Raw genomic sequence first — 114,603 nt, forward strand, 5'->3', positions numbered from 1 at the left:
AATGCTCGTTAATGCCTCTATTACACGAGCCCTCACAAGGTAGTTCTGGTATGCCGGAACAGCGATGCCTGCGAGTATGGCGATGATCGCCACCACGACCATCATCTCGATCAACGAAAAACCCTTGCTCATGACCTCTCCCCCTATCAGGTCAGATCCGCCGATATCAGCGTTAAAAAAAAACCCCTCTCGATAACGAAAGGGGTTTCGGTCAGTAGCAGGCTTGAGAACTGAGGTTCGCGCCTCCTACATCCCCAACTGCATTAGGTCGCAGCAGCAGTACGGCACTCAGCCGGGACATACTTGTCGCTAGTTGCAGCAGAGACCTTGCATTCCCACGTGATCACGTCGCCCGGAACGGTGCCAGCAGCAAGCGCTGCACCGGCGCTCTTCGGGGTCAGGGTCAGGACAACGTCCTTAGCCTTCGGGTTCATCGTGATGGTGATCGCACCAGTCGCCTTGGCAACGGCGATCGACTTCACATTCGTCGTTGCGTTGGCGAACGAGTAACCCTGACCCAAGTCAGAGGAACCGTTGCTAGCGTTCTCAGCAACAACGGTCTTGGCAGCAGATGCGAGCGTCAGACCTTCCGACACACGAGCACGGACGGTGTAATCCTGATACGCCGGCAGCGCAATTGCAGCCAGGATTGCAATGATTGCTACGACGATCATCAGTTCGATGAGCGTAAAACCTTTCTGGTTCTTCATTTTATACATCCCCAAGAGTTGAGTAATTGAACAACAGGCACCGCAGCCGGAGCCAGTGGTTCCACCGATTCAGTGGACCGCGGCACCTCGCAGAGAGATCTAAGCAGGTTGCGTGCCAACTTCCCCAGCACGCCGCCGCCGATCCCGTAGCAATGATGGCAGCATTTCGCCATCTGCGGAAACTGGGTTCCCTTCAGTGCTACATCGTCATCAATGTGACGTATTGCGTCACATTTGGACCATCCGAGATATCCCGGACGTATGGGGGCCCCGGTACACTGCCCAGACGGCTGTGAATCCGCTAGCATCGCGGGATAGATGCCTACTGGGGATGGTAGGCCGGGGAGCCCAAGATGTCAGCAAGTCGCAGTGCGATGAAGAAAGAACCCGTGGCGCGCAGCACCATGGAAATGGCGCCGTTTGTCTGGGAGGGGACCGACAAGCGTGGCGTGAAGATGAAGGGCGAACAGTTGGCGAAAAACGCCAATCTGTTGAAGGCCGAGCTGCGGCGCCAGGGAATTACGCCTAAGGTTGTCAAGCCCAAGTCCAAACCACTGTTCGGGCAAGCGGGTAAGCCGGTTACTCCGAAGGACATCGCGTTCTTCAGTCGGCAGATGGCGACGATGATGAAGTCGGGCGTGCCGATCGTGTCTTCATTGGAGATCATTGGCGGGGGACACAAGAACCCCCGCATGAAGAAGATGGTTGACACCATCCGTACGGATATCGAAGGCGGGTCTTCGCTCCACGAGGCAATCAGCAGACATCCCGTCCAGTTCGATGAGCTTTATCGCAACTTGGTCCGTGCCGGCGAAGGCGCGGGCGTTCTCGAGACCGTTCTGGACACGATTGCGAACTACAAGGAAAACATTGAAGCACTTAAAGGCAAGATTAAGAAAGCGCTCTTTTATCCAGCCATGGTGATCGCCGTTGCGTTGATCGTCTCGGCGATTCTGCTCATCTTCGTGGTCCCGCAGTTTGAAGATGTTTTTGCAGGCTTTGGCGCCGAGCTACCTGCGTTTACGCAGATGATCGTGAATCTCTCACGTTTCATGGTGTCGTGGTGGTGGTTGATCGCAATCGCACTTGGCGGTTCGATCGTAGGGTTCGTGATGGCCTATAAGCGCTCGCCCAAGATGCAGCATGCGATGGATCGATTCATTCTGCGTGTACCGGTGGTTGGCCAGATCATGCACAACAGCTCGATCGCCCGCTTCGCCCGCACCACCGCCGTCACCTTCAAGGCCGGTGTCCCGCTGGTCGAAGCCCTCGGCATCGTCGCAGGCGCTACCGGCAACAAGGTGTACGAGGAAGGCGTCCTGCGCATGCGTGACGACGTGTCGGTCGGCTACCCGGTCAACATGGCGATGAAGCAGATCAATCTCTTCCCGCACATGGTGGTGCAGATGACCGCCATCGGCGAAGAGGCCGGCGCCCTAGACACCATGCTGTTCAAGGTGGCGGAGTACTTCGAACAAGAGGTCAACAACGCCGTCGATGCGCTGAGCAGCCTGCTGGAACCGATGATCATGGTCTTCATTGGCGTGGTCGTTGGCGGTATGGTGATCGGCATGTACTTGCCCATCTTCAAACTCGGCGCGGTGGTTGGATAACACATGGCATTTCTAGACCAGCATCCCGGCCTCGGCTTTCCCGCCGCGGCCGGCCTGGGGTTGTTGCTTGGCAGCTTCCTCAACGTCGTCATCCTGCGCCTGCCCAAGCGGCTGGAGTGGCAGTGGAAGCGTGACGCGCACGAGGTGCTGGAGCAGGAGGACATCTACGAGCCGCCGCCGCCTGGCATCGTGGTGGAGCCGTCGCACTGCCCGCATTGCAAGCACAAGCTGGCGTGGTACGAGAACATCCCGCTGTTCAGCTGGCTGATCCAGCGCGGGAAGTGTCGTCATTGCCACGCCCCGATCTCCATCCAGTATCCGCTGGTCGAGCTGCTGACCGCCGTGCTGGTGCTGGCCAGCGTGTGGCAGTTCGGCTTCGGCTGGCAGGGCTTCGGTGCCATCGTGCTGTCGTGCTTCCTGGTCGCGCTGTCCGGCATCGACGTGCGAACGCAGCTGCTGCCGGACCAGCTCACCCTGCCTCTGATGTGGCTGGGGCTGATTGGGGCTGTCGATAACCTGTACATGCCGGCCAAGCCTGCCCTGCTGGGTGCGTTGGTAGGCTATCTGTCACTGTGGTCGGTCTGGTGGATCTTCAAACAGCTGACCGGCAAGGAAGGCATGGGCCACGGCGACTTCAAGCTGCTGGCCGCACTGGGCGCCTGGGTGGGCCTGAAAGGGATTCTGCCGATCATCCTGCTGTCGTCGGTGGTGGGCGCGATCATCGGCTCCATCCTGCTGTACAGCCAAGGCCGCGACCGCGCGACGCCGATCCCGTTCGGGCCCTACCTGGCCATCGCCGGCTGGCTGGTCTTCATGTGGGGCGAGCCGCTGATCAATGCCTACCTGAGTTACGCGAACCTGCGATGAGCCGGTTCGTGGTTGGCCTGACCGGGGGCATCGCCTCCGGTAAAAGTGAAGTGACCCGCCGCTTCGAAGCGCTTGGCGTTACCGTGGCCGACGCCGATGTGGCTGCCCGCACCGTGGTGTCCCAAGGCAGCCCGGCGCTGGCGATGATTGCCGAACGCTTCGGGCCGGACATGCTCCAAGCCGATGGCACGCTGGACCGCGGCCGCCTGCGTGCTCATGTGTTTGCCGCTGTGGCCGAGCGTAAAGCGCTGGAAGCGATCACCCACCCGGCCATTCGGCAGTTGCTGCACGACCAGTGCGTCCAGGCGGAAAGCCCCTACGCCATTGCCGCCATCCCGCTGCTCACCGAGGCCGGTGGCCGCGATGCTTATGCGTGGCTGGATCGGATACTGGTGGTGGACGCGCCGGAAGCGCTGCAACTTGCGCGCCTGATGCAACGCGACGGCAGCGACGTGGTGCTGGCGCAGCAGATGATCGACGCGCAGGCCAGCCGCGCGCAGCGGCTCGCCCTGGCCGACGATGTAGTGCCCAACGATGGCCACCCGGATGCATTGCAGGCACAGGTTGAGCGGTTGCACGCGATCTACCTGCAACTTGCGATTACCGCGGCCTGATTCCTGGTAGCGCCGAGCCACGCTCGGCGAGCGCAGCGGTGCCGGGTACCTAAGCAGCCCGAACCTTCGTGTCGAACTCCACATGCACTCCGTCATAGGGGAAGTGCAATGCGCCCGCAGCCGTTTTGTCGATCAACCCACATGCAACCAGGGCGGCACTATCGGTATGTACACCTTTTACATCTCGATCAACGCGTCTGGCCAGCTCACGCACCCCAAGAGGGCCCGCTCCAGCGAGCGCTTGAAGCAGGCTCCAGCGATTCGGATTCAACGTGCGCAGCAGATCCTCACCACTCGTGAAAGTGAATCGAGGTGAGCTGTCACGCTGAGCAGGAATCAGGGCCTTCAGGCGTGATTTGACGTCGGATATGCTGGCAACGCCAATAGTCAAAATGTTCATTGGGGCCTCTCTCACAGTTGAGCCACGTCGTCCCAGAAGTCATCAATCAGTGCTTCAAGCGAGGTGAATATGTATGGCAACTCTTGGCCCCCCACGTGCTTGTGATCGCCCTTGCCCGCCTCATTCACTATTGTTGTCTAGATTACATCACCCACACACAGCAGCGGATCCCGCAAGCGCAAGTGACCACGGGCGGCAGCCGGTTTAGAAGACGAATGCAGCTTTCCTGATGTACGCGCGTGGCAGTTCTGCCCACGATGTCCGGGCTGGAACGAGCAGTTCCAGCCGGGATTGGAGTCCCGTTGCTCTCAACTGGATAACTCTGTTGTCGCCCGTTCCGGGCACGGCGGAGAATGCACTGCCCTGCCGTCCTGCGGCGGGCGGTGCGTGGGGATTCCCATATCCGCCGGTTATTCCAGTTGAAGCCCGGTACTCCAACCCGCACCGTCCGCCACCTCGCCGCTGGGCAGGTGGCTTTACGACTCTGCGAGGGCTTTCATGGCGGCATTCTCTCCCCCTGGTGCACGGCTGCACGCCCTGATCGGCGATGCGGTGTTGGACATCCCCTTCCATCTGGTTGAACGGCTGGACGCGGCATTAGCTGACGGCGGGATGCCCGAACCAAAGCCTGCGCTCATCGACTTCCTTGATTCAATGCAGCGCGGTGATGCCGGCGATGGCGAGCCGTGGGGAGAAGTCGGAATGCCGGTCGATCGCTGCGCCGACCTTGCGCGCGTGAGCAGGAACCTGACTGCACTGAGTGCAGTGATGCGCCTGCTGCATGCCGTGCACCGGACACGGCAGCAGGATGATGGACGGTCGTCGCTGGATGCGCGCGTCGAACAGGGCCTGCTATTGGCAGGTAGGGAGTTGGCGGACTCGGCGGTGGCTGTACTGGACGCTGGGCGATGAAGCGCGTTGCGGGCCGAGCAGTGGGCACCATCCCGGTAGCACCGAGCCATGCTCGGCGAGCGCAGCGGCAAGGGCGGACGGCCAGCGGCCGTCACTACCCTGATTGCCGTCAGCCCAGCAGCTTGGGGGCGAAGGTCAACGTGGCCACGACACCACGGTCGCCGCCGGGGCGGACACTGACCTGCCAGCCATAGAGGTCGCACAGGCGGCTGACGATCGACAGGCCGATGCCGCCGCCCTGCGAGTGACCGGCGTGGGTGCCGCGGTAACCGCGCTGGAACAGCTTGGCGGCGTCTTCTTCGCTCAGGCCGGGACCACTGTCGGCCACCGATACGGCGTTGTTGCCCACGTTGACCCGCACTTCGCCGTCCTGCGAGTACTTCACCGCGTTGCCGATCAGGTTACCCAACGCCACCGACAATGCCGATTCCGGTGCATCCACGATCAGGTCGCGGTCACCTTCCAAGGTCAGGGTGATGGGCTTGCCGCCCAGCTGTGCGCGGTGCGATTCGAGCAACTGTTCGGCGACCCGCGCCACGTTGCTGGTGCCCTGCCCGCGCTCATTGCGCGATAGCAGCAGCAACGCGCCGATCAGATCGCTGCACTGTTGTTCGGCACGCTGGATACGCTGCAGGCGCTGCAGCACTTTTTCATCCAGCCCCGGCCGGGTCAGCAGCAGCTCGGTGGCACCGCGGATCACCGCCAGCGGCGTGCGCAGCTCATGGCTGACGTCGGCATTGAATTCGCGGTCGCGCTGCACCACCTCGGTCAGCCGCGATGAGTAGTCATCCAGCGCCTGCGCCAGCTGCCCCACTTCGTCGTCAGGAAAACGCGGTGCCAGCGGTTCGGGATCACTCGTGCCGCCGCGATACGCACGCAGCCGTTTCGCCAGGTCTGAGACGGGCTTCATCACCTTGGAAGCAGACCACCAGCCGAGCACCAAGGACAGCAGGCTGAACACCAGCACGGAGATCCACAGCGCGCGTTTCAGCTGCGCCTCACCCCGCGTGGCCTCGGTCATGTCGTAGGCAAGGAAGAACCAGGCGTCATCGGCTTTGCGCACAGCCAGCTTGTAGGCGTACGGCCTGCCATCCTCGTCCAGACCACTGACGTTGTGGTTGCCATTGGGCAAGCCGGCCCACTCGGGCCGCTCTTCGCGGACGCGGTCGAACTTGTCGCGTGGGTACAAGAACGCCCGGATCTGCTGCACGGGCAAGTCCGGGTTGCGGCTGCGATCGGAGTAGTAGCGCTTGGCGTACTCGTCGATGTTCCGGTTCATCACGTCTTCGACGAGCTGGTTTTCCACGCGCGCGCGCGCCCAGTTCGTGGCGAACGCAAACAGCGTGGTCAGGCAGAAGCCCAACAGCACGAAGGAGACGATGATGCGGCTGCGCAGCCGACGACGGTAAGGCCCGCGCCGGCGACGCCCCCTGCGTACGGGGTCTTCAGGCATCCGGTGCAGCGATCCGGTAGCCGATGCCATGACGGGTCTGGATCATCGGAACTTCAAAAGGCTTGTCCACCACGGCGCGCAGGCCATGGATGTGCACGCGCAGGGAGTCCGAATCCGGAAGTTCTTCTCCCCAGACGCGGGTCTCCAGCTCCTGGCGGGTGACCACGGCCGGCGAGGCTTCCATCAGCGCCTGCAGGATCTTCAGCGCGGTCGGGTTGAGCTGCAGCAGCTTGCTTTGGCGACGTACTTCCAAGGTGTCGAGGTTGTATTCCAGATCGCCCGTTTCCAGCACGCGGGTCTGCACACCCTTGCCGCGGCGGGACAGCGCGTTCAACCGCACTTCCACTTCCTGCAGCGCGAACGGCTTGATCAGGTAATCGTCCGCACCGGAATCAAAGCCGGCCAGCTTGTTGTCCAGCGAATCACGGGCGGTCAGCATCAGCACTGGAGTCTGCTTGCGGGCTTCGTTGCGCAGCTTGCGGCAGACTTCAATGCCGTCCATGCCGGGAAGGTTCAGATCCAGCACGATGGCGTCGAACTCGTGTACGACGGCCAGGTGCAGGCCCGTCACACCGTCGGCGGCGAAGTCGACCGTGTGCCCGCGGTCCTCGAGGTAGTCGCCGAGGTTGGCGGCAATATCACTGTTGTCTTCGATGACGAGAATTCGCACTGGGACCTCTGGTTCGTGGTGGGATGCCTGCCTTGGCGCGGTCGCAACCTGGAAGGTTACGACCCGGGCCTGTTGGCGGCTGACGCCAACCATACAGCCCCGGGCATTAACATTTCACACGAAGGGGCGCGCAGGGCGCGTCAACGTCAGAGGTTCACGTCTTTCGGGCTGGGACGCGTCAGGGTGCTCATGTCCTTGCGGGCACGCTCGGTCGCCTCGCGCCGCTGCGCAACCGTCAGGCAAAGGCGTTCGGGGCGGTTGGTGCCGGTGGCGCGCTCGCGGCGGCAGACCATGCGGCTGTCGGCATGGGCGCGGCCGAGGATGGTGTTGACCACCGCTTCGTCATTGAGCACTTCCGTGCGTGCCTGCGGATTGAGCTGCTCCACGGTGTCGTTGTCGCCAAGGCGGACGCGGATGCGGTTGATGGCGGCGCTGACCTTGCTCTTTTCATCCAAGGTGATTTCGCTGTACCGCTCGCTGTGGAGCGCGCGTTCGACCGCGCTGAGCTGCTCCTTGGCCGGCACGTTCAGGTCCAGCTGGACGGGGGCGGCGTCGTTCTGCTTCGGGGATTCCGCGTAAGCAGTGGTGCTGCAGGCCATGCCCAGCGCAGCCATCAAGACCGCCTTCTGCCACGATTTCATACCCGTCACCTCCATGAATGAAAAGAGACTGTACGAGGCATGTGACGACGGAATCAAGGGCGCACTGGCCCTTACTGCACGTCAGATAAAAAAAAGCCCGGGCGAACACGCCCGGGCCTTAAAATTTCATATCCCGATACCGATCCTGCTGATGAGGCAGAGCTGCGGTAGGAAGGAGATTACGACACGCGCAATTAAAGGGTCGTTAAACGGGACCCTAGGCTTTCGGAATCACAGGAAGTCTTTTTATTTCAAAGGGTTATATAAGCAACCTGCAGGCGGGCGCTTGTGGGGGCTTTCCGCCGAGCGTGGCTCGGCGCTACCGGACTGACGGCATCGACGGCGCTAGCGGCTGACGATCTTTTCGACGTGGGCGATGATGCGACCTGCGATGTCGACGTTGCAGGCGCCTTCCACGCCCTCCAGGCCGGGGGTGGAGTTCACTTCCAGCACCAGCGGCCCGCGTGCGGAGCGGATCAGATCCACGCCGGCCACGCTCAGGCCCAGCGCCTTGGCCGATCGCACCGCCATCTGCGCCTCGGCCCGGCTGGCCTTGGCCGGATGCGCGCTGCCGCCGGCATGCAGGTTGGAGCGGAAATCACCCTCTGGTGCCTGCCGCTGCATGGCGGCCACGACGTGATCGCCCACCACCAGGCAGCGCAGGTCGGCCCCTTGGGCCTCGCCGATGAACTCCTGCATCAGGAAGTTGGCATACAGGCCGCGCAAGGCCTCGACGATGCCGCGCGAGGCGCTGGCCTTTTCGGTCAGGATCACCCCCCGCCCCTGGGTGCCCTCGTTGAGCTTCACCACATGCGGCGGCGGGCCGAGCATGGACAGCAGGTCCACGGTGTCATCCGGGTTGTCGCCGAACACCGTCACCGGCATGTCGATGCCCTTGGCAGCCAGCAGCTGGTGCGCACGCAGCTTGTCGCGCGAGCGCAGGATCGCATCGGACGGATTAGGGGTGCGGGCGCCCATCAGCTCGAACTGGCGCAGCACGGCCGTACCGTAGCGGGTGACCGAGGCACCGATCCGCGGGATGACCGCATCCACCCCGGTCATCGGCTTCCCCTTGTAATGCATGGTGAAGCCGTCGGCGGCGATCCGCATGTAGCAGCGCAGCGGATCAAGCACGCGTACGGTGTGGCCGCGGCTGCGACCGGCCTCTACCAGGCGCCGGGTGGAATACAGCTTGCTGTTGCGCGAAAGGATGGCGAGTTTCATCGGAGCCGGGCCGTGCAGAAGCGCGCAGCATAGCGTGTGCGCGGTGACGATGCCCGGCGGTCGAGCACGGGCGACCGGACGCTGATCCAGCTCTCGCCCTCGCTCCGATCTCAGCGTCCTCAGGGCCATAAATGGGCCTCGCTGCCATGCATTATGCGGATCACTCCACTGCCCTTGCCGGGTCCACCTTCACAGCACACACCAATGAGGTGGCGGCACTGCCCATCATCCATCGACACGCCATTTTCTCATTGTCTTCATTAAGCTGAGTTGGTTGTACGACCTGAGGGAGGATGATGCGTCTTGGCATGGTGTTCGGATGGCTGCTGGCAACGTGTTGCGCTGCCAGCAGCACGCTGTCCCATGCTCAGGCACCTGAGCTGCCGCTGACGCCGGAACAACGTGCGTGGCTGCATGCCCATCCGGTCATCCGGGTCGGTGTTTATGACAACGATTGGTTGCCCTTTGAGAAAGTCGAAAACGCTCGGCTTTCCGGCTTCGCTCCAGAGACATTGCAGGCCGCAGCGACCGCACTTGGCGTGAGCCTGGAGCCCAGGACCTATCCTGGCTGGGAGGCGGTGCTTCAGGCTGCCTGCGCAGGCGACATCGACGTGGTCATGGACGTGCAGCTCACGTCCGCGCGCACCCGCTGCATGGTGTTCACGCAGAAATTTGCCACGGCTCCCCTGGGCATAACGGCGCGCTCCAGTGATCGCCGGTCCATCACCAGCCTCGACCTGGTTGGTCTACGGATAGCGGTTGAAGATGATCAGGTCACAGCCGTCGGCGTCCGGGATCGCTATCCCCGCGCTCAGATCGTGCCTGCCAGCGGAACGCTGGCCGCCTTGAAGAGCGTGGTGCTTGAGGACGCCGACCTCTATATCGGCAACGCGTACGTCATACAGCACTTGACCAAGCAGGAACCACTGCGCGGACTGACCCTGCTGCAGCGTCCCGACGTTCCCCCCATGAATCTCTACTTCGGCGTTCCAAATGATGCTCAGCCGTTTGCTGAAGCCTTGGACGTGGCACTCAATTCGCTGCCAGAAGCGACGCGTGTTGCGCTGCGCGTGAAGTGGCTCACGCCCTTGGAATGGGCCGTCAACACGGGCATACGGTTTTCTCCTGAAGAGACAAAGGTCCTCTCTCAGCCCATAAGGTTGGGCGTTCCGCTGAATTGGGAACCCATCGCTTTTCGCGACAAGCAGGGCAAACCGTCAGGGATTGCCGGAGATTACTTGCAGCGATTCGTGGAAGCCGGCGCCAGGAATCTGCAGATCGTGGAATTCGAGGAGGGCGAGGCGCTGCAGCGGGCAATGCGGGACAGGACGATAGATGCGGCACTGGCCGTCCCCATGACCAACGCGGCGGCAAACGCGGGCTGGCGTTTCAGCGAGCCGTTCATCACCATTCCAAATGTCATCCTTACCCACGTTGGCGCACCCAGAGTCATTGACCTGCGCGATCTCAACCACCGGCGGGTCGTGCTGTCCGAGCCAGACAGGCTTGGACCGCTAATCAAGGCGCAAGCGCCCGACGTTCGACTCATCACTGCAGCCGATGCGGCGACAGCCCTCAAGCTCCTGGACGGAGACGGTGCAGACGCCTATGTCGGAAATCTTGCTGTGGTGGATCCGTATCTCCGCGATGCGTACGCGGGGCGGCTGCAGATTGCTGCACCAGCGGGAATTGAGGACCGTTTGACGCTTGCGGCCTTTGGGAACAGCGCCGCCCTGGCCTCCGCGTTTGATCAGGTTGTCGGCAATGTGGCTGCGGGAGAACGGGAACGCATTCGAAACGATTGGCTGGGCGTTGGCGACCAACCGGCGATCAATTGGCGGCGGGTCATGCTCTGGGCGTTGCCTGCCTTGTTGATTCTCCTCACTGGCGGCCTCGTCCACACCGTTGGCCACATGAGGCTTCGACGCGAGGTGTCCCAGCGTCGCATTGCAGAAAATCGGCTGTCCCGGGTCACCCGCAAGTTACCTGCCATCGTTTACCAGGTCCACCGCGCCCCGGATGGCACCTTCACTTTCCCCTATGTAGCTGGCGATGTCTTTTCACTTTTCGGCGTTGAGCTGTCAGACGTGCTCGAGGACGAGCGCGCACTATTCGCTCGGGTCCATCCTGATGATCAGAAGATACTGGTCGATGCAACAGAAGGTGCCGCCGCCACAGGCACAGGGTTGTCATTCCAGTTCCGGGCCCTGTCCCCGGAAGGATGGCGCTGGATTTACTCCAAGGGCGAGCTTACGGAAAACACGGAAGCCGGTACGGAGTGGAGTGGCTACTGGGTGGACGTGACCGAGTCGCACGAAGCATCGATTGCCCTGGAAGACGCTATTGCAGTCGCTGAGAAAGCCGGCAAAGCGAAGGGCGAGTTCCTGGCCACCATGAGCCACGAAATCTGCACGCCGATGAGTAGCGTAGCCGGCATGCTCGAAGTTCTTGGCCACACCGGCCTCGACCAGGAACAGAGTGCGATCCTCGCCAAGATCAATCGATCCGCGGCGGTGTTGCGCCAGTTGCTCAATGACACCTTGGACATGTCGAAGATCGAGGCAGGTGCGCTGACACTGGAATGGACCGCCGTTGATCTTGCCAATTCAGTGGACACGGTGCACGCGATGCTGGCCCCACAAGCCGCCGCCAAGGGGCTTGTCCTGTCGGCAACGCTCGCCCCTGCCGTCGCCAGCCGCGTACTGGCCGATGAACTTCGACTTCAACAGATATTGATGAATCTCACCAGCAATGCCATCAAGTTCACCGCGCACGGTGAAGTGTCCATACGTGTCGACGTCGTGGCCGATGCGGTGGGTGAGCAACGCCTGGCCTTTTCTGTCACCGACTCTGGCATCGGCATCCCTGCCGACCAGCTGGAGCGCATCTTCGAGCCTTTCACCCAGGCAGACCTTTCAACCGCACGAAAGTATGGCGGCACGGGCCTGGGCCTCAGCATCAGTCGCCGCTTGGCCGACCTGATGGGAGGCGAGCTGGAGCTTAAGAGCACGCCAGGCCAGGGAACCTGCGCCGTTCTTTCCTTGCGCCTCGCCGTGTTGACGCCAGAACCGGCCACTGCTCGGGAGGTCGCACCGTCGAACACCAGGCCAATTTCCTTGTTGCCTGCCCCGCCACCGGGACGCAGATGGCGCGTTCTGGTAGCAGAAGACGATGCCACCAGCAGGGAGATCATCCAGTGGCGGATGGGGCAACTGGGCGTGGAATGCGTCGCCGTGGAAGACGGCGCACAGGCGCTCGCGGCGTTGCGGGACGGGCGGTTCGATCTCTTGGTGACGGATTGCCAGATGCCCGTGATGGACGGCTACACGCTGGCCCGGGAAATCCGAGCGTCGGAAGGATCAGCACGCGATCTGCCCATCATCGCGCTGACCGCGAGTATCTTCCCTGACGAGATCGCGCTGAGCGCGTCTGCTGGCATTGAAGAACTGTTGCCCAAATCCGCGTCGCTCAACGAACTGGGAGAGGCCATCGCGCGCGCCCTGCGCAGTCGAACCGACGTAATACACCCGTTGCAGGGCGAACCGTAGCCGGGCGTCTGCAAGGATCTGAGCCTTGTAGACAGCGCCCTGCGTTCGCTGGACCAGTACGACACCGAACATTGCGGCGAACCTGCCAAGGCAGGCCGCTGCCCCCTGAGCCGCAATGCAGCAGGCAGTTGGATCGCGTGCACACCAGCACAGCGGATCGGCCGGCTTGGGGCGACTTTCCACACGTTCTTCTGATGCAGGCGCGCCCGCATCGGCCAGCGTATCGATCTGCGGGCGGGTGATGCGCGCTTTTCCGCATGGCATCGAATGCTGGGCATGGCCCAATCAATCACTTGCGGACTGATTTGCAACAGTGGAGCGGGTGAAGGGAATCGAACCCTCGTCAGTAGCTTGGGAAGCTACAGCTCTACCATTGAGCTACACCCGCATCGCGGAGCACAGTTTAGGCGGCGGGGTGGCATGAGCGCAATGCGCGCATGCGGTCATCTGACTGGTAGAGCCGACTTCAGTCGGCTGCACCAGCGCGTCAGAAATCCGGGCGGTGAGAGAAGCCGACTGAAGTCGGCTCTACCCATGCCCATAGCGACCCGGAATGACGGCCAGCGGCCGTCATTCCGGATCAGGGTCAGAACGCGCCGCTGACGCTGGCGAAGATGGACGTGTCCATCGCCTTCTTCTGCATCGTGGTCGCGCTCAGGCCGATGTTGCTCTGCAGGCCGAACAGTTCCATGCGCGCGCCCAGGATGGCGGTGGCGTAGTCCTTGTCGAACTTCAGGCCCGGCACGCGGTAGCTGCCCACGCCCGGCAGGCTCTGCAGGAAGGCGCTGCCGTCCTGGCGGTCTTCGAACTCGTGGTCATAGGTGATCTGCACGTACGGCTTGATGCTGCCGCCGTCCAGGCGCGCCTGCCAACCGAGGCGGCCCACGGTGGAATCAGCATCCTGGTTGTTGTAACCCAACGCGGTGCTGCTGGCGTTGCTTTCCAGATAGCCGTCCAGCTTGATCTTCTGCCAGATCACCGCGGCCACCGGGCCGTGGCGGAAGCTGCCCTCTTCACCGAACTCGTAGCCTGCGTTCAGCGCGGCGGTCAGGTTGCTGCCTTCCGGCGATCCCTTGTGCTCGCGGGTTGCCGGCCCGAGGTGCACCTTGCGGGTGACGTCGTAGTCCAGCCAGCTGTAGCTGACCTGGCCATTGACCCATGCACGCTCGCCGTACCAGCCGGCGAACAGGCCGGCCGTGGTGTCGGACTGGGTGAAATCGCCCTGGCTGTTGCCGAAGTCGGCATCCATGCGGCCGTAGCCGGCGAAGCCACCGACGACCATGCCATCACGTGCCCAGTCGATACCGAACAGGCCGGCGGGGGCCATGCCGTCGTACAGGTCGGCGTGGTCGTAGCGCTGCATGTCGCCGCGCAGGCCGCCCCACCAGGACAGGCCATCGGCCGGTGCGCCGCCCAGGTGCAGGCTGACCTGGTCAGCGCGCGAACGGCCGACGGTCTGCGCCGAATGGGTCAGCACCTGCTGCAGGCGCGGAGCTTCCAGCACGGAAATCGCGTACTGGCCAAGCATTTCGTGGGTGGCTGCAGACGGGTGGATGCCATCGGCGAATACATAGGCGGTCGCCGCGTCCGGCGCGACCAGGCTGGTCGGATTGCAGGTGACCGACGAGGCCACGGTGCAGGCCGCGTTGGTCACGTTGCGGAAGCCATAGGTGCTCGGATCCGCGACGATTTCACGCAGGATGGTGAACGTATCCAGCGGGATGAACTCAATGCCCGCCTGGGTCAGGCCGCCGTACAGGGCGTTGTTGTAGGCCGAGGCGACCGCGGTGTACTGCGCCATCGCCGCCGGGCCACCGGCACGGGCCATCGGGGTCAGGCCGATGTCCGGCAGGTTCGGCACCACCACGTACTTGGCACCGGCCGCCTGCAGGGTGCCGACAATGCCGATCTGGCTGGTCACGGCCGCGCCGATCACCGCAGGAGCCTGCGCCGGGCTGGTGATGCCCAGCAGATTGTTCGCACCGCCCCACACCGTGTACAGCGCGTTCGGATCGGCCTTGCCGCCGTTGGCCGCCAGATAGCGGCTGGCCTGGGTGGCCAGCGACGGGGTCGGGCCCAGCGGACCCACCACGTCGGTCGCCACGGTGGCGCCGCCGGCGGCGTAGTTGTCACCGGTCTGGCCGTTGCCGTTCGGGGTGGCGTTGGTACCGTAATAATCGGCCACGTGTTCGGCCCACACCCATGCCGGGTTGGTGGTGAACTTGCCGGTCACCGGTTGTACCGAAGCGGGCAGCAGCGGGCGGAAGTATCCGCTGTCGGTCAAGCTGTCGCCGATGAACACCGTGCGGTTGAAGGCCGGTTCGACCGCCATGGCCGGCAGCGCAGCGAGGGCGACTGCGGCGGCAATCAGGGTGCGGACGGGACGTTTGCTGAACAACATGTGGAACTCCTGTGGTATCAATCGCCGGCAGTACGCCAGCGCACGGTGCAATGGTTTCACTCGCGCAGCCAAAGTCACGCTGCGCCGCGACATGCATTGTCGCTTTGGGGGACCTTCAGCGACATCCCTGTCCGATGACGGGCACCACCCGCGTGCCATTGCCGGGCGCATCGGGGACAATGCCGACATGAACATCCAGCTCAATGGCGAAGCCCGCACCCTGCCCTCCGGCACCACCTTGCACGAGTTGCTGCAGCGCGAGCAGTTGCTGGAACGTCGCGTGGCGGTAGAGGTCAACAACGAGATCGTGACCCGCAGCCTGCATGCCACGCATGTGCTGGCGGACGGCGATGTGGTGGAGATCGTGCACGCGTTGGGCGGTGGGTGACGCTGACCGCTGCGCTCGCCGAGCATGGCCCGGCGCTGCCAACTAGGGGATAATCCGCGACATGATCGAACATGCCCCCTCTGATTCGCTGGTGATTGCCGGCAAGACGTACGCCTCGCGCCTGCTCACCGGCACCGGCAAGTTCAAGGATCTGGAAGAAACCCGCTTGGCCACCGAGGCCGCGGGCGCGCAGATCGTCACCGTGGCCATCCGCCGCACGAACATCGGCCAGAATCCGGGCGAACCGAACCTGCTGGACGTGCTGCCGCCGGATCGTTTCACGATCCTGCCCAACACTGCCGGCTGCTACACCGCTGAAGACGCCGTGCGCACCTGCCGGCTGGCACGCGAACTGCTGGACGGGCACAACCTGACCAAGCTGGAAGTGCTGGGTGACCAGAAGTCGCTGTACCCGGACGTGGTGGCCACGCTGAAGGCGGCCGAGATCCTGGTGAAGGACGGCTTCGAGGTGATGGTCTATACCTCCGACGACCCGATCCTGGCCAAGCGGCTGGAAGAGATCGGCTGCGCCGCGGTGATGCCGCTGGCTGCGCCCATCGGCTCGGGCCTGGGCATCCAGAACAAGTACAACCTGCTGCAGATCATCGAAGATGCCAAGGTGCCGATCATCGTGGATGCCGGGGTAGGTACCGCGTCCGATGCGGCCATTGCCATGGAGTTGGGCTGCGATGGCGTGCTGATGAACACCGCCATTGCCGGTGCCCGCCATCCGGTGCTGATGGCCAGCGCGATGCGCAAGGCCGTGGAAGCCGGCCGCGAGGCCTTCCTGGCTGGCCGCATTCCGCGCAAGCGCTACGCCAGCGCCTCTTCCCCCCTTGATGGATTGATCGGCTGATGACCGACCCGTTTTCCAGTACCGGCTCCAAGGCGCCCGCCAAGCCGTTCACCGTGCACGAAGGCCGCCGCGAGATCCGCAGTTTCGTGCTACGCCAAGGTCGTTTCACCCCGGCCCAGCAGCGCGCGTTCGATGACCGCTGGCCGCGTTTCGGCCTGGACTTCACTGGTGAAGTCCGCGACCTGGCCACCACCTTCGGACGCGATGCGCACAAGGTGCTCGAGATCGGTTTCGGCAATGGCGTTGCCCTGCGTTTCGCTGCGCAGCAGGACGCCAGCCGCGATTACATCGGCATCGAAGTGCATGCGCCGGGTGTCGGCCGCCTGCTCAACGCGCTGGCTGACGACGATGTGGACAACGTCCGCCTGTACCACCACGACGCCGTGGAAGTGCTGGAGAAGGAAATCGCCGATGGCGCGCTCGATGAGGTGCGCATCTATTTCCCGGATCCGTGGCACAAGAAGCGCCATAACAAGCGTCGCCTGGTGCAGCCGGCCTTCGCCGACCTGCTGGTGCGCAAGCTGCGTCCAGGTGGCCGCCTGCATTGCGCGACCGATTGGGAAGACTACGCCGAGCAGATGTGGGACGTGCTTGACGCGACCGATGGGCTGGTCAACCGTGCCGGTGCGCGCGGCCATGTACCGCGCCCGGAATGGCGGCCGCAGACCCATTTCGAAACCCGTGGCCAGAAGCTGGGGCACGGCGTTTGGGATCTGTTGTACGACCGCACGTAAAGATCCACCCTTCCCCACGCTGACCGGAACGCGTCCCCCATGGAAACCGCGCTGACGCTGACAACCGACATGAAGCTCGTCCTCGGGCTGGTCGGTTTCACGATGGCGATGTTCCTGTTCGACCGCATCCGCGCCGATGTGGTGGCGCTGGTGGTGCTGGTCGTGCTGGGCGTCACCGGCCTGATCGCCCCGGAAGAAATCTTCGCCGGCTTCTCCGGTAACGCGGTGATGAGCATCATCGCCACGACCATCCTCGGCGCGGGCTTGGACCGCACCGGCGCATTGAACCGACTGGCGGCGTGGCTGCTGCGGCGCGGCCATGGGGTGGAGCAGCGCCTGCTGTTGATGACCACGGCCATTTCCGGCTTGAACTCGTCCTTCATGCAGAACCCGTCGGTGATGGCGCTGTACCTGCCGGTGGCCTCGCGCCTGGCCGCACGCACCGGGTTGACCCTGCAGCGGCTGCTGCTGCCGATCGCCGCGGCCATCGTGATGGGCGGCGCGCTGACCATGGTGGGCAACTCGCCGCTGATCCTGCTCAACGATCTGCTGGCATCGGCCAACAACAACCTGCCCTCCGGCCTGGCCACCATCGAGCCGCTGCGGATGTTCGCGCCGCTGCCGATCGGTGTCGCGCTGCTGATCGCCTCGCTGCTGTACTTCCACTTCTACGGCAACCGCAAGCTGGTGGAAGAAGAAACGCTGGCCAATGACGGGGTCACGCCGGCGCGCACGGAGAGCTACTTCGCCAAGACCTACGGCATCGAAGGCGATGTCTTCGAGCTGGTCGTCAGCGCCGAAAGTCCGATGGTCGGCATGACCCTGGGCGAAGCCGAAACCCTGCACGATGCCCCGCTGCTGCTGGCGTTGAAGACCGGCAACGACACCCGCTTGGCACCGCCGGCCGAGATGCGCATCTGGGTGGGCAGCGTGATCGGGGTGATGGGCTCGCGGCGGCTGGTCAGTGACTTCGCGCAGAACCAGTTCCTGCGCATGTCCTCCCGATTGAAGCACCTTGGCGATCTGTTCAATCCCAGCCGCGCCGGCATTTCCGAAGCGGTGGTACCGCCGACCTCCGATGTGATCGGCAAGAGCGCGGCCGAGCTGCGCCTGCGCAAGGAGCGCGGCCTGAGCCTGCTGGCGATCAACCGCGACAAGCAGGTGATCCGCGAGGACGTACGCAAGGTGCAGCTGCGCGCCGGCGACATGCTGGTCTTCCACAGCATCTGGACCGATCTGGCGCAGGCCGCCCGCGGACGCGATTTCGTCATTGTCACCGACTATCCCAAGGGCGAGCAGCGGCCACACAAGTTCAAGCTGGCGATGACCATCTTCGCGCTGACCATCCTGATCGCGCTGACATCCAACCTGCCGGTGGCGCTGACCCTGATGACCGGCGTGGCCGGCATGTTGCTGACCGGCGTGCTGCGGATGGACGAAGCCTACGCATCGATCAACTGGAAGACGGTATTCATGATGGCCGGGCTGATTCCGCTCGGCTGGGCGATGGATTCCAGCGGCGCAGCGGCCTGGGTGGCCGGGCATACGATCGACAAACTGCCCGAGGGCATCCCGGTGTGGGTGCTGGAAGTGGCGCTGGCGTTGCTGACGACCGCGTTCTCGCTGGTGATCAGCCACGTGGGCGCGACCATCGTGATGGTGCCCATCGCGGTCAATCTTGCATTGGCGGCAGGGGGCAACCCGACCGCGTTTGCGCTGATCGTGGCGTTGTCTGCGTCTAACAACCTGATGACCGCGTCGAACCCGGTGATCTCGATGGTCATGGGACCGGCCAATTACACCCCGCGCGAGCTGTGGCGCGTGGGAGGGCCGCTGTCGTTGATCTATACGATGGTGGTGGTGGCGATGATCAACATCATGTTCTGAGCCGGATTGGGGTTGCGGGCTTGGGGTCGGCTGTTGGCTGGGGGAGGGCTGGCTGCTGGCTGCTGGCTGCTGGGGGCTTTGGCTGGGGGGAGCTGGTGGTAGAGCCGACTTCAGTCGGCTGCCGTTGTGGAAGCCGACTGAAGTCGGCTCTACCTCGGTTGCTGTTGGGAGCCGACTGAAGTCGGCTCTACCCCTGCTGTTGGAAGCCGACTGAAGTCGGCTCTACCGTGCGGGCGGGCGCGCCGGGCGGTTCATGCCAGGAAGACATGTCCGTCGCGCACCTGCACGGCAACCGCGCGCAATCGATCACCCTTGCACGGCCCTGCTACGCATTGCCCGCTGTCCAGCGCGAACGAGGCCCCATGCGCCGCGCAGACCAGGTGTCCTTCCCGGCTTTTCAGGAATTGGCCGGGGGCCCAGTCCAGCCGCCGCCCTGCATGCGGGCAGATATTGAGGAACCCCCGCACGCTGTCGCCTTCGCGATACAGCACCAGCGACTCGGCATCCCCGTCGATCACCACCTCGGCCTCGGCGAAGCCACCCTCGGTGATCTTGTCGACTGCGATGAGCGCTTGGTCGGTCATTTCTGACTCTGCATCGGGGAAAGCATTGATTGTCGCACGCCTGTCCACTTGGCTGGCTGTTACATGAATGCAAGTCATTGATCTGTAATGAACGCGCGGCGTACTTAACGATTTTTTCACTCATGCGCCGAAGCATCACCCTGATACTGGTTGTTCGCTGATTTCAGCCAAGTGAGTTACCCATGAGCAACCGCACCTTCCAATTCGGCCAGTTCCGCACTCTGTTTGCACCGCGCAAGCCGCGTCACCCGCTGGTGCGCGTTGCGGTGGGTCTGCTTGGGGTCGCCATTCTGGGTGTGATGGTGTTCGTGGGTGTCTTCGTCGGTGCAGCAATGATCCTTGCCGGTTTGGCTTGGAAGCTGCTGGCCCAGCGCAAGGCGCCCACCCGCGTGGCCGATGCCACCGTGGTGGAAGGCGAGTACCGCGTGGTCCGCAAGCCTGCGCTGCCGACCCACTGACAGGCCACTCCGCTCGATAAGGCATGGCGTAGCGCTGCCGCTCCCAGCAGGCGCCACGTTCGCCGGGCGCGGCGCTACACTGCGACGACCTGATCGTTAGGACGCGCGCATGACTGATGTAATTCCCGCCCATCCTGTTCCCCGTATCCCGGTTGTCGGTGGCGGCACGTTCCCCGTACACCGCATCTATTGCGTAGGGCGCAACTTCGCCGACCACGCAAAGGAAATGGGCGCCGCCGTTCCCGATGCCGCGGCGCGGGGTCGGCCGATGTTCTTCAGCAAGCCTGCCGACGCCATCGTGGTCGGCCACGATGATGTCATCCCCTACCCGCCTGCCACGTCCGACCTTCACCACGAAGTAGAGCTGGTCGTTGCCATCGGCAGCGATGCGCCGGAAGGCGTGCTGCCCATCGAGCAGGCGCAGGCATTGGTGTACGGCTATGCCGTGGGCCTGGACCTGACCCGTCGTGACCTGCAGGCCGCGGCCAAGCAGAAAGGTCACCCGTGGGACACCGCGAAAGGCTTCGATGCCTCGGCGCCGATCAGCGAGATCGTGCATGCCGGTGAAGTCGGTGACCTCGCCGCGCTGAACCTGTCGCTGGAAATCAACGGCGAGGTACGCCAGCAATCGCTGCTGGACCAGATGATCTGGAGCGTCCCGGAAATTCTGCATGAGCTGTCGCAGCTGTGGCGGCTGCGCGCAGGCGACCTGGTATTCATGGGGACGCCGTCCGGCGTGGCCGCATTGAAACCCGGTGATCGTTTCAGTGCACGATTGGAAAATGTCGGCGAACGCCATGGCGTCATCGCCGGCTGACATTGCCTGCGATAGGATTTTTCGCATTCAGCCCCCCTATCAGGAGATCTCCATGGGATTCATCAGTGAGTTCAAGGAATTCGCAACGCGTGGCAACGTCATCGATCTCGCCGTCGGTGTTGTCATCGGTGCGGCCTTCGGCAAGATCGTTACCGCATTGGTCGAGAAGATCATCATGCCGCCACTGGGCTGGGTGATCGGCCAGGTTGATTTCTCCGACCTGGCGTGGACCTTGGCGCCGGCTCGCTTGGCGGCTGACGGGACGGAGATCCCGGCCGTGGTGATCGGCTACGGTGATTTCATCAATACCCTGATCCAGTTCGTGATCGTGGCGTTTGCCATCTTCCTGGTCGTGAAGTTCATCAACCGTATGTCGAAGAAGAAGGAAGCCGCGCCCAAGGGCCCGTCCGAAGAAGTGCTGCTGCTGCGCGAAATCCGCGACAACCTGAAGCACTGATCGCGGCACACGGCCAGGCCCGTCCTCCCGCCGGAGCGGACCTGGCCCTTTTCCTCATCTGGCCATTTCCCATGGCCATGACCTAGGGCCCATGCGCGGGGCGGCGGCACTGCTAAGCTCGGACGCTTATGCCCCTGCTGGAGTCGTCCATGCGTCGCCGCGTCCTTGCCCTCGCCTCTTCCCTTGCCCTGCTCGCGTCACCGGCCTTCGCCGCGCCGCATACCACCACGCTGGCCCCCACCTCGCTGGGTACCGCTGCTGAACTGCGGGAGCAGGCCCTGGCCGACGACACCGGCTGGAAAGTGGTGGAATCGCTGACGACCGAGATCGGTCCGCGCATTGCCGGCAGTGAGGCAGACGCGCGCGCCGTCGCCTGGGCCGAAGCCAAATTCAAGGCACTCGGCTTTGACAAGGTGTGGAAGGAACCGGTGACGTTCCCGAAATGGGAGCGCCGCAGTGAGCACGCAGCGGTGGTGGGCGCGCACGCACAGCCTTTGACGATTACCGCCCTCGGCGGCAGCCCGGGCGGCAAGGTGCAGGCCGAGGTGGTGCGCTTCGCTGATCTGGCCGCGCTGCAGGCCGCGCCCGCAGGATCGCTGCAGGGCAAGATCGCCTTCGTCGATTACCAGATGCTGCCGTTCCGCGACGGCCGCGATTACGGTCGTGGCGGCGCCATCCGCAGCAAGGGGCCGTCCGAGGCCATTCGCAAGGGCGCGGTCGGCTTCCTGATGCGCTCCGCCGGTACCGATTCGCACCGTGTGCCGCATACCGGCATCACCCGCTATGACGATGGCCTGCAGCCGGTCCCTTCGGCGGCATTGTCGGTGCCTGACGCCGACCAGTTGGCACGTCTGGTTGCACGGGGCAGCACCACGGTCAGCCTGGCGCTGGACTGCGGCTGGGATGGAACGGCGACCTCGTACAACGTCATCGGCGAAATAACCGGGCGCTCGCTGCCGAAGGAAGTGGTCGTCATCGGGGGCCATCTGGATTCCTGGGATCTGGGCACCGGCGCGGTGGACGACGGCGCTGGCGTCGGCATCACCATGGCCGCCGGGCACTTGATCGGCCAGTTGAAGCAGGCACCGAAGCGCAGCATCCGCGTCGTCGCGTTTGCCAATGAAGAACAGGGTCTTTACGGCGGCAAGGCGTATGCCGAGGCGCACGCGAAGGATGTCGTGCGGCACCAGTTGGCTGCCGAGAGTGACTTCGGCGCTGGCCGCATCTACGCCTTCAACACCGGTTCGCCGAACCCGGACGCCTCGCGCGATGCCACGCGGCAGATTGCCGAGGTGCTGAAGCCGCTGGGTATCGAGTACGCCGCCGACAAGGGCGGCCCGGGTCCAGACATCGGCCCGCTTGCGGCCAAGGGCGGCGCATGGGCTTGGCTGGCGCAGGACGGGACGGACTATTTCGACCTGCACCACACGGCCGACGATACGTTGGACAAGATCGACCCCAAGGCATTGGCGCAGAACGTCGCGGCGTACACGGTGATGGCCTATCTTGCCGCCGATGCCGACGGCACATTCGGCAGCGAAGCCAAGGCCACCGTTCCGCCGAACGAGTGATCCACCGGACCACGCAGCCCCCCGGTAGCGCCGACCCATGGTCGGCGAGCGCAGCGGCCACGCGGTGCCGGACCGCGCCCCGGTAGCGCCGACCCACGGTCGGCGAGCGCAGCGGCCACGCGGTGCAGGATCGCGCCCTGGTAGCGCCGACCCATGGTCGGCGAGCGAAGCGGCCGCGCGGTGCCGGACCGCGCCAACGGCAACCGGCTGAAGCCGGCTCTACCTGACTACGGATGCTCCCACAACGGTGCGTTTTTCAACCCTATCGCACGCGGGTTGAACACCGGGTCGATGCCTGCGTTGCGGCTTTTCTCGTAATCGCGCAACGCGGCCAACGCGGGCTTCTGCAGCAGCAGGATGGCGATGATGTTCAACCAGCTCATCACCCCCACGCCGATGTCGCCCAGGGTCCACGCCACGGTCGCGCTGTGCAGCGAGGAATACGCCACCATGCCCAGGAACGTCAGCCGGAAGGCGTTGACCACCCAGGCCGCCGGCTTGTTCCGGCAGAGATAACTGATGTTGGTGTCGCCCATGTAATAGAGCGCCAGGATCGTAGTGAACGCGAACGGCAGGATCGCCAGCGCGACGAACGATTTGCCGAAGCCCGGCAACGCCGATTCCACCGCATGCTGCACGAATCGTGGCCCTGCCTCCATCCCCGGCAGGTTGGCGACCAGCATGCGCGCTTCGTCAGGCACGCCGTTCACCGCGGGATCGTACACGTTGTACAGACCGGTGGAGAGGATCAGGAAGGCCGTCGCGCTGCAGACCACCATGGTGTCGATGTAGACCGAAAAAGCCTGTACCAGCCCCTGTTTGACCGGGTGGGAGACCTCGGCGGCCGCAGCAGGATGTGCACCGCTGCCCATGCCGGCTTCGTTGGACAACACACCACGGCGTACGCCCCACTGGATGGCCACCCCCACCATCGCGCCGAAGGCAGCGTCAACGCCGAAGGCACTGCGGACGATAAGGCCGATCACGTCCGGAATGCGCTCGTAGCTCATCACCATCACCACCAGTGCAACCAACAGATAGGCGATGGCCATCACCGGCACGACCCACTGGGTAACCACCGCGATGCGGCGCACGCCGCCAAAGATGATGAGCCCCAGCAGTGACACCACCGCCACCGCCGTCGCGGCCACCGGCACGTCCCAGGCTTCGTTGAGCGCACCGGCGATCGCGTTGGACTGGGTGCCGGCCAGCATCGCGGCTGCCGCGACGGTGCATAGCGCAAAGATCAGCGCATACCAGCGTTGTCCCAGTCCCTTTTCCATGTAGTAGGCCGGCCCGCCGCGGTAGTGGCCCTGGCTGTCCCGTTCCTTGTAGATCTGGGCCAGGGTGGACTCGATGAAGGCGCTGGATGCGCCGAAGAACGCCACCACCCACATCCACAGAATCGCGCCCGGCCCGCCAAACGCGATGGCCATCGCGACGCCCGCGATGTTGCCGACGCCGACGCGGCTGGACAGGGAAATGTTCAGCGCCTGGAACGGCGACAAGCCCGCCGCGGAACCACGGTGCTGGAACATCAGCGCCAGCATCTGCGGCAGCGCACGCAACTGGATGAAACGTGTCCGGATACTGAAGTACAGACCGGCCGCGAGGCACAGGCCGACCAGGTAGGGACTCCATATCAGGGCAACGATCGTGCTTGTTGCCGACTCGATACTCATTGCGTGTTTCCTTGCTGCCGGTGGGTGGCCCCACGTTGCCCAGCGTGATCGGACACAGCAATGAGAAAAAAACGAAATGACGCATTGCCCGCCATCCCGCTCGACCCGGCCCGCCATTCGAATGCAGATTTCTGCTCCCCCGACAGAAGTGTTTTTCTGACCCAAGCAGCTCTTTCGCCGTCGATCAGGAACGGTTGCGACGCAAGCCGCTGTCTGTCGTCGCGCACATTGGCAAACCGCGCCTGAAGCTGCCAGGCCGGAGTGTCCCTGCGACACGACGACGAACGCAGCATCGTCGGTGCCAGGTATACCCCGCTGCCTGCCTGGCCCCGCCGACGTCCAATGACCCCACGTCAGCGACGTACCGCGGATGCAGGCAGCCACTCGATATCTTCAGGAGCGCACCAATGAATGCACGTCCTTTGCCCCTCTGCAGCTCACCGATCGCAGACGTCGCCGGGCTGGAAAACGAGATTCCGGTTGCCGTGGCCAACAACGCGGCAAGCGAGCTGATCACCGCGATGAAGCTGGACCATGAGCAGATCTGCCTGGACACGCAGGGGCTGCACCTGGAGAGAGTCCGTCTGCAGACGCGTGCCCGTATCGGACATGACATCGAAGTGTGCGGATCCGGCATGGATCACGCGCAAGCCCTGCGCAGCGCCCTCTTCCCGGCCATCGCCCAGCTGCTTCATGCGGATTACGCCAACACATCACGCATGGTGACGTGCAAGGCGAGCGACTATCTGACGCTGCCAGGCGTAGAGCAAGCATTCTCCGAACTGATGCCGGTGATCGCCGAGCAGCCGCGTGCGAGCATCGCGACCACCCTGTTCCATGAAGTGAATGCAAGCCGCTCGCTGCCGGTGCCCACCGCATTGGTGAATGCCAAGTACCTGCACGACGTGACGCGCGGATCCTCGCCGACGAAGGTCCATGACGACTTCGATTACACGCTGCTGGGACGGTATAGCAGCAACCGTAGCGTGGCGGCGGGGGCGACCCAGGACGAAGCCCTGCTGCAGGGCATGTTGTCGGCCCAGGAAGAGGTGGCGCTGGGACGCTTCGCGGTGCAGGGCATCGGCCTGCGCCAGCGGCGGTACCTGCGTCGCGTGGATACCGACACCCTGCCAGCGCAGATCCGCGCGCTGTGGGAAATCACGACGAAGCGCCAAGGCAGCCCGGTGCATCTGTTCGACATCGCCGGCCAGGGCTCGGTGCCGACCTATCTGGCATGCGCTGAAGGACCGACGGCCGATGCCTGGTGCGTGGCCGCCGGCGCAGGCATCAGCCCGGAACACGCCGCGACGCGCGCATTGCGGCACCTGCTGCAGCAGCACGAGGGCAGTGCCTGGGCGCCCAGTCGCCATGATGGGGATGCCGTGTCCGCTCAGCGCCGGCAGGGGTCCGTGCCGCTCCTGCAGGGTGAACATCGCCAGTTCGCGCTGCAGAACCTGCAGGAGGTGATCTCCTGTGCCAGCGTCGACCGCGTGCCCTTCGGCCAGATGCGCGAAGGTACGGTGGGTACGACGTTGGCCAGTCGCATCCTGTTCCTGCAGGAGAACTTCAAGCGCAGCGGACTCACGGTCTGGCAGACGCAGTACTTGCCGGCCTGGGAGGCAGCAGAGCAGTCGATTGCATGCGTGCAGGTACTGATCGCGCCGTTCGACGCGAACTATCTGCTGCTGCAGGGCATACCGGTGGCGGTCTCGCTGGCGGCATTGGACGAGGCGTCCAACCAAGGCTGACCGATCGGCTCCTGCCGACACTGACACGTGCCACAGGCGTTGAAAAAGTACCCGGCCGCATCGCGGCCGGGTCGCCGCATCACCCCACCCCACACGGTGGGGTGCATCCCTGCGGATGTACCGGCCAACGCCATCGTCCTGCAGACTGCCAACACGATGGTGCTGCTACACGTTGCTCCTATGTCCCGACCCGGGGCATAGGGAAAGCACCGGTCGGTGGATCAGGAATTACGTGCGCCTGCCCACTGTGCGAGCAGGACGGCCGTGGCAGACGCCACATTGAGACTCTCAACGGCACCGGTGCCGGGAATGGACACCTGCTGTTCGCAGTCGGCGGCAAGCTGGCGGTCCATGCCCTCGCTTTCCGCGCCCATCACATAGACCAGGCGGTCCGGCAGCGAGGCGGCGAACACGTTGGTGCCTCCGTCCACCACCGTGGCGGCCAAGCCGAAGCCGGCGTGCCGCAGCATCTGCATCGCCTCGGCGGTAGCCGGCAGGCGGACCAGCGAAACCGATTCCGCCCCACCTTCGGCAACGCGGGCGGCCGCGCCGGAGATCCCCAACGTGCTGGTTTCCGGCAACAGCAGCCCGGCCACACCGAAGTGCGCCGCAGAACGCAGGATCGCGCCGAGGTTGTGCGGATTGCCTACCCCGTCAAGCCACAGCGCCACCGCAGGTCCCGCGGGCAGATCCTGCAGCCACTCTTCAAGGGTCAGCACCGGCGAGCGCTGCACGTCAGCGACGATGCCTTCGTGATGGGTCGTTCCGGAGAGCTTGTTGAGGTCACCGTCTTCCACCACGCGGTAGCCGACGCGATTGGCCACACACCACTTGAGCAGCGGCTGCATGCGCGGGATCAGCGCCTCCAGCAGGTACACCTTGCGCACCGCCTGTGGCCGCTTGTTGAATGCGGCCAGCACCGCGTTGACGCCGAACAGCCGCAGCTCATCGGTGTTGCCGCGCCCACCGCCCGGCGGCGCCGGTGCTTCGGTACGCGGCAGCGGCGTTGCACGCGGCGGACGCGCGGACGGACGGCGGTTGTTCCAAGGATTGTTCACTTACGCAGCTTCCTGTTTCTTCTGCCAGAAATCGGCATTTTTGATACCCAATGCGACCGGATCGAAGGTCGGATCCAGGCCCAGTTTTTTCTGTCGCTCATAGTCGCGCAACGCGATCATCGCCGGCTTCTGCACGATCAGGATGGCAACGATGTTCAGCCATGCCATCAGGCCCACGCCGATGTCACCCAGCGCCCAGGCCAGCTGCGCGTTGTGGAACGCACCGAAGATGACCATGCCGATGATGCCCAGGCGCAGGGCCAGCACCGTCAGCGGACGCTTGGCGTTGTTGTTGAGGTAGGTGAGGTTGGTCTCGGCCATGTAGTAATAGGCCATGATCGTGGTGAACGCGAAGAAGAAGATCGCGATGGCCACGAACGCGCCGCCCCACCCCGGGATCACGCTTTCCACGGCAGCCTGCGCGTAACCGGCACCCTCGGCGATGCCGGCCAGCCCCATGAATACGGGTTCGGCACCGGCCACCGGCGAATACACGTTGTAGGTACCGGCGGCGAGGATCAGGAAAGCGGTGGACGTACACACCATCATGGTGTCGAAGTAGACCGCGAAGGCCTGCACGTAGCCCTGCTTGGCCGGGTGGGAGACTTCCGATGCCGCCGCGGCGTGCGGGCCGGTGCCCTGGCCGGCCTCGTTGGCATAGATGCCGCGCTTGACGCCCCACTCCACGGCCAGACCCATCATCGCGCCGAAGGCGGCATGGGTACCGAACGCGCTGTCGAAGATGATGCCGAACATTTCCGGCACGCGATCCGCGTTGAGGATCATGATCGTGACCGCCATCAGGATGAAGCCGGCGGCCATGAACGGCACCACGATTTCGGCGAAGCTGGCGATGCGCTTGACGCCGCCGAAGATCACCACGCCCAGCAGCAGGGCGACGAAGATGCCGATGCCCAGCTTCAGCGCCTGCACCTGGTCCATGCCGAAGGCCTGGCCATCGAGCGGGCCGCACAGCGAGGTCCCGCGGCAGGAATTGATGATGCTGTCCGCGATGGCATTGGCCTGCACGCCAGGCATCAGGAAGCCGGCCGCGACAATGGTGGCGAGGGCGAAGGCCATCGCATACCACTTCAGGCCCATGGCCTTTTCAATGTAGTACGCCGGGCCGCCGCGATAGCGGCCTTCGGCATCCTTGGTCTTGTAGATCTGCGCCAGCGTGCATTCGATGTAGGACGTCGATGCGCCGAGGAAGCCCATCACCCACATCCAGAAGATCGCGCCCGGCCCGCCGAAGGCGATCGCCGTGGCCACACCGGCGATGTTGCCGATGCCCATGCGGCCGGCCATCGACATGGCCAGCGCCTGGAACGAGGACACGCCGGCATCGGATTTCTCACCGGCCACGGTCAGGCGGCACATCTCGAAGAAGCCACGGATCTGCATGAAGCGGGTACGGACGCTGAAATACAGGCCCGCAGCCAGGCACATGAAAATCAGCGCCTTGCTCCAGATGATGCTGTTGATGAAATGTACGGCTGCTTCCACGCGCTCTCTCCAGTCGGCGGAACAAAGGACGTCCCGTCGGCTGAAGGGAACCGCGTTGATTCTAGCTGGCGAACGGCCGCTAGTGACGGCCACTGACCGTCAATGTCCGGAAAACCTGACGGCCAGCGGCCTAAAGCCTGACGGCCAGCGGCCGTCACTACCGGGTCTTTCAGGCGTGGCCGCCGACCGAGGGGGTGTCCTTTTCCTGCTTTTCCAGCTCGCGGGCCACCGCTTCCGGCGAGCGCGTGAACGGGGCAAGCCGGGCGTAGAACGCCGGCACCACGAACAGCGACAGGAAGGTGGACAGGGTGACGCCGAAAATGATCACCACGCCGATCGTGCCACGGCTGGCCGAGCCAGGGCCGCCGGCCACGACCAGCGGAATCGCCCCCACCACGGTCGCGATGGATGTCATCAGGATCGGCCGCAGGCGCACCCGCGCGGATTCGATGATCGCCTCGCGCACCGTCCGCCCTTCGTCGCGCAGCTGGTTGGCGAACTCGACGATAAGAATGCCGTTCTTCGCGGCCAGGCCGACCAGCATCACGATGCCGATCTGGCTGAACAGGTTCACCGTTCCCCCGCTCACCCACAACCCGACCAGGGCCCCGAGCACGCCCAGCGGCACGGTCAACATGATGGTCAGTGGATGGATGAAGCTTTCGAACTGCGCCGCCAGCACCAGGTACACCACCAGTAGCGCCATGGCGAAGGTCAGCAGCACGGCGCCACCGGAGCTCAGGTATTCGCGCGACTCCCCCTTCCAGCTCACCTGCGCGTGCTGCGGCAGCTCTTCGCGGGTGACGCCCTGCGCCCAGGTGATGGCCTCGCCCAGCGGGTAGCCCGGCGCCAGGCCGGCACTGATGGTGATCGAGCGCAGCCGGTTGAACCGGTTCAACGAGCCGGCTTCCGCCACTTCGCTCAGCGTGACCAGGTTGGAGAGCGGCACCAGTTCGCCGCCGCTGGAACGCACGCGGATCGCGGCCAGGTCGGCCGGCGTCGCCCGCCCGTCTCGGCCAGCCTGCACCAGCACGTCGTACTCTTCGCCGTTGTCCACGAAGGTGGTGACGCGGCGCGAGCCCATCATCGTTTCCAGCGCTGAACCGATCGCCGTCACCGACACGCCGAGGTCGGCCGCGCGCTGGCGGTCGATGTTCACGCGCATCTGCGGCCGGGTCTCTTTGTAATCCGAATCCACGCCGACCAGGCCGGGGTTGTCGGCCATGCGCAGCAGCACCCGATCACGCCATTGCGCGATCTCCGCGTACTCCGGACCGCCGAGGACGATCTGGAACGGCTGTCCACCACCACGTACCAGTCCCCCACCGACCTGGGTGCGCACGCGTACGCCACGCACGGTATCCAGCTCTTTCTGCAGTTCGTCGGCTACTTCCGGGGTGGACGTCGTGCGCTCGCGCCACGGCTGCAGGAACACGCTGATGCGGCCGGTATGCATTTCTTCGCTGGAGCCCCAACCGCCGGGCACGCGCGGGTTGGCGCGGGCGATGGGCTGTTCGTCGCCTACATGGCGCGCCACGATCGCTTCCACCTGTTGCACCTGGCCGACGGTGTAGTCGAAGCCCGCCCCTTCCGGACCGTCGATCATGATCTGGAACGAGCCGCGGTCTTCGGCCGGGGCCAGCTCGGAAGGCAGCGACTTGATCAGCACCCAGCTTGCCGCCAGCGCGGCGACCATCACCAGCAGATAGATCCACGTGCGGTCGACGTGGCGATCCAGCACGTTGCCATAGCCGCTGGCGAGCTTGTCCAGGTTGCGGTTGATCACGCCGTAAAGCCCGCGCGGCGCCTTGCCGGAATGCGGCTTGAGCAGCTTGGAGGCCATCATCGGCGTCAGCGTCAGCGCAACGAAGGCGGACAACGCGACCGCGGCCGCCAACGCCACCGCCAGTTCGCGGAACAGGCGTCCGGTATTGCCCTCCAGGAAGCCAACCGGCAGGAATACCGCCACCAGCACGGCCGTAGTGGCGATGACCGCGAAGGCCACCTGCGCGGTGCCGCGCTTGGAGGCCACCAAGGGGGGCTCACCCAGGTCGATGCGACGCTGTACGTTCTCCACCACCACGATCGCGTCATCCACCACCAGGCCGATGCACAGCACCAGCGCCAGCAGGGTGAGCAGGTTGATCGAGAAATCGAACGCGTACAGCGCGATGAAGGCCGCTACCAGGCACACCGGCACGGTCACCGCCGGAATCAACGCGGCACGGAAACTGCCGAGGAACAACCAGATCACCACCAGCACCAGCAGCATCGCCTCCACCAGCGTGGCGTAGACACGATCAACCGCGGCCTCGATGAAGGTCGTGTTGTCGAAGGTGACACCGATCTGCGTACCCTGCGGCAGCGTCTCGGCGATGCGATCGGCCTGCTCACGCGCTGAGCGGGTCACGTCCAGCGCGTTGGCGGTGGAGGTCTTGACGATACCCAGGCCCACGCCGGGCTCGCCGTTGCTGCGGTAATAGGCGCGCCGTTCCGCCGAGGCCAGCTCGATCTTGGCCACATCGCCCATCCGCACCACGTAGCCGTCGCTGCCCTTGCCCAGCGGAATGGTGGCGAAGTCCGCAGGCTTCACGTAGTTGCGCTCCACGCGCAGGGTGAAGTCCCGATCGGCCGATTCGATGCGGCCCGCGGGCAGCTCCACGTTTTCGTTGCGCAGGGCGGTTTCGACGTCGCCGGTGGTCAGCCCACGCGCTGCCAACTGGTCGCGGTCCAGCCAGATCCGCATCGCATAACGCTGGCGGCCACCGATGCGCACCTGCGATACACCGTCCAGGCTGGCGAACCGGTCCACGACGTAACGCTCGGCATAATCGCTCAGTGCCAGCGTGTCCATGTTCGACGAAGACAAGTTGAACCAGATGATGGCCTCGTCGTCGCTGTTGGCTTTTTCGATCTCCGGCGCGCGTGCCTCGTCGGGCATGCGGTCGGCCACGCCACTGACCGCGTCACGCACGTCGTTGGCGGCGGCTTCAATGTCGCGGTTACTGGTGAACTCCAGGCTGATCTGCGCACGGCCATTGGTGCTGCGCGCGTTGATCATGTCGATGCCTTCGATACCCGACAGGGAATCTTCCAGCACCTGGGTGACCCGGCTTTCAATCACCGCCGCCGACGCGCCGGGGTAATCCACCGATACCGACACGACCGGCGGGTCGATGGCCGGCAACTCGCGCAGGGTCAGCCGGGTGAACGACATGATGCCCAGCACGATGAGCAGCAGGCTCATCACCACCGCGAACACCGGCCGCTGGATGGAGATGTTGGAGAGTTTCATCCGCCGTTACCCGCCGGTGCGACCGGGGTGACCGGTGCCGTCGGGGCGTCGGCTGCTGGCGCTGGCGTCGCCGGCGGTGGCGGCATTTTTTCCGGTTCCGGCGCCGCGACGGGCGCGACCTCGCGCGCCTCCACCTTCAAGCCGGGCCGCAGTTTGCCGGTGCCATCGATGATGATCCGCTCGCCGGGGCGGATGCCCTGCTTCAACTCGACCACGCCGGCACGGCGCGCACCGGTCATCACGTCGGCCCGTTCGACGGTGCTGTCGGCCTTCAGGCGATAGACGAAGGACTCGCGTCCGACCTGCACCACCGCGATCTCCGGCACGATCAGCGCCTGGCGTTCCGGGCGATAGATGTTCACGTCCAGCAGCATGCCGGGGCGCAGCGCGTGGTCGCCGTTGGCGAAGTCGGCGCGCACGGTCACCGCCCGCGTGGACGGATCGACGCGGGCATCGATGGTGGTCACTTCACCTTCGAACGTACGGCCCGGCCAGGCCACGCTGGTGGCTTCCACTTTGTTGCCGTTGGCCAGCGAGGACAGCTCGGACTCGGGCACCTGGAAATCCACGTGCATGCGCTCGATGTCGTCCAGCGTGGCGATGGCGGTGGTCGGGGTGACCAGCGAGCCGGGGCTTACCTGGCGGATGCCGAGCACGCCAGCGAAGGGCGCGCGCACGTTGCGGTCACCGATCTCGGACTGCATCTCCGCCACGCGGGCCTCGGCCGAATCGCGGATGGCTTTCTGCGTATCCAGCGTGGAACTGGCGACCAGCCGCTGCTGTGCCAGTTCGCGCTGCCGACGGTACAGCTGATCCGCTTCAGCGAACGTCGCTTGGGCCTGGGTCAGTGCAGCCTGCTGTGCCTGCCCGCGCAGGGTCACCAGCGGTGCACCGGCGCGCACTTGTTGGCCGCTGTCGAAGTGCACCTGTTCAATGATCTCGCTGACCTTGGCGGTGATGGTCACCGACTCGCGTGCTTTTGCCGTGCCCAATGCCTGCAACGTATCGCTCCACGCGGCCATCTCCACGACCTGCGCGGTGACCGGCACATCGGCAGCCTGGCGGCGTGCCGCCTCCGGTTCGCCCTTGCACCCGACCACCATCAGCAGGGCAAGACCGGCAGCCGTGCCCATTGCGAAACGTCCCAACATGAAAGATCCCGCCTTCTGCATGACCGCCGAGTGTAGGGGCCAGCATGCGAAGACCGTATGTGCCAAGCGTTTACCGTCATGTGCACGGCCTGCGGTGGCAGCCGGAACCCTTTCCGTGCAAGGGCTTGGCGCGGCGTATCGCGATGTGTCGGGATGTGTCGGGCCTTGCCTCGTCAGCTCAACGGCGCATGTGCCTCTGGCCGGCGCGCCGGGCACCGTCCATGTTGAAGGTGTCCTGCCACCTGGAAGGCCTTCACCATGGCACCCATCAATCGTCGACAGTTCCTGGCCGCCGCAGCCACCCTTACCGCGAGAGGGGCGGCGACGTCACGAAGCCCGGCGCGCGCGCCATGGCAGCTGACAGCGCGCCAGGCCGCGACAGGCCTGCGGGCGGGCACGCTGACGTCCACGGCGCTGGTGCGCAGTTGCCTGCGTCGGATAGACGAGGTCAATCCACACGTCAATGCCCTGAACTTCGTCGATGCGGAGGGCGCGCTGCGCGCTGCCGCTGAAGCCGACAAGGCATTGACCGAAGGGCGCAGCAGCGGCCCGCTGCACGGAATTCCCGTCGCCATCAAGGACAACACCGATGTGCGCGGCCAACCGATGACCAACGGCGTGGTTGCACTGCGTGACAACATCGCCATCGCCGATGCGCCGCAGATCACCCGCCTGCGCCAGGCCGGGGCGGTCCTGCTGGGCCGCAGCAACACGCCGTGTTTTTCTTTCAGCTGGGATGCCCGAAACGATCTGCATGGCACCACGTGGAATCCCTGGAGCCCCTTGCATACCCCAGGGGGATCCAGCGGCGGCGCGGCCTGCGCGGTGGCGACCGGCATGGTGCCGCTGGCACAGGGCAACGACATCGGCGGATCCATCCGCTACCCCGCCTACTGCTGCGGGGTTCCGGGCCTGCGCCCCACCCCTGGCCGGATCCCTGGCCTGTTCAGTCCTGCCCGTGGCGAGGACGCGCTGGGGCTGCAACTGATGTTGGTCGAGGGCCCTATCGCACGGTGCGTCGACGATCTTCGCCTGATGCTGGACGGGTTCAGCGGTTTCGATCCGCGCGTCGCCGGATCGATCCCACTGCCCTTCCCGGGCAGTACCGGCAGCCAGCCTCCGGTGATCGGGGTGTTGCGCGAGGATGCCATCTGTCCCCGCTCGGCCACGGTGAGCGCGGCACTGGAACGGGCCGTGATTGCCTTGCAGGCCGCCGGCTACCGGGTGCAGGAACTGCGCGTGCCGGAACTGGAAGAGGCGTGGCGGTTGTGGTGGTTGCTGGTGATGGAGGAAACGCGTGCCTTGTTGCCGGACATCGAGCGCGATGGTGACGCACCGATCAAGGCGTGGATTCGCTACAACTACGCCGTCGCCGCCGAAATGTGGGGGCCGCATCCCACCCTGTCCGGCTACATCCATGGCTACACACGCAGGGCCGCGTTGATCGGCCGCGTGCAACAGACGCTGCAGTCCTATCCGATCCTTCTGCTGCCCGTCGCCAACGACGAACCGATGCTGCACGGTCAGCATTACGCCTCGCTGCCGGCGGCACGTACGGCCATCGCATCCGGCTGGCCGTTGATGGCGTTACCTGTGCTGGGCTTCCCGTCGCTGGTCGTGCCAACTGGACTGGCCGAGGGCCTGCCCACCGGCGTGCAGCTGATGGGCAGGCGGTTCCATGAGCAGGACGTCCTGCGCATCGGCGAGGTAATCGAAGCCGCGATGCCCCGATTGACGCCGATGGAGCCTGTCGGCGGCTGACGGGTGGGCCGGGGATGCGACCCCGGGCTTCTTCAGGAGGTGATGGTCTGGGTCAGCGATTCCCAGGTCGGCGGCAGCGGCCACGCGGGCGCCTGGTTGCCGTCCAGCACGCGGCGCAGGTCGCGGGGATCGATCTGCGGTGCCAGTACGTGCACCAGTTCCAGCGCGTAATCACGCAGCACACGGTCGCGCGGCAGCACGGCCCAGGCAATGCACTCGGCGATCGGTGCAGGGGCAACCCAGGCACGCAGATCGTGATCGGCGGCGCTCACGGCCATTTCAGCCAGCAATCCCACGCCCAAACCGCTGCGCACATAGGTCTTGATCAGGTCTGCATCCAGCGCCGTCAGCGCGATGTCCGGCGTGAGCCCGGAGCCGGCGAATGCACGCTGCAGGGACGAGGCCGTGCGCGTGGAGGATTCATAGCTGACCAGCGGGTGCGCCGCCAGGTCCGCCAGGTCCGGCGCGCGTCCGGTCCGGTCCAGCGGGTGGCCCTTCGGCACCAGCACCAGCCGGCGCCAGCGGTACAGCGGCACGGCGATGCCTGCACTGGGCTCACCACCGGCCGTGCTGATGATCGCAATGTCTGCGTCCCCTTGGCTGAGCAGGTCCAGCGCATCGCTTTCGGCGGCCTGCTGCAGGTGTACGCTGACCTGCGGATAGGCCTGCTTGATCCGCGCCACCGCCGGCGGCAGCACGAAGCGCGCCTGCGTGTGGGTGGTGGTCAACACCAGTTGCCCCTGGCTTTCGCGACGCTGGTTGGCCGCATAGGTGCGGATGTTGTTGGCCTCGCCCAGCACCGCGCGGGCGCGGCTGATCACTTCAACCCCGGCCGGTGTCACCGATTCCAGGCTGCGGCCCCGGCGCACGAACAACAGGAAGCCCAGCTCGTCTTCCAGCTGCTTGAGCTGCTTGGACAAACCGGGCTGGGTGGCATGCACGCGTGACGCGGCGAGCGTGATGTTCAACTCGGCGTCGGCAATGGCCACCAGATAGCGAAGCTGGGTGAGCGTCATGACGGTGCGGGCAGGTGGGAAAGGGAGGAGAGATCCACTGTAGGGCAGATGTCATCACCAGCTTATAACCAAATGTTGTTTAAGACAGGTATCTGGTCATTTCCTGCTGTCATATGGCAGCGCTACGGTCAACCGGCCAGGGCGGATGGCCGCATCCACCGCCTTTCCTTTCCCTCCGCGCATGGCGCGGCACGTCCCCGGAGCGCCCCATGGCCCTGTACGATTCCATCCTCGACACCATCGGCAACACCCCCATCGTCAGGCTGCAGCGCCTGGCACCGGACCACGTCACCCTGTACGCAAAGGTGGAGTCGTTCAATCCGGGCGGCTCGGTGAAGGACCGGTTGGCGCTGGCGATCATTCTCGACGCCGAGCAGCGCGGCGTACTGAAGCCCGGTGACACGATCGTGGAAGCCACGTCGGGCAACACCGGCGTCGCACTGGCCATGGTGGCCGCCGCACGCGGCTACAAGTTCGTCGCCACCATGGTCGAGACGTTCTCCATCGAGCGCCGCAAGCTGATGCGCGCCTACGGCGCCAAGGTCATCCTGACGCCGGCGGCCGAACGTGGCAGCGGCATGGTGCGTCGGGCCGCAGAACTGGCCAAGGAACACGGCTGGTTCCTGGCCAGCCAGTTCGCGAATCCGGCCAATCCGGCCTACCACCGCAATACGACCGCACCGGAGATCCTGCGCGACTTCGCCGGCAAGCGGCTGGACTATTTCGTCAGTGGCTGGGGCACGGGCGGCACGCTGACCGGCGTGGGCGAGGTGCTGAAAGTGGCCCGTCCGCAGACCCGCATCGTGGCGACCGAGCCGACCGGCGCGGCGCTGTTGAAGGGCGATGACTGGAAACCGCACAAGATCCAGGGCTGGACCCCGGACTTCGTGCCCGAGGTACTGAACCGCGATGTGGTGGACGAGCTACTGACGGTGGACGACGACCGCGCCATCGCCACCGCCCGTCGGCTGGCCGCCGAAGAAGGCATCTTCGTCGGCATTTCGGCCGGTGCGACCCTGGCCAGTGCGCTGGACGTGGCCGACCGCGCCGAACCGGGCGCGGTCATCCTGGCCATGCTGCCGGACACCGGGGAGCGCTACTTCTCCACGCCGTTGTTCGCCGACGTCAATGAAGGCTCCGACGACGAGTGGCTGGCCGGTCTGCCATGAGGACCTGATCGCCTGTTCTTTTCCTGTTCGCACCGTGTGAGACGGTCATGACGCAGCCTGCATGCAGCCCCCGGTACGGTGGCGCATGCAACGCGGGCCGTTGCGCCGTTTCAACGACATCCAGGAGAAGTACGCATGAAGATCGAAGTGTGGCAGGGGGACATCACCACCCTGGCGGTGGATGCGATCGTCAATGCGGCCAATGAGTCCCTGCTGGGTGGCGGTGGCGTGGACGGTGCGATCCACCTGGCAGCGGGCCCTGGCCTGCTGGAAGACTGCGAGCGACTGCCGCAGGTCCGCCCCGGTGTCCGCTGTCCAACCGGTGAGGTCGTGGCGACAGACGCGCACGCCCTGCCCGCCCGCTTCGTGCTGCATACCGTCGGTCCGGTGTGGCATGACGGCCAGCGCGACGAGCGCGCCCTGCTGGCCAACTGCTATTGGAAGTCGCTGCAACTGGCTGAGAAGCTGGGAGCGCGTTCGATTGCCTTTCCGGCCATCAGCTGCGGCGTGTACGGCTATCCGCTGTACCGTGCCGCCGAAGTAGCGGCTACCGAAACCCTGGCCTGGCAGCGCAGCCATCGTGAGCCGCGCCGCATCATCCTGGTGGCCTACAACACCGCCACCTTCAAGGCGTACCAGCAGGCACTGGCAGCTGCCGGGCAACCGCTTGGCGACGCGGAGTCGAGCAGCTGGGCGGAGCGGATGCATGCTCCGCTCGCCGCGATGGCGTGACGACCGGCGGTCGCCACGCCTTCTGAGAGCCCTACCGCGAGCGCGGTCGTACCTTCGCGATCAGGGAGTGTCCACGTCCACTGCCTCGGCGACCGGCACGGCGACATCCGCATTGGCGGCATCCCGCAACGACAGTGATTCGCCGCCTTCATTGCTCACGCGCACCTGCACCACGGCCTGGCGTTCTTCCAGGCTCGCAACCACCAACTGGTAGCGGCCGGCCGGCAGGTTGGCCTGCAGGCGTGCGTTGGTGCCGCTGCCGCCATCGTCGTCACTGAGATCGATGGTCGGTCCGTTGAGCTGCAGCGTGGTGTCCACCTGGTCAGACAACGCATCGATCCGCACGGGGCCGGCCTGCGGCACGTTCAACATGAAACGGCGCTCGCCATCTTCCCGGCTCAGCAGCGCCTGCACGGTGATGCCCGGCGAGATCGTGGTGCCGTCGGTGGACACGATGTCAGCCGACAGCGCGGTGTTCTTGACGTCCAGACGGAACTGCCCGCTGCTGCTGTCGTCGATCGACTTGACGGCCAGCGTGTAGGTGCCCGGCTCCAGCATCAGGTTCATGCGTGAATTGGTGGAGCTGCCGCCGTCGTCGTCTTCTTCATCCACGTTGGGGCCATGCAGCTCCAGTACCGTATCGAACGCGCCGGAGGCCAGGTCGATCTGATACAGGCCGGCCTTTTCGACCTGCAGGGTGTACTCCTGACGGTCCGACGCCAGCAGGTCGACGATCTGCCCGCTGCCGACCAGCGGCTTGCCATCGTAGGGCACTACTTCGGCTGCCTGCAGGCGATAGGGGCCGTACGCGGATGCGCCGTCACCGTTGACTGCCACGCGATAGCGACCTGCGCCGTCGGCACGGAAGGTCACTTCCACCGGACCCTCTTCCGAGGCTTCACCGCGCGTCACCAGCGTGCCGTCTTCGCGGAACACCGACAATGCACCGGACAGGGCGCCGCTCAGCTTCAGCGAGACCGCCTGCTTGTCCTTCAGTTCAATCGCGTAGAGCTGGTAGCGGCTGCCATCGCTGAAACTCAGCGGGCTGGCCGAGGTGATCTCACCGACGGCGGTCTTGCCGAATCCGAGTGACGCCGCCTTGGCACCGTCGGCGCCTGCCTGCTTCAGTCCACAACCGCTCAGTGCCAATGCGAGCCCAGCGGCCAGCAGCGTCGTTGCAATACGCATGAATGTTCTCCCTGGCCTGTAAGGGAAGTACCGCGGGTCGGCCAGGCCCCGGGATGGCGACACCATACCCGGAAAAAACAAACGCCGGCACATGGCCGGCGTCTGCAGTGCATCAGGGGACGGCAGGACTCAGCCGTTCCACTTGCCCAGGGCGGCCTGGCCGTTTTCCTTGGCACGCTCGTACACGGTCTTCTGTGCGGCGGCGTAGTTGGCCTTGGTGTCCTTGCCCCACAGCGCCAGCGCGGCCTGCTGCATGGCACGGCCATAGGAGAACGTCAGCGGCCACGGCAGGTTGCCCATCTGGTTCATCAGATTGAGGTGCTCGGTGGACTGCTCGTCGCTCTGCCCACCGGACAGGAACACCACGCCCGGCAGGATCGCCGGCACGGTGCTCTTCAGGCACATCACGGTCGACTCGGCGACTTCCTCGGCGTCGGCCTGCTCTTCGCAGTCCTTGCCGGAGATGACCATCGAGGCCTTCAGGATGGTGCCTTCCAGCAACACGTTCTGCTGGTACAGCGCGTCGAACAGCGAACGCAGGGTCGCCTCGGTCACTTCGTAGCAGGTCTCGATGTCGTGGTCGCCATCCATGATGACTTCCGGCTCGACCATCGGCACCAGGCCACATTCCTGGCACAGGGCAGCATAACGGGCCAGCGCATGGGCGTTGGACTCGATGCAGGTGCCCGACGGGATGCTTTCGCCGATGTTGATGACCGCACGCCACTTGGCGAAGCGCGCACCCAGCTTGTAGTACTCCTGCAGACGCTCACGCAGACCGTCCAGGCCTTCGGTGACCAGCTCGCCCGGGCAGCCCGCCAGCGGGTGTGCGCCCTTGTCGACCTTGATGCCCGGAATCATGCCGTTGTCGGACATGTACTTGGCGAACGGCACGCCGTCCTTGGTGGACTGACGGATGGTCTCGTCGAACAGGATCGCGCCGGAGATGTGCTCGTTGAGCTTCGGCGTGGTCAGCAGCAGTTCGCGGTAGGCGCGACGGTTCTCTTCGGTGTTCTCGATGCCGACGCTGGCGAAGCGCTTGGCAATGGTGCCGGTGGATTCGTCGATCGCGATGATGCCCTTGCCCGGGGCGACCATGGCCTGGGCGGTTTCAGCCAGCTGTTCGATGCTCATGTACTTCCTGTGGCGGGTGCGGGAAAAACGTGATTATAGCCCGCGCACGCCGTGACCTCGACGTGGAGGTCGGATGGAAACGATTCCAGACCATCAGCACGATCAGGCCGGCTCCCCTCTGCGGACAGAAGGGAGCCGGCCCGTGCGGGGTCAGAGCTCGCCCAGCCCCTTGGCCGTGCCATCCACGCCGACTTCCAGCAGGCGCAGCGTGTTGGTGGCGCCATGGGTTTCCATGTGCTCGCCACTGGTGAACACGACGCGGTCACCGGCTTCCAGCAGGCCGGCGTCGGCCAGCAGGCGGATGCTGCCACGCGCCGCTTCACGCGGGGTCAGGCCGCGGCTGTCAAAGTTGATCGGGAACACATCGCGCATCAGCGCCATCTGCCGGCGCGCGCCGTCATGGCGGGTCACCGCGAACACCGGCGCGGAGGCACGGAAGCGCGACAGGTAACGCGCGGTGCCGCCGGACTCGGTCATTGCCACGATGGCCCGCACGCCCACGTGCTGCGACAGGAACATGGTAGCCATGGCGATGGCCTGGTCGGCCCGTTCCAGGTTGCGCGGCGAGGCACTGAAATCGGTCTCGGTCTGGAACTGGCGTTCGGCACCCAGGCAGATACGTGCCATCGCTTCGACCGCCTTGACCGGGTACATGCCCGCGGCGGTTTCGGCCGACAGCATCACCGCGTCGGTACCGTCGATGACCGAGTTGGCCACGTCCAGCACTTCGGCGCGGGTCGGGATGGGGCTTTCCACCATCGACTGCAGCATCTGCGTGGCGGTGATCACCACCTTGTTCTGCGCCAGCGACGCCTTGATGATCTTCTTCTGCAGGCCCGGCAGCTCGGCATCGCCGATCTCCACGCCCAGGTCACCCCGTGCCACCATCACCACGTCACTGGCGTCGACGATCTCTTCCAGGTTCTCGATGGCTTCGGTGCGCTCGATCTTCGACACCAGCGCGGCGTAGCAGCCGTGCGATTCGGCGATCTCGCGGGCATCGTTCATGTCCTGCGCGTTGCGGCAGAACGAGACGGCGATGAAGTCCACGCCGATCTTCGCCACGATGCCGATCAGTTCTTTGTCGCGCTCGGTCAGCGCGCCCAGCGACAGGCCACCGCCCTGCTTGTTCAGGCCCTTGCGATCAGACAGCACGCCGTCGTTGAGCACCGTGTTGATGATGCGCTCGCCCTGCACTTCCACGACCTGCAACTGCATCAGGCCGTCATCCAGCAGCAGCACATCGCCCGGACGCACGTCCTGCGGCAGGCCGAGGTAGCTCACGCCGACCTGGGTGGTGTCACCGGCCGGTACGTTGGTAGCCGCCACCAGGTCGAAGCGGTCGCCGGCCTTCAGATGGATCTTGCCTTCGGCAAAGCGCTCGATACGGATCTTCGGGCCCGGCAGGTCGGCCAGGATGCCCACTTCCACGCCCACGCGGGCAGCGGCGGCGCGTACTTCGGCGGCACGCTTGGCCTGACCGGACGGATCACCATGGCTGAAGTTCAAGCGAACCACGTTGACGCCAGCGCGGAAAAGCTCCTCGAGAATGCCCGGCGGATCAGTGGCTGGGCCGAGGGTGGCTAGGATCTTGGTGCGACGCTGACGCTCGAACATGGTGGATGGGCTCCCGTTAAAGCAGAGAAATTAGCACATCCTTCACACGCCATGTATGCGGTTACATCGTTGCAGCGCCTCGGTCTGCCCGATGTCTGCAAGACAATACGGGTCAGCATTGTGGAAGCAGGTTTTTCCGCAGCGCATGTGAGCGCTGCCTCGGTGGCGCCGCCCCGTGGTCGGCGAGCGCGCAGCGCGGCCTGCGTCCGGCATCGCGATGCCGGATAGATTTCGCCGAGCGTGGCTCGGCGCTACGGGACCGCCGGTCGCGCGGGACGCCGGTCACCCGGTAGCCCCGACCCATGGTCGGCGAGCGCGCAGCGCGGCCTGCGTCCGGCATCGCGATGCCAGATGCATTCCGCCGAGCGTGGCTCGGCGCTACGGGACCGCCGGTCGCGCGGGACGCCGGTCACCCGGTAGCCCCGACCCGTGGTCGGCGAGCGCGAAGCGCGGCCTGCGTCAGCGACCGCGGATGCCGGATACATTCCGCCGAGCGTGGCTCGGCGCTACGGGAGCAGGGTCAACAGCGCCGCGGGCGTTTCTGCCAGCGCGCCGGCGCCGGCGGCCTCCAGCTCATCGGCACCACCAAACCCCCACAGCACGCCGATGCTGCGCAGTCCGTGATGACGCGCCCCTTCGATGTCCATGCGGCGGTCACCGATCATCCAGCACTGCGCCGGCTGCACTGACAGCCGCGACAGCGCCTCGGCCACCAGTTGCGGCTTGCTGCTGCGTAACCCATCCGCCGTGGCGCCGATCACATCCTCGAAGCAGTCACCGAACGGCAGGTGCTCGACGATGCGCCGCGCATGCGGCTCGTTCTTCGCCGTCACCACCGCCAGCCGATGACCGCGCGCCTTCAGCGCACGCACCACGTCTTCGATGCCGTCAAACACCGCATGCTCATTCCAGCCGTGGGTCTCGAAACGTTCGCAGTACAACGCGACGGCCTGCTCGACCTTCGCCGCATCGTTGAATACCGGACTGAAGCTGGTCCGCAGTGACGGGCCGATCCAGCTGCGCAGCGTCTCCGCCGGCGGCGCCGGATGCTGCATCTGCTCGAAGGCATGGGTGATGCAGCGGGTGATGCCCACCTGCGAATCAATCAGCGTGCCGTCGAGGTCGAAGAACAGCATCTCATGGCCCGCACCGGCCAAGCGGGTCTCGACGCTGGCCGCGGTCAGGTCGTCCAACACTTACGCACCCCGCGCTTCGAGCGCGGCCACCGCCGGCAGGGTCTTGCCTTCCAGGAACTCCAGGAACGCACCACCACCGGTGGAGATGTAGCTGACGTCGTCGGCGATGTGGAACTTGTCCACGGCGGCCAACGTGTCACCGCCACCGGCGATCGAGAACGCCTTGGAGGTCGCGATCGCGCGCGCCATTGCCTCGGTACCCTTGCTGAAGGCGTCGAATTCAAACACGCCGACCGGCCCGTTCCAGACCACGGTCCCCGCCTGCTGGATCAACTGCGCGTACTGCGCCGCCGTCTGCGGACCGATATCCAGGATCAGGTCGTCTTCGGCCACCGCGTCGACCGCCTTCACCGTCGCTTCGGCATCCGGCAGGAACTGCTTGGCCACGACCACGTCGGTCGGCAGCGGGATCTCAGCGCCCCTCGCCTTGGCATCGGCCACGATCTTCTTCGCGGTGTCCAGCAGGTCAGGCTCATACAGCGACTTGCCGACCGGGTATCCGGCCGCAGCGATGAAGGTGTTGGCGATGCCACCGCCCACGATCAACTGGTCCACCTTGCCGACCAGGCTGGCCAGCAGCTCCAGCTTGGTGCTGACCTTGCTGCCGGCGACGATGGCGAGCAGCGGCTTGGCCGGCTCTTTCAGGGCCTTGGCCAGTGCATCCAGCTCGGCCATCAGCAGCGGCCCACCTGCCGCCACCGGGGCGAAGCGGATCACGCCATGGGTGGAGGCCTGGGCACGGTGCGCCGTACCGAAGGCATCCATCACGAACACGTCGCACAGCGCGGCGTACTTCTTCGCCAGCGCCTCGTCATCCTTGCCCTCGCCCGCGTTCATGCGGCAGTTTTCCAGCAGCGCGATCTGGCCCGGCTGCACGTCCACGCCGTCTACCCAATCGCGAATCAGCGGCACGTCACGGCCCAGCAGCTCCGACAGGCGGGTGGCGACCGGCTGCAACGAGTTCTCTTCGCTCCACTGCCCTTCCTGCGGGCGGCCGAGGTGGGACGTCACCATCACCGCCGCGCCCTGTTCCAGCGCACGCTTGAGCGTCGGCAGCGAGGCCGTGATGCGCTGCTCGGAGGTGATCTGGCCGTTCTCGATCGGAACGTTCAAGTCCTGTCGGATCAGCACGCGCTTGCCGGCAAGGTCGAGATCGGTCATGCGGACGATGGACATGGGCAACTCCTGGTCGATGGTAGGGGCGCCGCGAAGGGCGCAGCCCACTATTGTCCGGGGTGTCACGGCGCATCGCAAACCGGGATACGTGATTGACGGCCGCACGCCCCTGCGCCGCCGCGCAGGGTTGACGGCCAGCGGCCGTCGCCACCCTCGGTCAGGCGTCGGCAGGCTTCTGCCGCAGCACGCTCAAGGCCAGCCCACCGACCACCAGCACGCCCAGGATCAGCAGGGACCACAGCAGCCACCGCTTCCAGTCGCGCGGTGCCTGCAATGCCGCTTCACCCGCCAGCACTTCCGGCGGCCCTTCCAGGCGCGCCAGGCTGGGCTGCCACTCCGGTCCATTGCGTGAACGCAGGTCAGCAATCACCACGCCCACCGGTGCGTCCTGCCGCGATGCGGTCGCACTGCCCACGGCCAAGGCATAAGGCGCGGCCCCTTGGCTCAGGAACATCAGAACTTCGGGACGGTACCCCAGGCGCAGCAGCGGAACGGTGGAACTGTTCGCCGGATCAGCCACCAGCTTCCAGTAGCGATCCCGCGTTGTCTCGCCGAGCTCGCGCGGAGGCGACTGCTGCTGCCCGGCCGCGTCCGCCTGCACCTGATACGCCACCCACGGCGCCGTGCGGCGTTGCCAATCCGCGCCTGGATCATCGCGACTGAAGGCCGTCCATTGCACCAGGCTGTTGCCGGTGGTTGCCACGTCCAGCCGACCGATCGGGAAGCGACCGTCCAGCTCGAACTCGAACGCGCCATCGGCCTGTTGCTTCGGCTGCAGCGTCAGCCACTCCCAGGGAATCGTCGCCGGTGCCGGCGGCACTTCGGCCAGCACGCCGCGCAACGCCGGCAGTGCCTGCGCATCGTTGCCCAGCACGCGCACGTAGCGCGCGCCATGGCCGATCTCGATCCGCCGTTGCAGCAGACGCTTGCCGGCCCGCTGCAGATCCACCAGCGGCACCTGCGCATCGACCTGCTGCCAGTTGCGCAGGTCATCGCTGACATCCACCTGCACGTTGACCTGCAGCGGCTGCTCGCGCTCGGCCCAGTCCAGTACCAGTGCCGCCAGCGGTTGCTGGCCCAGCACGCTGGCGTCGATCAGCCAGCCCGCCGAGGGACCTGCACCCGTGCTGGCGCCCACGCGGGCTTCCACACGGCGGACGCGGCCATCGGCATCGCGTTCGGTGAGCAGCTGCAGATCGTTGCGGCTGCGCGCATCCAGTGCCGGCAGGGCGAACCACGGCAGCTCACGCTGCACCGGCGGCTGCGCAAGGGGCTGGTCCGGCGCCAGCAGGGCGGACGGCAGCGCCTGCCCGGTCGCGTTGTAGACCTGCACATCGGCCAGCTGCGGCGACCACGCACGCCGGTAGATTTCCGGCTCCAGTACGACCCGATACGCACCGGACTGCTCGCTGGACAAGCGCAGCGGCCATTGCTCGACATACTGCTGCCGGTGCTCCTGGGCCAGCGCGGCAGGGGTCACGCACAGCGCCATTATCAGCGCCATCCAGGTCTTCATGCGGTTTCCTCCACGGTCTGCGACGGGCGCGGGGGCGCCGGCGCGAAGTAGCCCACGACCGTGCACAGCAGGCCATAGGCGATGAACGATGCAATGCCCAGCAGGTTACCCAGGTGGTTGCGATCGATCAGGATCAACTTGGCCAGCACCACGGCCATCAGTACCGCGCCGACGGTCCACAACACCCGCTGGCCGCGGCGCGAGCCCCACACCCAGGCAATAACGCCCAGCACGCTCCACACCACGGTGAGGCTGGTCTGCGCGAGGCTGGACGACCACAGCGCGTCATTCCAATGCACATCGCCCCAGTGGTGCACGGCGTGCAGGGTCACGCTGGTGATGGCGATGAAACCGGCGATGGCCAGTACCGGCACGCGGATCCGCTGCAGCACGGCCGGTGCCTGCGTCGAATACAACCAGCGCGCGGCCAGCAGCAGCATGACCCACTGTGCAAGTTCGGACGGATTGACCACCGGCAACCACGGCAACGGATCCGGCCAGCCCGGCACGAAGTGCAGGAACAACCAGGCGATACCCAGCACGCCGAACAGCACCATCTGCAGCAACGGACGTGCCGGATCGAATGCCGCCCCCAGTGGCTGGCTGATCCAGCGCCAACGGTGCATGGTCAGCGCCACCAGCACGATCCAGGGCAGCAGCACCATCACGATCTCCCAGCCCTGCGCGATGTTGAGGCGGCTGGCCACCTGCTGCAGCGCAAGTGACAACACGCACGGCCACAGCAGCCACCACAGGAACTGCGCCACCCGCGCCAGCTTGCCCGCGCCCTGGCGCAGCGCATGCAGCGAACGGGTACCGAGCACCGCGACCAGTGCCCATGCCAGGCCGCCATACCCCGCGAACGGCTGGCGGTGCATCGCCACCTGGGCCAGCAGCAACGGGAAGGCCAAGGCGAGCATCGCCAACGTGGTCAATCCGAGCGCACGCGCCGGCTGCCGGCGATGCACTTCCGCTGCCAGCCAGCCGGTCAGCGCCGTCAGGATCAGCAGCGCAGCCGGTTCATGACGGCTGGGCAGGAAGCGCAGGCTTTCGGCCGACAGCCCCACCAGCCACCACGACAGCGCCCACAGGTAATACACCAGCGCGATGCTGTCGCGACCGTGGCGACGATAGCTCCACGCTGCGGCAAAACCGGCCACGGCAATCAGCAGCACGCCCATCGCAGTGGGATTGAGCAGGAAGCGTGCGTCGCCGTCCCAGTAATCGGCACCGGCCACGAACGCAAACGCGGCGGCAATCTGCAGCAGCGCACCACTGATCTGCGGCAGGCGGCGCTGCTGGCGCAGGCCGAGCCAGACAAGCCCAGCGCCTTCCAGCGCGAAGATGGCACCGGTAACCCGCGCGGACAGGGCCAGCGGCACCGCCAGCGTGGCAAAGCCCACCGCCAGTACCGCGTGCGACTGCGCCAGCACCGCGAACGAGCGGCGATGGATCAAGGCGCGGGCCAGCACGGCATACAGCGCTGCCACGCCGACCGCGATGCAGGCCAGCAGCATGGGTTGGTCATGCAGCATCGCGGCCTGCAGCGAGAACGCGACCAGCGGCGTGCCGAACACCAGGCTGCCGTCGACCAGGTCGCGCTTCTCCGCTGGCTGGCGACGCGCGTACAGCAATGGGATCAGCAGATAGAAGACGAAGAACAGCACAAGGAACGGCTGCGTGCTTGGCAGGTCCTGCGGCCGGTACTGCAGCACGCCCCACGCGATGCCGATGCCGAAGGTGAACACGAAGCCGAGCAGGTTCAGCACGCGCCACGGACGGAACCAGGCGATGGCGAAGATGCCCGCGTTGAGCACGGCGTAGTAACTGAAAAGGCCAACGTGGTTGCCGCTGCCGGTGGACAGCCAGAGCGGCGCCATGAAACCGGCCAGGATGCCCAGCACCGCCAAGGTGCGCGAATCCTGCACCACGGCCAGCACACACAGGCCCGCCACCAAGGCGATGCTGGCGATGAACGCCGGCAGCGGGTCGACCAGGTGGTAGATCTTGAAGGCAGCGAACACGGTCAGCAGCAGGACGCCGATCGCCCCGCCCTGCAGCGCCAGCGCGAAGAGGCGGCGGCTGCCGCGCTGCTTCCAGCCGAACACCAGCAGGCCGAGCGCACCCACCGTGATGCCGGCCAGGCGCAGCTCGATCGGCACATCCAGCAGGCCTTGGTCACTTACATATTTCAGCAGCGCCGCAACGCCAGCCAGCAGCACCAGCATGCCGATCTTCACCGGCACGTTGCCTTCGGTGAACCAGCGCTTGGCGGCGCTCAGCGCGCGCTCGACCGCATTCGGGCCGGAGGGCGGCGGCGGTGCGACGTAGGCGGGCGGCGGCGGGGCCTCTTGGGTGCCGGGCGGAAGCGGCGGCGGCGCGGCAACGGTGGCGGCGACCTCGCGCACGGGCGGGGACACCACCGGTCGCTCTACATCATCCGCATCGGCAGCCGCTGCCTGCACCGGCCACGGCTGGATCGGCGGCAGCGGATCCCACGTGGCCGAAGCGGGAGCGGCCGCATCGGCGATGGGCGACTGCGCGTGCGGTGATGCCTCACGCCCCAGCAGGGCTTCTTCCAGAACGCCTACCCGGCGCCGCAGGCCGGCGATCTTCGCCAGGGCGACCACCAGCAACAACGGAATGGCCAGCAGCACCAGCACCAGCATGACAATCAACGCTTCCATTCAACGGCTTCCTGCTGTCGCTACGGGGCCACGATGGCGCCGACGGGCCGTGCCATGCTACGTCAAGCCGGGCCTGCTGGGCGCGCTGGTCACTGGCAGACGCGTCCGCCCCCTGCACCGACCCCCTGCTGGAACGCGTCATAGCCCTCGCGCAGGCCCTCGGCAACGGCCGCCTGGAATTGCGGATCCTGCAGTGCAGCCGCGTCCTGCGGGTTGGTGTGGAAGCCAAGTTCGATCAGGATGGAGGGCGCCAGTGCCAGGCGGTTTTCACCGAAGTTGCCGGTGCTCGGCTGCACGCGTACACGATAATCGGCATAGGCCGGCACCTGCTGGATGGCATCGCGCATCTTGCACAGCAGCACATGCCCCAGCCGCTGGTCTTCGCTGCGACCGGACTGATGGAACGCCATCATGCCGGTGGCCAATGGACTGGCGGCATTGGTATGCAGGTGCACCAGCACACCGGCCCCCACTTCATTGGCCATCAGCGGGCGGCTGCGGATATCGTCGTTGTACTCGCGCAGCGGCGTGCTGCGGTCGGCGTAGCTCTGCCAGATGTCGGGGCGGTCCGGGTACAGCGCCTGCGCGTGATAGCGGGCGGCCATCTGCCACCAAGGTTTACCGGCGACCGGATGCAACGCCGTCTCCACCGAGCGCGAGAACGCCCAGCGCACCTTTTTTCCATCCAGAGCGTCCGCGAATTTCTGGGCGAACTGCGGCGTCACCAGATCTTCAATCATGCCGTTTGTGGGCGGGCGCTGCAGGTACCACGTGGTGCCGCCGTGCAGGTACCAGCCATGGCTGGCTGAAATGAAAACGTCGACCCCTGATGCCCCCTCATCGAGCGGATTGTGCGCACGCGGGCGCGCCGGCGGCGACGGGAAGTAATGTTCAAGGCGGTGGCCATTGAAGCGGAATTCCAGCGACGGCGGCATGGCCCCCTGCTGCTCACGCTGCAGCATTACCGCCAACCGGATCGCCTGCAGGCGCGCGTCCAGCTCAGCCGGTATCTGCGGGCCACGCACATCGGCGAGCAAACGGCTGCCCAGTTCAACGGTCCAGCTGCCATCGGCAGCCGCCTCGGCACGGACGGTGCCGGACGAACGTACAAGCGGCCGCTCCATCTGCTGCACGATCGCCGCCACGATACCCGCATCGTCCGCCGGGGCAGCCGTCGCCCCCTGCACCGTTGCAACAACGCAGAACAGCCCTGCAGAAAGCAGTGGGAAGAGAGGGTTCGACATGGCGGTGCCTTACGAAGAGGAGCGACAGATTTAGCATCCGTGGCGTGTCCTCGGCTGTCGGAAAACCGCCTGTCGCGTGGGCTTCGTGATCGCCGACACAGGCCTGAAACGACGAACCCCGGCATCGGCCGGGGTTCGCGTATCACGTGGTGAGGCGGCTTACTTGGCCGCGACGACCTTGGCCATTTCCAGGCACTTGTTGGAGTAGCCCCACTCGTTGTCGTACCACGACACCAGCTTGACGAAGGTGCTGTCCAGCGCGATGCCGGCATCGGCATCAAACACCGAGGTGTGGGTCTCGCCGCGGAAGTCGGTGGCCACGACCTTGTCTTCGGTATAGCCCAGGATACCCTTCAGCGCGCCTTCGCTCTGTGCCTTCACTTCGGCGCAGATTTCGGCGTAGGTGGCTTCCTTTTCCAGCTCGACGGTCAGATCGACCACCGACACGTCCGAGGTCGGCACGCGGAAGCTCATGCCGGTCAGCTTCTTGTTGAGTTCCGGAATCACCACACCGACGGCCTTGGCCGCACCGGTGGACGAGGGAATGATGTTCTCCAGGATGCCACGGCCACCGCGCCAGTCCTTGTTGGACGGGCCATCGACGGTCTTCTGGGTGGCGGTTGCCGCATGTACGGTGGTCATCAGGCCGCGCTTGATGCCCCACTTGTCATTGATGACTTTGGCCAACGGCGCCAGGCAGTTGGTCGTGCACGATGCGTTGGAGATGATCGCCTGGCCGGCGTAGGTCTTGTCGTTGACGCCGTAGACGAACATCGGCGTATCGTCCTTCGACGGCGCCGACAGGATCACCTTCTTCGCGCCCGCATCGATATGCTTCTGCGCCGTTTCCTTGGTCAGGAACAGGCCGGTGGATTCGATCACCACGTCCACGCCCACTTCGTCCCATTTCAGGTTGGCCGGATCACGCTCCTGGGTCAGGCGCACTTTCTTGCCGTTGACCACCAGGTGTCCGCCATCAACCGATACCTCCGCCTTGAAGCGGCCGTGCACCGAATCGTACTTCAGCATGTACGCCAGGTAATCCGGCTCCAGCAGATCGTTGATGGCCACGATCTCGATGTCGTCGCCGAAGTTCAGCACCGCCGAGCGCAGGACGTTCCGCCCGATGCGACCGAAACCGTTGATACCAACCTTGATTGCCATGTTGATGAGCTCCTGCGGCCGCGCACGGCGCGGCGGGATGGATAAGGCCGGTTAGTCTAGCAAACCGCCTTCACTACCGGCGGACAGGACGCGCCAGCCCTCGCGCCCGTCAGGGATTTGATCCGGATCAAGGCGTTGCGTGCAGGGCGGGCAGAGACTGCGGGCATCAACCCCGCAACGAGACCTGCACCATGCGCCGCACCGCCCCCCTGATGATGGCCACCCTGGCCGCCGCTTCGGCCCTTACCGCCGCCCCTGCCATGGCCCAATCCAAGGGCGACTGGACGCTGTCGGCCGGCGTCCACCAGGTTGCGCCGAAATCCAACAACGGCGCCCTGGCCGGCGGTACGCTGAAGGTGGACGTGGACCGCGACATCAAGCCGACGATCACCGGCGAGTACTTCATCGCCGACAATCTGGGCATCGAAGTCCTCGCCGCGCTGCCGTTCAAGCACGACATCCGCATCGCCGGCCTGGGCCGTGTCGGCAGCACCAAACACCTGCCGCCGGTGGTCACCCTGCAGTACCACTTCAACAGCGCCGGCAAGGTATCGCCGTTCCTCGGTGCCGGCATCAACTACACCACGTTCTTCAGCGAGGAGACCGGCGGTGCACTGGCCGGCAGCACGTTGAAAATGGACGATTCGTGGGGCCTTGCCGCGCACGCGGGCGTGGACTTCGCCCTCAGCGAAAAAGCCGCCCTGCGGGTGGACCTGCGCTGGATGGACATCGACAGCAAGGTCAAACTGGATGGCCAGGACCTGGGCACCGTCAACATCGACCCGCTGGCGTATGGCGTGTCGTACGTCGTGAAGTTCTGACCGGCGGCGGCTGCTACCGCTGCAGTACCGGTAGAGCCGGCTTCAGCCGGCTGGGCCTTCCCCGTGAAATGCCCCGCCGAGCACGGCTCGGCGCTACCGGGGTCCGGCCCTTCCCATGAAACGCCCCGCCGAGCACGGCTCGGCGCTACCGCTGCTGGGCCCTCCCCATGAATGCCCCGCCGAGCACGGCTCGGCGCTACCGCTGCGCCAGCAGATGCTGTGCGGCCGCCTGCGCGTGCAGCGCCGTCGTGTCGAACAGTGGCACGCTGGCATCTTCATCCGTAACCAGCAACATGATCTCCGTACAGCCCAGGATGATCCCCTGCGCGCCGCGTTGCACCAGCCGCCGCATGACCCCGCGATAGGCCTCCCGCGAGGCCGGCAGCACGTGGCCGCGCACCAGCTCTTCATAGATCACCCGGTGCACCAGCGCACGATCTGCTGCATCCGGCACGACAACCTGCAGGCCGTGCTGGCGTTCCAACCGGCCCGTGTAGAACGCCTGCTCCATGGTGAACGCGGTGCCCAGCAGTCCAATGCGCTGGATACCCGCCGCTTTCACCGCCGTGGCGGTCGGGTCGGCGATGTGCAGCAGGGGAACGCCGATAGCGGCCTGCACGGTATCTGCGAGGCGGTGCATGGTGTTGGTGCAGATGACGACCGCGCTGGCGCCGGCAAGCTCAAGCCGTTGGGCCGCGTCGACCAGCAGCGTGCCTGCGCCGTCCCAGTCGCCTGCGGCCTGCAGCGCCTCGATCTGCGCGAAATCGAAAGACCACATCAGCAGCCGCGCCGAGTGCACGCCCCCGCGGGCCTCCCGCACCTGCTCGTTGATCAGCCGGTAATACTGCGCGGAGCTTTCCCAGCTCATGCCGCCAATCAGGCCGACCATGGTCTCTGACACGCTGCTCTCCTCGATTTCCTGCATAAGCCAGCATACCGCTGCGTGAGGCCGGCCCCCCTTATCGGGGCAAGCCACCTTGCAGGCCGACCGCTAGAATAGGGCCGATGAAAAGCCCCTTCCCCCTCCGCTCTCCCCTGCCCCTTACCGCGCTGGCGCTGGCACTGGCCCTCTGCTCCACCGATGCGCTTGCGTGGGGCGCACAGGGCCATCGTCTGGTCGGGCGCGTCGCAGAAAGCAGGCTGACGCCCACCGCACGTGCCGAAGTAGACAGACTTCTGGCAAGTGAAGCCGATCCCACGCTCGCCGGTGTGGCCCCCTGGGCCGACCAGCTGCGCGCCACCGACCGGGATCTTGGCAAGCGTTCCGCTGGCTGGCATTACGTCAACATCGCCGAAGACAACTGCGTCTACCAGGCCGCCAAGCACTGCCCGGATGGCAACTGCGTGGTCGAAGCGCTGAAGGATCAGACCCGTATCCTGTCCGACCGCAGGAACAGCGACGCCGAGCGCGCGCAGGCGCTGAAGTTCGTCGTCCACCTGGTCGGTGACATCCACCAGCCCATGCATGCGGGCTTCGGCCACGACAAGGGCGGCAATGAGGTCCAGGTGCAGTTCAATGGACGCGGCAGCAACCTGCATTCGGTCTGGGACAGCGGGCTGCTCAATACCCGCGGATTGGACGATGCCGGCTACCTGACGGTGCTGCAGGCATTGCCGCAACCTGCGCTGGCGCGCCGGGTCGACGTGCGCAAGGATGCGGAGGCATGGGCTGAGTCCAGCTGCCGTATCGCGGTTGAAAAAGGCGTTTACCCCACTTCGCGTAAGCTCGGAGCCGATTACACCGACCGCTATCGTCCCGTGGCCGAGAGCGAACTGCGCATCGCCGGCGAGCACTTGGCGCAGGTGCTGAACCGCGCACTCGGCCCGCGCTGAGGAGTCACCCGATGCCTGCCCATGTCCAGTCGTTCTTCCATCCCGACAGCAACACCTTCAGCTATGTGGTGCACGATGTGGCCACCCGGCAGGCTGCCCTGATCGATCCGGTGCTGGACTACGATCTGGAAACCGGCACGGTCAGCGAGACGGCGTTGACCCCTGTGCTCGGGCATCTGCTGGCCGAGGGACTGGCGCTGCGCTGGGTGCTGGAAACCCATGCGCATGCCGACCACGTGTCGGCGGGCCGCTGGCTCAAGCAGCGCTTCCCTGAGGCCACACTGGCCATCGGCGAGAGCATCCGCGCGGTGCAGGCAACGTTCGCCCCGCGCTACGGGATGGACCTTGCCGCTGAGGGGGAGGCGTTCGACCACCTGTTCGTTGATGGCGAAACGTTCGCGCTGGGAACCGTGCAATGCCGGGTGCTCGCGGTACCAGGACACACCAGTGACAGCATCGCCTACCTGATCGGTGACGCGCTGTTTCCCGGCGACTCCCTGTTCATGCCCGACGCTGGCACCGCGCGCTGTGATTTTCCCGGTGGCGATGCCCACCAGCTTTACCGCTCCATCCAGACGCTGCTGGCACTGCCGGACAGCACGCGGGTATTCGTCTGCCACGACTACGGCCCGGGTGGCCGCGCGATCAGCAACGAGACCACCATTGCCGAGCAGCGCGCACACAACATCCACGTACGCGTCGGCACGGATGAAGCGAACTTCGTCGCCAGCCGGCAAGCCCGCGACGCCACCCTGCCGGAGCCCAAGCTGATGCACCCGGCCATCAAGGCCAACCTGCAAGGCGGCGCATAAAAAAGGGGACGGAGGGGATTAAGTCGCAAACGGCCACATCTGTGGCCGTTTGCGACTTAATCCCCTCCGTCCCCTTTTCGTCGGACGTAGTGTCGACCCTTCACTATTTCGAAGGTGAAGGCGTACAGCAGGCTCACCGGTATGGGCTCGATGCGGTCGGGACCTTCACAGTCAGACGGCTCGCGAGGAAGCTTGCCCGGCGCGAAGTGGCAGATGGCGGCGGGCGAGAATCTCCAGTGCTGCACCGCCTCTTGGACCGCTTGCCGCAGCGCCCCGTTCTCGGCTGCCGCACCGGCCCGGCACTCCGTGCGGTCGGCAATCGGGATACTGCGCTCCACCTTGCCGTCTGCATCGACCACCAGCTGGACGCACACCGTGGTCAACGCCAGCTCCTGGCGCTGTTCTCGATCCCCCAGCACCGGGGGCGGCGCCGTGTGCAGCTGCGGCATGCGGTAGCTTTCGCCGGGTTGCAGGGTGTAGGTCTCCACGGCGCCGGACCCGATACCGGAGGGGGGCAGCGGATCCAGGCGCTGGTGGTCGATGTTCTCCTCGCGTGTATCCACCGCCTGGCGGATGTCGTAGCGGGTGCAACCGAGCATCATCAACGCCGCGATCGCGATGGCGGCACGTCCTGTCATGGCCCCACCGGCGGCTGGTCGAGTGCGAACTGCACGGGGATCTGCAGCGTCCCCGGTACGTTTCGCCCGTCTCTCACCGCGGGCGTGAATGTCCACTGCCGCGCGGCCTCAACGCTGGCCGCCTCGAACACTCCCGCCGGCGTCGCGCTCACGACGCTGACACCACTCGCCTTGCCGTCGGCGTCGACATCAACGCGAAGCACGACCTTTCCGGTGATGCCTCGTTCGAACGCCTCTTCCGGGTAGTCGGGGGCCGCCATCTGGGCCGCCTTGATATCGCGGTCAACCGGCGCCGCCGTTAGCGCCGGTGCGCTGCCTGCGCCTTGGCTTGCCCAGGCCATGCCGCCTGCACCGATACACAATCCCGCCACCATCAGATAACCGCAGGCGACGGGCACGCGTCCGCTCGTTCCTTGTTTCATCATGGAAATCCTCTCCTTCAACACAGGCTGTCCGCGCCAGTGGCAGGCCACCGGTGCGATCGGGTGGGCCAGTTGCGCTGTCAGCAACGCAGTGGCGTAAGACCGGCGATGGGCCGGATGTAACCGAAGAACGCGCGCATCACAGGCGAGTTCCTGATCGCGCTGCAGGCGGCGCGCGCTCCAGGCAGCCAGCGGATGGAACCAGAACAGGCAGCGCATCATCAGCACGACGGCATTTACCCAGTGATCGCCATGGTCGCGATGGCTGCGTTCGTGCTGGAGCACGAGATTCCGCTGCTGCGGGTCGAAGCGCGCGTCGAAACCAGGACCCACGATGATCCGCGGCCGCCACACGCCCACCAGCGCAGGCAGCCCCGCGTCCACGTCTGCCTGCCAGCTACCGTCCCCGCGCTGCCGGAGCACGCCCAACTGTCGTTCGAACCGGCGTTGGGCGATGCATGCCCTGAGCAGAGCAAGCCCTGCACCCAGCCCCCACAGCGCTGCCAGCAACGTGGCCCCTCCGCTCGCGGTCACCCACGGTCCGTTCTGGCTCGCCGCACCCTTCGTCATGGCGAGCAACGCCATACCGTCCGGGAGCGCGGCCGGCGGATACGGCAGCGGCACCACCAGCAGCGTCAGCAGCACGGGCAACAGCCACCAGCTGCGATACGCCAATGGCCCGCCGCCCAGCCGGAGCAGCAGCGGGCGCGCGACGGCCAGCAGCAGTACGCCCACCGTGAGCCACACGCTGGCCCGCAACAAGAGCATCAACAGGTCAGTCATCGCCCATCTCTCCGATCAGCCTGCGAAGCTCGGCGATGTCCTGCGGGCTGAGCTGCCCGCGTTCACTGAAATGCGCGACCAAGGGTGCGATGCGGCCCTCGAAGACGCGCTCGATGAACTGTTCGCTCTGCCGGGCCACCCACGCCTCGCGCTGCAGCAGCGGGCGATACAGGTACCGTCGGCCATCGCGTTCGGCCGCGATCGCGCCCTTGGCCAGCAGGCGGTTGAGCCATGTCTTGATGGTCGGCTCGGCCCAGTCCCGTGCACGCAGGGCCGCGATGACCTCCTCGGCAGCCAATGGCGCCCGCTGCCACAGCACCTCCATCACCACAGCTTCTGCATCGCTGATCTGCATGTACGTTTACACCTGTAATCGACAAGCTGATTACAGACGTAATCGCAGCGAGTGTCAAGCAGGAGAAAAAGGGGACGGAGGGGATTAAGTCGCATTCGGCCACGCTGTCGGCCGATTGCGACTTAATCCCCTCCGTCCCCTTTTTAGACGGCGGTTCAAGGCGGTCATGCTGTAATGCGGTCATCACGAACAAGGAACCTGCGCCGATGACCGATCACCTGACCGACCTTGATGCTGCCGTGGATTGGTTGTTGGGACGGGTGCAAGGGGCGGTGCGGATCGGTGCGCCACTGGCCTTGGGCAAGCCGCATCGGCTGCTCAACGCGCTGTATGCACGGGTAGAAAACGATCCCGCACGTCCGCTGCAGATCTACACGGCACTGTCGTTGAACCCGCCGGTGGCGAGCGGCGACGGCCTGGAGGCGCGCTTCATGGGCCCCTTCGCCGAGCGCCATTTCGGCAAGGACGTGGTGCGCTTGGCCTATGCCGATGCGATGGCGCGTGATGCGCTGCCCGACCACGTGCAGGTGGAAGAGTTCTACATGCAGTCCGGTGCGTTGCTGCGCTCGCGGCAGGCGCAGGCCAGCTACACCAGCCTCAACTACACCCACGCCGCTGATGCGGTGGCGCAGCGTGCACCGCATGCCATCGTGCAGAAGGTAGCGCGTCGCGAGGGCAGCGACCGGTTGTCGTTGTCCTGCAACAACGACATCACCCAGGACACGATCGATGCGATGGCGGCGCGGGGATTGCGACGTCCGCTGCTGATCGCCGAGGTGGATCCGCAGCTGCCGTGGATCGGCGGCACGGCTGCCGTGGAGGAATCCTTCTTCGATCTGATCATCACTCCACCGAGCCCCTACCCCGCGCTGTTCGGCCTGCCGCGGCAGCCGGTCAGCGATGCCGACCATGCCATCGGCCTCTATGCCAGCACCTTGGTGCGCGACGGTGGCACGCTGCAGATCGGCATCGGTGCACTGGCCGATGCACTCAGCCATGCCCTCGTGCTGCGGCATACCGACAATGCGTTGTACCGCCGCGTGCTGCATGCATTGGACCCTCAGTTGGCCACGCATCCGCTGGTGGCGGAGATCGGTGGACTGGGGCCGTTCGAGGAAGGCTTGTACGGTTGCAGCGAAATGCTCAACGAAGGATTCCGCAAACTCGTGCAGTGCGGCGTGATCAAACGGAAAGTGCACGATGACCTGACCCTGATGAAGCGTCTGGACAACGGGAGCGCCTACACCGCCGACCACGCCACCTTGGCGGCGGAAGGGGAGTACCTGCACGGGGCGTTCTATCTGGGCTCGCCCGAGTTCTACGACTGGCTGCGCACCCTGCCAGAGGACGAGTGTCGCGCAATCGGCATGCGCCGCATCAGCGAGATCAACCAGTTGTACGGCAGCAATGAAGAGCTTGAACGGTTGCAGCGGCGGCATGCGCGCTTCTTCAATTCCTGCATGATGGCCACCGCGCTGGGTGCGGCGGTGTCGGATGCGCTGGAAGATGGCCGCGTGGTATCCGGTGTCGGCGGCCAGTACAACTTCGTGGCCATGGCACACGCCTTGCCGGAGGCGCGCAGCATCCTGATGTTCCGTGCCGCGCGCGACGATGCGGGGTCACGCCAGAGCAACGTACGCTGGAACTACGGGCATACGACCATCCCGCGCCACCTGCGCGACATCTACCTCGACGAATATGGCATCGCGGATCTTCGCGGTCTGACGGACGCGGATTGCGTGCTTGCGATGGCGGGCATCACCGAGCGGCCTTTCCAGGACCCGCTGCTGCAGCAGGCGAAGAAGGCGCGCAAGCTCGGCACCGATGCTCAGCCGGACCCGCGTGCACAGCGCAACACGCCGCAGCTACTGTCGGCCACGCTGGCCGCGTTCCGCAGCGATGGCACCTTGCCGGATTATCCGCTGGGTAGTGATTTCACGGAGCTGGAGCAGGTGCTGCTGAAGGCGCTGGGCTGGCTGAAGGCCAATACGCAGACGCGCGGCGCGAAGCTGCGCACCGTGTGGGCGGCGATCTGGCAACCCGCCGGCGATGGCGATGCGGTGTACCTGCAACGGATGGGTCTACAGGCACCTGCGAACGTCGGTGAGCGGTTGAATGCGCGACTGCTGCGATTGGCGTTGGCACGTACGGCGTGATGCGGCGGGCGGGTGCGACCTCCGTAGCGCGGAGCCGTGCTCGGTGGCGGGATTTCGTGGGGCGATCAGCCGGCTGAAGCCGGCTCTACCGGACGATGCTGCTCGCGTCATGCGCGCGCGGTGGTAGCGTCGTGGCGTGCTCGGTGGCTGGATTCTGCAGGTCAGTCAGCCGGCTGAAGCCGGCTCTACCGGGCGACGTTGCACGCGTCGCGCGCGGGCGGTGGTAGCGCCGAGCCGTGCTCGGTGGCGGGACTTCGTGGGTCGATCAGCCGGCTGAAGCCGTCTCTACCCTCAGTTGCAGCTTGATCGGCCGGTCTTGTGGTTGATCGCGCCCTTTGCGATCAGCAGGTTCGCCACGTCGTCGAACCCGCCTTCGCAGGCACCGCTGAGCGGGCTTTCGTTGATTTTCGGTTTTTCGTTGATCGCCACCGCGTTCAGATCCGGATGGAACTGCAGGATGTACTCCACCGTCTCCAGGCGACCGTCCACGGCGGCCACCATGAACAGCGTTTCCTGGTCGCTCTCACGCGCGTCCCAGTCGGTCTCGTCGCGCAGCAGCCCGTGCAGGTATTCGACCACCGCCACGTTGCCGCCCATCACGGCGGACTTGAGCGCGTTGTAAACGTCAGCCCGGTCCGTCGCGCGGATGTCCGCGCCCTGCTCCACCAGGTAGTGGACCATGTCCTCGTAGCCGATGAAGGCCGCCCAGCCCAACGCGGTCTGGCCCAGTGCGTCTTCGTCCTTGGCTTCCAGGTTCTGCCCGGCTTCCACGCGTCGGCGGACCTCGGCGAGATTGCCCTGCTTCACCGCATCGAACCACGCCGCATCGGGACCGGTGGACCGGAAATCATAGAAATTCCGATGCCCCAGCAGATCCGGGTTCGAGATCTTATGCATCTGCTCGACGCTGTAACGGAACAGTGCCGGATCGGCCTTTACGGCAGGCGTGGCCGCCATGGCCGGGAAGCAGCTCATCGCCATCAGGCAGGCAGCGAGAAACGGGGTGGTTTTCATTGAAGGGCCGTCGCGGCTTGTTGCGGACGGGCCAGCATGACAAGGCCATGCACTGCTGGAAACAGGCCAGGCGACAACGCATCATTCCGGCGCTGCGGCCGGAAAACCGCGACGATTCAGCGCGGTCCGATGGACAGCGGGTGCAGCGGATCGAGGACCCGCTGCACCCGCCAGGCCGTGTTTACAGCGCCTTGGCAGCTTCCACCACGTGCGCGGTGGTGATGCCGAAGTGCTTGTACAACGCGTCAGCCGGTGCCGATGCACCGAAGGTGTCGATGCCGATCACGGCGCCGTCCAGGCCAACGAACTGGCGCCAGAAACCGGTGACGCCCGCTTCGACCGCGACGCGCTTGCGCACGGCGTTGGGCAGCACGCTTTCACGATAGGCCGCGTCCTGACGCAGGAACACATCGGTGGACGGCATGGAGACCACGCGGGTCTTCAGGCCTGCGGCATCCAGCTCCGCCTTCGCCTCGGTGGCCAGCGAGACCTCCGAACCGGTGGCGATCAGGATCACGTCCGGCGCCCCCCCCTGCGCATCCGCCAACACGTAACCGCCGCGCTCGATCTGGGTGATCTGCTCGGCGTCACGCGGCTGGTGCGGCAGGTTCTGGCGACTGAACACCAGGCAGCTCGGACCGTCCTGGCGGGTGATGGCGGCCTTCCAGCTGACCGCCGACTCCACCGCGTCACAGGGACGCCACACATCGTTGTTCGGGATGTAGCGCAGCGACGCCAGGTGTTCCACCGGCTGATGGGTCGGGCCGTCTTCGCCCAGGCCGATCGAGTCATGGGTGTACACGTGGATGGCATGTGCCGGGATCAGCGCACTCATGCGCACGCCGTTGCGGGCGTAGTCACTGAACACCAGGAAGGTCGCATCGAACGGCAGGAACCCGCCATGCAGGGCCAGGCCGTTGGCGATCGCGGTCATGCCGAACTCGCGCACGCCGTAATACACGTAGTTGGCATTGGCATCGTCGGTAGCAACCGACTTGCTCGCCTTCCACAGGGTCAGGTTGGAATGGGCCAGATCGGCCGAGCCCCCCACCAGTTCCGGCAGCAGCGGCGCGAACGCTTCGATGGCCAGCTGCGATGCCTTGCGCGAGGCGATGGTCGGGCCTTCCGCGGCGACCTGCGCGATGTAGGCGTCGGCCTTGGCGATGAAATCTTCCGGCAGTTCACCATGCGAGCGGCGGGTCAACTCCTCGGCTTCCGCCGGGAAACGCGCGGCGTACTTGTCGAACTGCTGTTCCCACTCGGCCTGGCGCAGGGTACCGGTACCGCCCGCACGCCAGCCGGCGTAGATCGATTCGGGGATTTCGAACGGACCGTATTCCCAGCCCAGCGCCTTGCGCGTGGCCTCCAGTTCGTCCTTGCCCAGCGGTGCACCGTGGCTGGATTCCTTGCCGGCCTTGGCCGGGGAACCGAAGCCGATGGTGGTACGGCAGCAGATCAGCGTCGGCTTGTCGTCCTGGCCCAAGGCCGCCTCGATACCGGCCTTGATGCTTTCCGGATCATGGCCGTCCACGTCACGCACCACGTTCCAGCCATAGGCTTCGAAACGCTCGGGCGTGTTATCGGTGAACCAGCCATCGGTGTTGCCATCGATGGAGATGTGGTTGTTGTCCCAGAAGCAGACGAGCTTGTGCAGGCCCCAGGTACCGGCCAGCGACGCCGCTTCGTGCGAGACGCCTTCCATCAGGCAGCCGTCACCCATGAATACGTACGTGTGGTGATCGACGATCTCCAGCTCCGGGCGGTTGAAGCGCTGGGCGAGCAGCTTCTCGGCCAAGGCAAAACCGACAGCATTGGCGAAACCCTGACCCAACGGACCGGTGGTGGTCTCTACGCCGGGGGTTTCGTGGTGCTCCGGATGGCCGGCCGTCTTGCTGCCCAACTGGCGGAATGCTTTCAGCTGCTCGATGGGCAGGTCATAACCGCTCAAATGCAGCAGTGCGTACTGCAGCATCGAACCATGACCGTTGGACAGCACGAAACGGTCGCGGTTGAACCACTTCGGGTTGTTCGGATTGTGGCGGAGATAGTCGTTCCAGAGCACTTCAGCGATGTCGGCCATGCCCATGGGCATGCCGGGGTGGCCGGACTTGGCGGTCTCGACTGCATCGGCGGCAAGGAAACGGATGGCGTTGGCCAACTGGCGGCGGGTAGGCTGCGTCATGGTTCTATAGGAATCAGGGAGGCGGCCGCGGACGTGCGGGCACGTCATTGTAGCGCCGCGCTACGCCGGGCGGACTCACACGGTAACCCCCCGGTCAGGCAACGGGGCAGTCATTCCGGTAGCGCCGCCCCGTGGATGGCGAGCGCAGGGGCGCACGGGGAACCCCGCCGAGCACGGCTCGGCGCTACCCAGACATCATCCGCTCCGGTAGCGCCGCGCCCTGGATGGCGAGCGCAGCGGCGCACGGGGAACCCGCCGAGCACGGCTCGGCGCTACCCAGGCATCATCCGCTCCGGTAGCGCCGACCCATGGTCGGCGAGCGCAGCGGCGCACGGGGAAACCCGCCGAGCACGGCTCGGCGCTACCAGGGCATCATCCGCCCCGGTAGCGCCGATGCGTGGATTCAAGCAATGCGATCAGGCGCAGGGGTCGGCACCAGCGGTTCTTCGACTTCGCCTTTCGCCACCAGCGTGGTCAAGGCCAGGTCGCCGGTGACATTCAGCGCCGTACGGCACATGTCCAGGAAATGGTTCACGCCCAGGATCAGGCCGATGCCCAGCGGGTTCACCCCGACCATCGCGCAGATCATCGCCACCACCGGCAGCGAGCCCGACGGCACGCCGGCTGTGCCGATGCCGCCGAGGATGCAGACCGCCATCACCATCACCTGCTGGCCGATGCTCAGGTCCACGCCGAAGAACTGCGCCAGGAAGATCACCGTGACACCTTCAAACAACGCGGTACCGTTCTGGTTGGCCGTGGCCCCCACCGTCAGCACGAAGCGCGACACTTTCTGCGGCAGGCCCATCTCGTCCGCCACGCGCAGCGCGGTCGGCAGGGTGGCGTTGCTGGAGGCCGTGGAGAAGGCCATCACCGTGGCTTCCTGCGTATCGCGGAAGAACGCCAACGGCGAGCGGCCGGACAACCAGACGGCCACGCCGTAGGTGACCACCATGTGCAGCCCCAGCGCCAGCACCACCACGCCGACGTAGGCGCCCAGGCGGATCAGCAGCTCGAAGCCGAACAACGCGGCCAGGTTGAACATGAAGCAGGCGACCGCGTACGGCGCCAGGCGGATGACCAGGTTGATCAGGGTCATCGAGACTTCGAAAATACCTTCGATCGCACGACGCAGCGGCGCGACTTTCTCTTCCGCAGTGAGCACCATGCCGATGCCGAACATCAGGGCGAAGAACATCAGCGACAGGATCGCCCCATTGCTGGAGGCAGCGGCGACGATGTTGTTCGGCACGATGGACAGCAGCATGTCCGCGCCCTTCGGCTGGCTGCCGACGCCGGCGACGATCTCCTTGGAGCGCTCCAGGTTCTCGGCCAGGATCTGGTTGGCCATCGCCGGATCCACGCCGACGCCCGGCTTGAGTACGTTGACCAGCACCAGCCCGATGGCCACCGCGATGCTGGACAACACGATGGTGTAGGCCAGCGTCTTCCAGCCGATCCGGCCGAGCGAGCGCACGTCGCCCATTTCCGACACGCCCATCACCAGCGCGGAGAAGATCAACGGCACGATGAGCATGAAAATGAGATTGAGGAACAGGCCCGAGGCCGGCGTGGTGACGTAATGCATCACCCACTTGGCCGCCTCCATCAAGGCCGGGTTCTGCCCGCCCAGCGCGTGCACCACGAGGCCAAGGACCAAGCCAAGGGCGAAGCCGATGCCCATCTTCCAGTGCAGGGGCATCTTCTTCTTCGCGGGGCTGGCTGCTGTCATCGGGTCGTTTTCCTTACAAGTGAGCGTACTTTAGCAAAGCGCTGCACCCCGCCACGCGGCGTGTTTCAACCGCGCGGATACAGGGGGGGCAACCCAGTCTGCGCGATTTCCACGGGCTGCGACCAGTGCGGACCGTCATGGAAGGCCTCCTTCAACAGCCGGCGCACCGCGACCAGGTCGCCCTCGCCCGCCCAGCGCGCCTGCTGCAGCGCCTGCAGCGCCGCGCGCTGACGGGGATCGCCCAGCTTTTCCATTACCTGCTCCAGTCGCGCCACCCCGGCCAGGGTGCACAGGGTGGACGCGACCACGGACAGGTCTTCGGACTCCAGTACGCGGCGCAACGCTTTGGTGGAGGAACGCGTGGCACCAGCGCCATCCGCAGCCGCCACCGGGACGCTCACGTCAGCACGCTGGCGCCCGCGACGCCAGCCCCACCACAGGGTCAGCAGCCATAGCAGCACCAGCCCGCCCACCGCTGCGATCCACGGCCACGGAGCCGCCGCGCGCGGCGGATGCTGGCCGTTGGCGGACAGCTCGCCCTCACTACCCGGCAAGGCGGCGTCGGTATCCACCGGCTGGACCGGCGGCACGGGGGATGCCACGCCGGCCGCCCCCGTGGCGACGGCCAACGTCAGGTCGGGCAGCGTGCTGCTGCGCGCCTGCCCGGCCGTCACATCCCACCAGCGCAGTTGCATGCCCGGCACGGTCAGGGCACCCTCGCGGCGCGGCACGACCGCGTACTTGCGCGTGATCTTCAGCTGCGGCGATCCACCGACGAAGGTTTCGTCGTACTGCGCTGGCTCGGCGAAGACCTGGGCATCGGCCCCCACGTCGGGCACCGGCAGTTCGGTGAACTGCGCGCGCGTCGCGCCAACGGCAACTGCTTCGACCTCGATCGTCGCCGCTTCACCGCTGCGTGCACGGTCGGGTGCAAGCGTGTAGCGCAGCCGCAGATCGTGCAGCGGCAGCCAGGGTTGCGGTGCATCCGCCGGTTGTGCCTGCACCTGGAGCGTCTGGTCCGCAGCGGCTGCACGCAGGCGGCCATCGCCGCGGCCGCCGAAGAAATCATCGAAGAAGCTGCCCGCCGAGCGTCCGTCGAAGCGCGCACCGACCAGCGTGAGCGGCCCGCTGCGTTCCGGGATCAGCAGGTAGCGACGCTCCGCCACGTTATAGCGTCGTCCGTTCACTTCGCGCACGTCGGTGCGGTCCTGTCCGACCACCTGCAGCGACGCACCCGCGGGGGTATCCAGCACCAGCGAACCGGAGGCAAGCTGCGCGGCGTAATACAACCGCACGACCACGCCAACGCTCTGCTGCACATACGGGCTGCGATCATCCACCTCGGTTTCAATGAAGGCCAGCGCGCTGCCGTCGTTGCGTGCAGGCGCGGCCTCGCGTACCTGCAGCTGCAGGGCGGGCGTGGACACCGATCCCACCTGCAACGGCGGCAACACCACGGTGCCGGCCCGTCGCGGTGACAACGCAACGCCGTGCAGCGTGCGGGTCTGCATGCGCCCGTTGCTCCACTCCACCTGGCGGCTGCGGGTCTGGTTGCTGAGCTGGAAGTCGGCGCGCAACGGCGCCAGATCCGGCGCTGCATCGCTGTCGGTCTGGATGTTCAACGTCACCGTGTCGCCGAGGTCCACCTGGGCGCGGTCGAGCCAGGCACGGGTCTGCGCCTGCACGCCTGCCGGCAGACAGAGCAGCATCAGCACCAGCAGCCACGTCGGCATCCGCATGAGGGTATAGGGGGGGGCGTGTCGCATCATGGTCCTTCCCGTTTCCTGCGTTCGGTTTCCAGCTGGAACTTGGCCCGCAGCAGATCGCCGGGCTGGTCCGGTACGCGCCGCATCCAGGCTTCCACCGCCTGCTGCTGTTCGCGTTGCTGCGGAGTCCGGCCATCCGTGCGTTGCGCCGGCTGCTGTTGCTTGCCATCACCATCGCCCTGGCCGCTCTTCATGGCCTGCTGCATGCGCTGACGCTGTTCGGCATCGGCGCGTGCCTGTGCCTGCGGATCAGCGGAAGGCTTCTGCTGCGGCGCACCTTGGCCGTCGTTGTTGGATGCCTGCGCGTTGGGGGGCGTGTTCTGCTGCGACGGCGACGGTGGGGCGCCAGCGCCTGGCGAGCCGGATGTCTTCGGTGGCTGCGCAGGCGGTTGCGCCGGCGGTTGGCCCTGACCGGCCTGCTGCTGCCCCTTCCCGCCCTGTGACGGCGGCGATGCGCCCGCTTTCGCACCGGGCGGCTTCTTGCGCTTGCGCGCCGCATCCACCACGGCCCGGTTGGCGACCGCATCCTCCATCCCCGGCCGCTGGCTCAATGCGCGGTCGTAGGCCTGTATGGCCCCATCCAGATCGCCCTGTCGCGCGCGCGCATTGCCGAGGTTGTACCAGCCCTCGGCGTTGTCCACCGCTTCGAACTGCCGCGCGGCGGTGCCGAAATCGCCCTGCTGGTAGGCACGCACGCCTTGTTCCAGACGCTGTTGCCGGCGTTGGTCCAGGCGCAGCCACGGGGTGGCCTTGTCGGCCTGCGCCGACAGCGCGGCTGCCGCCTTTTCCTGTGCCTGCAGCGGCAGGGGCAACATCGTCGACGCGCCCAGCAGCACCAGCACGGACAGTACCGCCGCACGACGGCGAAACGCCAGCAGTGCGAGCAGCATCACTGGCGGCAGCAGCCAGTAGCCCTGGTCCAGCCATTGCCGTGCACTGCCGCGCTCCTGTTCACCGGACACCTGGTCCGCCTGCAGCACGTCCAGTGCCTGCAGGTCCGTACCATCGCGAGCCAGCCGCTGGTAGCGGCCGCCGCCGGCTGCTGCCAACCGTGACAGGCTCTTCTCATCAAGTGCGGCATTGCTGATCTGGCCGCGCCCATCGCGATACGCCGCGCCCGCCGGCGTGCCCACGCCGAGCACCGACACCCGCACCCCCTGCGCGTGCGCCTGCGCAGCCGCCGCTACCGCGCCGTCGTCAGCCTGATCGGTCAGCAGCAGGATCTGGCCACCGCGCATGCCGCTTCGCTGCAGCAGCAGCGTGGCCCAATCCAGTGCACGGTCGGCGCGCTGGCCGTCGGCCGGCATCACCTGCGGCGACAGGGAATCAAGGTAAAGGGCCACATTGGCGACGTCGTCAGTGAGCGGGGCCACGGTGTAGGCATCATCGGCATAGACCACCAGCGCGATCTGCCCCCCCTCGCGCTGCTGCAACAGCGAGGCCAGCTTCGCGCGGACCTGCAGCAACCGCGATGGCGGCAGATCGGTAGCGCTGACCCGTGTGGACAGGTCCAGCACCACCACCAGCGGCGACTGCGGCTGCAGCAGGGTCTGCGTCTGTTGTCGCCACCCCGGTCCAGCCACCGCCACCACCGCGAGCAACCAGCCCAGCAGTACGGCCCACGGCCAGCGCCGCGCGCTGGCACTTCCGCCCTGCAGCAGATGCGGCAACAGGTGAGCATCCACGGCCTGTTGCCAGCGACCCGCGACGCGACTGCGGCGCCATGCCCACAGTGCGATCACGGGAAGGACCAGCAGCCCCCACAGCAGGTGCGGGCGCGTCCAGTGCACCATCGTCAGAACGTCGGACATCATCGTTGCCGCCCCGGCCACAGCCATGCCAGCGCGCCCAGCAGCATCGCCAACGCCAATGCCCAGAAATACACTTCGTTGCGTGGCCGCAGTGCCGGCCCGAGCGCTGTCACCGGCTCCAGCCGGTCCAGCTCGGCATAGATGCCAGCGAGTTGCGCGGTGTCACGCGCACGGAAAAAACGTCCACCGGTGACGTCGGCGATCCTGCGCAGGGTGGCTTCATCCACCGGATCCTGCGCTTGCCCGATGTCCATGCCGAACAGTTTCATGCCGCCATCGCCGCCGAAGGCGACGGTGTACACGCGGACGTGCTCGGTGGCCGCCAGTTCGGCCGCCCGCAACGGAGCCAGCACGCCGGCATTGTTGACGCCGTCGGTCAGCAGGACCAGCACGCGCTGCCCCTCAGGCTGGCTGCGCAGGCGTTTCACGGCCAGGGTGATCGCATCGCCGATCGCCGTCTCGCGCCCGGCCAGCCCCACCACCGCATCGCCCAGCTGTTCACGCACGCTGGCCAGGTCCGGGGTGATCGGCGTCAACGCGTATGCGCGGTCGCCGAACACCAGCAGGCCGACGCGATCCCCTGCACGCCGGTCCAGGAAGTCCGCAAGCACGGCCTTGGCCGCCGTCAGCCGCTCGACCACCTGGCTGCCCAGCACCATATCCGGCTCGCCCATGCTGCCGGACACGTCCATGGCCAGCATCAGCTGACGGGCCTGCACCGGCGGGCTCACCGCCTCGCCAAGCAGCTGCGGCCGCGCAAAGGCGATGCACAGGCAACACCAGCCCAGCCACAGCACCACGCGATGAAGGCGGGCGCCGTCATGGCGGGTCTCGCCGGCGATCTCCTGCAGATGCTGCGCCGACCACGGCACGCGCAGGGCAGACCCTTGCTGGACCGCCCGCCGCGGCCACCAGCGCATCAGCCAGGGCAGCGGCAAGGCGAGCAGCGCCCACGGCCAGGCAAGCAGAAGATCCGGCCACGGCCAAGCGGGCAACGTCATCGCGCGCCCTCCTTCAACAGCGACACGTAGCGTGTGCGGGCCCAAGGTTCCAGCGCGGCAAGCTGCTGCGGGTCCACGAGGGGCTGGTAGGCCCCCTGCAGCAGAAGCGCCTTCTGCGGCGGGGACAGCGAACCCGTCGGGTCCACCACCTGCAACCACGCATCGCCCTGCAGCACCTCATCGCCGGGCCGTTGCTGGCGTGCTGCACGACGCAGCAGGACCAACAGCGCTGCCACCCGTGCAGCGCCCGTGCCGGCGGCGGCGAGCTCGGCATCGAACTGCCGTTGCCAGGCCCGTTCGCGGCGAAGGCGCCGCGCACGCAACAGCAGCGGGATCGCCAGCAGAAGCAGGACAACGGCGGCCACTGCCCACCACCCCGGCGCGGGCGGCCACAGGCTCGGCGCAGGGGGCAGGTGCACGTCGCGCAGTGGCAGGTTCGTGCTCATGCCACGACCTCGCGTACGGCTGGTGACAGCCAGCTCGCGCTGTCTGCGTTGGTGGCCACGACATGCACCGCGATACGGCGCGCGGCAAGCGTCTCCTGCAGTTGCTGCAGCGGATCGGCGAAGTGGGCCTGCCAGTGACTGCGCACGGCGCTGCTGCGCAGGTCCACGCGCACGCGTCGCGATTCGGCCAGGAACGCCAAGGCATCACGCGGTGGCTCCAGCTCCAGTGGATCCACCATCAACAGCACATCGATTTCATGATGCTGGGCGAGTCCCGCCCATTGCGCCAGCGGGATCGCGGAGGCGCGCAACGGATCGGCCAGCACCAGCATCCGTGCACCGGGACGCAGCACGCGCCGGGCCTGGTGCAGCGCATGCTCCAGGCCTGCATCATCCGGCGGCGGAGCGGCATACCAGCGGCTCAGCGCATCAAGCACCCGCAGCACACCACGCGTGCCGCCGGCAGGTGGAATCGGGGCTTCGGTCAAGCTGCCGCGCAGCGCGGCCAGCCGATCACCGCGACGCTGTGCCGACCAGGCCGCGAACGCACCGACCCGAGCGGCCTGCACGGATTTGAACCGCGTACGGGTGCCGAAATAGAGCGCCGGGTCGGTGTCGGCGACGATCAGGCTGACGCGTTCGCGCTCAGCCTGGAACAGCTTGGTATGGGTGCGGCCGCTGCGTGCGGTCACCCGCCAATCGATATGCCGCGCGTCATCACCGGCGACGTACTCGCGCGATTCTGCATACTCCATGCCGCGCCCGCGCATCGCCGAAGGTGCCTGCCCGGCCTGCCCTACCCGGCCTCGCCGCGGCGCCGGCGGGCGCACGGCGGAACCGCGCAGCGCGACCAGCTCGGCCAGCGTGGGCACCAGGCCATCGCCTGCGGCGATGTCATGACTGTCGTTCACCGGCATGGGGATCAGGGTGCCGGCACGCGGGCCAGCAGTTCCTGCACCAGCCGCTCGCCATCCCAGCCCTCGGCGACGGCTTCATAGCTGGGCAACACGCGGTGACGCAGCACGTCGCCGGCGATCGCGCGTACGTCGTCCGGGGTGACGAAATCACGCCCGGCCAGCCATGCACGGGCACGCGCGCAGCGCTCCAGCGCGATCGAACCACGCGGACTTGCGCCCCAGGCAATGCGTCGTGCGAGGGCCGCGTCGTAGCGTGCGGGCTGACGCGAGGCGAGGACCAGTTCGACCAGATAACGCTCCAGCGCCGGCGAAAAATGCAGGTCCAGCACAGCGCGACGCGCCGCGTAGACATCGGCCATCGGCATGCGCGGGGGCGCGGTCGCGGGCGCGTCCAGCGCACCCCGCGCGCGCTCACGCGCCAGGCGCAGGATCTCGGTTTCCGCACTCTCGTCGGGGTAACCGATGCGCACATACATCAGGAAGCGGTCCAACTGCGCTTCCGGCAGCGGGAAGGTACCTTCCTGCTCAATCGGGTTCTGCGTGGCCATCACCAGGAACAGCGGCGGCAGCGGATACGTATGACGACCCACCGTGACCTGGCGCTCGCCCATCGCCTCCAGCAGCGCGGACTGCACCTTGGCCGGGGCGCGGTTGATCTCGTCGGCCAACAGGATCGGGTGGAAGATCGGGCCGGGAACAAACTCGAAGCGGCCTTCCTGCGGGCGCCAGATTTCGGTACCGGTCAAATCGGCCGGCAGCAGGTCCGGGGTGAACTGCACGCGGGAAAAATCCGCGTCCAGCCGGCTGGCCAGCGCGCGGATCGCCGTGGTCTTGGCCAGCCCGGGCGCGCCTTCCACCAACAGGTGGCCGTCAGCGAGAAGCGCGATCAGCAGTCGCTCGACCAGCTCGGCCTGGCCGACGATCTCCGTACTCAGCGCGGCGCGCAGCGTCTGGAAGTCGTCATGCAGTCGCGCATGCTCGGGCGTGGCCGCGATCAGGCCGGGGGTCGGAAAGGTGTCGGGTATGGAGGGAGGTGTATTCATGGCATCCATATGACCTCCGCAACGCGCGATAGGTTCCATGCCCATGATGGCAGGATCTGCATCGGGTCTGCGTCAAACCCGGTCAGCGGCATCAGCCCTGCGCAGAACCGTGTTCGTAGTAATCCTCGCGGATCGCCTCGCAGTAGGGTCCCGCCATGGTGAATCGGTGGCAGACGGCCGGCCGGATGTCATAGATACCGCAGCGCATCTGCGTACGGTCCATCGCCACGCACCAGCCGTCCTCGCCCCGCGCCATCGCCCGCTTGCCGCCGCTGTGTTCGGTCGTCAGGTGCAGCGGAACGGCGTCGTCCGCCTCGAGAATGGCGGTCAACCTGCAGCACACCGCATCACATCTGGAACAATCCGCTACTGTCATTGGACACCACCTCGGTCAGCGGCGGCGCGCTCCATCACGGGCGCAGCTCACAGGCCGACAAAGCGGGGACGGTACGCCCCGCACCGTGCCACGGCAATGAATTTGCGCAAGGCATGTGGCTGGGCTTCATGTTCAGACGGGGCGTTGATCGACCGCGAACGGCCCCGCACAGGCTGCGGGTCGCGCCCATGAAAAAGGGCCGCACTGGGCGACCCTTCTTCATGCAGCAGTGCGACGATGCGTCAGTCGGCTTTCTTGGCCACGCGCAGCACCTTCGGGGTGACGAAGACCAGCAGTTCGGCCTTGTCCTTGTTGCGGCCACGCTGCTTGAACAGGTTGCCGAGGAACGGCACGTCGCCCAGGAACGGCACCTTGCTGATGCTGCTGCGGTCGGTGAACTCGTACACACCACCGATGACCACGGTCTGGCCATCATCCACCAGCACCGCCGTGTTGACTTCGCGACGGTTGATCGACGGCACCGTGCCATAGCCCGTCAATTCAATGAAGCGGTCGACTTCGTCCTTCTTGACCACCATGTTCAGGAACACACGGTTGTCGTTGGTGATGGTCGGGGTGACCCGCAGCTCCAGCACCACTTCCTTGAACTGCACGTTGGCCTGGGCTGCACCACCGGCACCGCCACCGCTGATGGTGACGTAGCCGATTTCCTTACCCTGCTTGATCAGCGCTTCGCGCTGGTTGGTGGTCACCACGCGCGGGTTGGAGATCACCTCGCCGCGCGATTCTGCCTGCATCGCCGACAGCTCGACGTCCAGCAGATAACCCGCATTGAGGATCGACAGCGCCAGCGTGCCCGGGTTGCTCGCCGCCGCCACCGGCAGGTTGAACATCGGCCGCCGGGTGAGCGAAGGTCCTTCGCGAACCGGAGCCGCTCCCGTCTGACCACCCGCGATCCACTCGTTCACTGCCCGCTGATAGGCCGTATTCTGCGCCGAGCGGTCCGTGATGTTGTCGTAGTTGTCATCGATGTTGCCACCGAAGTACACGTTGTCGCGGTTACCACTGACACCGAACTTCGCACCCAGCTCGCGGGCAAAGGTGTCGGTAGCGATCACGATGCGGCTTTCGATCAGCACCTGGTCGACCGGACGATCAATCACGCCGATCAGTTCACGCATGCGCGCGACCTTCTTCGGAATGTCGCTGATCATCAGCATGTTGGTGCGTTCGTCAGCCACGATGCGGCCACGCGAGGTCAGGAAGCCGCTGTCTTCCTGCTGTGCGCCACCACCACCGCCACCGCCACCGCCGCCCGACGAACCGCCGATGCCACGGGCTTCGGTCAGCGCTTTGAAGATTGCCGAGGCGCTGTGGTAATTGATCTGCACGTAATCGGTGATCAGGTCCTCACGATTCTCGATCGCGATGCGGGCGTCTTCTTTTTCCTGCTCGAACTTCGCCAGCTCCTGCTGCGGGCCGACCCAGATCACGCTGCCATCGCGACGCTTGTCCAGGCCCTTGGCCCGCAACACGATGTCCAGCGCCTGGTCCCACGGCACGTTGACCAGGCGCAGAGTCACATTGCCCTGCACGCTGTCGGACGCCACCACGTTCAGGTTGGACTCTTCAGCGATCAGCTGCAGCACCGTGCGAACCGGCACGTCCTGGAAATTGAACGTCACCGGGCGACCGCTGTAACCGCGCTGCGCAACGGCTGCCGCAGCCTGGTTGATGCTGCTGGTGGTGACCGCACCGGTGGCCGCAAGACCCTGCTTCGGGGTGATCTCCACCACGTATTCGTTGCCGCTCTGGTAGGCCAGCGACTCGAACGCGGTGTTCGTGCTGAGCACGAGCTGCGTACCACCGCCATACGGCTTGGCGTCGATGCGCTGCACCGGCGTGGCGAAATCGGTGACATCAAGCGGCTTCTGCAGCTGCGCGGGCAGGCTGGCATTGCCGACGTCGATGACCACGCTGTTGCCTTGGCTGCGCAGGTCCGGGTTGGCGCCCTGGCCATCGAACTGCAGGATCAGCCGGCCTGCGCCGTCAGCGCCACGCTTGAAGTCGATCTTGGCGACCGACAGGGAAGCCGGCGCGGCAACGGGCGTTGCGGCGCTGGCGGCGGGCGCGCCGTTGGGCGCAGCCGCGGTCGCGTGGCCGCAGGCCAGCATCAACGCGACTCCCAGCGCGCCGATGCGGTTCAAGGTTGGGCGCCGGATCGGACGCAGCCCCTTGGCATTGTGAAAGGTCATCGTGCTATCCCCAGTAAACGATCATTGATCTTCAAGCGAGAGCGCGGCCGGCCGTTCCAGCCACCCGCCCGCGCCATCCGGCACCAGCTCAATCAGTTCGATGCGGTCCTCGAAGACCCCGGTTACCCGGCCATCGCTCTGCCCCATGTACACGCCCGGCCGCACCCGGTAGCTGACCTTGTCCGGCGCCATCACCACCGCGACGGTGCCCGGACCGGTGCCGAGGGTGCCGACCATGTCCAGACTGTCCAGCGGGAAGGCCTCGAGCGGCTCTTTCCGACGGTTCGGGTCCGGACGCAGGCCACTGCCCCCCTGCGGGTTGGCCCAGGCATCGGTGAACGGATCCCGCATGCCCTGTGCCGAGTATTCAAACGTTTCGAACTGCTGCATCACCGGCAACGGCTCGAGGGGCGGCGCCGGACGTGCACGCACGTCGGCCACCCACTTCTCCAGGTTCGGCGCATCGCCCGGCGTGCTGCTGATGCCGCGACCGCAACCGGCCAACAGCACCAGCATCATCAAGCCGATTCCACGCAGCATCCAGGAACGGGTCATTGCGCACCCCCGTTGGCGGCGGCTGTCTTGGCGGCGGCCTCCTTCTCCTGCTGCTCCATCTCCGCCTCGTCGAGGTAACGATAGGTCTTGACCGTACCGGACAGCTCCAGCGCGCCGGCGCGGATCGAGGCCGGATTGATGCCGGTCTTGGGATCCTTCGGCTTGAGGTTGATGTCGTGCATGGTCAGGATGACCACGCGCGGCAGCGAGGCCACGCCACTGACGAACGCACCGAACTGGTGGTAACTGCCCACCATGCGCAGCTTGATCGGCTTCTCGGCGTAGAACTCACGCACCTCTTCGGACTCCGGCTCGAACAGTTCGTTGACCAGGCCACTGGACAGCGCGGTCTGCGAAACGTCGATGATCAGGTCCGGCATTTCGGTCTTGCTGGGCAACTGGCGCAGCATCTGCTGCAGCACCTGCTCCATCTGACCGAGCTGCTGCTTCAGCGGCTCCAGGTTGACCGCGCGCCCCTGTTCCTTTTCGAACTCGGCACGCAGCTCGGTCTCGCGCACTTCCAGCGACGCCAGCTCATCGCGCTTGCCGCTGATCAGGGCGAACCAGGACACGGCCATGATCACCAGAGCGATCAGCACGCAGAAGACGATTTTCGCCTGCTGCGGCCAGTTGCCGATGTCGTTGAAGTCCAACTCGTTGAGGTTGATTTTCTTCTGGCTCATTGCGAGCGCTCCTGGCCGCTGGCCGGCGGTGTCTGCGGGGCGGCCGGGGTCAGGCGGCTGCCTGCAGGCGCCGGCGGTGCGGTAGCGGGTGCAGGGCCGGCGGCCGGAGCGGCCGGAGCGGCTGCATCAGCCGGTGCCAGCGGTGCCAGCGCAGCCGGATCGACCGGCGCGGGCGCCGTCGGATCCGCCACCGAGCCATCCGGATTGAGCGTGGTTTCTTCGCTCTGTGCCGGCAGCTTCACCTTCACCACGAACACATAAGGAAGCGCGCTGATGTCGGCAAGCGCGAGGGCCTTGTTGCCCTCCTTTTCCTTCTCCGGATCACGCGCTTCGATGATCGCCAGCTCCGGATTGGTCATCCAGCCGGACGTTTCCAGGTTGCGCATGTACGCCGACACGCGGGCATTGGACTGTGTCCGCCCCTCCAGGGTCAGCACGTCGCCTTCCTGCTTCAATGCGGTCAGCACGACGCCATCGGGGATGGTGCGTACCAGCGCGTCGAACAGATGGACCATCTGCGACCGCTTGGACTGCAGTTCCTCGATGACCGTCTTGCGCGCCAGCAGGCGTTCCTTCTGCGAATCAAGGCGATCGATCTCGGTGTTCTGCAGCTTCACCTTGTCGATCTCAGCCTGCAGGAAGGTATTGCGTTCTTCCTGGCCGCTGACCTGACGGTCGTAGTAGAACCACACCATCAGCGACAACAGCAGGCCGCCGATCGCAGCCATGCCCAACATTGCGTAGAACTCACGCTGGCGTTGCTTGCGCCGCTCGGCGCGCCACGGCAACAGATTGATCCGTGCCATCAGTCGAAGCTCCTCATCGCCAGGCCGGTGGCGATCATCAGCGCCGGCGCATCCAGGGCAAGCGCATGCGCCTGCACCTTCGGGCCCAGCGTCATCTGCGCCAAGGGATTGGCCACCACGGTCGGCACGCCCAGCTGCTCTTCCACCAGGTCAGGCAGGCCGGTCAGCGCGGCACAGCCGCCGGCCAGCACGATGTGATCGACGCGATTGAACTCGCTGCCCGCGTAGAAGAACTGCAGCAGACGGCTGATCTGCTGGACAGTGGCTTCCTTGAACGGTTCCAGCACTTCCATTTCGTAGCTTTCCGGCAGCCCGCCCTGACGCTTGGCCAGGCCGGCTTCCTCATAGCTCAGGCCGAAACGGCGCATGATCTCGTCGGTCAGCTGCTTGCCACCGAACACCTGCTCACGGCTGTACAGGCTGCGTCCCCCACGCAACACGTTCAGCGTGGTCATGGTGGCGCCGATGTCGACCAGCGCGACCACGCCGTCACTGGATACCGGCAGCTCGCTGGCGACCAGGGCAAAGGCGTTTTCGACCGCGAAGGCCTCCACGTCCATGACCTTGGCCATCAGTCCGCCCAGTTCCAGCGCCGACTGGCGCAGTTCCACGTTCTCCGAACGCGAGGCAGCCAGCAGCACCTGGACCATCTCCGGGTTGTTCGGGATCGTCCCGAGCACCTCGAAGTCCAGGTTCACTTCTTCGATCGGGTACGGGATGTAGTTGACGGCTTCCAGTTCGATCTGGGCCTCCATCTCGCTCTCGTCCAGATCGGCCGGCATCGGGATCACCTTGGTGATCACCGCAGAGCCCGCCACGGCGGCCGCTGCGTGCTTGGCCTTGCTACCCGAACGGTTGACGGCGCGACGGATCGCCTCGCCTACCGCTTCGACTTCCACGATGTTCTTTTCCACCACCGCATTCGGCGGAAGTGGTTCCACAGCATAGTGTTCCACGCGGAAACGATTGCCGCTACGAGAGAGCTGCAACAGTTTCACTGCCGTTGAACTGATGTCGACGCCTATGAGCGGCGACTGGCTTTTTGGGATGAGCCCCACGGTTTCTCCCCTGCCGACGGGCACTTGGACGCATCAGCTGCGCCCGCGCATTAATAACGTTTTTTTTGCAAATGGCAACCACGCGCCGTGAAGTCGTCTTCACAGAACGTCACACAACGGCGCGGCTTCCCCTTGCACTCCCCAGGACCGACCCCAGCCAGCCCCTTGTGTAATCTATACTCTGCGGCCATGAATTCTGCAATCGGAATCTGTCACCGATGACACGCCTTCGCCGCTGGCTGCGCTGGATCCTGGTCGTTTCGCTGATCCTGGCGCTGATCGGGGCGGCCGCTGCTGGCGGCCTCTATTACGTTGTTTCCTCCAAGCTTCCGGACGTGCAGACCCTGCGCGACGTGGAAATGCAGGAGCCCATGTATGTGTACGCCGCCGACGGCAAGCTGATGGCCGTGTTCGGGGAGACCCGGCGCACGCCGATCACCATGAAGGACGTGCCCGAGCGCCTGAAGCAGGCGTTCCTGGCGACCGAAGATGCCCGCTTCTACGAGCATGGCGGCGTGGACTACAAGGGCATCGCGCGCGCGGTCTGGCTGTTGGCGACCACCAGCGATCGCCGCGTCCCGGGCGGCTCGACGATCACCCAGCAGGTCGCGCGGCAGTTCTTCCTGAGCTCCGAATACAGCTACACGCGCAAGCTGGCCGAGATCCTGCTGGCACGGAAGATCGAGTCCGAGCTCAGCAAGGACGAGATTTTCGAGCTGTACCTGAACAAGAGTTTCTTCGGCAACCGGGCCTACGGCGTGGCGGCGGCAGGCCAGTTCTACTACGGCAAGTCGCTGGACCAGCTGGACCTGGACGAGATGGCGTCACTGGCCGGCATCCCGAAGTTCCCCTCGTCGGGCAACCCGCTCTCCAACCCGGAGCGCGCGCAGCAGCGCCGCGACAACTATGTGCTGCAGCGCATGGCCGACCTGCGCTTCATCACCCAGGCCGAGGCCGATGCGGCCAAGGCCGTGCCGATGCATGCCACGGCACATGAGCCGCCGGTGCAGGTCGATGCGCCTTACGTGGCCGAGCTGGTACGCCAGGAAATGATCGCCCGCTTCGGCGGGGACGTGGTCAACAAGGGCTACCACGTGACCACCACCATCAACGCCGAACTGCAGACCGCTGCCAACCTGTCGGTGCGCGATGGCCTGCTGGCCTATGACCACCGCCACGGCTGGCACGGCGTGGAAAAGCAGGTGGAGCTGGGCGCCGCTGACGATGCCGCCAGCCTGGCAGCGCACCTGTCCGGCATCAGCGCCCAGGCCGGGCTGCTGCCGGCGCTCATCACCGCAACGGCCGCCGATGGCAGTGCCACGGCGCTGCTGGCCAACCGCACCGAGGTCACCCTGCCCGCCGGTGCGGCGCGCTGGACCAACAAGACCCCCGCCAAGCTGGTGAAGCGCGGCGACATCGTGCGCGTGCGCGTGGGCGAGAAAGAAGGCCAGTGGCTGCTCGACCAGATCCCGCGCGGCCAGTCCGCACTGGTGTCGGTGGATGCCAACAGCGGGGCGCTGAAAGCCCTGGTCGGCGGCTTCAGCTTCTCCGGCAACAAGTTCAACCGCGCCACCCAGGCACGCCGCCAGCCGGGCTCCAGCTTCAAGCCCTTCATCTACGCGGCGGCATTCGACAAGGGCTACAACCCGGCGTCGATCGTGCTCGATGCGCCGGTGGTGTTCCGCGACCGCCGCGGCAAGACCTGGTCGCCGCAGAACGACGGTGGCGGCTTCCGCGGCCCGATGCGCCTGCGCGAAGCGCTGGTGCAGTCGCGCAACCTGGTCTCGGTGCGCCTGCTGGACGGCATGGGCGTGGACTACGCCCGCAAATACATCAGCCAGTTCGGCTTCGCCGAGGCAGAGCTGCCGCCCAATCTGTCGATGTCGCTCGGCACTGCATCGCTGACCCCGCTGTCGGTTGCCCGCGGTTATGCGGTGTTCGCCAACGGCGGCTCGCGCGTGGACACGTGGCTGATCGACCGCGTCACCGACCGCGACGGCGTGGAGGTGTTCAAGGAGAACCCGGCGATGGCCTGCCGCGAGTGTACGGGCACCAGCAACGGCCAGCCCGCCAGCCAGGTCGTGGACGGGTTCAACTTCGGCGCCGCTGCGGCACCGGTGGCAGCCGGTACCGACACAGCGCCCGCTGCCGTGGAAGCACCGGCCCCGGTCAATCCGGACGCACGCACGGCGCCGCGCGCGATCGACGCCCGCACGGCATACCAGTTGGTATCGATGATGCGCGACGTGGTCCAGCGCGGTACCGGCACCGCCGCGAAGGTGCTCGGTCGCGAAGACGTAGGCGGCAAGACGGGCTCGACCAACGACCATCGCGACGCCTGGTTCTCCGGCTTCGGTGGCCCGTATGCCACGACGGTGTGGGTGGGTCGCGATGACTTCCGTTCACTCGGTTACCGCGAGTACGGCGGACGCGCGGCGCTTCCGATCTGGATCGAATACATGCGCACGGCGTTGAAAGACACGCCCATCGCCCAGAACGAACCGCCGACGGGGATGGTCCAGGCCAGCCTCAACGGAGCGACCGAGTGGGTGAAGGTCGAAGACATGGATCGCCTGCAGGACTACGACCTGAACCTCAATGCCCCGCAGGCCGACGCCGCCGCATTCGATATCTTCTGAGGGCCTGACGTCACGCGCCGATGCGTTGCGTAGCGCCGAGCGATGCTCGGCGCGTGCCCCGCGCGGTGATGGAATCCGCCGAGCGTGGCTCGGCGCTGCCGAGCGGGCCAGTGCTCTACGCGCCGGTCACGTTGCCGGTGTACGCTGGCCCCAGGTCCCACAGGGGAACAGCGATGCACCGCGCACGCCCGCATACCGCCACGCAAAGCCGCGAGCGACGTCATCGGCTCGCCCACGAAGCCGCCCGCCTGATGGCAGAGAGCGGGATCGGCGATTATCACCAAGCCAAGATGAAAGCCGCCCACCAGCTGGGCATCCACGATGATGCCAGCCTGCCGCGCAACATCGAGATCGAAGCGGCCCTGCGCGAACATCAGCGGCTGTTTGCCGGCCCCGACCATGGCCGCCAGCTGCAGCTGCGTCGGCACGCTGCGCTGCGCGCGATGGAATTCCTGCAGGCGTTCTCACCGCGGCTGGTCGGGCCGGTGCTGGAGGGCACGGCCGATGGCAACAGCCCTGTGCAGCTGCAGTTGTTCGACGATGATGCCGACGCGGTGCAGCGCTTCCTCGACGAGCATGGCATCCCGGCCGACGTGCGGGTACGACGACTGCGGCTTGATCGCCACCGCAGCCTGGACGCACCGGCCTGGCTGTTCGAGGCCGAAGCGCTGACCTTCGAGCTGGTCGTGCTGCCCTACGATGCGCTGCGCCAAGCCGCGCTTTCACCCGTGGATGACAAGCCGATGCGTCGCGCATCGCTGTCCCAGCTGCGTCAGCTTATAGGTGACGCAGCTTCCCCGTAGTGCGGCCCGATCATGGGGGGCTTCACCAGCCTACGCCCACCCCCAGCCCTACTCCTCTTTCGCCGCTCTGGGTGAAGGCACCATGCAGGCTGAGCGTGGACGAACCCCGCTCGTTCAACACGCGCTGATAGCCCACCGCCAAGGCCGACTCGCCATCGGCATGGCCGATGCCTGCGCCGAGACGGTTGTAGGTCTGCAGGCCCGCCGTGTTCATCGCCATCGCGCTCTGCGCACTGCTCATCGCCACCATGCGGTTGAGGCGCCGGTCCATCCTCTGCATGCGCTGCTCGACACCGGCGACGGCGCGATCGGTATAGGCGTTGACTCGCTCCTGCAGTTGCTCCAGCTGGCGTGCATCCACCGGCGGCGATGACGCGGCTGAGCGGTGCTGCGCCGGCGGGGTCGGTTTCGGGCCTGCTTCCGCGGCTGCGGCAGTATCAGGGCGACCCACCTCCGCAGGCGGTTCGCTCTGGGCGCCATCGCGCGCCTGCTCATTGGCCGTTGCGGCGGCTGCCGATGGCTCAGCGGCGTCGGAAGGGTCCGTACGCGCTTGCAGCGAGTCCACCGCCATGCGCTGTTGCAGGCCGTCGATGCGCCCATCAAGCTGCTGCCGGACCGCGTGCAGCTGCCCGCCGTTGACCGCGTCGCGGCTACCGGCCGCAACCCGTCCGTCAGCGATATTGCCGAGCACCATCCCATTGGCACCGGCCAACTGCAGCTGAAGCTGTCCGTCACTGCGCAGGGCGGGTGATTGCTGAAAGACCGCTTGCAGCTGAGCTTCCACCCCGCCCAGCCGCGAGCTGCCATTGACCACCGCGCCATCGAGTGCGCGCAATGCCTCACCTACTGTGCGGTGCTCGTTTCCCTGCACCGTGTAGGCCGGGGCCACCACGTTGCCTCCGTTCATTCGTGCCCCGCCTCCCAGCGCCGCCAGCGCGTCATCGAGCTGCCCGATCGTAGCGGCATCATGTTCGCCCCTGCCGCGTGCCACGCTGACCAGCCGACGCCGCACTGCGTCGTTGCCGAAGGCAACCGTCAGGTCACTGTCAGCGCGCGAATACCGGCCGATGGCAACGCTGTTGGTGGCGCCGGCGTCGACCTGGCTGCTCATCCCGATGGCGATACCGCCCTCGCCTGCCACCGATGACCGCGTACCCAGCGCAAACCCGTCCGTTGCTCCGGCCACGACGTAAGACCCCCTGCCCAGTGCAACCGCGTTGGTGGCCAGCGCTTCAGCGCCGTAGCCGATCGCTACCGCACCTTCCACGTCGCCGCCGAGCGATGCGACGGCACTTTTGCCCAGTGCAAGTCCGTACTGACCCGCCTCGGCCGGCCTTTCCTCACCGCGCACGCCGATAGCGAGAAAGCGGTCATTCGTCGCCAATGCATCTATGCGCTGGTTGGTAGCAAACAGCTGCGCGCCATTGATCGCGTCGGTGCTTCGTGCAGAGCTGGCATCCCCATCACGCACTCCCGTGATGCGCGCGCCCCCCACGTCGACCACGCTCATATCCTCGTTGAACCGGACCATGCCCCCCAGATCACGATCGAACCCCGCGAAGTCGGTGCGCAGCTGCTCCAGTTGGACACGGTGTTCGGCCACGTAGCCGCCTTGTGTGCTGAGTTCCCGGTTGGTGCGGTACAGCTGCTGCCCGGTCACCGCGTCCGTACTGCGTTCACTCAGTGCACCATCGGCCACATTCTGGATGGTCCTGCGTGCGCCGCTGCCGTTGGCGATATCCAGCAGCGTGCCGCTGTTGCCGCGGCCAAGATACACCGCGCCGGCAGGTGTGCTGTCGCCTATCAGACCGCCTACATGGTCCGCCTTTTCCAGCGCCATGCCAGCGTCGCGGCGCGCAACCTCGGCGTGGCGCGAGGCCATCAGCGCCTCATGCCTGGCTTCATCGACACGCTGCTCGGTACGGAACAACTGATTGCCCGTCACGACCTCCGTACTGCCCTGTTTCACCTCGCCGTCGGCAACATGGACGATGCGGCGCTGGTTTTCGTTGGTGCCCACCGATACTTGATGGCTGCCACTGGATCGTGAGTCAGCGCCCAGCACGATAGCGTCTTCGTGCTCCGAGAGGGCGCCACTGCCCAGTGCAATTGCATTGCGTACGCTGGCCCTGGAGGCATTGCCCAGTGCGATGCTCCCCAGCGCGGTCGCCATGGCGTCGCGGCCTACGGCCGTCGCCCTTGATTCCGCTGCCCTTGCCCCATGGCCGATGGCCACATTGAACTCAGCGGAGGCCTTCGCCCCGTACCCCATCGCCACACTGTAGTTGCCCGCCTCGGCGCTGCTGCCAATGGCAACCCCTTCGACGTCCGCCCTGGCACCCCTGCCCACTGCGGTGGCATCGGTGAGGGCAAAGGTGCGGAATCCTACCGCCACGGCCCTGTTCAAGGCAGTCGCATTGCCCCCCACTTCGACCGCTTCACTTGCGGCTCGTGGTACGGGCAGATCGGCGGCGACAGCGGATGCCCTGCGGTGAACCCCGTCCGCTGTCCTGCACACGGCTTCCCACTCTGCCGCCGCTTCACCTGACCGCGCGAACGGGCTGCCTCCCCCCGTCCCGGGAATGAAAGCAGTCAACGTCTGCTGCTGCCACCAGTCCAACGGTGGCTCGCTCATTGCGTAGGCGCCCGCATGCGGTGACAGGCCTGCCGTCAGCAACAGCACCACCGTGATGCGGCGCCGAGACAGTGCGGCATGTCTGCGAGTTGCCGGTACGTTCTTCATTGAAATTTCTCGAGAAAAAAAGAGAGACACTCCCGCCACGCGGGACGTCCCACAGGTGGGGGTCAGGGCGAAAGCGTGGTGGTGTGTTCGCGATACCCATCGCGACTAAGGCGGTAGCGCAGCTGGAGCTGATGTCCGGGCGTCGGGACGAAGGGCAGTTCAAGGCTGCTGCCTGGATAGAGGCTGCGGGACACGTCGTGGGCCACGCAGCGGGTCTGCTCGCAATCGGCAATGCTGGTGATGCCCAGCCGTAGCGTGCCGGTATTGGCCAGTTGCCTGCCATGAAGCTCCACCTCGACGCGACCGTTGGTGGGCAGCACATTCACCAGCGCCCCCCACACCAGACTGACGCCGACCTTGGCCTGTGGGTTTCCAGGCAGATCCATCGCATTTTCTTCCGGCGCACTGACGCCTTCGAAGTACACCCGGTAAGCAGTTTCGTGGCTGACGGGCTGCAGCGGAATCAAGCGGATCAGCCGGTTGCCTCCGCCTGCCAAAGCGAACTTGCCGGGCGTCGCCACGATGGCCGCTGCATCCAATGCAACGTCCACTTCATGCTCGCCTGTCCCGGCGGGATCGATGATCCGGCGCAACGACGCCTGCACATACTGGGGCTGCGGGGACTGCGAATAGACGCGGATCTGCGCGCCGCGTTTGCTGTCTACCGAGGTCCGCATCGGATGCACGGTCAAGTTCGCGTGCGCGGGCAGTGTGGGCAGCAGCAACAGGATCTGCAGGACGGCGTAACGACTTCTTTTCATCGAGGGTTCCCCTGGTTCATGGATTCGAGGCGGGCACGGTCATTTCGACCTTCAACCCACCGCTGTAGAAACCGGGCAGCTTTTCCGTCACGAGGAAGGACGGCGTATTGAACGTGAGCGGCGTGGGCACGCAGTAGACCGGCTGGTTCATGCCCGGCAGCAGAACCAGCCGCAACCGCGCGACATCGATGCCGGACAGCTGCTGGGTCACGCCGTTGCGCAGGACCAGGCCTGCACCGGCGTGGTCCAGGGTCACGGTGTAATCCAGGCGATCGCGCACGCTGTGGCCACCGTCCTGGTGCCAGACCGAGAAATGGCCGTCAGGCGGTGGCTGCGTACCGGTATCGCGCACGGTGATGTCCAGGTAGTCGCTGAGCGAGCCCAGCCCGTCGTAGAGGCACATGTCCAGCCTGCTGCGCCCTTCCAACTGGTCTGTTATCGGGTCATAACGCAGATTCAGCCCCACGCTGGGACGGGTGCGGTCGAACTCGGGAAAGTAGATGGCCACCGCGTCGCGGTCGGTAATCGTAAAATCGAACATGAAGGTATAGACGGCGAGGGCATGCTGCGCGGGCGTATTGAGTGCAAGCTCCAGCGTCGCGCTCCACTTGCCCGCCACGAGCCGTTGCAACTGATCAGCTTGAATCTCCAGCTCGACACCGGTGCCGACCGGACCGCTCCCCACACAGAGACTGCTTTTGGAGGTCGACAGCGGACGGGGCTGCTGCGACCAGTAGCTGGAGTGGCATCGGTCGCTGGCGTCTATCCGGCGCAAAGCGCCCACAACGTCGATCTCGACCCGCGTCCCACTCCGCCGCTCGGTGAATCGAACGGCCACACGGCTGCCCGTTCCTGCAGCGTCATCGCCGGTATCTTCGGTGGCGCACCGGCCATAGGCCGCGTCGGAGCGGGACCTGCAGGTGAAGAACAGTGCCCCATATCCGCCGGTTCCGTCCCAGCGGTGGCCGGCTACCTTGAGTGGCAGTACCTCGATACTGGCTGGCGGCGTGGAACGGTCCCATCCACGGCCGATCAGTACCGGCCCGAAATTTCCAGGCTCTACCTGTTCTGGACGACTCTGCGCATGCGCCTCAGCCAGGCTGAGGGCGGCCGCTGCCAGCAGGACGATGCACCTTGGCCAGACGCTCATCGGTCAATCCCCGCCGCAGCGGCCTGTGCGGTCTCCACGATCAGCGACTGCTCGCGCAGCAGGCGGTTGACCCGTGCCTGGCTGCGGACAGCGGCCGGCAGCTGCGAAACGGTGATGGGGACGCATTGCACAGCGCCCACCAGCAGCACCACACTGCGCCGCTCACGTACCTGCAGAGGACACTGCAGCACCTGGTGGGTCTGCAGCAGATACAGGACCGTTTCGCGCTTTGCAAAATCAGCCACGAAGTCACCGTTGCTGCCCGTTCCCGGCACCGGCGCATTCAAGATGCGCGCACCGTGCACCGGGTTGCCGGCGATGTCCTGCGCATTGCCGATGAAGGTATAGGTGATCTCCAGCGGGATCGGCATGTGCAGCAGGCGGCCGGGCGCAAGGAAGAACGACTGTGCACCGCCGCCCGTGACACGGACGCTGGCCGGCACGTCCCATGCGCTCGCGTCCTGGACCTCGGCACGGTGCTGCTGATAGCTGGCCAGCGACAGCAATCTGCGCTCACCCAGCCGCAATCGTTGCCGCTGCAGCCCACTGACCTGGAGCTCGGCGGCCAGCCCGGTCAGCGGCAGATCATGGCTGTCGTCCACTGCAACGGCCAGACCGGCGTCAGCGCCATACATCCCGCTCCAGTACAGTCCGCGTGAGCCAATGGCGAAGCTGGAACTGTGCGTGGCGCTGTAGGTCAGTTCGTTGCGACCGCCCTGCTGATGACGTGTCAGCACCCCACCGCTCTGGCCCATGTCATTCTGGAACTGCGCGCCAAGCGATGCGCTGTAGCGGCTGCTGTTGTCTGCACGCAGCTGTACGCTGAGATCACGTTGATGGGCATCGTAGATCTGCCGCAGGTCGCGGCTGATGCTGTAGCTGGCATCCGGTCTGGCGTGCGCAGGTTGACGCAGGTCCAGCCCATGACGGGTCTGCACGCTGCGTTGGTCGCCACGCTGCAGCCGACTCAGGCTGAGATTGAGATACACACCGTGGTCGCGCTGGCCGCGCAGATCACCGTCGGTGTGCTGACGCCAAACACCGAACCGACTGGATACGGTGAAGGCCTTCCAATAGTCACTGCGGCTGAAGCTGCCCTGCCAGCTGCGGCTCAGTTGCACCCCGCCGAACGTATCGGGCGGCAACGGCGGCAGCAAAGGCTGTAACGGATCATCGATGATACCGACCTGGTCGCGGCCCGGCCGCCAGGTCTGGCGCCGGGTAAAGGCCAGGTAAGCGCTACCGCCGGCCACTGGCATTGCGACCGAGGCGCTGAGTGCATCGGCACATCCCAGCCGATCCAGTGCGGCGCGTGGGGAGTGGCAGGTGACGCTGCGCATGCGCTGCTGATGGAGATTCCACGAAGCACGACGGCGGAAAGAAAACTGGTGTTGCTGGCCCCGGCTGCCATCGCTGCCCTGCATGGCACTGAACACACCACGCAGTTCCTGCGTAACCGAGGTGTGGCGCCATTCCAGGCGCAGCTCGCCGAAGGCCGATCCTCCCAGCTGCATCGCACCGGCATTGAGCGCGCTGGCGCGGCCGATCGGCACGCGCAGGCCTGCCATCATCACCCGTTGGTCAGCGAACGGGTCGCTGTAACGCTCGTTGCGGCGCCCGCCCTGCACGAACCATTGCAGGTCCTCATCGACAACGCCGCCACCCTTGTCGAACGGCGCGTCCTCGGTGCGTACCAGCACGCCATCTTCGTAGATGCGCAGGCTCACGTTATAGATGCCGAACGGAAAATTGCGCGTATCCAACTCATTGATGCCGCCTTGTAGATAGAAGCTCTGCAGCAGGCGGTCGCCGTCGAAGGCATCCACGCGTGCGTCGCGCGCCAGCAGCACGGTCAGCGGTGCCGCCTGGATGACGGTCTGCGCGTCCACATAGGCCTCTGTGGTACCCACCCGCAGCCCCTGGAAACGATCGAGCGGCAGCATGCTGAAGCTGAAGGTGCCGCCCAGCGGACTGGACAGATTGCGGCGATCCATGCGCCCGCCCTGAATGTAATGGCGTGCACCAAGGTCGTGGCGGTAGTACGCATTGTCGAATTGCACCTCGCGCGCGCTGCGATCGCGATACACCTGTTGGCTGGCGTTCCACGAGGCCGACAGGTGGCCGTGGTCGAACAGGCCAAGCACACCGGCGCCTTGGCCGGTGAAAGCGCGGTATCGGCGGCCGCCACTGAGGTTGAACATCTGCTGGTGCAGAAACGCGTTTTCCGCGTTGCTGCTGACTTTGTGGTGGCGTTCGTGGGCAGGCTCGGTGGCAAGCCAGTGCGGTAACACGAACAGATCCACCGTCCCTTCATTTTCGTTGTACAGCGCGCGCACCGACGTGCGGTCTTCCGGCGGCGGCAGGTAGCCGCAACCGGGAGCAGGTACGCCATGAAGGCAGGCCAAGTGGCTGTTGCGTGGCAGGGCCAGAGACAGTGCCGCGCGCAGGCTCTGCTGCGCTTCGATCGACAACCCCAGTGCCTGCAGAACCTCCTCCGGTGCTTCCAGCTGGACGGTGTCCAGAGTGATGTGCACGGGCGACGGTCCGGCCGAGCGCCCATACAGGCGGACATCGAGCGGCTCGGTGCGGCTTTCCGCGATATCTTCGAAACCGGGGGGGATGCTGCCTGCGCCCGCCGGCGGGCTGCCCGAGGCCAGGGCGAGTGCAGTCGCCAACCGGGCAAGGGCCGGTACGGAGCTGGTCACGATGCTTACCTGAAGAGGCCGGCCCTGATCAGGGCCGGCCGTGAAAGGGTCAAGGTGCGACCGTCAGCTGGGTCAGCACGATGCTCACCACGCCTTCGTACAGACCCGCCGCAGTGATGGGTGCACTCCCTTCCTGCCCGATGCGCAGCGGCATGGATACGGATGCGCCGGGGAGCGCGCCATCGAACAGCTCCGATGCAGTGAAGTTACGATCGGTCTCGAGGTTCCGGCCATTCAACTCGACAGCCAGCTTGATCTCCTTCGCGCCTGTTCCGGCAACCACAGGACGCAGCTCGGGCGTGCCGTTGACGCGTATATCGACGTCCTTGGTGATGTCATTCGAGAACACGCGTACTTGATGCGACCAGGCGCTCAACGTACCGGTAGCCGGATTGAACGGCAGCTCCGCCTGCAACGGCAGCACACTGCCATCGGCCGAGCGCAGTGCCAGTGTGGTATCGATATCTGCCCAGACCTTGATATCTGCCTGCGCGGCCTGTGCCGTTGCAACAGCGGACACCAAGGCCAAGGCAAGCAGCGCCCTGCTTCCATGAATGCTCATGCGGTTCTCTCTCCTGTGGGGTTTCAGGCAGTTCGCCTGGAGTCAAATGCGCCACGAGTACTGCGGTGGCGGCAAGATGATAAGCACCACAGGAAATTACCGATTGCAGGAAAGTTGCAGATGCCGTAATGCAGCGCAGAAAAACACGCTGCAGAACAGGATGATGGTTGACTGGACGCGGTAAAAAGACCGAATTCTGCCAGTCGCGCACATCGCTACTGGTGTAGATCAGGCCCTACCTGCCGGGAATCAATGCGACCGCAGATGATGCTCGTACCAGGCCTGGAACATCAGCACCGTCCACAGCAGCGGATGCCATCGACGTTCGCCGGCCAGGAACGCACCCCAGATCCGTCTCACCCGTGCCTCATCCAACAGACCGTGCGCCTGCAGCGCAGGCAGGGACAGCAGCGCTTCCGCCCAGGGCCTCAGCGGACCCGCCAGCCACGTGGCGATGGGGGGGCCGAACCCCCGTTTTGGACGATGCACAAGTTCGGTGGGCAGGTAGCGGCACAGCGCCTGTTTGAGCACCCACTTGTGTTCGCCATGACGAAATTTGAGCTCATGCGGTAGCGCCCATGCATGTTCTACTGTTTGCTGATCAAGCAGCGGCGAATACACCTGCAGCCCGGTACTGGCCGCTGCGCGCTGGGTCTTGACCAGGATGCCATTGCTCAACTCCATGGCGAAGTCCAGGTACTGCACCTGATCGGCAGGCTGCACATTGCGCAGTGTGCAGCCGGTATCGTCGTACAGCGTGCGCGGCAGCACGGCGCCCTTCACCATCGCCGCCGGGTCGCGCCAGCGCACGGTACGCAGCAGGAAATGATGCCGCACGTCATCGCTGGCCACGTTGGCCAGCAAGGCCGCCGCGCCACCCAGCCGGGGCTGCTCGGGATCACCCCGCAGCCTGCGCCGAGCCAATGCCCGCACGCAGGCGGGCAGTGCCTGGGCCAGCCGTGCGTTGCGCACGGCCCGCACGTGCGCCCCGTGACCAAACCACAGTTCATCGCCCCCATCACCGGTCAATACGGTCTGCCCCCGCTCCAGCTGCAGGCACGCCTCCAGCGTGGGCAGCTGCGACGCATCGGCGAAGGGTTCACACCACACCTGCGGCAGCTGCTGCACCAGATCGCGTGCACGCTGTCCATCCAGCAGGGACGAGCTGTGGTTCACCCCCAGCACGCGCGCAACCGCATCGGCCCAACGGCGCTCATCGTGTCCTTCGTCATCGAATCCGACGCACACCGTGGTAACCGGCGTGGGGCTCTGCGCCTGCAGGACCGCAGCCACCATCGAAGAATCCACGCCCCCGGACAGGAACGCGGCGCAGCCGGGAGTTCCGCCAACGCGTGCCACCGACGCATGGATCCGACGATCCAGTGCATCGACTGCATGGGCCGGATCGATCACGTCGCGACGCGCTGCCGAGGCCTCGTAGACCTGCCCGGCATTCCAGTAGGCACGCTGGTCCACGCCGTGCAAGTGGCCGCGTGCGCCCAGCCGAATGCGGGTTGCGTCCAATTGCAGCATGCAACCGGCACGAAGCTGGAGCACCCCGGCGAACATGCAGTGGGGCGCAGGCACGTAGCCATGCCGGAGATACAGCGCAAGCACGTTGCGGTCCACCCGGCGCTCGAACGCGGGATGGCGGGACAACATCCCTGGCTGGCTTGCGAACAGCAGCATTCCATTGGTCAACGCGTAGTACAGCTGACGCTGGCCTGCGCGATCGCGGAGCAGGGTCACGTGGTGCCGTTCGCGGTCATACACGGCCATCGCGAATGCCCCCTCCAGCTCGTTCACGGCACGCTGCACGCCCCGCGCATCAAGGACGTTCAGCCATGCGTCCCACACGTCCATGCAGCCTTGCTGCGCCTCCTCCCCGTTGCCTCCGTTGGCTGGCGCGCAGGAACTGACCAGCACGCCATCCAGGACGCTTACGTAGCGACCGGACGGTGAGATGCGTAATGCACGGACGCCCGCACGCACCTGCCCGGACATGGCAATGCCGCGCAACGCATCCTGCCAGCATCCCGCGCCATCAGACGACGTTGCATCGTGGTCGTTGCTCCGGTGTCGTGCCGCCATGCGCGCCACCTGCGCGTGCAACGGCACCGAGCGCTCATCCAGTACCCAAGCGCCGGCAATGGCAGCGCCCGTCGAAGGGTGAAGCACCGGGCCTGCTTGTGTGTGCGTGGGCATCATGATCCATTCCGTGCGGGCCGTACCGGCAGGTGCCGGAAAAGCGGGGCCACGCCATCGGCGCAGCCCCGCAAGCTCAGAAGTTATAGCCGTAGGAAACCATCACGCCAGAGGAGACCAGCTTGTTGCGACCTAGTGCCTTGGCCACTTGATCGTTGCCTTTACCCCGAAGCGTGGTCCACTCGGTGCGCACGAAGCTGTTCTCGCCCACATGGAAGTTGGCACCGACACCGAACTGCGTGGCCAGGCCGCTGCTGCGCGCCTTGCCGATGGCACTACCGGCCGTCGGGGTAAAACTGGTGTTCATGCGGCCCACGCCAGCACGACCAAACAATTCCACGCGCTCGCCCACCGGCATGATCACCAGGCCAGAAACGGTGTAGGCGCGGGTGTTGAGCGACCCGACTTCCCCGTTCGACTTGGCGTCCTTGCTGCCGTTGCGGGAGGACTTTTTCTTGCTGTTGCCGGCCTGACCATGGACATTGGTTTCAACTGCAAAGTAGTCATTGAAGCGGTAGCCACCACCGACGGTGTAGTTGAACTTTCCGGTGCCCACTTTCTGCTTGCCTTGATTGAGGTCGATCTTCTTGCCATGCGCCTCGGTCTTGGTCTTGCCCAGGCCACCGACGGCGTAGCCACCGGAACGGTCCTGCACATCGGCCCATGCGGCGGCGGGTGCCAGTGAAAGTGCAACGACAGTAGCGATCGGGGAGAGAATCTTCTTCATCTGCGACTCCTGGTTGATGCGTTGGTTGGAGCCGTCATGATGGAGACCCGGCTTCGCGGTTTCCTCAGCGCAACTGTGTTGGTCGCGTACGCAATTGCGACCGTGTGTGACCGCGTGCAACCGGTAGGAGAATGGAATCTGAACCATCGGTGCGGCGGCAGGTGCCGTGTCGCTATTGCCCATGCCATATCGTCAGAGAGCTCCGCAGCATGAGGCTTTGATGATGACGAGCATCCCGATGTCACGCTTGCTTCTGGTTGAAGATGACGACCGCCTCGCCGCGCTTGTAACGCGCTATCTGATGGGGCATGGATTCGATGTACAGCGCGTGGACTGTGGTGAGCAGGCCATCGCAAGCATCCAGTGCGCCCCGCCGGATGTGGTGCTGCTCGACCTGGGCCTTCCGGATATGGATGGGCTGGATGTATGCCGCCGCGTGAGGGCGCAGTACAACGGCGTGCTGTGCATCTTCAGTGCGCAGGCCGATGACATTCAGCAGGTACTGGGACTGGAACTTGGTGCAGATGACTACATCACCAAGCCGATCGAGCCTCGCGTGCTGCTGGCGCGCCTGCGTGCCCATCTGCGTCGGCAGACATCGGTGCCGGCAGCACAGGACGACGTTGCGCTGGTGTTTGGACAGCTGCGTATCGAGCCGGATAGCCGCGATGTGCATCTGAGTGGTCAACCGGTGGGTCTGACCACGGCCGACTTCGATCTGCTGGTGCTGCTGGCCCGCAACCCCGGCAGGATCATCGATCGTGAGACGTTGTTCCAGGGACTGCGCGGCATCGGCTTTGACGGCATGGACCGCTCGATGGATGCGCGCATCTCGCGCTTGCGCCGCCGTCTTGGTGATACCGAACCCGACCCGACCCGCATCAAGACCGTACGCGGCCAAGGCTATCTGTTCAGCCCGGCGGCATGGGAATGACCCCGCCCACGCGCCTGCGCGGACGCCTGCCCCTCTATATCCGCTACTGCGCCGCCTTCGTGACTGCACAATTGGTCCTGCTGTTCACCGGCACGATGATGTGGGAGCGTTGGACCGATGACACGCATGACCAGTCGATGCGTTACGAGGTGGAGGGGACCCACGCCCTGATTGCCCAACGGCTGTTGAGCCACGATGCGGGCGACCGGATGAAAGAGATGGACGCCTTGCAGGCGGTATTCGGCTACCCCATCTACCTGCGACCACTGGATCAGGTGCAGGCACTCGTCCCTGAAAGCGAGCGGAGCGCGCTGTCGAAGGGCGAAATCATCATGACCTCGCACGGCGCCTACAGCAACCAGCGCCTGGGCACTACCGACCAGGCCGTCACCCTGGTCCGCTTCGTCGACACGCTGCCGGACCTGTCCGAGCTGCACGCCAGCGAGGTGCTCTACCTGTTGGGCCTGTTGTCCACCGTGGTGGCCGCCATCGCGCTGCCCTTGTACTTCCTGATCCACCGACTGTGGCATGACGTGCATGTGCTGCACGACACCGTCCACCACCTGCGGGCCAACGCGTTCGACCACCCCATACCTGCGCTGCGCACCCACCTGCTTCGTCCGCTGGGGCGGGCCCTGCAGGATATGGCGCAGCAGATGCGCACGCTGCTGGACGGGCAGCGTTTGATGGGACAGGCCATGGCACATGAGCTGCGCACGCCGATCACACGCCTGCGTTTCACCGCCAGCCTTGTGGAAGAGGCCTGTGCAGCGGACGACAGTGGCGCGCACGATCTGCTGCGCGAGATGCAGGCCGACCTGCAATGGCTGGAAGACCTGACGTCGGCGGGGGTGGAATATGTCCGCTTTGGCCGCATGCCGCTGGTGGAGTTGAATTGGGTGGAGATGCCCGGCCTGCTGCGCTCGGCCGCAGCCAACTTCATGAACCAGAAGGGGCCGCGCCTGCGATGGGCATGCGCACCCGGCGTCGGTGTACACGCCAATGCCATTGCACTGGAACTTGCCGTGCGCAACCTGCTGGGCAACGCAGTGCGCCACGCACGGACCGAGGTCAGGGTCAGCGCGGAGATGCGCCGGGATGGGCTGCACCTGCGTGTGGACGACGACGGCCCGGGCATCCCGCCCGCACATCGCCAGGACGTGTTCACGCCCTACGTCCGCCTGAGCGAAACGGCAGGTGGATTCGGGCTCGGCCTGGCGATGGTGCGTACCATCGCCGAGCGCCACGGCGGTCGCGTCGATATCCACGACTCGGCCTTGGGCGGCGCCTGCCTGACGCTTTTCCTGCCCCGTCACGACCGCCGATGAGGCGGCCACCTGCGTGTCATCCACCGTGCGCCAGAAAAAAGAAGCCCCGCAGTGCGGGGCGTTCTTCACTACGAGGTCGCTGTGTGATCAGCCCTGGTAGTCGCGCACGTCGCTACCGGTGTAGACCTGGCGCGGACGACCGATCTTCATTTCCGGATCGACCTGCTGCTCCAGCCAATGCGCGACCCAGCCGGAGGTACGGCCCAGCGCGAACATGACGGTGAACATCTCGGTCGGAATCTGCAGCGCCTTGTAGATGATGCCGCTGTAGAAATCGACGTTCGGGTACAGCTTGCGGGCAACGAAGTACTCGTCCTGCAGCGCTGCCTGTTCCAGCTTCACCGCCACGTCGAGCAGCGGATCCTGCACGCCCAGCTGCTTCAACACCTTGCCCGTCATCTCACCGATGACCTTGGCGCGCGGGTCGAAGTTCTTGTACACGCGGTGACCGAAGCCCATCAGGCGGAAGCCGGAGGTCTTGTCCTTGGCCTTGAGCACGGCGGACTCGACGTTGTCGGCCGAACCGATCTCTTCCAGCATCTTCAGCACGGCTTCGTTGGCACCGCCGTGGGCCGGACCCCACAGCGCGGTGACGCCCGCGGCGACCGACGCGTACGGGTTGGCACCGGTCGAACCGACCAGGCGAACCGTCGACGTCGACGCGTTCTGTTCGTGGTCGGCGTGCAGGATGAACAGCAGGTCCAGCGCCTTGACGACGTCCTGGTTCAGGTCGTAGCTGCCGTCGGCGGCTTCGAAGGTCTGCTTCAGGAAGCGGCTGACGTAATCCAGCGAGGTATCCGGCGTGTTGGCCGGCAGGCCCTTGCCATGGCGGTAGATCAGGGCCGACAGGGTCGGCACCTTGGCGATCAGGCGCACGGCGGCCTGGCGACGCTGCTCGGCGTCGGCCAGGTCCAGCGACGCGTGATAGATACCCGACAGCTGCGCGATGGCGGCGGTCAGGATCGCCATCGGATGGGCATCCTTGGCGAAGCTGCCGATCAGCGTGTTGATCGACGCGTCGACGGTGGCTTCAGCAGCCAGTTCTTCGTTGAATGCTTTCAACTGGGCGGCGTCGGGACGCTCGCCGTTGATCAGCAGGTAGGCAACTTCGACGTAGCTCGACTTTTCCGAGAGCTGCTCGATCGGATAGCCGCGATACAGCAGAACGCCCTTGTCGCCATCGATGTACGTGATGGCCGACTTGCAGCTTGCGGTGGCAGTGAAGCCGGAATCGTAGGTGAAATACCCCGTTTCCTTGGTCAGCTTCGAAATGTCGACGCAGTCGTTGCCGAGAGTGGGTTTGATGACCGGCAGAACGACCGACTTATCGCCGGCGTTGAGCGTGACCTGATCAAGATCGGACACTGTGTGCGCTCCTTCAAGGGGAAGGCGCCTGCCCAAGCGCATTGGTCAGGCACGTGAATGACGTCCACGACCTCTGCCGCGGATGGCGCCATTATCGCACAGCAGCATTTTCACGGGGTTAGACGGAAGTCGTAGATGAAGTGATCGTCGCGGCGTAGCCCCCGCCTACGGGCATATCACCGCATCACGGCTGTACGGACGCAGCGTTCCAGCACCATACGGTGAGGCGGGCCATACGCCGGAAAGCAAACGGCCGCGCAATGCGCGGCCGCTGGCCCAAGCATGGAACTCGACGTATCAGCGCGCGTAACGCTTCTGGAACTTGTCGATACGGCCGGAGGTGTCGATCACCTTGTGCTTGCCCGTGTAGAACGGATGCGAAGCAGAAGAGATTTCGACCTTCACGAGCGGGTACTCGTTGCCGTCTTCCCACTTGGTGGTTTCCTTGGCGCCCATGGTGGAGCGGGTCAGGATCTTGAAATCGGAGGTGACGTCATGAAAGACGACGTCGCGGTACTCGGGATGGATATCGGCCTTCATGGGCTCACACCGTAAATATGGGTAAGGGAAACGCAAGAGCGGCATTATAAGCCCCGCCGCCCCTGGGGGCAACCTGCCTGATGGCGGGGGCTACAGGCCGCCCGGTCAGGCTCCGAGCGCGTGGCGCACCAACGCTTCGAAGCGGTTCTGGTCGTACGCCATCAGCAGGTCGCAATTGTCCGGCTGGCCCGTCTGGCGGTTCCAGTCGACGATCGTGGCACCGCGGCTGAACACACCGTTCAGCTCGATGTTCACCGGACGCGACTCGACCCGCTGTTCGCCCTCCGGGTTGAGTGCCCACGCCATCGCCAAGGCGTCGGCGGTGAACCAGCGATCGCCCTTGCTGTCCTCCGACAGCGCGCGGGTTTTGCGCGAGATCAGCTCGTAGAAGCGCGCACGGTCCGAATCCGCGGCCAGCCAGGTCTCTGCCTGCGGCAGCGGCAGGCCGTGGGCCACGGTCGCTTCCCAATCCGACACCAGCAGGTGCGGGAAGGCGGCAAACACCACGTGCGCCGCCTCTGGATCAAAGGCGATGTTGAACTCGGCAGCCGGGGTGATGTTGCCCTGGCAGGTCACTGCCCCGCCCATCACCACGATGCGCTTGATGCGGGTCGGCAGCGTCGGGTCCAGCTTCAGCGCCAGCGCCAGGTTGGTCAGCGGCCCCAGCATGACCAGCATCAGCTCGCCCTGGTGGTGGTGCGAAAGACGCAGGATGGCCAGTGCGGCGTGCTCGGCTTCGGCCGTGCGGACCGGGGGTGGCAGGTCGACGTCCCCGTAGCCATCCCGCCCGTGGACATGGGCGGCATCCACCGAAGGGTGCAGCAGCGGATCCGGACTGCCGGCGAAGACCGGCACATCATCCCGGCCGACGACTTCACACAGCTTGAGGGCGTTGCGGACGGTGTAGTCCAAGCCGACGTTGCCGGCAGCGATGGTCAGTGCGACCACCTCGTGGCGCTCATCGGCGAAAGCCATCAGCAGGGCCAGGGCGTCATCCACACCGGGGTCGGTGTCGATCAACAGCGGGATCTTGTGAGTCATCGGTGCCGTCTTCTGAGCGGCAACGGAGTGTCGCACCCGATCACCTGCAAATACAACCGCAGCGTCGGGTGATGCGGTTTCTGGGGAGGCCGGGCGGGCGGCTGCCCCATTCCGGTAGCGCCGACCCATGGTCGGCGAGCGCGCAGCGCGGCCTGCGTCCGGCATCCGGCATCCGCCGAGCGTGGCTCGGCGCTACCAGATCACGCGGATGCTACCCGCCATCGCACCGCCTGATGCAGGCCGCGCTTCGCGCTCGCCGAGCACGGCTCGGCGCTACCACCCTGCCGGACGCGCGCGCAGAGTGTCAGGGCCGGGCGGGAGGGGCTTGCAGGGGCGTTGAGCGCCATGGATGGCGCGAAACGAGGCCCGCAGGATGCGGCTGTTGCCGTCCCCTGCAATCCCCTCCCGCCCGGCCCCTCCCTTGGCTCGCACGCACCGGATCACGCGGACGCGTAGCGCACGGCGGTGCCGATCCAGCGGTCCACCACGCGGTCGGCCAAGCCGGGCTGCTCCTGCAGCAGCCGTTCGGCCAGTTCGTGCACGACCGGCAGCAACCCGGCATCGCGCGCCAGGTCGGCGATACGGAACCCCGCCAGTCCGGTCTGCCGCGTTCCCAGCAGCTCCCCGGGCCCACGCAGCTCCAGATCCTTTTCGGCGATCACGAAGCCATCGTTGGTCTCGCGCATGGTCTGCAGGCGCTCACGCGCCATGGCGGACAACGGCATCTGGTACAGCAGCATGCAGCGCGATACGGCAGAGCCCCGGCCCACCCGGCCACGCAGCTGATGCAACTGCGCCAGACCAAGCCGCTCGGCATTTTCGATCACCATCAACGACGCGTTGGGCACGTCCACCCCTACCTCGATCACGGTGGTCGCCACCAACAGGTCGATCGCACCCGCCTTGAACGCCACCATCGTGGCCAGCTTCTCCGCCGGCTTCAGCCGCCCGTGCACCAGTCCCACGCGTACGCCCGGCAGCAGCGCCTGCAGCGATTCGAACGTGGCCTGCGCCGGCGTGGCGTCCAGCTCTTCGCTTTCTTCGATCAGCGTGCACACCCAATACACCTGCCGCCCTTCACTGCAGGCCAGCGCGATGCGTTCGATCAGCTCCGGACGGCGGTCGGCGTTGAGCGCCACGGTCTGCACCGGCGTGCGCCCGGGGGGCAGTTCGTCGATGGCCGACACATCCAGATCGGCGTACTCGGACATCGCCAGGGTGCGCGGAATCGGCGTGGCCGTCATCACCAGCTGATGCGGCACGCTGTTGCCGCCCGCCCCCTTGTCACGCAGCGCCAGCCGTTGATGCACGCCGAAGCGGTGCTGCTCATCGACAATGGCCAGCGCCAGGTCCTGGAACACCACGGCGTCCTGCATCAACGCATGCGTTCCCACCACCACCTGTGCCTGCCCGTTGGCCACCTGCTCCAGCACCTTGGCCCGCGCCTTTCCGGTCACTTTGCCGGCCAGCCAGGCGACCTGCACGCCCAGCGGCTCCAACCAACCACGCAGGTTGTTGAGATGCTGCTCGGCCAGCAGTTCGGTCGGCGCAGCCAGCGCCACCTGTTTGCCCTGCTCCACCGCCAGCATCGCCGCCAGCGCCGCCACCACGGTCTTGCCCGACCCCACATCGCCCTGCACCAGCCGCAGCATGGGGCTGGGCCGCGCCAGGTCCTCGCGGATCTGGGTGAAAACCCGCTGCTGTGCGCCGGTAAGGGCGAACGGCAGCTGCTTCAACAGCGCCTTGGCCAACCGGCCGGGGCCGGCCAGCGGGGGGGCGTGATGCGCCTGCAGTGCGATGCGCTGGCGACGCAGGCTGAGGTGGTGCGCCAGCAGCTCTTCCATCGCCAAGCGCCGCTGCGCCGGGTGGATGCCGCTGGCGAGCGCGGACAGGTCCGCATCCTGCGGTGGGCGATGCACGGTCAGCAGTGCACTGCGCAGTGACGGCAACCCCAGCCCCTCCAACCAGCCAAGGGGCAGCAGTTCCAGCGTGGACTCTTCGGGCAGGCGATCGAGCGCCTGGCTGATCAGCTTGCGCATCGTCGCCGGCCCGACCCCTTCCACCGTGGGATACACCGGATCCAGCCGATCACCCAGCGCCGGATCTTCGTTGCGGCCCAACACCTGGTAGCTGGGATGCACGATCTCCAGCCCCACCTGCCCCGGCTTGGGCGTACCAAAGCAGCGCAGCCGGTTGCCGACCGCGAACTGCGCGACCTGCTGCTGGCGGAAATGAAAAAAGCGCAGCACCAACGTGCCGCGCCCTTCGTCTTCGATGGCGACCTTCAGCATCGGCCGATAGCGCATACCCCGCTCCACCGCAGCGACCCGGCCTTCTACCTGGGCCGGCACACCGGCACGCAGGTCTTCGATCAGGGTCAGCCGGGTACGGTCCTCGTAGCGCAGCGGCAAGTGCAGCCACAGGTCCTGCAGCGTGCCCAGTCCGCGCGCCTGCAGCTTGCCGGCCACGGCTGGACCGACACCGGCAAGCATCGCCAGCGAAGCCTGACCGGCGGGCGCCAGTGCCGGGGTGGCGACGGCCTTGCGTGCCACGCCGGTTTCAGCCGATGACCATCACCGCATCGACTTCGAAGTTGGCGCCCTTCGGCAGTCCGGACACTTCGATGGTCGAACGCGCCGGGAACGGCGCCTTGAAATAGTCCTGCATCACGGCATTGACCTTGGCGAACTCGGCCAGGTCGGTCAGGTACAGACCCAGACGGACGATCTGGTCCAGCGAGCCACCGGCCTCTTCGGCGACGGCCTTGAGGTTGTCGAATGCGCGACGCGCCTGCGCTTCCACGTCACCCACGCCGACGATGTCGCCGGTGGCGGGATCCAGCGGGATCTGGCCGGAGAAGTACACGGTGTTGCCTGCGCGCACGGCCTGCGAGTAAGGACCGATGGCGGCCGGGGCCTTTTCAGTGTTGATGATCTGGCGGGTCATGCGAGTACTCCGGTAACAGGAAAAACAGAGCGCTCATTGTACCGGGCACGGCTCGGATATCGATGACCGGAACAGGCCGCGCTGCGCGCTTGCCGGGCATGGCCCGGCGCTACGCTGCAGCCCGCGACCTATTGGCGGCGGACCGATTGCACCACCGACAGCCGGCGCAGGCGGCGCATCACTTCGGCCAGGTGGTTGCGGTCACGGACCTGCACGTTGAAGGCCAACACCGCGGCATTGAAATCGCGATCCAGGTAGTCGACGCGCTCGATGTTGGACTGGCTCTGTGCGATCGCTGCGGCCAGCTGTGCCAGCACGCCGGTTCCGTTTTCAACCTCGACCACCAGCGAGGTGTCGTAGTCGCCGGACACCGACGAATCCCATCCGATCGGCACCCAGCGCTCCGGCGACTTGCGCAGCTCGGCCAGGTTCGGGCAGTCCATGCGATGCACCACGATGCCCTTGCCGGCGGTGTGGTACCCCATGATTTCATCGCCGGGAATCGGCTGGCAGCAGTTGGCGAACGTCACCACGCCGCGCTCGCTGCCATTGATCAGGATCTTTTCCTGCGAATGATGGCGGGCACCACCGCGCAGTTCGGCATAGGCCATCAGCGCCTGCGCCGCCTGGTTCGGCATCCAGTTGCCCAGCGCGACTTCGGCCAGCAGGGCTTCCAGACGCGGGAACCGGTGCTCGGCGAGGAACGCATCGAGGCGCCCCTTCGGCAACCGCTCCAACGAAGAGTCCATGGCTTCCAGCGCGCGATCCAGCATGCGATGGCCCAGCTGCACGGCATCTTCGTGCTCCAGCTGTTTCAGCTGGTGGCGGATGGCGGTACGCGCCTTGCTGGTCACCACGAACTCCAGCCACTGCGGTTTCGGCGTGGCCGAGCGGGCCGTGATGATCTCCACGGTCTGGCCACTGACCAGCTTGGTCCGCAGCGGCACCAGTTTCTTGTCCACGCGCGAGGCGACGGCCGTATTGCCGACGTCGGTATGCACGCCGTAAGCGAAATCCAGCGCGGTGGCGTTGCGCGGCAGCGCCATGATCTTGCCCTTCGGCGTGAACAGATAGACCTCGTCCGGGAACAGGTCGACTTTCACGTTGTCGAGGAACTCCAGCGAACTGCCCGCGGCGCGCTGCGAGTCGATCAGCTCGACGATCCACGCATGCGCACGGCTCTGTGCACTGTTGGGCGTGTCGCCGCCGAACTTGTAGGTCCAGTGCGCCGCCACGCCGCGCTCGGCGATCAGGTCCATTTCCTCGGTGCGGATCTGCACCTCGATCGGCGACCCGTACGGCCCGAACAGCACGGTATGCAGCGACTGGTAGCCGTTCGCCTTGGGGATCGCGATGAAATCGCGGAAGCGCCCGTCGAGGGGCTTGAAGGCAGCGTGCACGGCGCCCAGCGCGTGGTATGCATTCGGCACGCTGCGCACCACCAGGCGGAAGCCGAAGACGTCCATGACCTGATCGAAGGATTTGTTCTCGTCGTGCATCTTGTTGTAGATGCTCCACGGAGTCTTGATCCGGCTGACCAGCCGATGCTCGAGCCCTTCCTTCGCCAGCCGCTGGCTGAGCTGCACTTCCACCTGCGCCATCGCCTCGCGGCGCACCACGGGCTGGCTGCGGATGTGCTTTTCCAGGATCGCGTGGCGCCAGGGGTACAACGCCTTGAAGCCCAGGTTCTGCAGTTCGCTCTTGACCAGGCTCATGCCCAGCCGCTGTGCGATGGGCGCGTAGATCTCCAGCGTCTCGCGGGCGATGCGGCCACGCGCCTCGCTGCTCTGCGCACCCAGGGTACGCATATTGTGCAGGCGGTCAGCCAGCTTGATCATGATCACGCGCAGATCGCGCGACATCGCCAGCAGCATCTTGCGGAAGCTTTCGGCCGCCGCTTCCTGGCGGTCGCGGAACTTCAGCTTGTCCAGCTTGGTGACCCCGTCCACCAGCTCGGCGACCGGCTCGCCAAACTCTGCGGCCAGCTCTTCCCGGGTCAGCGGGGTATCTTCAATGGTGTCGTGCAGGATCGCCGCGATCAGCGCTTCCATGTCCAGGCCCAGCTCGGCCAGCACCTGCGCCACCGCCACCGGATGGGTGATGTAGGGTTCGCCGGACTTGCGGGTCTGCCCCGCATGCGCAGCGGCGCCGACCTCCCAGGCGCGACGCAGCAACGGCAGCTGCTCCGGCGGCAGGTAACGCGCAGCGCGCTCAAGCTGAAGGACATAGTCGGGTACGTCCGCGCGCGGGGGCGCGGCTACCTTGGCAGTGGGGCCTGGGTTCATGGCCGAAGCCTATGCCAGCGTCGCGTTTTCAGCAAATCCTGAATGCGAAACAGCCCGCTTGCGGCGGGCTGTTTCGTGTCTGACCTGAAGCGACGGATGCAGCTCAGTCGTCGTTCTTGGACATGTCTTCGTCGGCAACCACTTCAGCGGCGGCCCATTCCAGCGCTTCACGCTCAGCACGCTCACGCTCGGACTTCTCGACTTCGTCGATCAGGGCGTTGTCGATCTTGCGGGCTGCGATCTCGCGCAGCGCCAACACGGTCGGCTTGTCTTCGGTTTCGCTGTTGTCCAGCGTGGCCGGCACGCCATTGGCGAGCTGGCGAGCGCGCTTGGACGCCATCATGACCAACTCGAAACGGTTGTTCACGACTTCCAGGCAATCTTCTACGGTAATGCGGGCCATACGGGCTCCCGGCGACCGTCAGGCCGCTCAGTCGAATGAGGGAAAGGGGACGGAGTGTAACCGCAGCGACTGGGCGAAATCAAGCCAGCCCCTGGATGATCCTTTTGCAATCAGTCAGTTGCGCCCGTATCCGCGGTCAACAGCGCCTGGATCAGGCCGCCATGACGCACCTTCTGTGCCTCCCGGCGCAGGCGGCTGGCGGTGAAAATGGCACACAACTCATTGACTGCAGTATCGAACACCTCGTTGACGATGACGTAGTCGAAGTCGTTGAAGTGCAGCATTTCCTCGCGCGCCGCTGACAGGCGCTGGGTGATCACCGCCTCGCTGTCCTGCCCCCGCTTGCGCATGCGGTCCTGCAGTGCCTGCTTCGACGGCGGCAGGATGAACACGGTGACCGTGCCCGGCACCAGCTGGCGCACCTGCTGTGCACCCTGCCAGTCGATCTCCAGCAGCACATCCTGGCCAGCCGCCAGCTGCGGCTCCACCGACTGCCGGGCCGTGCCCTTCCAGTCCCCATGCACCCAGGCATGTTCGAAGAAATCGCCATCGGCGATCATCTCTTCGAACCGCTCTGCACTGACGAAATGGTAGTGCTCGCCATTGATCTCGCCCGGCCGTGCAGCGCGCGAAGTGAAGGAAATGGACAGCGCGATCTGCGGATCACGTGCCAGGGTGGCGTTGACGATGCTGCTCTTGCCGGCACCGGAAGGCGCCGCCACGATGTACAGCGTGCCGCGCGCAGGCGTGGCCGACGGAAGGATCGACGGGCTGCTCATTCGATGTTCTGCACCTGTTCGCGGATCTGGTCGATCAGCACTTTCAGTTCCACCGCCGCGTTGCTGGTGCGGCTGTCGACGGACTTGGAGCCGAGCGTATTGGCTTCACGGTTGAACTCCTGCAACAGGAAGTCGAGGCGACGGCCCACCGGCTCGCGCTGCTTCAGCACGCGGCGGATCTCCACGATATGGCTGGACAGGCGGTCCAGTTCCTCGTCCACGTCCAGCTTCTGCAACCACATCACCAGCTCCTGCTCGGCACGGCCGGGATCCACCGGATGCGGCAGGTCGGCCAGGCGCGCGGCCAGCTTGGCACGCTGCCCTTCGCGGATGGCCGGGATCAGGGTGCGGACCTCGGCGGCGATGCGGTCGATGGCGTCCACGCGCTCGCTGATCGCGGTGGACAGCTTGTCACCCTCGCGTTCGCGGGCAGCGACGAAGCCATCCAGCACGTGATCCAGCAGGGACAGCGCCTCGACCTGCAGCACGGCGGCATCGGCGGCTTCGCCCTGCAGCACGCCCGGCAGCTGCAGCAGCTCGGTGAAGTTGACCTGCAGGTTCGGGAAATCCGAGGTCAGCCGGTGCGCGAGCTGGCCCAGCTGACCCAGCAGCACATCGTTGACCTGCAGGCTGGCTGACGCCTCCGGCGTGCGCAGCCGCATGACCAGGTCCAGCTTGCCACGGCTCAGGCGGGCGGCAATCCGCTCGCGCAGCTGCGGTTCCAGTGCGCGCAGCTCTTCCGGCAGACGGGTACCGACTTCAAGGAAGCGGTGGTTCACCGAACGCAGCTCGCAGCCCAGCGTGCCCCAATCGGTGGCGCGCTCGCCGCCAGCGTAGGCGGTCATGCTTCGGATCATGGGATTTCCAGATGCTTGCAAAGAGGGAATGGTACCCTAGCGGCTTCTTTCGAGCCTCCCTGCCTGCCCCGATCAGGGTGCGGGCATGGACGCGTTCTTCCCGCTCCAACGGTACCCCGCCATGTCCAATACCCGCCCCAGTGGCCGCCAGCCCGACCAGATGCGCACTGTCACCCTGCAGCGCGGCTTCACCCGCCATGCCGAAGGTTCGGTGCTGGTGTGCTTCGGCGAAACCCGCGTGCTGTGCACCGCCACGGTGGAGAACCGCGTACCGGGTTTCCTGCGCGGAAAGGGCGAAGGCTGGGTCACCGCCGAGTACGGCATGCTGCCGCGCGCCACCCACACCCGCAGCGACCGTGAAGCGGCGCGTGGCAAGCAGGGCGGCCGCACGCTGGAAATCCAGCGCCTGATCGGCCGCAGCCTGCGCGCCTGCGTGGACCGCAATGCACTGGGCGAGCGCACCATCACCCTGGATTGCGACGTGCTGCAGGCCGACGGCGGCACCCGCACCGCGGCCATCACCGGCGCTTACGTCGCCCTGGCCGATGCGGTGAACCTGCTGATGAAGCGCGGCGACATCAAGCGCAACCCGATCATCGGTGCCGTCGCCGCGGTGTCGGTCGGCGTCTACCGCGGCACCCCGGTGCTGGACCTGGATTACGCCGAAGACAGCGATTGCGACACCGACATGAACGTGGTGATGAACGATGGCGGCGGCTTCATCGAGCTGCAGGGCACGGCCGAAGGCCACGCCTTCCGCCGCGACGAGCTGGACGCGCTGCTGGCGCTGGCCGACAAGGGCGTGGGCGAACTGCTCGCCGCCCAGCAGGCGGCGCTGTCGGCATGAAGCGTCGGCTGGCCCTGACCACCTACCTGGTCGATGACTACGACCGCGCCATCGCCTGGTTCACCAGCGCGCTGGGCTTCCAGCTGCAGCAGGACATCGACCAGGGCGCCGGCAAGCGCTGGGTGGTGGTGGCGCCAGCCGCCGACGGCGGGGCCGGCCTGCTGCTGGCCCGCGCCAGCAGTGACGTGCAGGCCTCGCGCATCGGCGACCAGGCCGGTGGCCGCGTTGCCTTCTTCCTGGAAACCGATGATTTCGCACGCGACCATGCCGCGATGCGTGCGGCGGGCGTCGAGTTCCTTGAGGCGCCGCGGCAGGAGTCCTACGCCACGGTCGCCGTATTCCGCGACCTGTACGGCAACACCTGGGATCTGCTGGAGCTGCGCGCATGAAGGACGCCGTGAACGGGCGCCTGGTACTGGCCAGCCACAACGCCGGCAAGTTGAAGGAAATGCAGGCGATGCTGGCCGACCTGCCGCTGCAGATCGTCTCGGCAGCCGCAGCGGGCGTAGGCGATGTGCCGGAAACCGGCCTGACGTTCGTCGAGAACGCGCTGATCAAGGCACGCGCCGCCTGCCAGGCCAGTGGCATGCCCGCGCTGGCCGATGATTCGGGCCTGATCGTCGATGCCTTGGGCGGTGCCCCTGGCCTGTACAGCGCACGCTACGCCGGCAGCCCGACTGACGATGCTGCCAACAACGCCAAGCTGCTGGCCGACCTGCGTGACGTGCCGGCCAGCCAGCGCACCGCGCGGTTCTTCGCGGTGATCGTGCTGCTGCGCCATGCCACCGACCCGCAGCCGCTGATCTGCGAAGGCCGCTGGGAAGGGCTGATCCTGGACGCGCCGCGCGGCAGCAACGGCTTCGGTTACAACCCGGTGTTCCTGGACCCCCGCCACGGCCTGACCGCAGCGGAAATGGAGCCGGCGCTGAAGAACACCCTCAGCCACCGCGCGCTGGCGCTGCAGCAACTGAAGCAGCGACTGTCTTCGATCGTCCTGTAAGCGAAGCGCCCATGCCTGCCCCGATGCTGCCTGCCCTGATTCCGCCGCCGCTGTCGCTGTATGTGCACCTGCCCTGGTGCGTGCGCAAATGCCCGTACTGCGATTTCAACTCGCACCAGGCCAAGGGCGCGCTGCCCTTCGATGCCTATATCGATGCGTTGATCCGCGACCTCGATCAGGACCTGCCGCTGGTGTGGGGCCGCGTGGTGCACAGCGTGTTCTTCGGCGGCGGCACGCCCAGCCTGTTCCCCGCCGAAGCGATCGACCGGTTCCTGCAGCAGGCCTCGGCCCGCCTGCGCTTTGCCCCCAACGCCGAAATCACCCTGGAAACCAATCCCGGCACCGCCGAGCACGGGCGTTTCGATGGTTACCGCGCGGCCGGCGTGAACCGCCTCAGCTTCGGTATCCAGACCTTCGACGATGACGCGCTGAAGCGGCTCGGGCGTATCCACGACAGTGCCGAGGCCGAGCGCGCGGTGAAGATGGCGCAGGACGCCGGCTTCGACAACCTCAACATCGACCTGATGTACGCGCTGCCCGGGCAGACCCTGGCCGGCGCGGAGCATGATCTGCACCGTGCCTTCGCCCTGCAGCCGGCGCACATGTCGCACTACCAGCTGACCCTGGAACCGAACACCGTGTTCTTCGCCCGCCCGCCGCAGGGCATCCCGGACGAAGACAGCGCCTGGGACATGCAGGAGCACTGCCAGTCCCTGCTGGCACAGGCAGGCTTCGAGCAGTACGAAGTGAGCGCGTATGCGCGAGCTGGCCGACAGAGCGCACACAACCTCAACTACTGGCGGTTTGGCGATTACCTGGGCATCGGTGCCGGCGCGCACGGCAAGATCAGCTCCGGCGCGGAACAGCAGGTGCTGCGTCGCTGGAAACCCAAGCATCCGCAGACCTTCATGGAGACCGCCGGCAGCGCAGCGGGGATCGGCGGCGACGACGTCATTGCTGCCGCCCGCCTGCCCTTCGAGTACATGTTGAACCTGCTGCGTCTGCATGAGGGCTTCACCCTGCGTGATTTCGAATCGCGCACCGGGCTGTCGCGCAGCGCGCTCGACGGTCCGCTGCAGCAGGCCGTGCAGCGCGGCTGGCTGGAGGTCGTGGACCCGGCAGCGGGCGAGGACGGGGCCACCTGCGCGGACGACGCCTGCGCCGATCACCACGATCACCGCCCTGCCGACGCCCTGCTGCGCCCGACCGAACTGGGCCGCCGCTTCACCAATGACGTGGTGGAGCTGTTCCTGGGCGAGTAGCGCCGTACCGGCCGACAGGGTAGATTCCGAGCCCGACCAGGGGAAAACGGACGTCCACCATCATGTCAGCCTCGCCGCCGCCGATGCCCGGGGACGCCGCGCGCTTTGCCGCGGTCGACGCACCTCCACGCGTGCGTCGGCTGCTCGGCGCATTGTTGGGTCTTGCCCGGCAGTCCCTGACCGCACCGCTGACCCTGACCGTGGTGGAGCTGGAGCGTGAACTGCTGCGGGATGCAGAACGCGCCCGCAATGGCCAGGTGCAGGCCGACCTGCTCGCCCAGGCACGGCAGATCCACCCTTTCTCCGAGGGCTTCAGCCAGCGTTTCCTGGAGCAGCTGGCCCAGGCATTCGCCGCCCTCTTCGGGCCGCCGGGCGAAGCACCCGCACGGGCCGAACCCGTGCGTGCGGCCATGCCCACGCTGACCTTGGTCAATGACGTCGATATCGATCGCGACATCGTGCTGGTGGACATCATGCGCCGCGAACTGCAGCGCTCGGCCAATGCCCTGCAGCTGCTGGGACAGCGCATGGCGGTGCTGGCAGCCGCGCCCGCACTGGACGCCGAGCACGTGCCGCTGGGACCGTCGACGCTGTGCGCCATCGTGCGCAGACTGGGCGACGAAGGCGGGCTGGAGCTGGATGCGCAGCTGGCGCTGTACCGCAGTTTCGAACGGCAGGTACTGGAGCGTCTGGGCGAACTCCTGGAACGCGCCAACGTGCTGCTCGGCCACGAAGGCGTGCTGCCTGGCCTGGTGTACACGCCCTACCTGGCCCGCTCCGCGGCGACCCGGCGCATCGTGACCCAGCCGGGCCGCACTGCCGGCGCGGCAGCAGCGGCACGACCGCGCGCCACGCCGGTGACCTCATGGAACGGCGCCAACAGCAGTGCCACCCGCTCATGGTCGGCCATGATGCACGACACGCTGGGTGGCATGGCCGGGCCCGAGCCGCCTGTGCCCGCACCCACTTCCGGCTTGCCCTCGGTGTCCGCCGCCAGTGCGGCGACACCGCCCCCCTTGCCGTCGCCGTCGGTGGATCTGGCCGCGCCCGCGATGAGCGCCCTGCATCAACTGCTTGCCGGCGCGCGCGGCGCGATTGCACCGGCGGGTGACGCCGGCATTGCCGGTCACCCTGGTCACGCCGCGGCCGACGTGGGCAGCGCGGGTCTCGCAACGCAGGCGGCGGCACCTGGGAGCGCGGCAAGCGCGGCCACGCAGGCACGCCCGGTGGCCACGGCCGTGCCCAGCGCGACCGTCGATGCCGTCCTGATGCAGCTGCAGACCCGCATCGCCCATGGTGCGGCCTCGCACAGCATGGCCGACCTGCAGGCCGCTCTGCTGTCGCAGCTGCGCGCCGAACACGGGGACGACGCCGCGCTGACCGTGAAGGATGGTGACACCCTGGACCTGCTGGGCCTGCTGTTCCAGCAGATCCGCCACGAGCAACGGCCACAGTCGACCGCCAATGACCTGGTGGGTCGCCTGCAGGTCCCGTTGGCGCGCGCGGCACTGGCCGATCCTGGCTTCTTCGCGCGCGACGAGCATCCCGCGCGCGAGCTGCTCAACACCATCGCCGAACTGAGCGCGAGTGGACTGCAGGCCGACGATCTCGATCCGCAGCTGGTGCAGAAGATCGAACGCACCGTGGAGACGGTGGTCGAGCAGTACCACGACGACCCGGAGGTGTTCGCTGCGGCCAACGACGAAGTGCAGCAGCACCTGCGCGCGGCCGCGCACAAGGCCGAGCTGGCCGAGCGGCGCCATGTGGAAGCGGCGCGCGGCAAGGAGCGGCTTGAGGTCGCACGCCAACAGGCCACCGCGCTGATCGAGCACTGCTGCGCGCAGCACCAGCCGCCGCGCTTCGTGCAGACGTTGCTGCGCCAGGCATGGGCCGATGTGCTCACTTTGACCCAGCTGCGTCATGGCGAAGATTCCGCACTGTGGGAGCAGCGGTTGCAGCAGACCACGCGCATCGCGGACATCACGTCTCAGGCACCGGGCGGCGAACACGCCGCCGATGACCTGCTGTGTGCGGAGCTGGAAGCCGCTGTGCTGCAGATCGGCTGCCATCAGGACGAGGCGCACGCGATCGCCCGGCGCCTGTCCACGCCGGGCGGCGAGGATGACAGCAGCTCGCGCACCGAACTGACCGCGCGCCTGAAGACGCGTACCCGGCTGGGCGAGCAGGCCAATGGCCACGACACACGGCGTCTGGCGCCGCTTGCGCGCAGCGCTCTGGAAGAAGACTGCTACCGCCAACTGCGCACCCTGCCCTTCGGCACCTGGTTCGAGTTCGTGATCAACCAGCAAGGCGACCTGCACCGGCAGCGCCTGTCGTGGTACAGCCTGGTGACCGAGCATGCGCTGTTCGTCAATCCACGCGGCCAGAAGGTCGCCGAATACACCCTGGATACCTTGGCGCGGCTGATGGCACTGGAGCAGGCGCGGATCGTGACGGAAGACAACGGCCGCCTGATCGACCGTGCCTGGCAGGCCACGCTGCGTACGCTGCGCACGCTTGCAGGCAACCGCTTGGGAGACCCCGCATGAACGGCGTCGAAGACACTCCGGACACCCGCCGCGCGCCCCGGCGCAATGTCGCCGACCTGGTGCCGGTGACCGACAGCATGACCGAGCGGGTGATCGGCCGCCTGGGCAACGTCTCGGAAACCGGCATGCTGATGCTGGCCTCGGTGCCGCTGCGCGAGGATGCCCTTTACCAGCTGCAGTTCACCCTGCCGCTCAGTGACGGGCATCGTGCGCCGATCGATGTGGGTGTTCATCTGCTCTGGGCCGATCCCGCGCACGTGGCTGGCCAGACGTGGGCGGGCTTCCGCTTCATCACCCTGGGGCGTGAACACCGCGACCTGCTGCGCAGCTGGATCGATCAGCAGCCCGACTGACGCCGTCCTGCCCGGGGTTTGCGCGGTGCCGGGCACTCCCCAACACGCCCAGCGCCGGTTCCGGCACAGCAGCCAGGCAGCGCTTGCGGCACAATCGTGGATTGTTTTCCAACGAGTCACCGCGATGATCCAGCATGACCCCGGCGTCCTCTATCCCGACCACCTGGCCGTGCTCTGCCAACGTGCAGAGACCGCCTTGGCCCGCGGCGGTTTCGATCATCTGGTGATTCCCAGTGGCACCCTGCATTACCAGGTGTTCGACGATCGCGATTACCCGTATGCCGTCAATCCACAGTTCAAGGCGTGGTTGCCGCTGACGCGCGTGCCGAACAGCTGGTTGGTGTTCACGCCGGGCGAGCGTCCGAAGGTGATTTTCCACCAGCCTTTCGACTACTGGCATGTGGTGCCGGATGCACCGAGCGGCTGGTGGGCAGGCCACTTCGACATCCACATCATCCGTACGCCGGAAGAGGCGCTGGCGCTGCTGCCCAAGGACCGTGCGCGCTGCGCCGTGCTGGGCGAACCGCAGAGTACGCTGGGTGACTGGGCGCCGAACAATCCGGCGGGCGTCGTCAACTATCTGGACTACCACCGCGCGTACAAGACGCCGTATGAGATCGCCCTGATGCGTCAGGCGCAGGTATCGGGCGTGCGCGGCCATCGTGCGGCGGAAGCGGCTTTCCGCGGGGGGGCCGACGAGTTCTCCATCCACATGGCGTACTGCGCCGCCGTTGGCCAGGATGCCAACGAGTTGCCCTACGGCAACATCGTGGCGCTGAACGAACACGCCGCGGTCCTGCACTACACCGAACTGGGCCGGCAGGCGCCGCAACCGCTGCGCAGCTTCCTGATCGATGCAGGCGCGAGCGCGCACGGTTACGCCAGTGACATCACCCGCACCTACGCCATGCACGGCCACGATGAGTTCGCCGCGATGATCGCCGCCGTGGACGCAGCGCAGCAGCAGATGTGCGCGTCGGTGCGCGCCGGTGTGGACTACAAGCAGTTGCACGTGGACGCGCATCTTTCCTTGATGGGCGTTCTCAAGGATTTCGGCGTCATCACCGTGTCGCCGCAGACGGCCGTGGAGACCGGCGTCAGCGCCGCGTTCTTCCCGCATGGCCTGGGCCACCTGATCGGGCTGCAGGTGCACGACGTCGCGGGCTTCGCGGCGGGCGAAGACGGTGGCCGCATCGAACGCCCCGCCGGCCATCCCTACCTGCGCATGACACGCGTACTGGAGCCGGGTATGGTCGTCACCATCGAGCCGGGCCTGTACTTCATCGACATGCTGCTGGACGAAGTGAAGCAGGCCGGTCATGGCGCCAGCATCGACTGGAACCGGGTGGATTTCTTCCGTCCGTACGGCGGCATCCGCATCGAAGACGAAGTGCTGTGCACGACCGGCGAAGCCGATAACCTGACCCGTCCGGAGTTCGCGGCGGCAGCGAACGGGTGAGACCCCCTCGCGGCGGGCTGGGGTGCATCTGGGGTGGGGCCGGGCGGTGGGGCTGGGCGGGGGACGGCAAAAGCCGCATCCGTGCGGGCCTCGTTTCGCGCCATCCATGGCGCTCAACGCCCCCACCCAGCCCCACCGCCCGGCCCTCTGACAGATTCCGTGGCCGCCAGCCGCGTAATAAAGAAAAAGGAAAAGCGGTAGCGCCGACCCATGGTCGGCGAGCGCAGCGGGGTTGGCGGAAATATTCCGCCGTCCATGGGTCGGCGCTACCGCAGGCATCGTTGACCCGTCGGGTGGAGGGAGCCCCTGAGTCAGGGGCGGGCGCGAAGCGGCGGGGTGTGGGTGCTGGTGAGACGGGGCCCGCGGTTTGCGCAGCAAAGCGTGGGAGCGGCAGCGCGAATGCGATGACGTGGACCCGCGCCGGGTGCAACCCCGGCAACCCCCTCATCCCTGCATGAACGCTTCGATCTCGTCCGCGCTGCGTGCCAGACCCTCGGTCAGCACCCGGTGCCCGTTGTCGGTGATCAACACGTCATCCTCGGTCCGGATGCCAATGCCGCGCCAACGCGCGTCCACGCTCGTATCGTCCGCGCTCACATACAGCCCCGGCTCGATGGTGAACACCATGCCCGGCTCCAACAGGCGGGACTCGCCAGCCAGGCGGTAATCGCCGACATCGTGCACGTCCAGGCCGATCCAATGACCGGTCTTGTGCCGATAGAAGCGCTTGTAATGCGCCTCGGCGATGTTGGCCTCCAGCGTTCCCTTCAACAGCCCGAGCCGCAGCAGGCCCTCGGTCAGCACGTTGACCGCTGCCAGATGGCCCGCCTCATACGCCACACCCGGCCGTGCCTGCGCCAACGCCGCAGCCTGGGCCGCACCGACCAGGCCATGCAGCGCCCGCTGCTCGGCACTGAAGCGTCCATTGACCGGAAACGTACGGGTGATGTCGCTGGCGTAGTTGCGATACTCCGCCCCTGCATCGATCAGGACCAGGTCGCCATCGCGTGAGCGCGCATTGTTGTCGCGGTAATGCAGGATGCAGGCATTGTGACCGGCCCCGACGATACTGGAATACGCAGGGCAGGCATCATGGGCACGGAACACGCGCTCCACCTCGGCCTGCAGTTCGTACTCATGGATGCCAGGCCGCGCCACACGCATCGCAGCCTGGTGCGCCTGCACGCTGATCCGCGCTGCCTCGTCCATCACCGCCACTTCCGCCGCCGATTTGAACAGGCGCTGTTCGTGCAGCAGATGGCCCAGTTCGAGGAACTCGTGCGGCGGTTGCGCACCGTGCCGCACCTGCGATCGGACGCGGTTCACCCAGCCGATCAGCTTGAGGTCGAACTCCGCATCGCGGCCAAAGTGGTAGTAGACGCGCGAACGCCCTTCCAGCAGGCCGGGCAGGATGTCGTCCAGATCGTCGATCGGGAACGCATCGTCCATGCCGAAATCCGCCACGGCGCCCTCCTGGCCGGCCCGCGCGCCGTCCCATGCCTCCCGTTCGGCATCGCGCTCGCGGCAGAACAGGATCACTTCGCCATGGCGGCGGCCGGGCACCAGCACCAGCACGGCATCCGGCTCCGGGAAGCCACTGAGGTACCAGAAATCCGAGTCCTGCCGGTACGGGTAATGCGTATCCAGGCTGCGTACTTTCTCCGACGCTGCCGGCAGTACCAGGATCGCATCGTCACCCGCCATCTCCATCAACTGGCGACGGCGGCGCCTGTATTCGGCGGCACCGATGCCGGTGCGCTGACGAAGGTCCGCGCGCGCCCCGCCCATCAGTTCAGGCGCTGGCGATGGCGTGCAGCCATCACGCAGTCCCCGTGAAGCAGCAGCACCGCGATGCGGATGAATTCCTCGATTTCCGCGAGGGCTTCCTCGTCGTCCTCGGCGTCACTATCAAAGTCCTCGCTGGACGCCTGGGCCAGCTTGGCCAGATCGTTGAGCGCTTCTTCGCCTTCTTCGGACAACGGCGGCCGGCTATGGCCCGAGCCCAGCCCGAAACCGCCAAGGAAGGCGCGCGCCCATCCAAACAGGGCATCGACCTGGTCGTTGGTCGCCGTGCTGTCGGTCAGCAGCAGCTCGAAGCCGAAATCGCGGTCTTCCAGCTGCTTCACCGACGCCTCCAGCAATTGCGCCAGCGCACTCCCTTCGGCCACGGAAGGCAGCGCATCGTCCGCCAGCACGCGGGCCGGCCAGTCATTTCCCGGCGCACCGCCGGCAGCCAGCCAGCCACACAGGCCGCCATGCAGTTCGGCGGGGGTCGCGCCAAGGCCCAGCGTGGCACTGGCACGGAAGACGTCGTCGACGGAAGGAAGTTCGGTCATCTGCAAGCTCATCTCGGGAAGGGGGCGACCCGCGCGTTACCGCTCGTGTCGCCGATGGGCTAGTTTAGAACGGGACGCGTCACCTCGCAGCCTATCTGCGCCGACGCTTGACCGTGGTCAAACCCCCTGAGACTCTTGCGCCCATGGACCATCCCAGCCCCTTCGACCAGTTGCAGGCCTTCGCCGCCCGGGTGGAGGCGCTGCTTGAGCGCAACCAGCGCCTTGCCGAGGAGAACCGCAGCCTGCGCCACCAGCAGGAACAGCTGGCCACCGAGCGCTCCACCCTGCTGGCCAAGAACGAACAGGCCCGCTCGCGCGTGGAAGCGATGATCACCCGGCTCAAATCCCTGGAGCAGCACACATGAGCGGCGCAGAACCGGTCAACGTCCGCATCCTGGACCGTGATTACACCGTGGGGGTCGGCGCAGAAGAGCGCGACAGCCTGATGGCCGCCTCGCGCCTGCTGGATGCGAAGATGCGCGAAATCCGGGGCAGCAACCGGATGGTCGGCGTAGATCGCGTGGCCGTACTGGCAGCCCTCAACCTGGCCCACGAACTGCAGCAGCTGCGTGACGAAAATGCCCGCCAGGCCGTTGCCCTGCAGCAGACCCTGTCCGACCTCAATCGCCGCCTCGACCGCGCGATCGACCAGTAAAAAAGGGGACGGAGGGGATTAAGGCGTTTTTGACACTGCGTATCGCGCCTTAATCCCCTCCGTCCCCTTTTTCCGTTTCTGAATTGGTACGCACTGTTGCCGACGAACGGACTACCCCTCCGCAATGGGCTCGCTATACTGTCGGTGCGTTCTCTGCGGTACACGACGGCATGTGCAAACATTCGCCTTGTCCCTTAAGAACGACACCGGGAGCGCGACGGAGCCGGGAGTGCAGGTCCGCCTTGTAGCGGGAAGCCCGATGGCCCCCCAGCGTTCCCACTTGAGCCCCTGGGTTCAAGGTCGTTTCGCATGCATCGTCATTGCGGAGAATGCAAGATTCGACAAAGGCGGCGTCTTCGGATGTCGCCTTTGTTTTTTCCAGCGCGGCACGCGGCACAATGGGGCGATTCCCTCACCGCCGAGCCGACGATGACCGATCCGCGCCAGAACCTGCGTGCCCTTCTGCGGCAGCGCCGTCGCGACCTGCCTGCAGCCGTCCGCATCGACGCGGCGGATCGCTTGGCCGAGCGCCTGTTCGCCTTGCCTTTTGCGCCCCGACACGGTCACGTCGCCGGTTACTGGGCGATGGATGGCGAGATCGCCCTGCATCGCTGGCAGGTGGGACTGCCCGAAGCAGTGACCTATTGCCTGCCCGTGCTGCAGGGTGACGTGCTGCGCTTCGCGCCGTGGCGTCCGGGTCAGCCGCTGCGGCAGAACCGATTCGGCATACCCGAACCGGACCTTGCCGCGTCCGACACCCTGCACGCCGCTGACATGGACCTGGTGGTCACTCCCTTGGTGGGCTTCGATGCCGGCGGTGGGCGCCTTGGCATGGGAGGCGGCTGGTATGATCGCAGCTTCGCCTTCCGGCACGATCGCCCCGCTCCGCCGTGGTTGGTCGGCGCGGCCTTCGCCGTGCAGCAGGTCGATGCATTGCCGGTGGCGTCGTGGGACGTCCAGGTCGATGCCATCTGCACCGAGGCGACCACCCTTTTCACTTCCCCCGTGAACGCATGACTGCCCGCAAGCGCTACTGGCTGATGAAGTCCGAACCGGACGCCTTTTCCATCGACGACCTGCAGCGCGTCGGCACCGAGC

General features: G+C 65.9%; 98 protein-coding genes, 1 tRNA gene and 1 other RNA gene (2 of these 100 running past the window's edge). 37 read left to right on the forward strand and 63 right to left on the reverse strand.

Annotated elements, in window-relative coordinates:
* Nucleotides 1-132: the 5' end (the start) of a pilin gene (locus IFT58_RS18910; RefSeq protein ID WP_192081511.1), read on the reverse strand. Its footprint begins 276 nt before the window's first position; the window shows 132 of its 408 coding nt (coding positions 1-132); the start codon lies at nt 130-132; its stop codon lies off the left edge, out of view.
* A 131-nt stretch (nt 133-263) separates the two neighbouring features.
* Nucleotides 264-710: a pilin gene (locus IFT58_RS04100; RefSeq protein ID WP_192081512.1), complete on the reverse strand. Its 447-nt coding sequence runs from the start codon at nt 708-710 to the stop codon at nt 264-266.
* A 353-nt stretch (nt 711-1,063) separates the two neighbouring features.
* On the opposite strand from IFT58_RS04100, the gene IFT58_RS04105 reads away from it, so the two are divergent.
* Genes IFT58_RS04105 through coaE form a run of 3 tightly spaced genes read left to right on the forward strand, consistent with a single transcriptional unit; the run spans nt 1,064 to nt 3,804 of the window.
* Nucleotides 1,064-2,323, forward strand: a complete 1,260-nt coding sequence (locus IFT58_RS04105) for a type II secretion system F family protein (RefSeq protein ID WP_192093986.1) — start codon at nt 1,064-1,066, stop codon at nt 2,321-2,323.
* A gap of 3 nt (nt 2,324-2,326) precedes the next feature.
* Complete coding sequence (locus tag IFT58_RS04110; RefSeq protein WP_192081514.1) at nt 2,327-3,190, forward strand: A24 family peptidase; 864 nt, start codon at nt 2,327-2,329, stop codon at nt 3,188-3,190.
* The gene (gene coaE / locus IFT58_RS04115) at nt 3,187-3,804 is read left to right on the forward strand and encodes a dephospho-CoA kinase (RefSeq protein WP_192093987.1); all 618 of its coding nucleotides are present in this window, start codon (nt 3,187-3,189) and stop codon (nt 3,802-3,804) included. Before IFT58_RS04110 ends, coaE begins: the two co-directional genes overlap by 4 nt.
* 49 nt (nt 3,805-3,853) lie before the next feature.
* On the opposite strand, the gene IFT58_RS04120 is transcribed toward coaE, so the two are convergent.
* Complete coding sequence (locus IFT58_RS04120; RefSeq protein ID WP_192093988.1) at nt 3,854-4,204, reverse strand: transcriptional regulator; 351 nt, start codon at nt 4,202-4,204, stop codon at nt 3,854-3,856.
* 498 nt (nt 4,205-4,702) lie between these two features.
* Here IFT58_RS04120 and IFT58_RS04125 point away from each other — a divergent pair, with 498 nt between their 5' ends.
* Nucleotides 4,703-5,116 carry a hypothetical protein gene (locus IFT58_RS04125; RefSeq protein WP_192093989.1) on the forward strand — a complete coding sequence of 138 codons (414 nt, stop codon included), beginning with the start codon at nt 4,703-4,705 and terminating at the stop codon, nt 5,114-5,116.
* Nucleotides 5,117-5,225: 109 nt separating this feature from the next.
* On the opposite strand, the gene IFT58_RS04130 is transcribed toward IFT58_RS04125, so the two are convergent.
* From IFT58_RS04130 to rimK, 4 genes are all read right to left on the reverse strand, one after another.
* Nucleotides 5,226-6,569 (reverse strand): HAMP domain-containing sensor histidine kinase, encoded by a 1,344-nt coding sequence (locus tag IFT58_RS04130; RefSeq protein ID WP_188326359.1) that lies wholly within the window; start codon nt 6,567-6,569, stop codon nt 5,226-5,228.
* On the reverse strand, nt 6,562-7,239 hold the full coding sequence (locus IFT58_RS04135; RefSeq protein ID WP_188326358.1) for a response regulator transcription factor: 678 nt from the start codon (nt 7,237-7,239) through the stop codon (nt 6,562-6,564). The genes IFT58_RS04130 and IFT58_RS04135 overlap by 8 nt, the downstream gene beginning before the upstream one ends.
* 146 nt (nt 7,240-7,385) lie before the next feature.
* The gene (locus tag IFT58_RS04140; RefSeq protein ID WP_192093990.1) at nt 7,386-7,880 is read right to left on the reverse strand and encodes a hypothetical protein; all 495 of its coding nucleotides are present in this window, start codon (nt 7,878-7,880) and stop codon (nt 7,386-7,388) included.
* A 345-nt stretch (nt 7,881-8,225) separates the two neighbouring features.
* Nucleotides 8,226-9,104 carry a 30S ribosomal protein S6--L-glutamate ligase gene (gene rimK, locus IFT58_RS04145; protein WP_192081519.1) on the reverse strand — a complete coding sequence of 293 codons (879 nt, stop codon included), beginning with the start codon at nt 9,102-9,104 and terminating at the stop codon, nt 8,226-8,228.
* A 293-nt stretch (nt 9,105-9,397) separates the two neighbouring features.
* On the opposite strand from rimK, the gene IFT58_RS04150 reads away from it, so the two are divergent.
* Nucleotides 9,398-12,652, forward strand: coding sequence for a transporter substrate-binding domain-containing protein (locus IFT58_RS04150; RefSeq protein WP_192093991.1), 3,255 nt, complete (start codon nt 9,398-9,400; stop codon nt 12,650-12,652).
* Between the two features lie 314 nt (nt 12,653-12,966).
* On the opposite strand, the gene IFT58_RS04155 is transcribed toward IFT58_RS04150, so the two are convergent.
* Nucleotides 12,967-13,040 (reverse strand) — tRNA-Gly (locus IFT58_RS04155).
* Between the two features lie 198 nt (nt 13,041-13,238).
* Nucleotides 13,239-15,053: an autotransporter domain-containing protein gene (locus IFT58_RS04160; protein WP_192093992.1), complete on the reverse strand. Its 1,815-nt coding sequence runs from the start codon at nt 15,051-15,053 to the stop codon at nt 13,239-13,241.
* 187 nt (nt 15,054-15,240) lie between these two features.
* Between IFT58_RS04160 and thiS the strand changes: the two genes are divergently transcribed.
* From thiS to IFT58_RS04180, 4 genes are all read left to right on the forward strand, one after another.
* Nucleotides 15,241-15,441: a sulfur carrier protein ThiS gene (gene thiS, locus IFT58_RS04165; protein ID WP_192093993.1), complete on the forward strand. Its 201-nt coding sequence runs from the start codon at nt 15,241-15,243 to the stop codon at nt 15,439-15,441.
* Nucleotides 15,442-15,502: 61 nt separating this feature from the next.
* Nucleotides 15,503-16,297: a thiazole synthase gene (locus tag IFT58_RS04170; RefSeq protein ID WP_188326352.1), complete on the forward strand. Its 795-nt coding sequence runs from the start codon at nt 15,503-15,505 to the stop codon at nt 16,295-16,297.
* Complete coding sequence (trmB, locus tag IFT58_RS04175) at nt 16,297-17,031, forward strand: tRNA (guanosine(46)-N7)-methyltransferase TrmB (RefSeq protein ID WP_192081523.1); 735 nt, start codon at nt 16,297-16,299, stop codon at nt 17,029-17,031. The genes IFT58_RS04170 and trmB overlap by 1 nt, the downstream gene beginning before the upstream one ends.
* Before the next feature lie 39 nt (nt 17,032-17,070).
* On the forward strand, nt 17,071-18,918 hold the full coding sequence (locus IFT58_RS04180; RefSeq protein WP_188326350.1) for an SLC13 family permease: 1,848 nt from the start codon (nt 17,071-17,073) through the stop codon (nt 18,916-18,918).
* Nucleotides 18,919-19,169: 251 nt separating this feature from the next.
* On the opposite strand, the gene IFT58_RS04185 is transcribed toward IFT58_RS04180, so the two are convergent.
* The gene (locus tag IFT58_RS04185; protein ID WP_192093994.1) at nt 19,170-19,502 is read right to left on the reverse strand and encodes a Rieske 2Fe-2S domain-containing protein; all 333 of its coding nucleotides are present in this window, start codon (nt 19,500-19,502) and stop codon (nt 19,170-19,172) included.
* A gap of 182 nt (nt 19,503-19,684) precedes the next feature.
* Here IFT58_RS04185 and IFT58_RS04190 point away from each other — a divergent pair, with 182 nt between their 5' ends.
* The 4 genes from IFT58_RS04190 to IFT58_RS04205 all read left to right on the forward strand — a co-directional run bounded on the left by IFT58_RS04190 (nt 19,685) and on the right by IFT58_RS04205 (nt 22,805).
* Nucleotides 19,685-19,960, forward strand: coding sequence for a hypothetical protein (locus tag IFT58_RS04190; protein ID WP_192093995.1), 276 nt, complete (start codon nt 19,685-19,687; stop codon nt 19,958-19,960).
* 109 nt (nt 19,961-20,069) lie between these two features.
* Nucleotides 20,070-20,777, forward strand: a complete 708-nt coding sequence (locus tag IFT58_RS04195) for a fumarylacetoacetate hydrolase family protein (RefSeq protein ID WP_192081526.1) — start codon at nt 20,070-20,072, stop codon at nt 20,775-20,777.
* 52 nt (nt 20,778-20,829) lie between these two features.
* A complete protein-coding gene (gene mscL / locus IFT58_RS04200; RefSeq protein ID WP_188326346.1) occupies nt 20,830-21,234 on the forward strand; it encodes a large-conductance mechanosensitive channel protein MscL in 405 nt (134 codons plus the stop codon).
* A 149-nt stretch (nt 21,235-21,383) separates the two neighbouring features.
* On the forward strand, nt 21,384-22,805 hold the full coding sequence (locus IFT58_RS04205; RefSeq protein ID WP_192093996.1) for a M28 family peptidase: 1,422 nt from the start codon (nt 21,384-21,386) through the stop codon (nt 22,803-22,805).
* A 227-nt stretch (nt 22,806-23,032) separates the two neighbouring features.
* Here IFT58_RS04205 and IFT58_RS04210 read toward each other — a convergent pair whose 3' ends face one another.
* Together IFT58_RS04210 and IFT58_RS04215 are read right to left on the reverse strand one after the other, a co-directional pair.
* Nucleotides 23,033-24,487 (reverse strand): alanine/glycine:cation symporter family protein, encoded by a 1,455-nt coding sequence (locus IFT58_RS04210; protein ID WP_192093997.1) that lies wholly within the window; start codon nt 24,485-24,487, stop codon nt 23,033-23,035.
* Nucleotides 24,484-24,780 carry a hypothetical protein gene (locus IFT58_RS04215; RefSeq protein WP_192093998.1) on the reverse strand — a complete coding sequence of 99 codons (297 nt, stop codon included), beginning with the start codon at nt 24,778-24,780 and terminating at the stop codon, nt 24,484-24,486. The genes IFT58_RS04210 and IFT58_RS04215 overlap by 4 nt, the downstream gene beginning before the upstream one ends.
* A 114-nt stretch (nt 24,781-24,894) precedes the next feature.
* Between IFT58_RS04215 and IFT58_RS04220 the strand changes: the two genes are divergently transcribed.
* Nucleotides 24,895-26,235, forward strand: coding sequence for a YcaO-like family protein (locus tag IFT58_RS04220; protein WP_192093999.1), 1,341 nt, complete (start codon nt 24,895-24,897; stop codon nt 26,233-26,235).
* Nucleotides 26,236-26,456: 221 nt separating this feature from the next.
* On the opposite strand, the gene IFT58_RS04225 is transcribed toward IFT58_RS04220, so the two are convergent.
* The 4 genes from IFT58_RS04225 to IFT58_RS04240 all read right to left on the reverse strand — a co-directional run bounded on the left by IFT58_RS04225 (nt 26,457) and on the right by IFT58_RS04240 (nt 33,245).
* Nucleotides 26,457-27,293, reverse strand: coding sequence for a TrmH family RNA methyltransferase (locus IFT58_RS04225; protein ID WP_192081530.1), 837 nt, complete (start codon nt 27,291-27,293; stop codon nt 26,457-26,459).
* The gene (locus IFT58_RS04230; protein WP_192081531.1) at nt 27,294-28,799 is read right to left on the reverse strand and encodes an amino acid carrier protein; all 1,506 of its coding nucleotides are present in this window, start codon (nt 28,797-28,799) and stop codon (nt 27,294-27,296) included.
* A 169-nt stretch (nt 28,800-28,968) separates the two neighbouring features.
* Nucleotides 28,969-32,094, reverse strand: coding sequence for an efflux RND transporter permease subunit (locus IFT58_RS04235; protein WP_192094000.1), 3,126 nt, complete (start codon nt 32,092-32,094; stop codon nt 28,969-28,971).
* Nucleotides 32,091-33,245 carry an efflux RND transporter periplasmic adaptor subunit gene (locus IFT58_RS04240; RefSeq protein WP_192081533.1) on the reverse strand — a complete coding sequence of 385 codons (1,155 nt, stop codon included), beginning with the start codon at nt 33,243-33,245 and terminating at the stop codon, nt 32,091-32,093. The genes IFT58_RS04235 and IFT58_RS04240 overlap by 4 nt, the downstream gene beginning before the upstream one ends.
* Nucleotides 33,246-33,503: 258 nt before the next feature.
* Between IFT58_RS04240 and IFT58_RS04245 the strand changes: the two genes are divergently transcribed.
* Entirely contained in the window at nt 33,504-35,006 is a 1,503-nt protein-coding gene (locus tag IFT58_RS04245) for an amidase (protein ID WP_192094001.1), read from the forward strand.
* A 32-nt stretch (nt 35,007-35,038) separates the two neighbouring features.
* Here IFT58_RS04245 and IFT58_RS04250 read toward each other — a convergent pair whose 3' ends face one another.
* Complete coding sequence (locus IFT58_RS04250) at nt 35,039-36,022, reverse strand: LysR family transcriptional regulator (RefSeq protein WP_188326337.1); 984 nt, start codon at nt 36,020-36,022, stop codon at nt 35,039-35,041.
* Between the two features lie 209 nt (nt 36,023-36,231).
* Here IFT58_RS04250 and cysK point away from each other — a divergent pair, with 209 nt between their 5' ends.
* The gene (gene cysK / locus IFT58_RS04255; RefSeq protein WP_192081535.1) at nt 36,232-37,191 is read left to right on the forward strand and encodes a cysteine synthase A; all 960 of its coding nucleotides are present in this window, start codon (nt 36,232-36,234) and stop codon (nt 37,189-37,191) included.
* Nucleotides 37,192-37,326: 135 nt separating this feature from the next.
* Nucleotides 37,327-37,923 carry an O-acetyl-ADP-ribose deacetylase gene (locus IFT58_RS04260; protein WP_192081536.1) on the forward strand — a complete coding sequence of 199 codons (597 nt, stop codon included), beginning with the start codon at nt 37,327-37,329 and terminating at the stop codon, nt 37,921-37,923.
* A gap of 60 nt (nt 37,924-37,983) precedes the next feature.
* Here IFT58_RS04260 and IFT58_RS04265 read toward each other — a convergent pair whose 3' ends face one another.
* From IFT58_RS04265 to gap, 9 genes are all read right to left on the reverse strand, one after another.
* A complete protein-coding gene (locus IFT58_RS04265) occupies nt 37,984-39,111 on the reverse strand; it encodes an ABC transporter substrate-binding protein (RefSeq protein ID WP_192094002.1) in 1,128 nt (375 codons plus the stop codon).
* Nucleotides 39,112-39,240: 129 nt separating this feature from the next.
* Nucleotides 39,241-40,245 carry a class I fructose-bisphosphate aldolase gene (locus IFT58_RS04270; protein ID WP_188326333.1) on the reverse strand — a complete coding sequence of 335 codons (1,005 nt, stop codon included), beginning with the start codon at nt 40,243-40,245 and terminating at the stop codon, nt 39,241-39,243.
* Nucleotides 40,246-40,395: 150 nt separating this feature from the next.
* Nucleotides 40,396-41,862, reverse strand: a complete 1,467-nt coding sequence (gene pyk / locus IFT58_RS04275; protein ID WP_188326332.1) for a pyruvate kinase — start codon at nt 41,860-41,862, stop codon at nt 40,396-40,398.
* Nucleotides 41,863-42,368: 506 nt separating this feature from the next.
* Nucleotides 42,369-42,998 (reverse strand): HAD-IA family hydrolase, encoded by a 630-nt coding sequence (locus tag IFT58_RS04280; RefSeq protein ID WP_192094171.1) that lies wholly within the window; start codon nt 42,996-42,998, stop codon nt 42,369-42,371.
* A gap of 60 nt (nt 42,999-43,058) precedes the next feature.
* Nucleotides 43,059-44,234 carry a phosphoglycerate kinase gene (locus tag IFT58_RS04285; protein ID WP_192094003.1) on the reverse strand — a complete coding sequence of 392 codons (1,176 nt, stop codon included), beginning with the start codon at nt 44,232-44,234 and terminating at the stop codon, nt 43,059-43,061.
* A gap of 157 nt (nt 44,235-44,391) precedes the next feature.
* Nucleotides 44,392-45,750 carry a DUF3999 domain-containing protein gene (locus tag IFT58_RS04290; RefSeq protein ID WP_192094004.1) on the reverse strand — a complete coding sequence of 453 codons (1,359 nt, stop codon included), beginning with the start codon at nt 45,748-45,750 and terminating at the stop codon, nt 44,392-44,394.
* Nucleotides 45,747-48,437: a DUF2339 domain-containing protein gene (locus IFT58_RS04295; RefSeq protein WP_192094005.1), complete on the reverse strand. Its 2,691-nt coding sequence runs from the start codon at nt 48,435-48,437 to the stop codon at nt 45,747-45,749. Before IFT58_RS04295 ends, IFT58_RS04290 begins: the two co-directional genes overlap by 4 nt.
* Before the next feature lie 89 nt (nt 48,438-48,526).
* A complete protein-coding gene (locus tag IFT58_RS04300; protein ID WP_192094006.1) occupies nt 48,527-49,681 on the reverse strand; it encodes an N-acetylmuramoyl-L-alanine amidase in 1,155 nt (384 codons plus the stop codon).
* Between the two features lie 159 nt (nt 49,682-49,840).
* Nucleotides 49,841-50,845: a type I glyceraldehyde-3-phosphate dehydrogenase gene (gap, locus tag IFT58_RS04305; RefSeq protein ID WP_188326327.1), complete on the reverse strand. Its 1,005-nt coding sequence runs from the start codon at nt 50,843-50,845 to the stop codon at nt 49,841-49,843.
* A 191-nt stretch (nt 50,846-51,036) separates the two neighbouring features.
* Between gap and IFT58_RS04310 the strand changes: the two genes are divergently transcribed.
* A complete protein-coding gene (locus IFT58_RS04310; RefSeq protein ID WP_192081542.1) occupies nt 51,037-51,666 on the forward strand; it encodes an OmpW family outer membrane protein in 630 nt (209 codons plus the stop codon).
* 196 nt (nt 51,667-51,862) lie between these two features.
* Here the strand turns inward: IFT58_RS04310 and IFT58_RS04315 are convergent, their stop codons facing one another.
* A complete protein-coding gene (locus tag IFT58_RS04315; RefSeq protein WP_197974550.1) occupies nt 51,863-52,555 on the reverse strand; it encodes an aspartate/glutamate racemase family protein in 693 nt (230 codons plus the stop codon).
* Nucleotides 52,556-52,671: 116 nt separating this feature from the next.
* On the opposite strand from IFT58_RS04315, the gene IFT58_RS04320 reads away from it, so the two are divergent.
* Both IFT58_RS04320 and IFT58_RS04325 read left to right on the forward strand, forming a co-directional pair.
* Nucleotides 52,672-53,499, forward strand: a complete 828-nt coding sequence (locus tag IFT58_RS04320) for a S1/P1 nuclease (RefSeq protein WP_192094008.1) — start codon at nt 52,672-52,674, stop codon at nt 53,497-53,499.
* An 11-nt stretch (nt 53,500-53,510) separates the two neighbouring features.
* A complete protein-coding gene (locus tag IFT58_RS04325) occupies nt 53,511-54,311 on the forward strand; it encodes an MBL fold metallo-hydrolase (protein WP_192094009.1) in 801 nt (266 codons plus the stop codon).
* A gap of 56 nt (nt 54,312-54,367) precedes the next feature.
* Here the strand turns inward: IFT58_RS04325 and IFT58_RS04330 are convergent, their stop codons facing one another.
* Genes IFT58_RS04330 through IFT58_RS04340 form a run of 3 tightly spaced genes read right to left on the reverse strand, consistent with a single transcriptional unit; the run spans nt 54,368 to nt 56,509 of the window.
* On the reverse strand, nt 54,368-54,949 hold the full coding sequence (locus IFT58_RS04330) for a hypothetical protein (protein ID WP_192094010.1): 582 nt from the start codon (nt 54,947-54,949) through the stop codon (nt 54,368-54,370).
* Nucleotides 54,946-56,154, reverse strand: a complete 1,209-nt coding sequence (locus IFT58_RS04335; RefSeq protein ID WP_192094011.1) for a TonB family protein — start codon at nt 56,152-56,154, stop codon at nt 54,946-54,948. The genes IFT58_RS04330 and IFT58_RS04335 overlap by 4 nt, the downstream gene beginning before the upstream one ends.
* Entirely contained in the window at nt 56,147-56,509 is a 363-nt protein-coding gene (locus IFT58_RS04340; RefSeq protein ID WP_192081548.1) for a BlaI/MecI/CopY family transcriptional regulator, read from the reverse strand. Before IFT58_RS04340 ends, IFT58_RS04335 begins: the two co-directional genes overlap by 8 nt.
* 206 nt (nt 56,510-56,715) lie before the next feature.
* Here IFT58_RS04340 and IFT58_RS04345 point away from each other — a divergent pair, with 206 nt between their 5' ends.
* On the forward strand, nt 56,716-58,665 hold the full coding sequence (locus IFT58_RS04345; protein ID WP_192094012.1) for an acetyl-CoA hydrolase/transferase C-terminal domain-containing protein: 1,950 nt from the start codon (nt 56,716-56,718) through the stop codon (nt 58,663-58,665).
* A gap of 291 nt (nt 58,666-58,956) precedes the next feature.
* Here the strand turns inward: IFT58_RS04345 and IFT58_RS04350 are convergent, their stop codons facing one another.
* The 15 genes from IFT58_RS04350 to IFT58_RS04420 all read right to left on the reverse strand — a co-directional run bounded on the left by IFT58_RS04350 (nt 58,957) and on the right by IFT58_RS04420 (nt 76,271).
* Nucleotides 58,957-59,679, reverse strand: coding sequence for an ankyrin repeat domain-containing protein (locus tag IFT58_RS04350; protein ID WP_192081550.1), 723 nt, complete (start codon nt 59,677-59,679; stop codon nt 58,957-58,959).
* A 181-nt stretch (nt 59,680-59,860) separates the two neighbouring features.
* Complete coding sequence (gene tkt / locus IFT58_RS04355) at nt 59,861-61,861, reverse strand: transketolase (protein WP_192094013.1); 2,001 nt, start codon at nt 61,859-61,861, stop codon at nt 59,861-59,863.
* A gap of 403 nt (nt 61,862-62,264) precedes the next feature.
* The gene (locus tag IFT58_RS04360; protein WP_192081552.1) at nt 62,265-63,593 is read right to left on the reverse strand and encodes a dicarboxylate/amino acid:cation symporter; all 1,329 of its coding nucleotides are present in this window, start codon (nt 63,591-63,593) and stop codon (nt 62,265-62,267) included.
* 65 nt (nt 63,594-63,658) lie between these two features.
* Nucleotides 63,659-65,359 (reverse strand): BatD family protein, encoded by a 1,701-nt coding sequence (locus tag IFT58_RS04365; protein WP_192094172.1) that lies wholly within the window; start codon nt 65,357-65,359, stop codon nt 63,659-63,661.
* On the reverse strand, nt 65,359-67,170 hold the full coding sequence (locus IFT58_RS04370; protein ID WP_249405591.1) for a VWA domain-containing protein: 1,812 nt from the start codon (nt 67,168-67,170) through the stop codon (nt 65,359-65,361). Before IFT58_RS04370 ends, IFT58_RS04365 begins: the two co-directional genes overlap by 1 nt.
* Nucleotides 67,170-68,171 (reverse strand): VWA domain-containing protein, encoded by a 1,002-nt coding sequence (locus IFT58_RS04375; protein WP_192094015.1) that lies wholly within the window; start codon nt 68,169-68,171, stop codon nt 67,170-67,172. The genes IFT58_RS04370 and IFT58_RS04375 overlap by 1 nt, the downstream gene beginning before the upstream one ends.
* Nucleotides 68,168-68,617 (reverse strand): DUF4381 domain-containing protein, encoded by a 450-nt coding sequence (locus tag IFT58_RS04380; RefSeq protein ID WP_192094016.1) that lies wholly within the window; start codon nt 68,615-68,617, stop codon nt 68,168-68,170. The genes IFT58_RS04375 and IFT58_RS04380 overlap by 4 nt, the downstream gene beginning before the upstream one ends.
* Nucleotides 68,614-69,534, reverse strand: a complete 921-nt coding sequence (locus IFT58_RS04385; RefSeq protein ID WP_192094017.1) for a DUF58 domain-containing protein — start codon at nt 69,532-69,534, stop codon at nt 68,614-68,616. Before IFT58_RS04385 ends, IFT58_RS04380 begins: the two co-directional genes overlap by 4 nt.
* Nucleotides 69,535-69,539: 5 nt before the next feature.
* Nucleotides 69,540-70,577: a MoxR family ATPase gene (locus IFT58_RS04390; RefSeq protein ID WP_192081556.1), complete on the reverse strand. Its 1,038-nt coding sequence runs from the start codon at nt 70,575-70,577 to the stop codon at nt 69,540-69,542.
* A gap of 91 nt (nt 70,578-70,668) precedes the next feature.
* On the reverse strand, nt 70,669-70,953 hold the full coding sequence (locus IFT58_RS04395) for a YkgJ family cysteine cluster protein (RefSeq protein ID WP_192081557.1): 285 nt from the start codon (nt 70,951-70,953) through the stop codon (nt 70,669-70,671).
* A gap of 242 nt (nt 70,954-71,195) precedes the next feature.
* A complete protein-coding gene (locus IFT58_RS04400) occupies nt 71,196-73,169 on the reverse strand; it encodes a type IV pilus secretin PilQ family protein (RefSeq protein ID WP_188326310.1) in 1,974 nt (657 codons plus the stop codon).
* Between the two features lie 21 nt (nt 73,170-73,190).
* Nucleotides 73,191-73,724, reverse strand: coding sequence for a pilus assembly protein PilP (locus tag IFT58_RS04405; RefSeq protein ID WP_188326309.1), 534 nt, complete (start codon nt 73,722-73,724; stop codon nt 73,191-73,193).
* The gene (pilO, locus tag IFT58_RS04410) at nt 73,721-74,407 is read right to left on the reverse strand and encodes a type 4a pilus biogenesis protein PilO (protein WP_192094018.1); all 687 of its coding nucleotides are present in this window, start codon (nt 74,405-74,407) and stop codon (nt 73,721-73,723) included. Before pilO ends, IFT58_RS04405 begins: the two co-directional genes overlap by 4 nt.
* On the reverse strand, nt 74,404-75,213 hold the full coding sequence (locus IFT58_RS04415) for a PilN domain-containing protein (RefSeq protein WP_192094019.1): 810 nt from the start codon (nt 75,211-75,213) through the stop codon (nt 74,404-74,406). The genes pilO and IFT58_RS04415 overlap by 4 nt, the downstream gene beginning before the upstream one ends.
* A complete protein-coding gene (locus tag IFT58_RS04420) occupies nt 75,213-76,271 on the reverse strand; it encodes a pilus assembly protein PilM (RefSeq protein WP_342029533.1) in 1,059 nt (352 codons plus the stop codon). The genes IFT58_RS04415 and IFT58_RS04420 overlap by 1 nt, the downstream gene beginning before the upstream one ends.
* Nucleotides 76,272-76,489: 218 nt before the next feature.
* Here IFT58_RS04420 and IFT58_RS04425 point away from each other — a divergent pair, with 218 nt between their 5' ends.
* Together IFT58_RS04425 and IFT58_RS04430 are read left to right on the forward strand one after the other, a co-directional pair.
* Nucleotides 76,490-78,910, forward strand: a complete 2,421-nt coding sequence (locus IFT58_RS04425; RefSeq protein WP_192081560.1) for a penicillin-binding protein 1A — start codon at nt 76,490-76,492, stop codon at nt 78,908-78,910.
* Between the two features lie 173 nt (nt 78,911-79,083).
* Entirely contained in the window at nt 79,084-79,713 is a 630-nt protein-coding gene (locus tag IFT58_RS04430; protein WP_192094021.1) for a hypothetical protein, read from the forward strand.
* Between the two features lie 22 nt (nt 79,714-79,735).
* Here IFT58_RS04430 and IFT58_RS04435 read toward each other — a convergent pair whose 3' ends face one another.
* The 7 genes from IFT58_RS04435 to IFT58_RS04465 form a co-directional block, all read right to left on the reverse strand.
* On the reverse strand, nt 79,736-82,120 hold the full coding sequence (locus IFT58_RS04435) for a YadA-like family protein (RefSeq protein ID WP_192094022.1): 2,385 nt from the start codon (nt 82,118-82,120) through the stop codon (nt 79,736-79,738).
* Nucleotides 82,121-82,518: 398 nt separating this feature from the next.
* Entirely contained in the window at nt 82,519-83,217 is a 699-nt protein-coding gene (locus IFT58_RS04440; protein WP_192094023.1) for a pilus assembly protein, read from the reverse strand.
* Between the two features lie 16 nt (nt 83,218-83,233).
* The gene (locus IFT58_RS04445) at nt 83,234-84,367 is read right to left on the reverse strand and encodes a CfaE/CblD family pilus tip adhesin (RefSeq protein ID WP_192094024.1); all 1,134 of its coding nucleotides are present in this window, start codon (nt 84,365-84,367) and stop codon (nt 83,234-83,236) included.
* Nucleotides 84,364-87,072 carry a TcfC E-set like domain-containing protein gene (locus IFT58_RS04450; protein ID WP_192094025.1) on the reverse strand — a complete coding sequence of 903 codons (2,709 nt, stop codon included), beginning with the start codon at nt 87,070-87,072 and terminating at the stop codon, nt 84,364-84,366. The genes IFT58_RS04445 and IFT58_RS04450 overlap by 4 nt, the downstream gene beginning before the upstream one ends.
* 49 nt (nt 87,073-87,121) lie before the next feature.
* The gene (locus tag IFT58_RS04455; RefSeq protein WP_192094026.1) at nt 87,122-87,634 is read right to left on the reverse strand and encodes a CS1 type fimbrial major subunit; all 513 of its coding nucleotides are present in this window, start codon (nt 87,632-87,634) and stop codon (nt 87,122-87,124) included.
* A 249-nt stretch (nt 87,635-87,883) separates the two neighbouring features.
* The gene (locus IFT58_RS04460; RefSeq protein ID WP_192081567.1) at nt 87,884-89,842 is read right to left on the reverse strand and encodes an asparagine synthase-related protein; all 1,959 of its coding nucleotides are present in this window, start codon (nt 89,840-89,842) and stop codon (nt 87,884-87,886) included.
* 73 nt (nt 89,843-89,915) lie between these two features.
* Nucleotides 89,916-90,749 (reverse strand): porin family protein, encoded by an 834-nt coding sequence (locus IFT58_RS04465; protein WP_192094027.1) that lies wholly within the window; start codon nt 90,747-90,749, stop codon nt 89,916-89,918.
* Between the two features lie 55 nt (nt 90,750-90,804).
* On the opposite strand from IFT58_RS04465, the gene IFT58_RS04470 reads away from it, so the two are divergent.
* Together IFT58_RS04470 and IFT58_RS04475 are read left to right on the forward strand one after the other, a co-directional pair.
* Nucleotides 90,805-91,500: a response regulator gene (locus IFT58_RS04470; protein ID WP_274603043.1), complete on the forward strand. Its 696-nt coding sequence runs from the start codon at nt 90,805-90,807 to the stop codon at nt 91,498-91,500.
* Nucleotides 91,497-92,828, forward strand: coding sequence for an ATP-binding protein (locus IFT58_RS04475; protein WP_192094028.1), 1,332 nt, complete (start codon nt 91,497-91,499; stop codon nt 92,826-92,828). The genes IFT58_RS04470 and IFT58_RS04475 overlap by 4 nt, the downstream gene beginning before the upstream one ends.
* An 87-nt stretch (nt 92,829-92,915) precedes the next feature.
* Here IFT58_RS04475 and IFT58_RS04480 read toward each other — a convergent pair whose 3' ends face one another.
* From IFT58_RS04480 to IFT58_RS04520, 9 genes are all read right to left on the reverse strand, one after another.
* Nucleotides 92,916-94,193: a citrate synthase gene (locus IFT58_RS04480; protein WP_192094029.1), complete on the reverse strand. Its 1,278-nt coding sequence runs from the start codon at nt 94,191-94,193 to the stop codon at nt 92,916-92,918.
* Between the two features lie 297 nt (nt 94,194-94,490).
* A complete protein-coding gene (locus tag IFT58_RS04485; protein WP_188326295.1) occupies nt 94,491-94,733 on the reverse strand; it encodes a type B 50S ribosomal protein L31 in 243 nt (80 codons plus the stop codon).
* Between the two features lie 105 nt (nt 94,734-94,838).
* Entirely contained in the window at nt 94,839-95,774 is a 936-nt protein-coding gene (locus IFT58_RS04490; protein WP_188326294.1) for a nucleoside hydrolase, read from the reverse strand.
* A 440-nt stretch (nt 95,775-96,214) separates the two neighbouring features.
* Complete coding sequence (recG, locus tag IFT58_RS04495) at nt 96,215-98,326, reverse strand: ATP-dependent DNA helicase RecG (protein ID WP_192094030.1); 2,112 nt, start codon at nt 98,324-98,326, stop codon at nt 96,215-96,217.
* A gap of 7 nt (nt 98,327-98,333) precedes the next feature.
* Nucleotides 98,334-98,720, reverse strand: coding sequence for a RidA family protein (locus tag IFT58_RS04500; RefSeq protein ID WP_042614411.1), 387 nt, complete (start codon nt 98,718-98,720; stop codon nt 98,334-98,336).
* 128 nt (nt 98,721-98,848) lie between these two features.
* Entirely contained in the window at nt 98,849-101,005 is a 2,157-nt protein-coding gene (locus tag IFT58_RS04505) for a bifunctional (p)ppGpp synthetase/guanosine-3',5'-bis(diphosphate) 3'-pyrophosphohydrolase (protein WP_188326292.1), read from the reverse strand.
* Nucleotides 101,006-101,108: 103 nt separating this feature from the next.
* Nucleotides 101,109-101,408 carry a DNA-directed RNA polymerase subunit omega gene (gene rpoZ / locus IFT58_RS04510; RefSeq protein ID WP_188326291.1) on the reverse strand — a complete coding sequence of 100 codons (300 nt, stop codon included), beginning with the start codon at nt 101,406-101,408 and terminating at the stop codon, nt 101,109-101,111.
* 110 nt (nt 101,409-101,518) lie between these two features.
* Nucleotides 101,519-102,187: a guanylate kinase gene (gene gmk, locus IFT58_RS04515; protein ID WP_192081573.1), complete on the reverse strand. Its 669-nt coding sequence runs from the start codon at nt 102,185-102,187 to the stop codon at nt 101,519-101,521.
* Nucleotides 102,184-103,044 carry a YicC/YloC family endoribonuclease gene (locus IFT58_RS04520; RefSeq protein ID WP_192094031.1) on the reverse strand — a complete coding sequence of 287 codons (861 nt, stop codon included), beginning with the start codon at nt 103,042-103,044 and terminating at the stop codon, nt 102,184-102,186. The genes gmk and IFT58_RS04520 overlap by 4 nt, the downstream gene beginning before the upstream one ends.
* A gap of 121 nt (nt 103,045-103,165) precedes the next feature.
* On the opposite strand from IFT58_RS04520, the gene rph reads away from it, so the two are divergent.
* The 7 genes from rph (at nt 103,166) to pepQ (ending at nt 110,514) form a co-directional block, all read left to right on the forward strand.
* Nucleotides 103,166-103,891 carry a ribonuclease PH gene (gene rph / locus IFT58_RS04525; RefSeq protein WP_188326288.1) on the forward strand — a complete coding sequence of 242 codons (726 nt, stop codon included), beginning with the start codon at nt 103,166-103,168 and terminating at the stop codon, nt 103,889-103,891.
* A complete protein-coding gene (locus tag IFT58_RS04530) occupies nt 103,888-104,280 on the forward strand; it encodes a VOC family protein (protein WP_188326287.1) in 393 nt (130 codons plus the stop codon). The genes rph and IFT58_RS04530 overlap by 4 nt, the downstream gene beginning before the upstream one ends.
* Nucleotides 104,277-104,891: an RdgB/HAM1 family non-canonical purine NTP pyrophosphatase gene (gene rdgB / locus IFT58_RS04535; protein WP_188326286.1), complete on the forward strand. Its 615-nt coding sequence runs from the start codon at nt 104,277-104,279 to the stop codon at nt 104,889-104,891. The genes IFT58_RS04530 and rdgB overlap by 4 nt, the downstream gene beginning before the upstream one ends.
* A gap of 26 nt (nt 104,892-104,917) precedes the next feature.
* Entirely contained in the window at nt 104,918-106,153 is a 1,236-nt protein-coding gene (gene hemW, locus IFT58_RS04540; protein WP_192094174.1) for a radical SAM family heme chaperone HemW, read from the forward strand.
* 62 nt (nt 106,154-106,215) lie between these two features.
* The gene (locus IFT58_RS04545; RefSeq protein WP_249405593.1) at nt 106,216-108,702 is read left to right on the forward strand and encodes a DUF1631 family protein; all 2,487 of its coding nucleotides are present in this window, start codon (nt 106,216-106,218) and stop codon (nt 108,700-108,702) included.
* Complete coding sequence (locus IFT58_RS04550; protein ID WP_192094032.1) at nt 108,699-109,055, forward strand: PilZ domain-containing protein; 357 nt, start codon at nt 108,699-108,701, stop codon at nt 109,053-109,055. Before IFT58_RS04545 ends, IFT58_RS04550 begins: the two co-directional genes overlap by 4 nt.
* 124 nt (nt 109,056-109,179) lie before the next feature.
* On the forward strand, nt 109,180-110,514 hold the full coding sequence (gene pepQ / locus IFT58_RS04555) for a Xaa-Pro dipeptidase (protein ID WP_192094033.1): 1,335 nt from the start codon (nt 109,180-109,182) through the stop codon (nt 110,512-110,514).
* 444 nt (nt 110,515-110,958) lie between these two features.
* On the opposite strand, the gene IFT58_RS04560 is transcribed toward pepQ, so the two are convergent.
* Nucleotides 110,959-112,302 carry an aminopeptidase P N-terminal domain-containing protein gene (locus tag IFT58_RS04560; protein WP_192094034.1) on the reverse strand — a complete coding sequence of 448 codons (1,344 nt, stop codon included), beginning with the start codon at nt 112,300-112,302 and terminating at the stop codon, nt 110,959-110,961.
* Complete coding sequence (locus IFT58_RS04565) at nt 112,302-112,850, reverse strand: UPF0149 family protein (protein WP_188326281.1); 549 nt, start codon at nt 112,848-112,850, stop codon at nt 112,302-112,304. The genes IFT58_RS04560 and IFT58_RS04565 overlap by 1 nt, the downstream gene beginning before the upstream one ends.
* Before the next feature lie 143 nt (nt 112,851-112,993).
* Here IFT58_RS04565 and IFT58_RS04570 point away from each other — a divergent pair, with 143 nt between their 5' ends.
* The 5 genes from IFT58_RS04570 to IFT58_RS04590 form a co-directional block, all read left to right on the forward strand.
* On the forward strand, nt 112,994-113,215 hold the full coding sequence (locus IFT58_RS04570; protein WP_188326280.1) for a TIGR02449 family protein: 222 nt from the start codon (nt 112,994-112,996) through the stop codon (nt 113,213-113,215).
* The gene (locus IFT58_RS04575; protein WP_188326279.1) at nt 113,212-113,505 is read left to right on the forward strand and encodes a cell division protein ZapA; all 294 of its coding nucleotides are present in this window, start codon (nt 113,212-113,214) and stop codon (nt 113,503-113,505) included. Before IFT58_RS04570 ends, IFT58_RS04575 begins: the two co-directional genes overlap by 4 nt.
* A 147-nt stretch (nt 113,506-113,652) precedes the next feature.
* A non-coding RNA gene (ssrS, locus tag IFT58_RS04580) (6S RNA) lies at nt 113,653-113,838 on the forward strand.
* A 96-nt stretch (nt 113,839-113,934) separates the two neighbouring features.
* A complete protein-coding gene (locus tag IFT58_RS04585; RefSeq protein ID WP_192094035.1) occupies nt 113,935-114,522 on the forward strand; it encodes a 5-formyltetrahydrofolate cyclo-ligase in 588 nt (195 codons plus the stop codon).
* A protein-coding gene (locus tag IFT58_RS04590; protein ID WP_188326277.1) for an EVE domain-containing protein crosses the window boundary here: on the forward strand, nt 114,519-114,603 show its 5' portion. It continues 395 nt past the right edge of the window; only the first 85 of its 480 coding nucleotides appear in the window; it begins with the start codon at nt 114,519-114,521; its stop codon lies off the right edge, out of view. The genes IFT58_RS04585 and IFT58_RS04590 overlap by 4 nt, the downstream gene beginning before the upstream one ends.

Source organism: Stenotrophomonas sp. CFBP 13718, from assembly GCF_014842145.1.
Lineage (GTDB): Bacteria > Pseudomonadota > Gammaproteobacteria > Xanthomonadales > Xanthomonadaceae > Stenotrophomonas.

What these genes read in the sequence shown, in the direction of transcription:
- IFT58_RS04395 (WP_192081557.1), bottom strand. Translation starts at nt 70,953, where the DNA reads ATGACAGTAGCGGATTGTTCCAGATGTGATGCGGTGTGCTGCAGGTTG.
- IFT58_RS04440 (WP_192094023.1), bottom strand. Translation starts at nt 83,217, where the DNA reads ATGAAAAGAAGTCGTTACGCCGTCCTGCAGATCCTGTTGCTGCTGCCC.
- IFT58_RS04490 (WP_188326294.1), bottom strand. Translation starts at nt 95,774, where the DNA reads ATGACTCACAAGATCCCGCTGTTGATCGACACCGACCCCGGTGTGGAT.
- IFT58_RS04585 (WP_192094035.1), top strand. Translation starts at nt 113,935, where the DNA reads ATGACCGATCCGCGCCAGAACCTGCGTGCCCTTCTGCGGCAGCGCCGT.
- IFT58_RS04245 (WP_192094001.1), top strand. Translation starts at nt 33,504, where the DNA reads ATGGCACCCATCAATCGTCGACAGTTCCTGGCCGCCGCAGCCACCCTT.
- IFT58_RS04570 (WP_188326280.1), top strand. Translation starts at nt 112,994, where the DNA reads ATGGACCATCCCAGCCCCTTCGACCAGTTGCAGGCCTTCGCCGCCCGG.
- gap (WP_188326327.1), bottom strand. Translation starts at nt 50,845, where the DNA reads ATGGCAATCAAGGTTGGTATCAACGGTTTCGGTCGCATCGGGCGGAAC.
- IFT58_RS04390 (WP_192081556.1), bottom strand. Translation starts at nt 70,577, where the DNA reads ATGAATACACCTCCCTCCATACCCGACACCTTTCCGACCCCCGGCCTG.
- IFT58_RS04195 (WP_192081526.1), top strand. Translation starts at nt 20,070, where the DNA reads ATGACTGATGTAATTCCCGCCCATCCTGTTCCCCGTATCCCGGTTGTC.
- IFT58_RS04330 (WP_192094010.1), bottom strand. Translation starts at nt 54,949, where the DNA reads ATGACAGGACGTGCCGCCATCGCGATCGCGGCGTTGATGATGCTCGGT.
- IFT58_RS04465 (WP_192094027.1), bottom strand. Translation starts at nt 90,749, where the DNA reads ATGGGCAATAGCGACACGGCACCTGCCGCCGCACCGATGGTTCAGATT.
- IFT58_RS04530 (WP_188326287.1), top strand. Translation starts at nt 103,888, where the DNA reads ATGAAGCGTCGGCTGGCCCTGACCACCTACCTGGTCGATGACTACGAC.
- IFT58_RS04185 (WP_192093994.1), bottom strand. Translation starts at nt 19,502, where the DNA reads ATGACCGACCAAGCGCTCATCGCAGTCGACAAGATCACCGAGGGTGGC.
- IFT58_RS04325 (WP_192094009.1), top strand. Translation starts at nt 53,511, where the DNA reads ATGCCTGCCCATGTCCAGTCGTTCTTCCATCCCGACAGCAACACCTTC.
- IFT58_RS04500 (WP_042614411.1), bottom strand. Translation starts at nt 98,720, where the DNA reads ATGACCCGCCAGATCATCAACACTGAAAAGGCCCCGGCCGCCATCGGT.
- IFT58_RS04310 (WP_192081542.1), top strand. Translation starts at nt 51,037, where the DNA reads ATGCGCCGCACCGCCCCCCTGATGATGGCCACCCTGGCCGCCGCTTCG.
- IFT58_RS04220 (WP_192093999.1), top strand. Translation starts at nt 24,895, where the DNA reads ATGAATGCACGTCCTTTGCCCCTCTGCAGCTCACCGATCGCAGACGTC.
- IFT58_RS04335 (WP_192094011.1), bottom strand. Translation starts at nt 56,154, where the DNA reads ATGACTGACCTGTTGATGCTCTTGTTGCGGGCCAGCGTGTGGCTCACG.
- IFT58_RS04110 (WP_192081514.1), top strand. Translation starts at nt 2,327, where the DNA reads ATGGCATTTCTAGACCAGCATCCCGGCCTCGGCTTTCCCGCCGCGGCC.
- IFT58_RS04470 (WP_274603043.1), top strand. Translation starts at nt 90,805, where the DNA reads ATGTCACGCTTGCTTCTGGTTGAAGATGACGACCGCCTCGCCGCGCTT.
- IFT58_RS04380 (WP_192094016.1), bottom strand. Translation starts at nt 68,617, where the DNA reads ATGAGCACGAACCTGCCACTGCGCGACGTGCACCTGCCCCCTGCGCCG.
- IFT58_RS04100 (WP_192081512.1), bottom strand. Translation starts at nt 710, where the DNA reads ATGAAGAACCAGAAAGGTTTTACGCTCATCGAACTGATGATCGTCGTA.
- IFT58_RS04285 (WP_192094003.1), bottom strand. Translation starts at nt 44,234, where the DNA reads ATGTCCATCGTCCGCATGACCGATCTCGACCTTGCCGGCAAGCGCGTG.
- IFT58_RS04405 (WP_188326309.1), bottom strand. Translation starts at nt 73,724, where the DNA reads ATGACCCGTTCCTGGATGCTGCGTGGAATCGGCTTGATGATGCTGGTG.
- IFT58_RS04290 (WP_192094004.1), bottom strand. Translation starts at nt 45,750, where the DNA reads ATGAAGACCTGGATGGCGCTGATAATGGCGCTGTGCGTGACCCCTGCC.
- IFT58_RS04445 (WP_192094024.1), bottom strand. Translation starts at nt 84,367, where the DNA reads ATGAGCGTCTGGCCAAGGTGCATCGTCCTGCTGGCAGCGGCCGCCCTC.
- IFT58_RS04105 (WP_192093986.1), top strand. Translation starts at nt 1,064, where the DNA reads ATGTCAGCAAGTCGCAGTGCGATGAAGAAAGAACCCGTGGCGCGCAGC.
- coaE (WP_192093987.1), top strand. Translation starts at nt 3,187, where the DNA reads ATGAGCCGGTTCGTGGTTGGCCTGACCGGGGGCATCGCCTCCGGTAAA.
- IFT58_RS04430 (WP_192094021.1), top strand. Translation starts at nt 79,084, where the DNA reads ATGCACCGCGCACGCCCGCATACCGCCACGCAAAGCCGCGAGCGACGT.
- IFT58_RS04160 (WP_192093992.1), bottom strand. Translation starts at nt 15,053, where the DNA reads ATGTTGTTCAGCAAACGTCCCGTCCGCACCCTGATTGCCGCCGCAGTC.
- IFT58_RS04240 (WP_192081533.1), bottom strand. Translation starts at nt 33,245, where the DNA reads ATGTTGGGACGTTTCGCAATGGGCACGGCTGCCGGTCTTGCCCTGCTG.
- IFT58_RS04125 (WP_192093989.1), top strand. Translation starts at nt 4,703, where the DNA reads ATGGCGGCATTCTCTCCCCCTGGTGCACGGCTGCACGCCCTGATCGGC.
- IFT58_RS04505 (WP_188326292.1), bottom strand. Translation starts at nt 101,005, where the DNA reads ATGAACCCAGGCCCCACTGCCAAGGTAGCCGCGCCCCCGCGCGCGGAC.
- IFT58_RS04315 (WP_197974550.1), bottom strand. Translation starts at nt 52,555, where the DNA reads ATGGTCGGCCTGATTGGCGGCATGAGCTGGGAAAGCTCCGCGCAGTAT.
- IFT58_RS04520 (WP_192094031.1), bottom strand. Translation starts at nt 103,044, where the DNA reads ATGATCCGAAGCATGACCGCCTACGCTGGCGGCGAGCGCGCCACCGAT.
- rpoZ (WP_188326291.1), bottom strand. Translation starts at nt 101,408, where the DNA reads ATGGCCCGCATTACCGTAGAAGATTGCCTGGAAGTCGTGAACAACCGT.
- IFT58_RS04250 (WP_188326337.1), bottom strand. Translation starts at nt 36,022, where the DNA reads ATGACGCTCACCCAGCTTCGCTATCTGGTGGCCATTGCCGACGCCGAG.
- IFT58_RS04455 (WP_192094026.1), bottom strand. Translation starts at nt 87,634, where the DNA reads ATGAGCATTCATGGAAGCAGGGCGCTGCTTGCCTTGGCCTTGGTGTCC.
- rph (WP_188326288.1), top strand. Translation starts at nt 103,166, where the DNA reads ATGTCCAATACCCGCCCCAGTGGCCGCCAGCCCGACCAGATGCGCACT.
- IFT58_RS04260 (WP_192081536.1), top strand. Translation starts at nt 37,327, where the DNA reads ATGAAGATCGAAGTGTGGCAGGGGGACATCACCACCCTGGCGGTGGAT.
- IFT58_RS04235 (WP_192094000.1), bottom strand. Translation starts at nt 32,094, where the DNA reads ATGAAACTCTCCAACATCTCCATCCAGCGGCCGGTGTTCGCGGTGGTG.
- cysK (WP_192081535.1), top strand. Translation starts at nt 36,232, where the DNA reads ATGGCCCTGTACGATTCCATCCTCGACACCATCGGCAACACCCCCATC.
- IFT58_RS04365 (WP_192094172.1), bottom strand. Translation starts at nt 65,359, where the DNA reads ATGCGACACGCCCCCCCCTATACCCTCATGCGGATGCCGACGTGGCTG.
- pilO (WP_192094018.1), bottom strand. Translation starts at nt 74,407, where the DNA reads ATGAGCCAGAAGAAAATCAACCTCAACGAGTTGGACTTCAACGACATC.
- IFT58_RS04560 (WP_192094034.1), bottom strand. Translation starts at nt 112,302, where the DNA reads ATGGGCGGGGCGCGCGCGGACCTTCGTCAGCGCACCGGCATCGGTGCC.
- trmB (WP_192081523.1), top strand. Translation starts at nt 16,297, where the DNA reads ATGACCGACCCGTTTTCCAGTACCGGCTCCAAGGCGCCCGCCAAGCCG.
- IFT58_RS04120 (WP_192093988.1), bottom strand. Translation starts at nt 4,204, where the DNA reads ATGAACATTTTGACTATTGGCGTTGCCAGCATATCCGACGTCAAATCA.
- rimK (WP_192081519.1), bottom strand. Translation starts at nt 9,104, where the DNA reads ATGAAACTCGCCATCCTTTCGCGCAACAGCAAGCTGTATTCCACCCGG.
- IFT58_RS04180 (WP_188326350.1), top strand. Translation starts at nt 17,071, where the DNA reads ATGGAAACCGCGCTGACGCTGACAACCGACATGAAGCTCGTCCTCGGG.
- pyk (WP_188326332.1), bottom strand. Translation starts at nt 41,862, where the DNA reads ATGTTCGAGCGTCAGCGTCGCACCAAGATCCTAGCCACCCTCGGCCCA.
- rdgB (WP_188326286.1), top strand. Translation starts at nt 104,277, where the DNA reads ATGAAGGACGCCGTGAACGGGCGCCTGGTACTGGCCAGCCACAACGCC.
- IFT58_RS04375 (WP_192094015.1), bottom strand. Translation starts at nt 68,171, where the DNA reads ATGACGTTGCCCGCTTGGCCGTGGCCGGATCTTCTGCTTGCCTGGCCG.
- IFT58_RS04265 (WP_192094002.1), bottom strand. Translation starts at nt 39,111, where the DNA reads ATGCGTATTGCAACGACGCTGCTGGCCGCTGGGCTCGCATTGGCACTG.
- IFT58_RS04205 (WP_192093996.1), top strand. Translation starts at nt 21,384, where the DNA reads ATGCGTCGCCGCGTCCTTGCCCTCGCCTCTTCCCTTGCCCTGCTCGCG.
- IFT58_RS04170 (WP_188326352.1), top strand. Translation starts at nt 15,503, where the DNA reads ATGATCGAACATGCCCCCTCTGATTCGCTGGTGATTGCCGGCAAGACG.
- IFT58_RS04575 (WP_188326279.1), top strand. Translation starts at nt 113,212, where the DNA reads ATGAGCGGCGCAGAACCGGTCAACGTCCGCATCCTGGACCGTGATTAC.
- thiS (WP_192093993.1), top strand. Translation starts at nt 15,241, where the DNA reads ATGAACATCCAGCTCAATGGCGAAGCCCGCACCCTGCCCTCCGGCACC.
- IFT58_RS04460 (WP_192081567.1), bottom strand. Translation starts at nt 89,842, where the DNA reads ATGATGCCCACGCACACACAAGCAGGCCCGGTGCTTCACCCTTCGACG.
- IFT58_RS04300 (WP_192094006.1), bottom strand. Translation starts at nt 49,681, where the DNA reads ATGTCGAACCCTCTCTTCCCACTGCTTTCTGCAGGGCTGTTCTGCGTT.
- IFT58_RS04425 (WP_192081560.1), top strand. Translation starts at nt 76,490, where the DNA reads ATGACACGCCTTCGCCGCTGGCTGCGCTGGATCCTGGTCGTTTCGCTG.
- IFT58_RS04350 (WP_192081550.1), bottom strand. Translation starts at nt 59,679, where the DNA reads ATGAAAACCACCCCGTTTCTCGCTGCCTGCCTGATGGCGATGAGCTGC.
- gmk (WP_192081573.1), bottom strand. Translation starts at nt 102,187, where the DNA reads ATGAGCAGCCCGTCGATCCTTCCGTCGGCCACGCCTGCGCGCGGCACG.
- IFT58_RS04345 (WP_192094012.1), top strand. Translation starts at nt 56,716, where the DNA reads ATGACCGATCACCTGACCGACCTTGATGCTGCCGTGGATTGGTTGTTG.
- IFT58_RS04485 (WP_188326295.1), bottom strand. Translation starts at nt 94,733, where the DNA reads ATGAAGGCCGATATCCATCCCGAGTACCGCGACGTCGTCTTTCATGAC.
- tkt (WP_192094013.1), bottom strand. Translation starts at nt 61,861, where the DNA reads ATGACGCAGCCTACCCGCCGCCAGTTGGCCAACGCCATCCGTTTCCTT.
- IFT58_RS04475 (WP_192094028.1), top strand. Translation starts at nt 91,497, where the DNA reads ATGACCCCGCCCACGCGCCTGCGCGGACGCCTGCCCCTCTATATCCGC.
- IFT58_RS04385 (WP_192094017.1), bottom strand. Translation starts at nt 69,534, where the DNA reads ATGCCGGTGAACGACAGTCATGACATCGCCGCAGGCGATGGCCTGGTG.
- IFT58_RS04400 (WP_188326310.1), bottom strand. Translation starts at nt 73,169, where the DNA reads ATGACCTTTCACAATGCCAAGGGGCTGCGTCCGATCCGGCGCCCAACC.
- IFT58_RS04545 (WP_249405593.1), top strand. Translation starts at nt 106,216, where the DNA reads ATGTCAGCCTCGCCGCCGCCGATGCCCGGGGACGCCGCGCGCTTTGCC.
- IFT58_RS04270 (WP_188326333.1), bottom strand. Translation starts at nt 40,245, where the DNA reads ATGAGCATCGAACAGCTGGCTGAAACCGCCCAGGCCATGGTCGCCCCG.
- pepQ (WP_192094033.1), top strand. Translation starts at nt 109,180, where the DNA reads ATGATCCAGCATGACCCCGGCGTCCTCTATCCCGACCACCTGGCCGTG.
- IFT58_RS04140 (WP_192093990.1), bottom strand. Translation starts at nt 7,880, where the DNA reads ATGAAATCGTGGCAGAAGGCGGTCTTGATGGCTGCGCTGGGCATGGCC.
- IFT58_RS04150 (WP_192093991.1), top strand. Translation starts at nt 9,398, where the DNA reads ATGATGCGTCTTGGCATGGTGTTCGGATGGCTGCTGGCAACGTGTTGC.
- IFT58_RS04415 (WP_192094019.1), bottom strand. Translation starts at nt 75,213, where the DNA reads ATGGCACGGATCAATCTGTTGCCGTGGCGCGCCGAGCGGCGCAAGCAA.
- IFT58_RS04280 (WP_192094171.1), bottom strand. Translation starts at nt 42,998, where the DNA reads ATGCTGTTCTTCGACCTCGACGGCACGCTGATTGATTCGCAGGTGGGC.
- mscL (WP_188326346.1), top strand. Translation starts at nt 20,830, where the DNA reads ATGGGATTCATCAGTGAGTTCAAGGAATTCGCAACGCGTGGCAACGTC.
- IFT58_RS04320 (WP_192094008.1), top strand. Translation starts at nt 52,672, where the DNA reads ATGAAAAGCCCCTTCCCCCTCCGCTCTCCCCTGCCCCTTACCGCGCTG.
- IFT58_RS04370 (WP_249405591.1), bottom strand. Translation starts at nt 67,170, where the DNA reads ATGTCCGACGTTCTGACGATGGTGCACTGGACGCGCCCGCACCTGCTG.
- IFT58_RS04550 (WP_192094032.1), top strand. Translation starts at nt 108,699, where the DNA reads ATGAACGGCGTCGAAGACACTCCGGACACCCGCCGCGCGCCCCGGCGC.
- IFT58_RS04190 (WP_192093995.1), top strand. Translation starts at nt 19,685, where the DNA reads ATGAGCAACCGCACCTTCCAATTCGGCCAGTTCCGCACTCTGTTTGCA.
- IFT58_RS04295 (WP_192094005.1), bottom strand. Translation starts at nt 48,437, where the DNA reads ATGGAAGCGTTGATTGTCATGCTGGTGCTGGTGCTGCTGGCCATTCCG.
- IFT58_RS04360 (WP_192081552.1), bottom strand. Translation starts at nt 63,593, where the DNA reads ATGACAGCAGCCAGCCCCGCGAAGAAGAAGATGCCCCTGCACTGGAAG.
- IFT58_RS04210 (WP_192093997.1), bottom strand. Translation starts at nt 24,487, where the DNA reads ATGAGTATCGAGTCGGCAACAAGCACGATCGTTGCCCTGATATGGAGT.
- IFT58_RS04130 (WP_188326359.1), bottom strand. Translation starts at nt 6,569, where the DNA reads ATGCCTGAAGACCCCGTACGCAGGGGGCGTCGCCGGCGCGGGCCTTAC.
- IFT58_RS04215 (WP_192093998.1), bottom strand. Translation starts at nt 24,780, where the DNA reads ATGCTGCGTTCGTCGTCGTGTCGCAGGGACACTCCGGCCTGGCAGCTT.
- IFT58_RS04565 (WP_188326281.1), bottom strand. Translation starts at nt 112,850, where the DNA reads ATGACCGAACTTCCTTCCGTCGACGACGTCTTCCGTGCCAGTGCCACG.
- IFT58_RS04340 (WP_192081548.1), bottom strand. Translation starts at nt 56,509, where the DNA reads ATGCAGATCAGCGATGCAGAAGCTGTGGTGATGGAGGTGCTGTGGCAG.